Below are 110,985 nucleotides of genomic sequence, written 5' to 3'. Positions count from 1 at the left end.
TGGACATGATCTACGAGCCGCTGGCGCGCGCGGGTTTCGACGGCGAAGTCTTGCCGGGCCTTGCCGAAAGCTGGGCCTTCAGCAATGACAACAAGACGCTGACCTTCAAGCTCAAGCCGGGCGTCAAGTTCCATGACGGCACGCCCTGCGATGCCGAGGCGGTCGCCTGGACCGTCGCGCGTCATCTGGCGCCTGAGGCGGCATCGCCAAGCGCCTTTTTCCTTGGTCCGTTGGAGCGCGCCGAAGCCGTCGATCCGCTGACGGTCGCCTACCACTTCAAGGAGCCTTTCGTCGCCGTCTGGGTCGGCCTGACGCTCGGCTATTCCGCGCCGATCTCGCGCACCGCCGTGGAAGCGTCAGGCGACCAGTTCGGTCGCAAGCCGGTCGGTGCGGGGCCGTTCAAGTTCGTGTCGTGGTCGACCGATCGTGGGATGCGGCTCGAACGCAACGGCGACTATGCCCAGGTTGCCGCGCTCGCCCGCGTCGATGCGGTCGAGCTGTTCCACTATCCCGAGGATTCGACCCGGATCGCGGCCTTCGAAACCGGTGAAATCAACGCCATGTATGGTGGCGCCTCGGTGCCGCTCGACAGCGTGCGGCGCCTGCGTGGCAACCCCGATGCCATCATGATCGAGCGCCCGGCCCAGATGATGCGCGCGCTGGTCTTCAACCAGAAGCGTCCGCCCTTCGACAATCCGAAGGTGCGCCAGGCCTTCGCGCATGCCATCGACCAGAAGCGGCTGATCGCCTTTGCGCTCGACGGTTTTGCGGTGGCTGCTACTTCGCCGATCGCAAGCTCGATCGCAGGCTATTCGCCCAAGACCGCCGAGCTGTCTTATGGCTACGATCCGGAAAAGGCCAAGGCACTATTGGCCGAGGCCGGCCTCGCCCAAGCCTTCAAGGCCAAGCTCGTCGCCAATGATACGCCCGTCATCCGCCGCACGGCGGAGGTGGTCCAGGCGCAGCTGCGCGAGATCGGCGTCGAGGTCGTCATCGAAACCTTGCCGATCGCGCAATGGGCAGCCCTCACCGCCCAGGGCGGGCAGGACATGGTCATCTCGACCTATTCCTACACCGACGCCGACATCGTCTATCCGGTGCTGCACACCAAGGGCGCGCTGAACCGGGCCTTCCACGAGAACGCCGAACTCGACGGCATGATCGCGGAACAGCGGGTGACGTCCGATCCGGCGGCACGGCAGGCGATCCTCGACAAGATCCAGGCCAAGGTCGTCACCGAGGCCTACTGGAAGCCGCTGTTCGAGCCGCTCAACTTCGCTGTCGTTGCCAAGGATGTGGTCGATGCCCGCATGAATCCAGGCGGCGAGTTGCGCGTCGATCTGCTCGGCATGGCCTCGTGACCCCTGCCTGCTGATGCTGAGGCTGGTCGTTTCGAGGCTGCTCTACGCTGCCGTCATTCTCCTCGGGGTCATCCTTGTGGTGGCCTCGCTGGTCAAGCTCGTGCCGGGCGATCCGGTCGACGTGATTGCCGCCGGCAATCCCGGCATGAGCGTTGCCGACATGGACACGCTGCGCGAAAAGATGGGACTGACACGCTCCGTGCCCGAGCAGTTCGTCACCTATCTCGGCAATGCCGTGCAGGGTGACCTCGGCACCTCGATCCGCCAGGGCGTTCCGGTCACCAGCCTGATCGCCGACCGCTTGCCGGCGACCGGCGAACTCGCCTTCTGGACGCTGCTGCTGGCCTTCGTCATCGCCATCCCGCTCGGCATCGTCACCGCGCTCAAGCGCGACAGCTGGCTGGACTATGCCGGCACCTTTGTCGCCGTTTTGGGCGTGTCGATGCCGGGCTTCCTGCTTGCCGTGCTGATGATACTCTGGTTCTCCATCGAGCTGCGCTGGCTGCCCGCCTCGGGCTATCGCGGCTCGGCTTTGGCCAGCATCGGCCGCGCCGTCGTCGAACGCGACATCTCCATCTTCTGGAACGCCTTCCGCTACTTCATCCTGCCGTCGATCTCGCTTGCCTTCGTGCTGGTCGCGGTCAATGCGCGGCTGATCCGCTCGGCCATGCTGGAAGTGCTGCAGCAGGACTACATCACCTTCGCCACCGCCAAGGGCGTGCCGCGCCTCATCATCATCCTGCGCCACGCGTTGCGCAATGCGCTGTTGCCGATCGTGACTCTGGCCGGCTTGCAGATGGGGGCGCTGTTGTCGGGCACCGTCGTCATCGAGACGGTTTTCGCCTGGCCGGGCATCGGCCGGCTCGCCGTCGATTCGATCCACGTCCGCGACTATCCGATCATCCAGGCGGTGGTGCTGGTTTCAGCGGCACTGTTCATATCGCTGAACCTGATCGTCGACATCCTATACCGCTTCATCGACCCGAGGGTGCGTGATGACTGAGGCCGTGATCGAGCTGCCCGCTAGCAGGACCGAGCGCCGCTTCCTTGGCGCCCTGGGCCGCAGCGCCAAGGGGCTGACCGGCCTGTTCCTCATTGCCATCGTCGTGCTTTGCGCGATCTTCGCGACGAGCCTCGCTCCCCACGACCACGCCCAGCAGGTCATCGAGTGGCGCTACGCTCCGACCGCCTGGCAAGACGGCGGCAGCACCACCAACCTGCTTGGCGGCGATAATATGGGCCGCGACATACTGAGCCGCACCATCATGGGCGCCCAGGTTTCAATCCAGGTGGCGCTGATCGTTGTGTCGATAGCCCTCGTCGTCGGTTCGACGCTGGGCGCGCTCGCCGGCTATTTCGGCGGCATCGTCGACACCATCATCATGCGCATCGTCGATTTCCAGCTCGCCTTTCCGTTCCTGCTTCTGGCGCTGATCTTCATGGCCGTGCTGGGGGCGGGCTTCGCCACGCTGGTCATGGCGCTGGCCTTTGCGTTGTGGATCAACTTCGCCCGCATCGTGCGCTCCGAAACCATGCGCATCCGCACGCTCGACTATGTCGATGCCGCCGTCACCCTGGGCGTGTCGCAGATGCGCATCATCTTCACCCACGTCCTGCCCAACGTGCTGCCGGCGGTGCTTGTCGTCGCCACCCTCGACATAGCTTTGGTCATCATCTCCGAGGCAGCGCTGTCTTTCCTCGGCCTCGGCGTGCAGCCGCCCACGGCATCCTGGGGCGTCATGATCTCGGAAGGCCGTGACTTCCTCTACGAGCAACCATGGATCGTGATTGCCCCCGGCATCGCGGTGCTCATCTCCTCGGTCGGCATCAACCTGTTCGGCGATTTCCTGCGCGACTACTTCGATCCACGCCTGGAGCGGATGTGACGATGACGGCCTCTCCCTTGCTCTCGGTCAGGGATCTGACCGTCGACTACCCAAGCCGCCACGGCCCGGTCCGCGCGGTCGATGGCGTCAGTTTTTCGGTTGCCCCCGGTTCGGTGCTTGGCGTCGTCGGCGAAAGCGGCTCGGGCAAATCCTCGATCGGCTATGCGCTGATGGGGCTGACGGATGCGTCGCATGCCAAGCTGGGTGGCGCGGTCACCTTCGAAGGTCGCGACATGCTTGCCTTGTCGCGCCGCGACTGGCGCCAGCTGCGCGCCAACCGCATCGCCATGGTGTTTCAGGATGCCATGGCGACGCTGAACCCGGTCATGCCCGTCGGCGACCAGATCGGCGAGGTGTTCCGCTATCATCGCCTGGACATGTCGCGTAAGGCGATCCGCGCGGCCAGCCTCGACCTGCTCGAACGCGTCGGCATCCAGGAAGCGTCCCGCCGTATCGACGCCTATCCGCATCAACTGTCGGGCGGCATGCGCCAGCGCGTGGTCATCGCCGCCGCCATTGCGCTGAAACCGGCCTTGCTCATCGCCGACGAGCCGACCACGGCACTTGATGTCACCGTGCAGGCCCAGATCCTGCACCTGATGCAGGAGTTGAGCCGCGAGCAGGGCACCGCGATGATTCTGATCAGCCATGACCTCGATGTCGTCGGCGATGTCTGCGAGGACGTGGTGGTGATGAAGGACGGCGTTATCGTCGAGGCCGGCCACGTCGATGACGTGCTCAGCCGTCCCAAGCATGCCTACACGATGCAACTGCTCAACGCGCGGCCGAGCTTCGGTGCCGGCCACATGCAGGCGGAGGCCGCTCATGGCTGATGACGCTCTGCTCGAAGTCAGCGGCCTCGTCCGCCATTTCACCCTTTCGGGCCGCCTCTTCGAGAAGCCGCGCCTACTCACCGCCGTCAACGACGTCAGCTTCACGATCAGGCGTGGCGAGGCCTTCGGGCTTGTCGGCGAAAGCGGCTCGGGCAAGTCGACCATCGGCCGCATCATCGCCCGGCTGACTGAGCCGAGCGCCGGTTCGGTCACCTTCGACGGCGGCGACTGGCTCGCCTTGCGCGGCAAGGCGCTGCGCGACAAGCGCCGCGACGTGCAGATGGTGTTCCAAAGCCCTTATGCCTCGCTAGATCCGCGCTGGCGCGTGCGCGACATCCTGGGCGAACCGCTGAGATCCTACACCGATCTCAGGGGCGCTGCCCTGACCGCGCGCGCCGCCGAGCTGATGCAGCAGGTCGGTCTCAACCCCGATTGGCTCGACCGCTTCCCGCACCAGTTCTCCGGCGGCCAGCGCCAGCGCATCGCCATTGCCCGCGCATTGGCATCCAGCCCGAAGCTGCTCATCGCCGACGAGCCGGTGTCGGCGCTCGACGTTTCCAGCCAGGCACAGGTGCTGCAATTGCTGCGCAAGATCTGCACCGAGCAGGGCCTGGCCATGCTGTTCATCTCGCACGACCTGTCGGTCGTCGATCATCTGTGCCAGCGTGTCGGCGTCTTGAACCACGGCGTGCTTGAGGAGGTCGGCCCGACGGCCGAAATCTTCCGTACGCCAAAATCCGACTACACCCGCCGGCTGATCGACGCTGTGCCGGGCAAGAAGCGCCGCGCTGCCGAAAGGGCTGTCCATGCATGACATCGTGATCACCGGCGGGCGCGTCATCGACCCCGAGACCGGCCGCGACGGGATTTCGGACATTGCCATTTCGGGCGACAAGATCGCAGCGATAGGCCCGGATCTCGGCCCGGCGCACAAGTTCATCGACGCCACCGGCCTGATCGTTGCGCCCGGCTTCATCGACCTGCACGCCCATGGCCAGTCCGTGCCGGCCGACCGCATGCAGGCATTCGATGGCGTGACCACGGCGCTCGAACTGGAAGTCGGCGCCTTGCCGGTCGGCGGCTGGTACGAGGCGCAGGCGAAAACCGCGCGTGTGCTCAACTACGGCACCGCCTCCGCCTGGGTCTTTGCCCGCAAGGCAGTGATGATCGGGCTGGAGCTCAAGCCGGGCGAAGCGCCGATCACGGTCATGGGACGCGGCTTTGACGACCCGCGCTGGTCGTCGGACGCGGCGACCGAAGCGCAGGCGGCCGAGATCGTCGCGTTGACGCGGCAGGGCATCGACGAAGGCGCGCTCGGCATCGGCATCCCCGCCGGCTATGCGCCAGGCGCCGGCGCCAAGGAGATGAGCCTGATCTGCGATCTCGCGGCTGCGACCGACACGCCGACCTATACCCACATCGCGCAGATGTCGAACATCGACCCCAAGAGCTCGATCGAGGCCTATGTCACGCTGATCGGGCTTGCCGGCGCCACCGGCGCGCACATGCACATCTGCCATCTCAACTCCACCAGCCTGCAGGATGTCGAGCGCGCGGCGGCAGTGATAGCCAAGGCGCAGGCGCAAGGCCTCAAGATCACCACGGAGGCATATCCCTATGGCACCGGGTCGACTGTGGTCAGCGCCGGTTTCTTCGTCGATCCGGCGTTTTCCGCCCGCACCGGCACCGGCTACGACGCCATCGAGCTTGTCGCCACGCATCGCCGCCTCGACGGCATCGACGACCTCAAGAAGGTCCGCCAGGCCGATCCCTCGGCGCTGGTGCTCTGGCACTTCCTCGACACCGAGGATAACCCTCGCCACCGCGCGCTGCTCGACGTCTCTGTCATGTATCCGGGCGGCGCCATTGCTTCCGACGCGATGCCGTGGAGCCGGCCCGACGGCTCGCCCTACGAAGGCGACGAATGGCCGCTTGCAGCAGACAAGACGGCGCATCCCAGATCCTCGGGCACTTTCACCCGCTTCCTCCGCCAGTGGGTGCGCGAGCGCGATGCCATCCCTCTCGTTGAGGCAATCGCCAAGTGCACGCTGATTCCGGCGACGATCGTCGAAAGCTGCGCGCCGTTGTTCAAGCGCAAGGGCCGGCTGCAACAGGGCTGCGACGCCGATATCGTGATTTTCGATCTCGCTACGATCGCCGACCGCGCCACCTTCGCCGAGATGAACCTGCCGGCGCAGGGCATGCGCCATGTGCTGGTCAACGGACAGCAGGTCATCCGCGACGGCTTGCTCGACGAGACTTCGGCGCCTGGCCGCCCGATCAGGCGAGGTGATGCGTGACCGTACTGGTACTCGTCGTCACCGGATTTCTCGGCGCCGGCAAGACGACCTTCATCAACCAGCTCTTGCAGCGGTCCGAAGGTCGTCGCATCAGCGCCATCGTCAATGATTTCGGCGCCATCAACATCGACGCCGAACTGATCGCCGATGCCGCAGACACCGTGGTCGGCCTGAAGAACGGCTGCATCTGCTGTTCGCTGCAGGGCGACCTTTTGCGTACCCTCAAGCTGGTGCTCTCCCAGCCCGTCAAGCCCGATCACATCGTCATCGAAGCATCAGGCGTCGCCGACCCGCGCGGCATCACCGAAACGCTGATGGACCCCATCCTGTGGCACGACATCAGGCTCGATGCGGTTGTCGCCGTCGTCGATGCCGACGAGGTCGCGGCCAATCCTGGCCGCCTGCGCGACGAGCTGTGGCGCGCCCAGGTAGAAGCTGCGGATTTCATAGCCCTTTCCAAGACCGGGTTGAGCGAAACCTCCGGCGAAGCCCTCCGGGCGGAGCTTGTGTGGCTGAACAAGGCGCTGGTCTTCGAAACCGACGGCGATGCCATGCCGATCGAGGCATTGCTCGTCACCGACCGGCCTCCGGCCCAGCCGGGCCAGGCAAAGATCACGGCGTCGCGCTTCACCTCGATCGAGTGGCAGTCATCGGGCCCGGTCGCGCTCGAGCGCTTCCAGGCAGTCATGGACAGCCTTGCGCCAAAGCTCATCCGCGCCAAGGGCATCGTCAATTTCTTCGAGCGGCCTGGACAGTGTTTCTTGCTCCAAATGGTCGGCCGTCGTGCCACCTTGCGCCCGTTTTCGAAATTCGAGCCCGATTGCCGCCTCGTGCTGATCGGCGAGGCCAGCGTCATCGACAGCGAGACGGCGCATGCCGGCCTCGCCGAAATCCATGTCTCATAAACCGCAAGCGGAGTGTCCTAATCATGCGCGTGTTCAGTGCCGTCCTTGCAACCGAGACCAACACATTTTCGCCCATCCCCACTGGCCTGACGGCCTTTGTTGAAGGCGGCGACTACTATCCCGCCGGCCAGCATCCGGACCACATGACGCTGTACGGCGGCCAGCTCTGGGCGGCGCGCGAACGTGGCCGACGCGAAGGCTGGACGCTGTTCGAGGGCCTGAGCGCATCGGCGGAACCGGGCGGAACGACAACCCGTCACGCCTACGAAACACTGCGCGATCAACTGCTCGACGATTTGCGCGCCGTCCTGCCGGTCGAAATGGTGTTGATGTCGCTGCACGGCGCCATGGTCGCCGACGGCTACGACGATTGCGAAGGCGACATCCTCGCCCGCATCCGTCAGATCGTCGGTCCTGAGACCGTCGTCGGCTGCGAGCTCGATCCGCACTGCCACATGACCTCCGAGATGATCGACAATGTCGACATCCTCTTGACCTACAAGGAATACCCCCACACCGACGTCTATGAATGCGGCGTCCAGCTGGTCAACCTCTGCCATCGCATCGCCACCGGCGAGATCGAGCCGAAAGCAGCCCTTGTCGACACCGGCATGGTCACCTTCATCCGCACCACCACCGAGCCCGGCCTGTCGATCATCGGAGGCATCCGCGCCATGGAGCAGAAGGACAAGGTGCTGTCGGTTTCGATCGCGCAAGGCTTCCCCTGGGCCGACGTGCCTGAGATGGGAACACGCGTGGTGGTCTACACCGACGACAATGAGGACCTTGCGCAATCGCTGGCGCAACGCCTGGCCAACGACCTCTACGCCATGCGCACCGAGATCGTGCCGCCAATGCCTTCGATCGACGAGGCGCTTGACCAGGCGCTCGAAGCACCCGTCGGCACTGTGGTCATCGCCGATACCGCCGACAATGCCGGCGGCGGTGCAGCCAGCGATTCCACCTTCTTCCTCTCCCGCATGCTCGATCGCGGCATCTCCGACGCGGTCATCGGCCCGCTGTGGGATCCGATCGCCGTGCGGCTGGTCTTTGAGGCAGGCGAGGGCGCCATCTTGCCGTTGCGCGTCGGCGGCAAGGTCGGGCCGAGTTCGGGCGATCCGGTCGATGTCACTTGCCGGGTTGTCAGCCTGAAGCGCAATCTGGTGATGACGGGGCTCGGCGGCGTGCCATCGCCGATGGGCGATTGCGCGTTGATCGATTGCGGCGGCGTCGAAATCCTGCTCGCTTCCGAACGTTCCCAGGCGATCGACAGCGACCTGTTCACCAACATCGGCTGCGACCTGGCGGGAAAGCGGATCGTGGTGGTGAAATCCACCCAGCATTTCCGCGCGTCCTACGAAAAGATCGCCTCAGCGGTCATCTACGCCGCCTCGAAAGGCACAGTCACCTCGCATCTGGCCAGCCTGCCCTACACCAGGATCAAGCTGCCGAAATGGCCGATTACCGAGTAGGAGTTCGCAGCGGTATCGATGGGACAATGCCGAGGCTGGCGCGTGTCGGCCCGCCGATGGGCGCTATAGGGATCGCTGCAGCTTCTCGAAACGCTTGACCAGCCGGTCGCGCTTCAGCTTCGACAGCCGCTGGGTCCAGAACATCCCGTCGAGCTGGTCGATCTCGTGCTGGTGGCAAACCGCAAGAAGCCCCTCGGCCTCTTCGATCCGCTCGATGCCGTCGAGATCCTGATAGCCGATGCGGACCCGCTTATGCCGGCGGATCTCGTCGGTCACCCCGGGCATCGAGACGCTGCCTTCGGTATGCATCAGCATCTCGTCGGAGGCCCAGAGTATCCCGGGATTGACGTAGGTCTGCGCACTTTCGGGACCTTCGAGCTGAAGCACCACGACCCGCTTTGCGACGCCGATATGAGGCGCGGTGATGCCGATGCCGGGTGCCGCGCGCATCGTGTCGAGCAGGTCGGCCGCGAGTTCGCGAAGGCCCTGGTCAAAGGCCACCACCGGCTCGGCTGCCTGGCGGAGGCGCGTGTCGGGAAATCTCACGATTGTTCGGATCGTCACGTCTGGTCTCCGCCTCGGGCAGGGCTCGCAGGCGCATAGCGCGAAAGTCAGCGTCCTGCCAGCGCGGCGTGGCCCGCCAGCAGCTTGCCCGCCTCGCTGCTCAACTGGTCGATCAAGAGCCTGACGCCGGGCAGCATGCCGCGATGAGCGGCGTAGACCAGCGAAATGTCTAGCCCCGGTCCGGCCCACTCCGGCAGCACCGGCACGGCCAGTCCATGCTCGACCATCTTCCGGCCGACGAATGTCGGCAGCCGCCCGATGCCCAGTCCCGCCTCGATTGCTTCGGCGATGGCGCGCACGCTGTTGGCCGACATGCGCGGCTTGAACTCCACTTTCGCCGGTTTCTTCGTCGCATGGTGCAGCACCCATTGCTGCGTATCGGCGGGCGAAATCTGTTCGCCGATCAGCGGATAGGCTTCGAGCGCCTTGGGGCCTGACGGCAGCCCGTGCTCCACGACCAGCGCCGGTGCCGCAAACATCGAGGCTTCGGTGCTGCCGATCTTCCTGGCGATCAGCGTCGAATCCTTCAGCTTGCCGACGCGGATGGCGAGGTCGTAGCCCTCGGCGACGAGGTCGACATAGCGGTCGGAGACGTCGATCTCGCAGCGCAGCTTCTGATTGGCCGCGACGAAGCGTGCGATCAGCTGTCCCAGCCCGGCCTCGACCAGCACAGTCGACATCGTCAGCCGCAGTCGCCCGGAAGGCTCGGCCACCGCCTGCGCCGCTTCGTCGGCGGCGCGCTGCAAGGCATCGACGATCAGCCGGCCATGGATCAGGAACCGCTTGCCCGGCTCCGTCAGCGATTGCCGGCGGGTCGTCCGCGTTATCAGCCTGACGCCGAGATGCTCCTCGAGTTCGCCCACCCGCTTGCTGACCGTTGCCAGCGGCAGCCCCATTGACCGCGCCGCAGCCGTGAAGCTGCCGGTCTCGGCCACGCGGGTGAAGATCACCACCGCCTCGACCGGTGGCAGTCTTTCATCCCTTGGGACGACGCGTTGATTATCTCCATTCATGGATAGTCATTCCAGATTGAACGAATTATCGCTCAGAAGGGGATAATCTACTTTGTCCCCATGAACCAGATGTTTCCCCACTCCTCACCCGAAGCCGGCACGCCGGCACAACCCGCCTCGCTGATGCTCCTGATCATCTGCGGCGCCCAATTCCTGGTGGTCATCGATGCCGTAGTCCTCATGGTTGCCGGCCCCGCGCTGGCGCAAGCGTTCGGCGCCACCGAGCGCGATCTGCAATGGGTCTTCAATGCCTATGCCCTGGCCTTCGGCGGCTTGCTGCTGCTTGCTGGCCGTGCTGGCGACCGTCTCGGCCACCGCGGCGCCTTCGCTGCCGGCGCCGTCGTCTTCGCGCTTGCCTCGCTGATCGGCGGCTTGAGCGTCTCGATGCCGATGCTTATCGCTGCCCGCGCCCTGCAAGGTGCCGGCGCCGCCCTGCTCGCCGCCAATTCTCTGGCCTTGCTCACGCTGTACTATCCCTCCGGTCCGGCGCGGCTGCGGGCGCTTGGCCTGTTTGCCTCCTCGGCCACCGTCGGCGTCGCCTCGGGCACGCTGCTTGGCGGCCTGCTCACCAGCACTTTCGGCTGGTCGTCGGCACTGCTGATCAACGTGCCCATCGGGCTGGCCATGGCCTGGGCGACCCGCCGCGTCACCGGCGAGACCAGCGACGGCCAGGCTCCGGCCGCACCGATGGACTGGGCCGGCGCCTTCACCGCCACCCTCGGCTTTGGCGCGCTCACCCTTGCCATCGCGCAGACGTCGCATCCGACGCCGCTTACACTTGTCCTGTGGGTGGCGGCCGCCCTCCTGCTCGTCCTCTTCGTCTTCATCGAGCGCCGCAGCGTAGCACCGCTGCTCGACCTCGCCGTCCTGCGCAACCGCCCCGTCGCCGTCGCCAACGCCCTGATCTTCATCCATTCCGCCGGCCCGCTGACGTCGCTGTTCTTCGGCTCGCTCTACTTCCAGCAACTGCGTGGCCTCGACGCGCTCGAAACCGGGCTGCTGTTCCTGCCCTTCGCGCTTGCCTCGATCGTCGGTGCCCGCGCAGCGCCCGTGGCCATGGGCTACATGCCGCCACGCGGCATCGCCGCCCTCGGCTTTGCCCTGATGAGCCTGTCGGCTTTCGCCCTGTCGTTCCTGCCCGTCGCTGCCGGCGAACCCTACCTGCTGCTTACCATCGCAGCCTTCGTGGCAGGCGGTTTCGGCTCGTCATTCTCTTTCGTCAGCCTCACCGAAGCGGCTACCGCTTCGGCCCGCAACGGCGAGGCAGGCATGATCTCGGGGCTCACCAACACCTCGCTCCAGATGGGCGGCGCCTCGATCCTCGCCTTGCTGATATCAGTCACCGCCACCGTTCCGGCCGCAGCCGCCGCCCACGCCACGACCTTTACCGCAGCCGCCGTCATCCTGCTCTTCGGCGCGATAGCCGGCTTCTTCCTCTTCTCCGCCCCGTCGCGCCAAGCTGCCTCGGCCCGCCAGTAATCCACCACACTTCTCAGGAGACCAAGATGCGCCTCAACCGCAGGGAACTCGCCGCCATGTCCTTTTTTTCCGCTCTCATCCTGACGTCCGGCGCCCGCGCCGAAACGGCTGCGCCAGCCGCCGAACCGGTGGCCGGCATCGACCCGTTGATCCTCGTCGATCCCGAGCTTCGCCCGATCCTCGAGCACATCCCGCCGCTCGATCTCGGCATGTACAATCTTGAGGCGGTGCGCGCCGCCCAGTTTCCGCCGGCGCTGCCATTGCCCGCGATCCAGCCGCAGGACCGGTTCATCCGGGGCGGCGCCGGCAATCCGCGCCTGCGTGTCGTCGTGCTCGACCCCGCGCCGCAGGCCACAGGCAAGGCGGCGATCCTACATATCCATGGTGGTGGCCTCGTCGTCGGCAAGCCAGAGGTGGCGATCGCCGAGTTGCAGCAACTGGCCGCCGATCTCGGCGCAATCATCGTTTCGGTCGATTATCGCCTCGCGCCCGAGCATCCGTTCCCCGCCGGTCTCGACGACGCCTATGCTGCGCTCGAATGGATGCATCGTTCAGCCGGCGAGCTCGGCATCGATCCGACCCGCATCGCGCTGCTCGGTGAAAGTGCGGGCGCCGGCCTCGCCGCTGCCGTCGCGCTCCGGGCGCGCGACCGTGGCGAACTGCCGATCCGTTTCCAGGCCTTGCGCTACCCCATGCTCGACGACCGCACCGCCCTGCAAGCGCCGCCCGCCCATGTCGGCACCTTCATCTGGAACTGGCAGTCAAATTCCTTCGGCTGGGCCTCGGTGCTCGGGCGTAAGCCGGTGATGGACGCCGCACCCGAGGGCGCAGTTCCAGCGCGGGCGAACAGCCTGCACGGCCTTCCCGCAACCTGGATCGGCGTCGGCACGCTCGACCTGTTCGCCCGGGAATCGATGATTTTTGCCGGGCGCCTCGTCGAGGCAGGCGTGCCGGTGGAACTGTCGGTGGTTCCGGGCGCCTATCACGGCTTCGACACCATGGTTCCCGAAGCACGGGTCTCCGCAACCTTCATCGCCAGCTGGCGATCGGCGCTCCGGCGCGCCCTGCAGGCAAACTGACCGCTTGGCTTCCGGCGGTACCTGTTGCCGCCGGCTATTCCCGCCGTTCGATGTCCCGGCGCAGCACGATCAGCGTCGTCAGGTCTTGCACGCTTGGGTGCGTGGCGATGATGTCGCGCAGCGTGTTCAGCCGGTCGATCGAAGCCACCTCGACCTCGACCATCAGGTCGAGCTGGCCAGTCACCGACGAGACCCGCCGCACCTCCGAATAGCGTGCCAGCTGGTCGAGCACGCCCATCGAAGGCGTCGAGACCAGCGTCACCATCAGGAAGGCCGAGACCAGGTTGGGGTCCATCTGGCCGATATCGGCGCGATAGCCGCGGATGACGCCGCTCTTTTCCAGAGCCGCGACCCGTTCACTGGTGGCACTTCGCGACAGCCCGATGCGCCCGGCGAGCGTCTTCAGCGGGATGCGGGCCTCCTTAGACAGGATGCCCAGAATGTCCCTGTCCTTGGCGTCGAGTTCCTTCATTACCCGGTTCCGATCCGTGCCGTTAAAGTGCCGGTCCATGCAGTCATAGTGCCGGTGCAACCGGCGCTTTGCCGGATGCCCGATTTTTCGGCTCGTGCCAAGCTCCATCAACCGCAAATCCGGATAGCCCATGACCGACGTGACCCACCCCGCGCCCGCATTCTCCTTTGGCGAGGCCGCCGACCTGGCCGAGAGCCAATTTGGGGTGAGCGGTCGCGTTACCTCGCTCGACAGCGAACGCGATCAGAATTTCAAGCTCGCCGGCGACGATGGCTCCCAGTGGATACTCAAGGTCGTCAATGCCAGCGAGCCCGCCAGCGAGAGCGAATTCCAGGTGGCGCTGCTCGATCATTTGGCGCGTACCTGCCCCGATGTCGTCGCGCCGCGTCTCAGGACTTCGCATAACGGCACGCCGTTGGCCGAGGTCACAACTGCAGGCGGCGAACGTCATGCGCTGCGGCTGGTTTCGTGGCTGCCCGGTCTGCCGCTGGCCGAGGCGGCGCGAACCCCGAAGCTGCTCGAAAACCTCGGCCGCGCGCTTGGCCGGCTCGACGGCGCGCTGCAGGGCTTCATCCATCCCGGCGCGTTGCGTTCGTTCGACTGGGACATCCGCCAGGCCGGTGGCGCGCGCCAGCGCCTGCATCACGTTCCCGATGTCACGGACCGTGCCCTGCTGCGCCGTCTGCTCGATCATTTCGATGCCGCCGTGGCGCCTCGTCTCGCCGGCCTGCGCGCCCAGGTCATCCACAACGATGCCAATGACTGGAACGTGCTCGTCGACCAGGACGATCACGACCACATCGCTGGCATCATCGATTTCGGCGACGCGCTCTATTCGCCCGTCATCGCCGAGGTGGCGGTAGCCTGCGCATACTCGATCCTCGATGTCGAGGACCCGATCGGCGCCGCAGCCACGCTCGCCGCCGGCTTTCATGCCGAGTATCCGCTGCGCGAAGAAGAACTCGACGTCCTGTTCGATCTCATCGCCATGCGGCTGGTCATCTCGGTCACGCTGTCGGCCCAGCGCAAGGAAAAGACCGGCGACAATCCCTATCTCGCCATCTCGGAGGCGCCGGCCTGGCGGCTGCTGCGCCGCCTCGGCGCGATGAACCGCCGTTTCGCCACCGCCATCCTGCGCCATGCCTGCGGTTTCGAGGCAGCATCAGGCGCCCGGGCAGTCACTGCCTGGATCGACGCGAACCGGAAGGGCTTCGCACCAGTGCTCGACCGCCACCCCGCAACCCTGGTCAAGGCGCTGGTGCCATATGGCGATCCGGCCCACCCGATGACCGTCACCTCCGCTGGCCAGCAGCCCGACAAGGCCACCGCCTGGTGGGATGCCTGGTGCGCCGAGCACGGCGTCGATCTCGGCATCGGCCCGTGGGGCGAGGCGCGCACGGTCTACACCTCCGACATCTTCTGGTCGCGCTTCGTAGAGGGCGCCCGCCGGGTCCACCATCTCGGCCTCGACCTTTTCATGCCTGCGGGCACGAAGGTCTACACGCCGCTCGCGGCAACTGTGAAAAGCGTCGAGATTGAGGAAGACCCGCTCGGCTATGGCTGCCTCATCGCACTTCTGCACGAACCCGAGGGATGTCCGCCCTTCGTGACGCTCTGGGGCCACATGGCGCATGAGGCGATGGCGCGCCTGAAGCCGGGCGAGAAGCTGGACGCCGGCGCGCTCGTCGGCGAGATGGGCGCCCCGGCTGAAAACGGTGGCTGGGCGCCGCATCTGCATTTCCAGATTTCGACCGATCCCGATCTCACCGCCCGCGACATCCTCGGCGTCGGCGAGGCGCGTTATCTCGACGTCTGGGCCGAGCTGTTCCCGGATGCCGCAACGCTTGCCGGCATCCCGCCCGAGACATTTCACCAGACCGGCCGCACCCGCCCCGAGATCGTGGCGGCGCGGAAAGCGTCTTTGCTGCCCAACCTGTCGATATCCTATTCCGAGCCGATCAAGTTCGTGCGCGGCGAGGGCGCCTGGCTGATCGACGACCGCGGTCGCGCCTATCTCGACTGCTTCAACAATGTCTGCCATCTCGGCCATGCCCATCCCGACGTGGTCGAGGCCATTGCCAACCAGGCGGCCAGGCTCAACACCAACACGCGCTACCTGCACGACGCCATCGTCACCTATGCCGAGCGGCTGACCGCGACCTTGCCGGAGGGCCTGTCGGTCGCCTCCTTCGCCTGCTCTGGCAGCGAGGCCAATTCGCTGGCGCTGCGCATGTCGCGCACCTTGACCGGCAGCAACGACGCGCTGGTGCTCGACTGGGCCTATCACGGCACCACCCAGGAGCTGATCGACATCAGCCCCTACAAATACAAGCGTAAGGGCGGCAAGGGCCGGCCCGCCCATGTCTTCGAGGCGACCATCCCGGACAGCTACCGCGCGCCAAGCGAATGGCCGGTCGAGGAACACGGAAAACGCTTCGCCGAGAGCATCGCCGAACAGATCGAGACGATGCGCAAGCAAGGTCGTACGCCGGCCTTCTTCATCGCCGAATCCATCCCCAGCGTCGCCGGTCAGGTTTTTCTCCCAGAGGGCTATCTGAAGGAAGTCTACGCCATGGTGCGTGCCGCCGGCGGCCTCTGCATCGCCGACGAGGTGCAGGTCGGCTTTGGCCGCGTCGGCAGCCACTGGTGGGCCTTCGAGACGCAAGGCGTGGTCCCCGACATCGTCACCATGGGCAAGCCCATCGGCAACGGCCATCCCATGTCGGCGCTGGTCACCACGCGCGACATCGCCGACCGCTTCAACAACGGCATGGAGTATTTCAACACTTTCGGCGGCAACCCGGTGTCCTGTGCGGCGGGCCTCGCGGTGCTCGACGTCATCGAGCGCGACCGCCTGCGCGACAATGCGGCCGATGTCGGCGCCTATCTCGTCGCGCGCTTCCGCGACATGCAGCAGCGCTACGACGCCATCGGCGACGTCAGGGGGCAGGGCCTGTTCCTCGGTATCGAGCTGGTCACCGACCGCAAGACCAAGGCGCCGGCAACGGCCTTCGCCCGCAAGGTCAATGACGGGGCTCGTGCTCGCGGCGTGCTGATCGGCACCGAGGGGCCGCACGACAACGTGCTCAAGATGCGCCCGCCGATGATCTTCAGTCGTGCCAACGCCGATCATCTTATTGGCGTGCTTGAGGAGACCTTTGCGGCGGTTTTCGCCGAAGGGGCATAGCAGACCCGGGCGACAGCTACGCGCGGAGGAAAACAACGACAGGGCAATTCACGAACTTCCGGCGCCTCCACGCGCCGGCGGCAAGCAGAGGCTTTGCCTCGAAGCACCAAGGGAGGAAAACATGAGGAAGATTTTTGCTACGGCACTTCTGCTCGGCTCGGCCGCGATGGCCATGCCGGCGGCAGCCGACACCTTCGACATCGTCAAGCAGCGCGACAAGGTCACCTGTGGCGTCAGCCAGGGCGTCGCCGGCTTCTCGGCGCCCGACGATGCCGGCAAGTGGTCCGGCTTCGACATCGACTTCTGCCGCGCCGTCGCGGCAGCCGTGCTCGGCGACCCGGAGAAGGTCAGCTACGTGCCCCTGTCGACCAAGGAGCGCTTCACCGCGCTGCAGTCGGGCACGGTCGACGTGCTGTCGCGCCAGACCACCTGGACCTTGTCGCGCGATTCAGCCTCGGCATCCGTTTTGTCGGCACCGCCTATTATGACGGCCAGGGCTTCATGATCCGCAAGGAACTCGGCGTCGACAGCGCGCTCAAGCTCGACGGCGCCACCGTCTGCACCGAGCAGGGCACGACCACGGAGCAGAACGTCGCCGACTATTTCTCCGCCCACAAGATGAAGTACGAGCCGGTGGTCATCGATTCCGCCGACGGCATCATCAAGGCTTTCGACGGTGGCCGCTGCGACGTCTATACCACGGACGCGTCGGCCCTTTATGCCCAGCGCCTCAAGCTCACCGATCCCGCCGCCTACATCGTTCTGCCCGAGATCATCTCCAAGGAGCCGCTCGGACCCGCCGTGCGCCAGGGCGACGACAAGTGGTTCAACATCGTGCGCTGGACGCTGTTCGCGCTGCTCGAGGCCGAGGAGCTCGGCATCTCCAAGGACAATGCCGAGGCTGGCCTGACATCGGCCAACCCGGCGATCAAGCGCTTCCTCGGTGCCGAGGGCGACAGCGGCCAGCAGCTCGGGCTCGATCCCCGCTGGAGCTACAACATCGTCTCCAAGGTCGGCAATTTCGGTGAGATCTTCGAGCGCAATCTCGGCCAGTCGAGCAAGCTCAAGATCGATCGCGGCATCAACGCGCTGTGGAACGCCGGCGGCCTGATGTACGCCCCGCCGGTGCGCTGAGACTTCGAACCCGTGGGGTCGCGCGTCAGTGCGGCCCCATTTTGTGCATTCCGCAAGCCCGATCGCTCCCGCCACTTGGCGCGATGCAGACAGCACTGGACATCGGCCTCCATCTCGCCAAAAAGGGCGCGGTGGACCTGTAGGTTTTGGAGCGGGAGGCAGGCGGTCATGTCGATGATAGCGCGGGATTTCGGGATTTTGTGCGGCACGCTTGCGCCGGGCGCCCGCAATGCCATCACCGACGTGCCGGGGGTGCGAGTCGGCCACTACACCATCCGCTCTGGCGACCTCAATACCGGCGTCACCGCTATCCTGCCGCATGGGCAAAATCTCTATCGCCGCAAGGTGCTCGCCGCCAGTGATGTCATCAACGGCTTTGGCAAGAGCACGGGCCTCGTCCAGGTCGACGAACTCGGCACGCTCGAGACGCCGGTCCTGCTCACCAACACATTTGGCGTCGGCACCTGCGCCAACGCGCTGATCCGCGAGGCGATCGCCGCGAACCCGGACATTGGCCGGGAGACGGCGACCGTCAATCCGGTCGTCTGCGAGTGCAATGACGGCGCCCTAAGCGACATCCAGGCGCTGGCCGTCACCGAGGACCATGCCCGTATCGCGCTTGCCTCGGCGACCGGAGATGACGTCGCCGAGGGCAATGTCGGCGCCGGCGCCGGCATGAGCTGCTTCGGCTTCAAGGGTGGCATCGGCACCTCGTCGCGCCGCCTGAAGCTTGGCGGCAAGACCCATCATGTGGGCGTGCTGGTTCTCTCCAATTTTGGCCGCGCCGGCGATCTCGTCTTGCCCGACGGGCGCCGTCCGTCCCCTCGCGCCATCGCCGGCGCGGAAAAGGGGTCCGTCATCATCGTGCTGGCGACCGACATCGCGATGGAGCATCGCCAGCTCAAGCGCGTCGTGCGCCGCTGCGGCGCCGGCCTTGCCCGGCTCGGCGCCTACTGGGGCCATGGTAGCGGCGACATCGCCCTAGGCTTCAGCACCGCCACCACCTTCGACCATGACGAGCGCGACGATTTCATAGCCATGACCGCGCTCAACGAAGCCCGGATCGACGAGCTTTTCCGCGCCGCCGCCGAGGCGACGCAGGAGGCCGTGCTCAATTCGATGTGCGCGGCCGAGGCTGTGCGCGGACGCGCCGGCGATTTCCGTCCGTCGCTCGCCGACTGGCTGCGCTCTCAGGCCGCCTCGGCCTAAAGCGGCTGGCGCGCGTTGCGCCAGAAATCCTGTGGCTCTTCGAGCAGATGGGTCAGTCCGGTGCGCTCGAAGGCAAGCGCTGCCTGTTCGGCCGCGTCGGCGAGGATGTCGTCGGCGTCGAGATGGTCGGTCTTGCGCCCGCGCATCAAGATCTTGCCATTGACGATGACGGTGTCGACGTCGGCGGCGTTGGCGAAATGCGCCAGGCGCGTCACCGGCATCACCGGCGGGTAGAGATGCGGCTTGCGCATGTCGATCAAAATGATGTCGGCCTTCTTGCCGATCTCCAGGGAGCCGAGTTCGCTTTCCAGCCCGAGCGCCCTGGCCGCATCGATCGTCGCCATCTCGATCGTTTTGCCGGGCGGCAGGTAGGCCGGGTCGCGAAAGTGGCGGCGGTGATAGTGCATGCACTGCGCCATGTGGCGGAACATGTCGTAGCCGCGGTCAGGTGCGGCGGCATCCGAGCCTAGGCACACAGTGATGCCTGCCTCGATGAGTTCCGGCACCGGGCAGCGGCCATAGACGGACATGATCGCGCTCGGATTGTGGATGATCGAGGCGCCGGTTTCCTTCAGAGCCGCGAAATCTTCCTCGGTGAGGTCGACGCTGTGGCCCAGCAGTGCGAACTCACCGAGGACGCCAAGATCGCGCGCCAGCGCGATCGAGCCGTCGCGGTGGCCGTCCTGGGTGAACAGCACGCCCTTGCGACGGCGCAACTCCATGACTGCTTCGCCCATCTCGATGACGCGCTTGCGCGCGGCCGGTTCAGCGACATCATTGGCGTAATAGACCGGCATCACCAGGCACACGCCGGTGCCGCGGCCGAGAAGATCGTTCCAGCTGTCGATCAGGCTTTCGCTGACCTCGAGCTGGCGCTCGAACGTGACAGTCACATCCTGGGCCTGCCCGGTGCCTGAAGACTGGCGATAGCTGCGCGGGAAGGGCGGTCGGCCCGGTCCCACCGCCATGAAGGTGCGCAAGCCCGATTCCGCGGTTGCCCCGCTATGGGCATCGCCAAAGGCCGGGTCGTCGGTGCGGTAGATGTCGGCGCCGCCACCGAGCAGCGTCATTCCGGTGGTGATGCCGCCGCGCAGCCTTTCGAGCTGGGTCATCCGCGCCTCGGCGCGCCAGAAGGCCACGGTCGAGCCGCGCGCATAGATTTCCTCGCAAGCCTGGAACCAGGTGTCGAGGCCTGCACCGGCGTTGCGCACCAGACCATGGCCGGCATGGGAATGGGCGTCGATCAGGCCGGGCATCGCCACCATGCCGGTGCCGTCGACAACCTCCCGGGCATCGGAGGGCTCGGCATCGTGTTCGGTGCCGATGCCGCTGATACGGTCGCCAGTGACCGCGAGCCACGCCCGCTCGATCACCCGGCGTTCGGGATCGACGGTCACGGCGGTTACGTTGCGCACGAGGATGTCTGGCTGCGCCATGTCTTTTTGCCTTCAGTTAGGCCGGTGGGCCTCTCAGAGCATGTCTGCTCGAACATGGAACCTAGAGGCTGAGAATATCTTCCAGGTCGCGGGATACGACGCGCTCGCTTTCGAGGTCGAGCTGGTTTTCGATATGGGCGAGATGGTGATGCATGACCGCCAGCGCCTTCCTGGCGTCGCGCGCGGTAATGCTTTCAACGATCGCCGCATGCTCGTCGGGGCCGCAGTTGAGCACGTCCTTTTGTTGGTACATCGCCATGATCAGCGAGGTCCGCGAGACAAGATCGCGCAGCAAGGAGGCGAGGATCTGCGACTGCGCCAGTTCGGCGATCAGCATGTGAAACGCGCCTGACAGGCGGATGGCGCTCGCGACATCGCCATCTTGATGCGCCTTGCGCTCGTTGTCGACATGTTGGCGCAGGCGCTCGATGCCGGCGGAGCCGATCGTCGCGCACAGCCGCTCGACCAGCCGCTCCTCAATGGTGCGCCGCGCAAAGAACACGTCGCGCGCTTCTTCGATCGACGGCTTCGATACAAAGGCGCCGCGATTTGGAACCAGCGTGATCAGCCCGTCGCGGGCAAGGTTCTGCAGCACCTGGCGGATGCGTGCCCGGCTGGCGGTAAAGATATCGGCGAGCTGTTCTTCCTTCAGCCGCGTTCCGGGGCCGATCTGGCGCTCCGCAATGGCATTCCAGATCTTTTCGTAGATTTCCTGATCGGTGGCGTGTCGCTTGCCGGCCTCGGCGTCCATCCAACCCTCCTCGCAGTGCGTCCAAACTGTAATTCTGGAAACCATTGAATCTCAATCGCTCACAAGTCAACAAATTTGTCGACAACAATTGTTGACAATAATTGAATCGATCTCGGCGAGGCGGTTTTTGTTCGTGACGTCGGATCTCCAGCGCTGCCGCTGCTTCGATTTGACATGCAGGTATTTACCTGCATATTATGGCCCGTACATGAGTGAGGCCGATGGACGCTGACAAGGTTTTCAAAGCGCTGGGCGACCCGACACGCAGAAGGCTTCTTGATCTGCTGTGTGAAAACAACGGGCAGACGCTCGGCCAGCTTTGCGAGAACCTCGACATGGCCCGGCAGTCCGCAACCCAGCACCTCGAAATCCTGGAGGCGGCCAATCTGGTGAGCACGGTCAGGCGGGGCCGGGAAAAGCTTCATTTCATCAATCCCGTGCCACTGCACGAGGTCTACGAACGGTGGGTACGGAAATTCGAACGTCAGCGGCTGAGCCTGCTGCACGACCTGAAAAAGGAACTCGAAGGAGAATGACGATGACCCAGGAGAAAACCAGCTTTGTCTACGTGACCTACATCGTTTCGACGCCGGAAAAGGTGTTCGAGGCCATCACCAAACCGGAACTCGCCAGGCGCTACTGGGGCCATGAAAACGTCTCGGACTGGAAGCCCGGATCGAAGTGGGAGCATGTTCAGGCCAACGATGAGCGAGCTGTCAGGATTGTCGGCAAGGTCGTCGAGACCGCGCCGCCGCGTCGCCTCGTCATCACCTGGGCTGATCCATCCGAGGCGGCAAATCCGGATAGCTACAGCCGGGTGACATTCGACGTCGAGGAATATGACGACATGGTCCGGCTGACCGTCACCCATGATGAACTGGAAGCCGGCAGCGGCATGGCGAAGGGCATCAGCAAGGGCTGGCCGATCGTGCTGTCCAGCCTGAAATCCTTCCTGGAAACCGGCCGTCCCATCGATGTTTTCGCCAAGCAGAAATCGGCCTGATCCTGGCGCCGATCAGGACTTGCGGGAGAATGTTATGACCAAACGCTTCAGCGGCGGATGTGCATGCGGCGCGATCCGCTATGAAACGGGCAGCGAACCCATTTTCGAGAACCACTGCCAATGTCTGGATTGCCAGAAACGAAGTGGCACGGGGCACAGCTCCTATCTGACCTTCCCAAATCGCGCCGATATGACGATTACCGGTGAAGCGAACACGTGGCGGGTAGCGGCCGATAGCGGCAACGAAAAGGTCCACGCCTTCTGCCCGACCTGTGGAACGCCGGTCTATCTGACTTTTGTCGCTATGCCGGACCGGATTGCGGTCAACGCGGCGAGCCTTGACGACCCTGCGCAATTCAATCCGCGGGTGGTGACATACACCGTCCGCGGTCATGCCTGGGACGGGATGGACCCCGCCTTGCAGGCATTCGAGCGGATGCCGCCGGGATAAACGACCGGGCTCGACACGAAAGTGGACTTCAGCGCGCCGCCGCTTCGGCCGACGGCCTCGAGTTCGTTTCGAGGCTCACCACCACCGACATGCCGGGCGACAGCTGGTCGGCTATCGCCTGGCCCGGATCGATGCTGATGCGAACCGGCAGGCGCTGCGCCACCTTGGTAAAGTTGCCAGTGGCGTTGTCGGGTCTCAACACGGTGAATTCCGAGCCGGTGGCCGGGGCAAAGCGCTCGATATGCCCAGTCAAGGTCGCATGGCCGAGGGCATCGACGGTGAAGGTCACCGGCTGTCCGACCTTCATGTTGGCCAGCTGGGTTTCCTTGAAGTTGGCAACCACCCAGGTGCGTTTGGGAACCAGCGCCATCAACTGCGTGCCCGGTGCCACATATTGGCCGAGCCGTGCGCCCACTTCGCCGAGCCGTCCGTCTTCGGGCGCCAGGATGCGTGTGTTCTGGAGGTCGATTTCGGCGAGATGCACGGCGGCCTCCGCGCCGGCGACGGCCGCCTCCAGCGACTGGCGGCCGACGATGGTCGACTGCAGGTCCTGACGCGAGACTTCGGCCGCGGCTTCTGCCTGGCTGTTGGCGGCGCGCGCCTGTTCGAGTGCCGTGCGCACCTTGTCGGCTTCGCTCAGAGTCGACACGCCGCGTTCAAGCAGCGGCTCGATCCGGCCCCAGCTCGACTGGGCGTTGTCATAGGCGACCTTGGCGGAGCCAACTTGCGCCTCTGCCGACTTGACCCGCGCTTCGGCCGAATGCCGCTGCTGTTCGGAATTGGCGAGCGCAGCCTGCTGCGCTGCCAGTGTCGCGCGTGCCTGCGCCAGCTTCTGTACAAAGATGCGATCGTCGATCTGCACCAGCAACTGGCCCGCCTTGACGTCCTGGAAGTCCTGTACCGTCACCTGTGCGATGTAGCCCGAAAGCTGGGGCGCGAGGATGGTCGCCTGGCCGCGGACATAGGCATTCTCGGTGACCACGACAGAACTCGTGAACGGCGGCAATTGCCAGACATAGAGGATCAAGGTCAGCCCGGCGATGCCGAGCGCGATGGCCAGCAATGTGCTGGCGGAGCGGAGCAGGCGGAGACTTTTCGTAAGCATGGTGGTTCACGCGGTAGCTGGGAGTGGGGGCGCGGCCATCTTGTTGCGGATGGCGACGATGGCGATGTGGGCAATGAGCAGGAACAGCAGTATGAGCGCGATCGCGGTGATCAGCATGAAGGCGTCGTTATAGGCGAGCACATAGGCTTCGCGCGTCGCCTGCTGCGACAGCAGGACCAGGCCCTCGGCGTTCACCAGCACCTTGTCCGTGATGACCTTGGAGTAGGCGCCGCCGAGCTGGGCGACACGTTGCGCCACCAGCGGGTCAGTCAGCGCGATGTGTTCGATCAGCACATTGTGGTGGAATTGCTCGCGGATCGTAACGAAGCTGGTGAACACGGCCGAGCCCAGCAAACCGCCGAGGCTCTGCGTCGCCAAAAAGACGATGATGAAGCTCAATATGTAGTTGGGGCCCTTCTTGAGTGCAGACATCAGTCCGCTCTTCATGGCGGGGGGCAGGATAAGCGCGCCGGCAAAGGCGATCAGGAACTGGCTGTAGTAGACCTGTTCCGGCCGCGTCAGGTTGGTGGCGCGACTGTCGAGGTAAGCGCCGACGGCAATCATGATCAACGCTGCGATATGGATGCGCTCCTCCTTGCCGTGCTTCATCAGTGCGGCACAGGTCATGCCGCCGGCGACGGATGCGACGAGGATGACTCCGTAGACCGAGCGCGTCTGGTCGTTGGTCAATCCCAAGGCCTGGAAGAGGCTGGAAGCCCCGAGCGCCTGTTCCGACAGCACCAGCCGGAACATCAGCAACACGCCGGTGAAATGCAGGATCGGTGGGCTCGCCAGCCAGCGAATGTCGAGAAGCGGGTTCTTGCGGTTGAGCTCGATGACGGCTGCAACGGTGATGCACACCACCGCCAACGCTAAAAGCATGCCGATCCACGGCGCTTCCAGCCACCAGTAAAGTCGCCCGAGCACCAGGACGATCGCGGTCGAGCCGAAGCCGACAGCAATCAGCAGGTAGCTGACCACGTCGAGCTTCTCGATCACCTTGGCGCGCGGCTGCGGTGCCAAGGGCAAGGCATAGACAAGCGCAAAGGCAACCATCGCCATGCCGAGTTCGAACATGGTTACGGCATGAAACCCGCCAAGGTCGAACAGGGCAGGGGAGATCAGTCGCGCCAGCGGCGCGCTCAGCGTGATCGAGGTCAGCGCCATCGGCAGCCCGATATTGAGCTTCTTCTCCGGCGGGAACGACTCCAGCATGTAGAGGAACGCCAGCGACGACATCGGCGCTGCCGCGATGCCGCTCATGAAGCGCACGATCAGCGCCGACGGCAGATCGCGGATGAACAGATTGAGCACGCAGGCGATGACGAAGCCGAGGATGCTGAGTTCGGCAAAATTGCGCAGGCCGTATTGCGTCCTGATCTTGATCAGGGCCAGCGACAGCGACACGTTGGGCGCCATGTAGGCGGCAACCAGCCAGGTCGTTTCGTTGACGGTCGCGCCGATCGTGCCCTGTATCTGGGGGATGTTGGCGGCAACGAGATTCATGCCGAGCCCCTGCGCCAGGCCGAGCATGACCGAAGCACCGACATAGGCCGCGGCCATCAGTGGCGGCTTGGGGACGAAGGCCGGTGGGGCGGCAGGCGCCTGCGCTTGCGACTCCGGCGCGGCATCTGGTTGCGGCGGTTCCGCGGTCTCGTCGCGGCCTTCTTCGGCATCAGCTTGTCGTTGCATCTCGGCCACTCAGTCCTCGGCGGCCTCGCCGATGTTGCGGCTCAGTATGCCGAGAACGCGCGTCGCGCTTTCGATGTCGGCGTCGTCGACGCCGGCAAGCACTTGGCTGCGCAGTTCTTCGACATAGGTGACCATGCCGTCGGTTTCGCGCCGCGCGGCAGGCGTGAGAAAAATCCGCTTGGCGCGGCGGTCGTCGTCGGTGGTGCAGCGCACCACCAGCCCCTTCTTTTCCAGACCGTCGAGAAGCCCCACGAGTGACGGCTGCTCGATATGCATGAGCTCGGCGAGTTCGGCCTGGGTGTCGCCTTCGCGTTCTGCGATCTGCATCAGCAGCCGGGCGCGTGCCAGGGTCAGCCCGCGCTTCTTCACCCGTGCGTCGAACATCGTCCGCAGCTTGCGGTTGACCTTCAGCAATTCATCGAAGAATGCGCTCTTCAGGGCGTCGGCGCTCATCGCATTTCCTATCGCTTAGGATGAATATCATTAGGCTCCTATGTAATTTGATCGAATGCGTTTGACAAGCGCATTGGACCTAGTCCCTTCGTCCTAGGTCAAGCAGAGCAGCTCGACGCATGTGCCGACACCCGCGGTGATGGCTTCATAGTGTTATGATGGGTCCGAATACGCCTCGACAGGTAGTCCGGCGGCCTTCCATTCCGGGAAGCCGTTCGCCAGCCGGCGTGCCTGCAGGCCCTTCGCATGCAAGGCCGCGATGGCGTCCAAGGAAAGAAGGCAGTAGAGGCCCCGGCAATAGGCTACGATCTCCTGGTCTGCCGGAAGTTCGGCGAACCGTCGCTCGAGTTCTTCGGCCGGAATGTTGATCGCGCCCGGCAGATGCCCCAGCGCGTATTCTTCGTGCGAGCGAACGTCGAGCAAGGTCACGCTGCCTTCCTGCATCCGCGCCAGCAACTCTGCTGGCGAGATCGCTTCAAGCGTCTCGCGCCGGCCGATGCCGTCCGCCACGAGTTGGCGCATCTGCGAATGATTGCACTCCGCCTGCTGCCTGAGCGCCGAGAGCAGGGGCAGGATCGGCCCGTTTCCCAGCCTGTACAGCACATGCTTGCCGTCTCGTCTCGTTTCCACGAAACCAGCACGCCTGAGCTGCTGCAGATGCTGCGAAGCGTTGGCGACGGACAGGCCGCAAAGCTCGGCCAGTCGCTCGACCGAGCGCTCGCCCTGGGCGATATGCTCGAGCAGCATCAGCCTGTGGCTGTTGCCAAGCGTGCGAGCAAGTTCGGCGGTGTCGGCGAAGATCCGGGTTTCTGCTGAGGTCATTGACTCTAACCTATCATTCCTCCATCAATCATTCAATTAAGTTATTGAATGATGCGCAAGCCAGCAGGCGGCATGGAGCCGCCTTCGGTGCGCCATCGATGAAAGCAGGTGGGTGAAGTGCTGGAAGTCCTTGTGTACGCGGTATTGATCGGCACCGGCGCAACGATCGTGATGGATCTCTGGGGCATCCTTTCGAAGCTCCTTTTTGGCATCCCGGCGCTCAACTTTGCGATGGTCGGGCGCTGGATCGGCCACTTCCCGCGCGGACGCTTCGCGCATGACGCAATCGCGAAGGCGTCGCCTGTTCGCGGCGAGCGCGTCATCGGCTGGAGCGCGCACTATGCCATCGGCATCGTCTTCGCAGGTCTCCTGCTCACGACCTGGGGTATCGACTGGGCGCGTAACCCAACATTGCTTCCGGCGCTGATCGTCGGCGTGCTGACGGTCGCAGCGCCATTCTTCATCATGCAGCCTGGCATGGGGGCCGGCGTCGCTGCGTCGAAGACGCCAAGGCCCAACGTCGCGCGGTTGCGCAGCCTGCTCACCCACACCGTCTTTGGCTTCGGCCTTTACGTGTCGGCCCTGCTGCTTGCCAAAACAGGCGTCATATAGGAAGCAAACCGCATCTGAATTGGCCGAGTCGGAACCCACCGCTGGCCTGTCGCGCGGAGGCGAACGTGCCCACCACCCAGAACCTTCCGACCATGTACGGCATCAAGAACTGCGACACGATCAAGAAGGCGCGCACCTGGCTCGAAGGCCGCGGCGTGCCCCACGATTTCCACGACTACAAGGCCGTCGGCATCGATCGCGAGCGGCTGGAAAAGTGGGTCAAGGAGTTCGGCTGGGAGACCGTGCTCAACCGCGCCGGCACAACCTTCAAGAAGCTGCCCGACGCCGACAAGGCCGACATCGATGCCGGCAAGGCCATCGCCCTGATGCTCGCCCAGCCCTCGATGATCAAGCGCCCGGTGCTCGATCTCGGCGATCGCCGCATCGTCGGCTTCAAGCCCGAGATCTACGACGCGGCCTTCTCAGGCTGATCCGAACCGCGCCATCGTCGCGGCGATCTCCTCGCTCAGCCAGCCGGAGAAATCCCTGACCTTGCGCGGCGGCCGCTCGGTCGCCGATGTCACCAGGTAGTAGCCGAGCCCGCTCGCGACCGTGATGCCGAACGGCGCCACCAGCCGCCCGTCGGCAAGCGCATCGGCCGACAACAGCTGCCAGGCCAGTGCCACGCCCTGGCCGGCGATCGCCGCGTCGATGCCGAGGATCGGGTCTGTGAAAGCGGGCCCCGCCGGCAGGATCGGATAGGGCCTCAGCCCCGCCGCCTCGAACCAGCGCTCCCAGCTGATCATCGTGCTCTCGTCGGCGATGACGGGCAGTTGTGCAATGTCGCACGGCGACTTCAGTCGCGAGGCCAGCGCGGGCGCGCAAACCGGAAACACCTCCTGCGCCAGAAGCAGTTCGGCGCGGACGCCTGGCCATTTGCCGTCGCCCATGCGGATCGCGAGATCCACGTCTGAATGGTCGAGATCGACAAGTCCGGTCGAGGCGTCGATCCTCAGCTTGAGGTCGGGAAAGCGCTGGTTGAAGCGGGCGAGCCGCGGCACCAGGAAGCGCGAGGCGAAGGCCGGCGCCACCGATACCACCAGCATCTTGGAGTTCGCCTCGTCGGCAAGGGTGACGGCGCGCGAAATCTCCTGGAACCCCGCCGTCAGCCTGGCGGTGAACGTCACGCCAAAAGCCGTTAGCACCAGCCCCGACCCGCTGCGCCGAAAGATCGCCCGGCCAAGCTGCCGTTCGGTGCGCGTGATCTGCTGGCTTACTGCGCTCACTGAAACGCCCAGTTCCTCGGCTGCCTTGACCAGCGAGCCGCCACGCGCCACGCTCTCCACTGCGCGGAGCCCGTTGAGATGGACGCGGTTCAGGTTGGAATTCAAGATTTTCTAAACTCTAGCCGGCATGTTCTTGATTGAACGAAGTGTGATTGTAGCGATTTTGGAGTGAAAGGATCAACGCCTCGGAGAAAGCAAATGAAGATTTTATCAAGTTTGCGCGGCCTGCTGAGCACCCCATCATGCACCACTGAGTCCGAGCGCGAGCGCTTCCTCGGTTGGATGCGCGATCCACTGTCCCACCCCGATATCGAGCGCATGGATGCCCGCGAGCTCGGCGACTTGCCGCTCAATCCGGGGTTTCGTCGCGCTGCACCCGTTCTGGGCGAGAGAGCCTGCCGCGCCTAGCGCACGACCCCGAATATCGATTTTTCGGAAAGGATCTTGCTCAAGCAAGAAGCAGCAGGATGGCATGCCCGAGCACGCCAAGTGCCGCTGCCGTGAGCGTCAGTATGCTCAGGCCAAATCCAGTCGCCCGCTGCCATAGCTGGCCGCGCTCATGGGTGAAATGCCAGGCATGCACCGCGCGCCCGAAGGTGAACGCAGCGCCCAGCACGTGTATCGCCACGGCAGGTGCGCCGAGTGCCGCTGCGAGCCCAAGCAGGATCAGCATCACCGGCACGTTTTCGATCGCGTTGGCATGACCGCGCATCGTGCGGCCGAGATGCTCTATCCCGCCGTCGCCAATCAGCACCATGTGCTTGCGCCTGACGAGCGCCGTCGCCATCGTCAGCCACAACAGGATGAAGGCATTGAGCGCGGCGTAAAGCCCGGCCGCGGCATAGGCTGACTGGTTCATGTCCCACGTTACCTAACTGTAATCTGCAAAAGCCGAAAATCGCCATGATCGGGCGCGCAATGCAATATGTGCGGGCAGTCGGGGATTCCCATTGGCCGCGAAGTGTGACTTCATGCGGCCAATTGCATATACCCCCGTCTCCGAAAGGAACCCGGAACCGTGTTCGTATCCTTCTTCCCGCAGCCGAAGCTGTTTTTTTCCTCGGCTGCATTGTGGAGCCTGGCGCTCGTTCTCTTTTGGTTCTTTGGCGGGGCACAATTGGGCGCTTTGTTTGGCTTGCCGCCGGCGGCCGCGGGTGCACCCCCGATCATCGGCATTACCGTGTTCCTGTCGGCGCCGTTCTTGTGGTTTTATGTCTACTACATCGTCGGCGTCCTGCTCTTCTACGCCTTCTGGCGCTGGTACTCGCCGCATCCCTGGCAACATTGGTCGATCCTCGTCACCTCGGTCATCCTGTTCCTGATCTACTTCAACGTTCAGGTCAGCGTCGCCGTGAACAATTGGTATGGTCCCTTCTTCGACTACGTTCAGGGCTTGATGGGCGGCACCACCAACTCGACCAATGCCGAGTTCTACGCCGGTGCTGCGAGCTTCGCCTGGCTGGCGCTGATCGGCATGAACGTCTCGGTCGTCAACGCTTATGTCGTCCAGCATTGGATCTTCCGCTGGCGCACCGCCATGAACGACTACTTCATGCAGAACTGGAGCAAGCTTCGCCACATCGAAGGCGCTTCGCAGCGTATCCAGGAAGACACCATGCGCTTTGCCCAGATCATGGAGGATCTCGGGTCGAGCTTCGTGGCGTCGATCATGACCCTGATCGCGTTTCTGCCTGTGCTCATCGAATTGCAGAAGCACATCACCGAGCTGCCGATCATCGGCGCCGTGCCGCAACCGCTCATCGTCGCCGCTATCGGCTGGTGCTTTCTCGGAACGGCCTCGGTCATGCTTGCCGGCATCAAGCTGCCGGGCCTGCAGTTTCGCAACCAGCGTGTCGAGGCGGCCTACCGCAAGGAACTGGTCTATGGCGAGGATCACGCCGACCGCGCCCAGCCTGCGACCACCAAGGAGCTGTTCGGAAATGTGCGCCGGAATTATTTCCGGCTTTACGCGCACTACATCTACTTCAACGTTGTCCGCTACACCTATCTGCAGGCCGACAACATCTTCTCCTTCATCATCCTTGGACCGTCGATCGTCGCACACAAGGTCACGCTTGGCCCGATGAACCAGATCTCCAACGCCTTCAGTCGCGTAACGGGTTCGCTGCAGTTCCTGCTCAATTCCTGGTCGACCATCGTCGAGCTGCAATCGGTGCACAAACGTCTTCGCGCATTCGAAGCAACGCTCGCCGGCGAGGCACTGCCGGAGATCGACCAGCGTTACCTCGAGCGTAAGAAGGCGGGTGTTGAACCTGAGAGCGAAGCTATCGGCTGATCGGAATTGGGTCTCTCTAGTGGGAAGCCGCCGCCAACGGGCGGCCAGGGTCCAGCACCTGGCCTTGCCCACTGGCTCTGGCGGCGCACTTCACGCCGCCGGGCTTGCTGCGGCTAGCGTTGCTCGTTGCAGTTTCGGCGTTGAATTGGGATCGTTTGCTGTTCACCCGCCGGTCTGCACCGGCGCCGTCTCGTGGCGCCGCGCGACATAGTCGGCGTAGCTGATGCACTCGACGTCGGATTTCACGCAGACCTCGTTGGCGAAGCGTTCCAGCGCCTTCCAGTAGGCACCGTCATTCATCAGCGTGAAGTGAAAGCCGATCTGCAGCGGAATGCGCTCGCCCGCATATTGCTTGTCGAAGACCGACCGAAACGCGTCATAGGCGCGGGTTTCGTATTTGGCGGCCTCGTCCGGCTTGTCGACGCCGCCGGAATGGCGGACGAACAGATTGTAGTCCATTGCGATGACGCGCTTTTCCGACGGGCCTTCGGGAATCAGCGGCAGGGCAAATTCCATCATGCCGCCGTCGCGTCTTGGCTCTTCTGGTCCACGCGACACGCCGCTGGCGTTGTAGGCAAAACCTTTGTCGCGCAGCGCCGCCGTCAGCCCCTTGCTGTCGGAAAGATAAGGCGCGCGGAAACCCGACACCGACGCTGCGATCTTGGACCATTGCGCAGGCTCGGGTGAAATGCCGTTGATCTTGTAGGCATCGCGCATGATGGTCGAAAACGCGTCGAACTCCTTGGTCCACTCCGCCTTGCTCCATTTGCCGCCATCAAAATGGCCACAGGCGTGGCTTGCGATGTCGTGACCCTCGGCAGCGGCGAGGTTGATCTGGCCGAGTCGGTCGACCACCTCCTGCTTGTCCATGGCAAAGCCGACATTTGACTTGCCGGCAGATTTTCCGGGCGCGACGTATTCGCCTCGCGTTTCGCGCGAAAGCAAGAACACACAGGACAGAAAATAGGTGAAGCGCGCACCCGTGCGGGCGGCCAGATTGCGGCTGCGCTGCCATTGCGCCACGTCATGGGCGCCGTCGAACGAGATCAGCACCACCTGCGGCTTCTTGACGTCCTCGACCTTGGGGGCAGGGGCGGCCATCGCAGGAAGGGCGATCAGCGACGCGGAAAAAAGGGCACTGAGGCGAAGCGCTTTGGACATGTCTGGGGGGCTGCTGCACAATTTCGAGGGATTTGGTGACGTCAGGCGGTAGCGGCCAAATGTGGCATGTCTACGCTGGCTGGGGAATGCGGCATGAGGCAGCCGACTTTTTTGAGGCAAGTGTTGGGATGGCCGTGTCGATCGGGCAGCGGCACCAACGGTAGCGATTGCGCCGTGGGCGTGGATAGCTTGTCCACGCTCTGCGATTTTCTTGATCGGTTCGAGCAGGATGCAAAAGCTCAGCTCTTTATCGTCTCATGGTGAGCCGGCACGACACACCCGTTGCGCTGACGATTTGAGCAAACTCGAAAGCGGACGACAGGCGCTGTTGCTACTTCAAGGCGATGAGTCCGGCGTCGGTAGGGCGGAACCCGCAAGCGTCGAAGTAAAATGGCCGCAGGTGCGGGTCAAAATCCACATGGAGCCACTCGCAGCCGGCTTCTTTCGCCCGACCAACCGCCTCCCCTATAAGGGCCTTTGCAATACCCTGGCGTTGGAAGGCAGGCGGCACGATTGTGTCCAGAACAAATGCGTGGACCCCGCCATCCCACGCGACGTTCACGAACCCAATGAGCTTCCCCGAACGACGGGTACACACCCAGCCGAGGCTGAAGCGGTTGACCTGTGACCACCAATCGTCAGCGAAGACTCGATGCTCGAAGCACTCGGCATGAAGAGCATTGACCTCAGCGTTCTCGAACGCTCCACGCCATTCGGTCATGTACTCGGAAGGCCTGGACCCTTGCGGTGATGTTAGCTCCATTCGCGCGATAAGTCGGCAACTTCGTTCTGCGTCAAGGTGCGCCAACTCACGTAGCGTCGCCAAAGCCGCGCACAAACAGGGACGTGCGAAGGATCGCAACCTTTAAAATCGGCCTCAAGGCCGTTCAAATGTCACCATCTGTCACCATCCTGCGTGGATAGACGGCACCGGTTTTTCCACGCCCTCGAAACCCGCCGTATCATCATCTGGCGATCTTCCACGGGACTCCGGTGCGCACCGGGTGTCGGAGGGAAGCGTCGGTGCCGGGCTGGTGGGAGGTCGGTTCTCCCACTGGGTGATGAGCCCCCAAGCCCGGGCCTTGCGGCGGCTGGCGGTGCGACAAGCACTGAGGCGACTGAGCGGGGCAAGAACACCGGGCGGGGCGCGAAGGTTCGCGCCACATACAAACTATCGGAAGGCACGGCCTCGCGCCCCGCTTCCCGAGTTCCTCATCCTGAGCTTGTCGAAGGATGACAATGGCCCGACCGGCAACGGGGCGTGGCGGTGAATAAGTGTGGCTACTTCTCCCCGTGCATGAGGAGAAGGTCCCGGCAGGGGGATGAGGGGCGGCCACCCTCTCCCCTTAAGCGGGGCGAGGAACTACCCCGCCCACCGAATTTCCGCCCCGCCCCCTTCCATGCCGGCGAAATTCCGCTAAAACGCAGGCTCAGAACGGGCCCCGAGGGGCAAAGGTGGTTGGATAGTATGTCGGACGACAGTTTCTTTCGTGAGGTGAACGAGGAAATTCGCCAGGAAAAGGCGAAGGCCCTGTGGGACCGTTATGGCCCCGCAGCCATCGTCCTCGCCGTGCTGGTCGTCATCGGCACCGGGCTGTTTGTCGCCTGGGAATATTGGCACGAGAGCAGTGCCAACCAGTCCGGCGATCAGTTTTCGCAGGCACTCACCCTCGCCAACTCCGGCAAGGCCGACGAGGCGCTTGCCGCTTTCGACGCGCTGGAAAAGGACGGCTACGGTGCTTATCCGCTGCTGGCCCGCATGCGTGCGGCAACCGTCCAGGCCGACAAGGGCGACTTCAAGGCCGCTGTTGCCGGCTTCGACGAAGTTGCCGCCGACACCTCTATCCCGGCCGTCATTCGCGACATTGCGCGTTTGCGCGCAGCGCTGCTCCTGGTCGACCACGGCTCTTATGCCGACGTGTCGAGCCGCGTCGAGACGCTGACCAACGACACCAACCCGCTGCGCCATTCGGCCCGCGAAGCGCTCGGTCTTGCTGCCTGGAAGGAAGGCAAGCTCACCGACGCGCTCAAGCTGTTCGAGCAGATTTCCTCCGACGACGGCGCGCCGCGCAACGCGCGTCAGCGCTCCAACCTCCTGGCCGAACTGATCCGCGGTTCCGGCAACGCGTCGTGATGCGGGCCCGATGGCTTTCAAGATCGCGATAATCGGCCGACCGAACGTCGGCAAATCCACCCTCTTCAACCGCCTGGTTGGAAAGAAGATCGCCCTTGTCGACGACACGCCCGGCGTGACGCGCGACCGCAGGGTGCATCCGGCCAAGCTCTACGATCTCGTCTTTGATGTCATCGACACGGCGGGCTTCGAGGACGCAGGTGCTGCGACCTTGCAGGGCCGCATGCGGGCGCAGACCGAGATCGCCATCCGCGAAGCCGACCTCATCTTCTTCATGGTCGATGCCAAGGCCGGCCTGACCCCTGACGACCGTACCTTCGTCGAGATCGTTCGCCGCTCCGGCAAGCCGGTGGTGCTCGTCGCCAACAAGTCCGAGGCGCGCGGCGCCCAGGGTGGCGCGCTCGAGGCATGGGAGCTCGGCATTGGCGAACCGGTGCAGATTTCGGCCGAGCATGGCTTGGGCATGCCCGACTTGCGCGATGCCGTCGTGGAAGCGCTCGGCAAGGAACGCGTCTTCGCCGATGACGAGGACGATGCCGAAGATGTCGCTGAAAGCGACGTTCTGATCGGCGAGGACATCGCCGATCCCGACGCCGAAGACGTCCTTGCCTATGACGAAACGAAGCCGCTTAGGATCGCCGTTGTCGGCCGCCCCAACGCCGGCAAGTCGACGCTGATCAACGCATTGATCGGCGAGGAGCGCCTGCTCACCGGACCCGAAGCTGGCATCACCCGCGATTCGATTTCGGTCGACTGGGACTGGCACGGCCGCAGCATCAAGATGTTCGACACTGCCGGCATGCGCCGCAAGGCCAAGGTGCAGGAAAAGCTCGAGAAGCTGTCGGTACAGGACGGCCTGCGTGCCATCCGTTTCGCAGAGATCGTCATCATCGTGCTCGACGCGACGATCCCTTTCGAAAAGCAGGATTTGCAGATCGCCGATCTGATCATCCGTGAGGGCAGGGCACCCGTCATCGCCTTCAATAAGTGGGACCTCATCGACAACCCGCAGGAAGTGCTCGCCGAACTGCGCGAGAAGACCGAGCGGCTGTTGCCGCAGGCGCGCGGCTTGCAGGCCGTGCCGATGTCGGCGGAAACCGGTCGCGGCCTCGAAAAGCTCATGGATGCGGTGATGAAGACCCACCGCGTCTGGAACAGCCGCGTGTCGACCGGCAAGCTCAACCGCTGGCTCGAGGGCATCCTTGCCCATCATCCGCCACCCGCGGTTGCCGGGCGCCGGCTCAAGATCAAGTACATCACCCAGGCAAAGACCCGCCCGCCCGGCTTCGTCTTGTCCTGCTCGCGCCCCGACGCGATGCCGCAATCTTATGTGCGCTATCTCGTCAATAATCTGCGCGAGGCCTTCGACATGCCCGGCGTGCCGATCCGCATGGCGCTTCGCACCTCCGACAACCCGTTCGCCGGACGCGCCAAGAAAAAGCACTGAGAAGTTCAAGGGGCTCGCATCATGCGGGCCCTTGCCACATTGCCGCAGCATTGCGCGCGTTAACGCTCCATCAAGGTTAATGCATCATTTTTCTCTCCAGTAGGGTGTGTTGCGTCCTGGAGAGTTTCCGTGCATCGACGAGTTGTGAAGCGGCGGTTTGCTGCTGCCCGCGAGGGTAGACGTTCGATCCTGGCGCCCGCCGTCGTCGGGCTCGGAATCTGGCTCGGCTTTCCCACCGTCGCCGCCTATCAGGACATGACCAGCCTCGTCTCCGGCCTTGAAGGACAGGGCACGCGCTGGAGTTCCTATGTCGAAAAATCGGCAGCCGGCTCGGTCCATGCCGCCGAAATGCCCTTCGTGGACGGCATCATCACTGGGCCGATCTCGGGTTCGGGTGTCAAGATCGCCGGTGTCGGCACAGTCTCGTTTAGGGGCAAGAAGTTCGGCGCCGCCGATGTGCCTGACGAAGATCGCATCGTCCGCGTCGACAAGAAGAGCCGCATCGTCAACATCTCCAGGGTCGCCCCGCCAAGGAATTTCACTGCCGGCTCGGTGTTCGAGCGCACCAGTTCGTTGCTTCACCCGGCACTCGACAGCGGCCTCAAGCTGACCTTTGCCAAGCCCGACATCAAGGGCAAGGAAGTCCAGATCGCTGCTGCTTTCCACGTCAAGGAAACCAAGAAGCAGATCTCGCCGGGTGTGCCGGCGATGTTGGCGTCCTTGGTCAATAACGACAATGCCGACGTGCTCGCCACCGCCTATGCGCCGGCCGAGCCTGACTACGCCAGGGCCTCGCCATTCGAAGCGCTGCTTGGCAGTGACGACCAGGCCAATGGCCGTTTCATCCCGCCGATGGGGAAGGGCGATCATTGGTGGCTTGCCAACCCACTGCCGGCCAGCGTGTTCTCGAAGGCCGAGCAAGCGTGCCTCGCCACCGGCATCTATTTCGAAGCGCGCGGTGAGTCGCTGCGCGGCCAGGCGGCCGTCGCACAGGTCATCCTCAACCGCGTCCGCAACCCGGCCTATCCCGGCAGCATTTGCGACGTCGTCTACCAGAACGATGGCTGGTTCAATCGCTGCCAGTTCTCGTTTGCTTGCGACGGCATCAAGGACCGGGTCACCAGCCCGTCGCACTACAAGACCGCGCAAGACATCGCCATGGCGGTAACCGCCGGCAAGATCTTCATCCCGGAGGTCGGTTCATCGACCCACTACTACGCCAACTACGTCAATCCGGGTTGGGCGCGCGGCATGAAGAAGATGACCAAGATCGGTCTGCATATCTTCTATCGCACCTATGGCGGCGGCTGGAGCTAATCGTCGCCGAGACCGGCTCTTCGGGTCGGGCGAGTCATCGATTGGGCGGGGATTCGGCACCTGATCGCCGGCTGGAGTCGCGGGCAGGATGTCGCACTTCGCCAAGATGCTGATTTTCCTAACTAAAATACTTAGTTAGATGGGTGTCTGCGTGGCTTGACGGGCACCCACCCTCTAACTATGTTGCCGGCGACTTTGAAGCGGACGAACGGATACGCTCGGACCGGGCGGGAGTTTGCAATGGCCAAGCCATCAGGGCCGGGCGAATCTGGCAACGACCGGCCTGAAAATCGAGACGAAAACGACCGACGCGACGATGAACTAGAGCGCCGCCGGCTCAAGCTTGAAGCAACTCTTGCGACAAGACGCCCGGCAGGCCGCGAAGGGGAAAAGGGTACAGGGTCGAATGGTGTGACCGGCTACGGCCAGGCGCTCAAGCTGTCCAGCGAGTTCATCGCCGGGATCGCGGTGGGTGTCGGTCTGGGTTGGATCATCGACCGGTTGGCAGGCACGTCGCCTTGGGGCTTGATCGTGTTCCTGCTGCTCGGCTTCGGCGCCGGTGTGCTCAACGTCCTGCGTTCTGCGGGAATGGTTACCGAAGCCGGTATCAGGTCGGCCGACAAACGGCCGGACGGACCGGAAGAGAAATAGCAGCGCTGCAAGGCGCAATTTAGGCGAAGGGGGGCCAACGTGGCCAACGATCCTATTCATCAGTTTCAGATCTCGAAATTGATTCCGATCGAGATCGGCGGCCTCGATTTCTCCTTCACCAATTCGGCCGCCTTCATGGTTGCCACGGTGGTCTGCGCCAGTGCGTTCCTTTTCCTGACGACGTCGAGCCGCGGCCTGGTGCCGAGCCGCATGCAGTCGGTTTCGGAGATGTCCTACGAATTTGTAGCCTCGATGCTACGAGACGCCGCCGGCTCGCAAGGCATGCGGTTCTTCCCGTTCGTGTTTTCGCTGTTCATGTTCGTGCTCGTAGCCAACCTGCTCGGCCTGTTCCCCTACTTCTTCACCGTCACCAGCCATCTCATCGTCACCTTCGCGCTGGCGCTGCTGGTTATCGGCACGGTCGTCGTCTACGGCTTCATGAAGCACGGCTTCGGCTTCCTCAAGCTCTTCGTGCCGCACGGCGTTCCCGGCATCCTGGTGCCGCTGGTCGTCCTGATCGAGGTCATCTCGTTCCTGTCGCGTCCGATCAGCCTGTCGGTTCGTCTTTTCGCGAACATGCTGGCCGGCCACATCACGCTCAAGGTTTTCGCAGGGTTTGTAACCTCGCTCAGCGCGCTTGGCGCGGTCGGCGTCGCCGGCTCGCTTCTGCCGCTGGTGATGACTGTCGCCATCACCGCCCTGGAAGTCCTGGTCGCGTTCCTGCAAGCCTACGTGTTTGCGGTGCTGACCTGCATGTATCTCAACGACGCCCTGCACCCGGGCCACTGAGCAAGAACAAGAATTCGTCGGTGGCTTGCCGCCGGTCGGGAAATCGCAACTAAGTTTCGATCCACAAGGAGTTGGACAATGGAAGTAGACGCAGCAAAGGCAATCGGCGCAGGCATTGCCTGCCTCGGCATGGGTGGCGCGGGCATCGGCCTGGGCACCATTTTCGGTAACTACCTGTCGGGCGCCCTGCGCAACCCGTCGGCAGCTGACGGCCAGTTCGGCCGCCTGATTTTCGGCTTCGCCGTGACCGAAGCTCTCGGCATCTTCTCGCTCCTGATCGCGCTGCTGCTCCTCTTCACGTGAGAGCCGGCTAGGCGATTTAACCGGCCGCGCGTTGCGGCCGGTAGGATGGACAGGGGAAAGAGATGTTTGTCACACCGGGTTATGCCGAGGAAGTCGCACCAGCGGCTGGAGCAACTCAGACCGATGCCGGTGCCAGCGCTCATACGAGCACGGGTGCTGAGCACGGCGCAAAAGGCGTTTTCCCGCCCTTTGATTCGTCGTCCTATCCGTCGCAGCTGTTGTGGCTCGCGATCACTTTCGGGCTGTTCTATCTCTTCTTGAAGAACGCCGTGCTGCCGCGCGTCGGCGGTATCCTTGAGGTGCGCCGCGATCGCATCGCAGGCGATCTCGACCAGGCTGCCCGGATGAAGTCCGAGGCGGATGCGGCGGTTGCCGCATACGAGCAGGAGCTTGCCGAGGCGAAAGCCAGGGCAAACGCCATCGGCCAGGAAGCACGCGACGCGGCCAAGGCGGAAGCCGAAGCCAAGCGCAAGGAAGTCGAAGCCGGGCTCGACCAGAAGCTGACCACGGCTGAGGCTCGCATCGCTACCATCAAGGCCAATGCCATGAAGGAAGTGGGCACCATCGCTGAAGACACCGCTGCCGCGATCGTCCAGGCTCTGGGTGCCGGCAAGGTCGACAAGGCTGACATCGCCGCCGCCGTCAAGGCAGCGGGCAAGTAGGAGAGTGGCCATGGACGCAACATTCTGGGCCACAGTCGCTCTCGTCATTTTCATCGCACTTGTCCTGTACCTGAAGGTACCGGGCATGTTGTCGAAGTCGCTCGACGATCGCGCCGACCGTATCCGCGCCGAGCTCGAAGATGCACGCAAGCTTCGTGAAGAAGCCCAGCAGTTGCTCGCCGAGTATCAGCGCAAGCGCAAGGAAGCGGAAAAGGAAGCCGCTGAAATCGTCGAGTCGGCCAAGCGCGAAGCGGGCCTTCTTGCCGAAGAAGCGCACAAGAAGACCGAAGAGTACGTTGCTCGCCGGACCGCGCTTGCCGAGCAGAAGATCGGCCAGGCGGAGCGCGAGGCGGTCAACGAGGTCCGCGCCAACGCTGTAGACCTCGCGGTTGAAGCGGCCCGCCAGATCCTCGGCGGCAAGGTCGATGCCAAGGTCAGCGCCGACCTGTTCAAGGGTTCGGTTCAGGAAGTGAAGGCCAAGCTCAACTAAATCGGGCAGGCCAGATCGAATTGAAAAAGCCGCTGGCATGTCCGGCGGCTTTTTTTGTTTTGGAGGTGGTGGTGTTCTGAAGAAGTGGTGCGTGTTGCCGGTCTCAGTCCCGGAAGGGAGCGAAGGAAATGCGGTGCAGGCGAACCGCAGCGCCGTGTTCGACAATCGCTGCGCGATGACGGGCGGTGGCATAGCCCATATGGACTTCAAAGCCGTAGCGATTGTCGTTTGATCCGCAGACGGACATCATGCGGTCACGGGTCACCTTGGCGACGATCGAGGCTGCGGCAATGGACTGCGAGCGCTGATCGCCCTTGACCAGGGCGCGGCAAGTGCAGGCCAAGCCCGGTGGCACGTCGCGCCCGTCGGCGAGTGCCGATCTGGCGGCCACAGGCAGCCCCGCCAGCGCACGGCGCATGGCTTCGAGGCTCGCCTTGCGGATATCGCTGCGGTCGATGCTGTCGGCCGAAACGGAGGCAACGGCGACCCCGAGTGCCTTGCCCAGGACTTCGTCGAACAACGCCTCACGTTGGATGGCCGAGAGCCGTTTCGAATCGTCGAGGCCGTTTGGAATGTTGTCGGGATCAAGCACGACGGCCGCTGCGACGACGGGCCCGGCGAGTGGTCCCCGCCCGGCTTCATCGAGCCCCGCGCAAGGCCACAGACCACCGGCGATCGCTTTCTTTTCGAAGGCGAAGTCGGGCTTTTCGATGAATTCGAAGAGGGGCGGAGAATCGGAACGCGGGCGAGCCATAGTGCGGCGATGCTCGCATCGGCCCCGATTCTCCGCAAGTCCTTCCCGACCGATTGGGGCGGCGGTTCGGGAAGGCACCGTCACCTGGCCACGGGGAGGGGCCGGACGGGGTGGTGGAGGCGAGCCAGCGAAGCTGGCTCGCCGTATCTGGTCAAAGCAGAGTCAACTGCAACTGGTCCTTGGGCGCGGCCTCGAACAGGTCGGTCCTGAGCGGCGTGCGCACTGCATTGAGGCCAAGGCGCTGGGCGGCGATCTCGAAACGCCGGCCGATCTGCCAGGCATAGGGGCCCTTGCCCTTCATGCGCTTGCCCCATTCGGAATCGTAGTCCTTGCCGTCACGCATCGAGCGCACAAGCGACAGCACATGACGGTAGCTGTCGGGGTAGTGGCGCAGCAGCCAGTCCTTGAAGATGGGACTGACTTCCAGAGGCAGGCGCAGGATGACGTAGCCGGCGCCGGTCGCACCTGCGGCCTTTGCCGAGTCAAGAATGCGTTCGAGTTCCTGGTCGGTGAGGCCCGGGATGATAGGCGCCACCATCACCGATACTGGAACGCCCGCCTCGGAGAGCTGACGGATCGCCTCGAGCCGCTTGGTCGGGGTCGCGGCACGCGGCTCCATTGTGCGGGCCAGCATGCGATCGAGCGTGGTGACGGAAAGCGCGACCTTGGCGAGGCCCTTTTCAGCCATTCGGCTCAGGATATCTATATCCCTGACAACCATCGCGGACTTGGTGACTATGCCGACAGGGTGATTGCGAGCCTCCAGCACTTCGAGCACCTCGCGCATGATGCGCCAGTGCTTCTCGATCGGCTGGTAGGGGTCGGTGTTGGTGCCTATGGCGATGGTGCGTGGCTGGTAGCCGTCCTTCGACAGTTCGCGGTCGAGCAGCCTTGCCGCGTCAGGCTTGGCAAACAGCTTGGACTCGAAATCGAGCCCCGCCGAAAGGCCCATGTAGCTGTGCGTCGGCCTGGCGAAGCAATACACGCAGCCATGCTCGCAGCCGCGATAAGGATTGATCGAACGGTCGAAGGAAATGTCGGGCGATTCGTTGCGGGTGATGATGGTGCGCGGCTTTTCGACCTGGACCTCGGTCTTGAACGGCGGCAACTCCTCGATGGTGCTCCACCCGTCGTCGAAAACTTGGCGGCTGACCGGCTCGTAGCGTCCCGATGGGTTGACGCCCGCGCCACGACCGCGCCTGCGCTCGTGGTTGATGCGCAGGCCGCTTTCTTCGATCATGGCATTGGCCATTCCGGCTCCGCCGCCCTTGAAAGCAGCTACATCGGCCCGTGCAATGGGTTCCATTTCACTATCTCCCGAAGGGAAAGGCACCGTCCGTCGATTCGTTCGGCATGAAACTATTCCTATTTTGGAAAGCGGAACAAAGCAAGAACTTTGTACGCAGAGCCGCAGTGCTGGCGCTTTGGGCGGCTTTCGGATATGCGGCTGTGATGCTGAGCGTTCTGATCGAAACCAGGGACGACGAGGAGGGGCTGGCGCGCACGCTGGCCTCGCTGGTGGGCGGCGCCGTCGAAGGTGTGGTGCGCGAGGTGATCGTGTGCGATCGCGGTTCGACTGACCAGACCCACTACGTTGCCGAGCATGCCGGCTGCGCATATGTCGCTACCGGCGGCATCCAGGCGGGCATCGCGCAGGCCAAGAGCGATTGGCTGCTTATGATCGAACCGGGAGCCCGCCTCTCCGAGGGCTGGACGGAGAGCGTGGTGCGCCACATGAGCCGGCTGACGATGGCCGCGCGCTTTACGCGGTCAAGGTCAAGCAACCGTCCGTTCTGGGAGCGCATGACCTCGCGGCCGCGCGCATTGGAGCAGGGACTGGTCATTACGAGGAAGCAGGCAGCTGTACTTGGCCGCAACGGAGCCGATGCCGAGGGCATCGCGCGCGGGCTTGCGGTAAAGACGCTCGATGGTGAAATCGTCGTGGCGCAGCGCTGATCCGGCTCAGGCGGTCTTGTTTCCGCCGCGCCTGAGATGTTCGTCGAGGCGCGGCATGATCTCCACGAAATTGCACGGCATGTGGCGGTAGTCGAGCTGGGCCTTGAGGATGCCGTCCCAGGCGTCGCGGCACGCACCGGGCGAACCCGGCAGTACGAACACGAAGGTGGCGTTGAGCACCCCGCCGGTGGCGCGCGACTGGATCGTCGACGTCCCGATCTTATCGTAGGAGATACGGTGGAAGACCGCTGAAAAGCCGTCCATGCGCTTTTCGAAGATCGGTTCCAGAGCCTCGGGTGTGACGTCGCGGCCGGTGAAGCCGGTGCCGCCAGTGGTGATGATCACGTCGATTTCGGGATCGAGCGACCACGCGGTGACGCGGTCCCGGAGTTTTTCCTTGTCGTCGGTGACGATGTCACGCGCCATGAGCACATGGCCGGCCTCGGTGATGCGGTCGGCGAGTGTCTGGCCAGACTTGTCGTCGGCCAGCGTGCGGCTATCGGAGACAGTGAGCACCGCTATGCGGACGGGCACGAAGGGGCGAGGCTCGCTTGCCATTGTCTTGGGCTCCTAGGTCCGGGTCACTGTCGCGGCGCTGAACCAACCGGGATGTTCGCCCGAGATGGCCACGGCGGCGCGCGAGGCAGCCGCAGCGCTGTCGAAAATGCCGAAGCAGGTGGCGCCGGAACCCGACATGCGGGCGAAGGCAGCGCCGGAGCGGCGAAGGGCTGCAAGCACCTCGGCGATCGACGGCTCTATGGCCGTCGCTGGCGGCTCGAGGTCATTGCGCGTCGCAGCCAGCCAGTCGAGCACCGTATCGGCGGTGTCGAGCGGCACAAGGGCCGGGTTGTCGCGTGAAGCCAGCGCGCGGAAGACGGAAGGGGTTTCGACCGCGAGGCTTGGATTGACCAGAACGAGATGCAGCGCGGGGAAATGCTCGACAGCTTCGAGCCGCTCGCCGATGCCACGCGCCAACAGTGGGCGCCCCGCCAGGCACATCGGCAGGTCGGCGCCGAGCGGCAAAGCAAGGTCGGCGAGCGCTGTCGTGTCGATGGGAACGCGCCAAATGCGTTTCAGTGCGCGCAACGTGGCAGCCGCGTCGCTCGACCCGCCGCCTATGCCCGAGGCCACCGGCAGGTTCTTTTCGAGCGAGATCGAAACAGGTTGGGCTGCATGACGCGGGTAAGCTGCGCGCAGCGCGTCGCGGGCGCGCAAGACAAGATTGCCGCTGTCCAGCGGCACGTCGCCTGCGAATGGGCCATCGACGTGGAACCGGTTTTCATTCGAAGGGGTGACCGTGATGCGGTCGCCGAGTTCGGCAAACACAACCAGCGAGTCGAGCAGATGGTAGCCGTCCGCACGCCGGCCGGTGACATGCAGCGCGAGGTTGATCTTGGCAGGGGCAAGTTCGGCGTGCGGAACGCTGTTCAATGTCACAGGCTTGTCGTCAGTCTTTCTCAAGCCGGTATTCGCCGGTCTCGGGGTCCTTGACCAGCGTGCCGTTGGCGCCGGTCTGGCGCTGCTTTTCGTTGCGGCGCACCTTGGCGGTCACCCTATCGGCTTCCTTGATGAAGGAGCGATAGCCGATATATGCCACCACGCCGACAAGCACGAAAAAGATGAGCTGAGGCATCGTCATTCTCCTCCCGTCGGGGGCCGGCGTTCCCGGCCAGTCGGGGTTTCCCCGGATGATAATCCGCTATCCGTGCTTTTTCAAAGGCCGAACCGGCTCCACAACGCGCGCTCTTCCGCCGCATCCACGAGGCCGGAGGCCACAGCGCCGGCGACTTCGGGCGTGAAGCCCGTGAACGACGAGCCGAGCCCCAGCCTGCGGCCGAAAAGGCCACGTGGTGCAGTGATCAGCTTGAGTTCCACCTTGGCGCCATAGCGGTCCCTGAGCACGGTGCGCATGTCGCCAAGCGCATCGACCAAGCCGAGTTCGAGCCCCTTCTTGCCCGACCAGAACAGGCCGGTGAACAAATCGGGGTCATCCTTGAGTTTCGCCCCACGGCGATCCTTGACCATGTCGATGAAGGTCTGGTGGACCTCGAGCTGCAGCTTCTTGAGCCGCTCGACGTCTTCTTTCTTTTCCGGCTTGAACGGGTCGAGCGTCGCCTTGTTTTCGCCGGCGGTATAGACGCGCCGCTCGACGCCGATCTTCTTGATGAGTTCGGTGAAGCCGAAGGATGACGACACCACGCCGATCGAACCGACGATGGAGGAGGGGTCGACTATGATCTCGTCGCCGGCGATTGCGATCATGTAGCCGCCGGAGGCAGCCACATCCTCGACGAAGACCAGAACTTTCTTGTTCTTCTCTGCGGCGAGGTCGCGGATGCGCTTGTAGATCAGCCGCGCCTGCACCGGCGAACCGCCGGGCGAATTGATGGAGATGGCGACGGCCGGCGCGCTGGTGATCGAAAAGGCCTTTTCGATCAGTCCCGCAGTCGTTGCCAGCGAAAGAGTGGGCCGGAACTGGCCGCCGCCCGACATGATGGCGCCTTGCAGCCTGATGACGGGAACGATGACCTCGCCGCCACGCATGGATTTCGGCAGCAGGCGGCGGAACGGGTTCTTCACTTAGTCTCTCCGGTCTGTGTCATGCGGGATGTATGTATTCTTGTGACATCCGCAATGCTCAAGCGTTGCTCAATCGCCGAAAAGCGCCGAGCGGCCACTGCTTATGTCTTGGGCACGTTGCGAGAAGCTGTCGTTTTGCTCATGCAGCACCAAGGGCGGGCACAGCACCAGCGGCGCTCGCGAGGCCCGCACCGCGCGTATGATGATGCGAATGGCCGCCGCGTCCTCGCGCGGATGCACGGGAACGATCTCCGCCTTGCCGAAGCGCCCGTCCATCGCAGTCAGGATCGGCACCAATTGCTCCGGCCTTGCGATGATGGCGAAGCCGCCTCGCGGCTTGACCATGGCGGCGGCGCTGCGGATCCAGCTTTCGAACAGCCCGTCCTCCATGACATGCGCCTGGCGCTTGAGCGCGTCGGGCGTCGGTCGGTGGTGGGGAGGATTGAAGGGCGGATTCATGATGACGAAGTCGAGCGAGGCGTCGGCAAGTCCGGCTTCGGCTCGCGCCTTGCCGGACAAGCCAACGTCGGCGACCAGAACGGAGGCGCGCCGGGTGAGATGCGCGTTGCCTGGATGGGCAAGAGTTGCGTTGGCGAAGCGCGCCATTTCGGGGGTGAGCTCGACCAGAAGCACCCCTGCCGCCTTGCAGCGCGAGGCAACGGCAAGTCCGGCTGCACCGGCACCAGCGCCGAAATCGGCAAGCCGACCGGAAAAGGCAGTCGGTACCGTGGCCGCCAGCATCAGCGCGTCCATGCCGGCGCGATGCCCGTCGTTCCTGGGCTGGACCAGCCAGAAATCGCCGCGATGGAAGGCGTCCACCGTGTGCGGCGGCAGCTCCGTATCTTCGGCTGGTGGAGGCGGGATTGTCACTTCAGGCGGATTTCGTGCTCGATGCCGGCATCTGTGAGCAGTTGGCGCGCTTCGTCAGCGTCGTCGGCGTCGATCATGACGCGGCGCGGCAGGATGCCGATCGATCCGTCGAGCACGCTCATGTTCTGATCGGCGATGAAACAGCCGATGCCGGAGTCGCGCAGCAGCGATTCCACGAAGGAAATGATGACGGCGTCGTTGGTGCGGATGAGTTCGATCATGGCGCGAAATTCGCAGTTTGGTGCGGCGAAGTAAACGTTGTGTGTTGCACCGCGCCAATTCGCCACTTGCGGGTACGGTGCATGCCGCCCTAGAATCGCCTAAGAGATGCGCGCGCGACCACGCGTTTGTGTAATTGGGAGTGTTGGCCTTGGGTGTCGTTCTCAACATCGAGAAGGGAAAGCGGGACACCGCGTCGATCAAGGATCTGATCGACCTGACCTCGTCCGACATGACCAGGGTCAACGAACTGATCCTGTCCAAGGCCGGCTCCGATGTCGAGATGATCCCGGAGGTGGCCAACCACCTCATCTCATCGGGTGGAAAGCGCTTGCGTCCGATGCTGACGCTCGCGGCAGCCCAGATGTTCGGCTATTCCGGCGAAAATCACGTCAAGCTCGCCACCTCGGTCGAGTTCATGCATACCGCGACGCTGCTGCATGACGATGTCGTCGACGAAAGCGATCTGCGCCGGGGCAAGAAGACCGCGCGCACCATCTGGGGCAATCAGGCAAGCGTGCTTGTCGGCGATTTCCTGCTTGGCCAGGCGTTCCGCATGATGGTCGAGGTCGGTTCGCTCGAAGCGCTCGATATCCTTTCTTCCGCCGCGTCGATCATCGCCGAGGGCGAGGTGATGCAGCTGGCCGCGGCCAAGAACCTCGAAACCACCGAAGACGAGCATTTCGCGGTGATCAAGGCCAAGACCGCGGCACTGTTTTCGGCTGCGGCCGAAGTCGGGCCGGTGATTGCCGGCGCCTCGAAAAATGACAAGGCGGCCCTTCGCTCCTACGGCATGAACCTTGGCCTTGCCTTCCAGCTCATCGACGATGCGCTGGACTACGGCGGGTCGAGCAAGGACCTCGGCAAGAATGTCGGCGACGATTTCCGAGAGGGCAAGGTTACGCTGCCGGTCATCCTGAGCTATCGCCGGGGGACTGCCGGCGAGCGTGCGTTCTGGAAGAGCGCCATCGAGGATGGCGTTTCCGACGATGCCGCACTCGAAAAGGCTGTCGGCCTCATGGTCCGCCATGGTGCGATCGCCGATACCATCGGCCGTGCCAGCCATTTTGGCGAGATCGCCCGCGACGCGCTCGCCCCGCTTGAATCGACGCCGCAGAAGGCAGCGTTGCTCGACGTCATCGATTTCTGCATCAGCCGCGTCGTCTGAAGTCGGAAATAGCGCCGCGCGGGCGCACATGTTCTGGAAACCTTAAGCCGGTTGTCGGATTGTAAAGTGGTGGCGGATTGAAGCGTGACCGCAAAAAGGCCATGCTTGGCAACGAAAACGAAGTTGCGGCCACGGATCCCGCCTTGCGGGTGTCATGATGACCATACGACCTGACTAGGAAGGACCTTCATGCGGCAGCGACGCGCAATCTGGCTTTTGGGCCTGGCGGCTCTTGCGGGCTTTACCGCCCTGACCCAGCCTGGATATGCCAAGGAGGTCTCCCAGCCAGTCGAGATCAGTTCGTTTTCAGGGGCTTACCTGGCGGCACGTACCGCCGAAGCCGATGACGACCTCGACAGTGCGATTGCCTATTACAAGCGCGCGCTCGCTTTTGATCCGGCGGATACCGCCCTTCAGCAGAGTGTGATGCTGGCGCTGATCGCGCAGGGACGGTTCGACGAGTCGCTGCCCTACGCCGAGATGCTGAAGACGGTTCCCGATGTGGAGCGCTTTTCGCGGCTGGCGCTAGCAGTCGATACGTTTCGCAAGAAAGACTACGATGCCGCCGAGAAATGGCTCAAGCTGGCGCTTGAATCCGATCTCGATCGGCTGATCACCGGCACCATGACGGCCTGGGCCAAGCAGGGCGAAGGCCGCGGCGGCGATGGGCTGCAATTCCTCGACAAGCTCGACGGCCCCGAATGGTACGAGCTGTTCAAGACCTATCACCAGGCCTTGATCGCCGAGACGGCCGGCAAGAACGAAAAGGCCAACGAGATCTACCGCGCCACGATCGACAATGTTGGCGCCGGCAGCGCGGCACCCGAGACCTGGATGCGTGCGGCCGAGGCTTATGCCGGCTTCCTGGCACGCAGCGGCAAGAAGACCGAAGCGCTGGCGATCCTTGATCGCGCCGAGGAATTCGCGCCCGGCAAGCTGCCGATTGCGGCATTGCGTGAGAAGATCACCAAGGGCGAGAAAATTCCCCCGCTGGTGGCCGGTCCAAATGATGGTGCCGCCGAAATCCTGCTCAACCTGTCGACCGCGCTCAATCGTGGCGGCGGCGAGCCTTTCGTCAGGCTCTACCTGCAATATGCGCTGGCACTGAAGCCCGAGAGCGACGAACTCCTGGTGCAGCTCGCAGCCATTGCCGAGCAGCAGCGGGATAGCGAGGCCGCGATCGCCCTTTATCGTCGCGTGCCTGCGTCGTCGCCGCTGAAGCGGCTGTCTGAGTTGCAGCTCGGTCTCAACCTGGCTGATCTCAAGCGTCACGACGAGGCCGTCAGCCATCTCAAGGCGCTGCTCGACGCCAATCCCGACGACATGCGCGGCTATCTGGCGCTTGGCGGGGTCTATGCCTCCGTGGAAAACTATCGCGCCGCAGCCGATGTCTACGACAAGGCGGTTGCCGTGCTGAAGACGCCGACCAACGCCAACTGGAACATTTTCTATCAGCGCGGCATCGCCTATGAGCGTCTGAAGGAATGGCCAAAGGCCGAGCCGAACTTCCGCGAGGCGCTCAAGCTGTTTCCCAATCAGCCGCAGGTGCTCAACTATCTCGGCTATTCCTGGGTCGACATGAACACCAATCTCGAGGAAGGCCTCGGGATGATCAAGCAGGCTGCGGACCTCAGGCCGAGCGACGGCTACATCATCGATTCGCTCGGCTGGGCCTATTACCGCCTCGGCCGCTATGAAGACGCCGTGCGAGAGCTGGAGCGCGCCGTTTCGCTCAAGCCTGACGATCCGGTTCTGAACGACCACCTTGGTGATGCCTACTGGCGTGCCGGGCGGAAGCTTGAGGCCACCTTCCAGTGGCGTCATGCCCGCGACATGAAGCCTGAGCCGAACGTCTTGGCCGAGGTCGAAAAGAAGCTCGCCAGCGGCATGGCGCCGCTGCCCGAAAAGCCCACGGCGCTTGAAGCTCCTGCCAAGCCGCCTCTCACCGAGGTAAAGCCGGCGGCACCCGCAACGGACAGCCAGAAAAAGAGCGAGGTCGAGACACCCGCGCAGGCGATTGAACCCGCAGTGCAGGTCATCCCCGCTGCCTACAAGGTGCAGCGCGGCCAGTCCTTGTGGTCGATTGCCAACGAAGTGCTCGGCGATGGCGACCGCTATCGCGAGATCCTCGACCTCAACCCGCAGCTGCGCGGCGACCCCGCCCGGCTCGCACCGGGACAGGAACTTCAGCTGCCGGGCAAGTGAGCCGCAGCGCGCGGCGACTGCTTGACCCTTGCCGATGGCCGGACTGGAGTGCCGTGCGTCCGAATGGACGCACAAAGGACGCTCTAAGTCTTTGAATCTGCGCATCGTGCTTTCCGAAAATCGCTTCCGATTTTCGGGCCGATGCGCTAGGACGAACCGTCTTGCGGCCCCGCAGTTGTGCGGGGCGCGCGCCAATGATCGAGCTTCGCCCGTGATCGACCAAATGCCCGCCCACATGCACCCCAGCCGTTCGTTTCAGGGGCTTATCCTGACGCTGCACAATTTCTGGGCTGCGCAAGGCTGCATCATTCTCCAGCCCTATGACATGGAAGTGGGCGCGGGTACGCTACATCCGGCCACGACGCTGCGCGCTCTCGGACCCCGGCGCTGGAATGCCGCTTACGTGCAGCCCTCGCGCCGTCCCAAGGACGGGCGCTATGGCGAAAACCCGAACCGGCTGCAGCATTATTACCAGTATCAGGTGATCCTGAAGCCGAACCCGGCGAATCTGCAGGAGCTGTATCTCGGCTCGCTGGCCGCGATCGGCGTCGATCCGCTGGTGCACGACATCCGTTTTGTCGAGGACGATTGGGAGAACCCGACCACCGGCTCGGCCGGTCTTGGCTGGGAGTGCTGGTGCGACGGCATGGAAGTGTCGCAGTTCACCTATTTCCAGCAGGTCTGCGGCATCGAATGCGCACCTGTCGCCGGCGAGCTGACCTATGGCCTCGAGCGCCTGGCGATGTATGTGCAGGGCGTGGACAATGTCTACGACCTCAACTTCAACGGCCTCGAAGGCAACGATAAGGTCACCTATGGCGAGGTCTTCCTGCAGGCTGAGCAGGAATATTCCCGGCACAATTTCGAGCACGCCGACACCGCCATGCTGTTCAGGCATTTCGCGGACGCCGAAGCCGAATGCAAGGCGCTGCTCGATGCCGGGGCTCCTGCCGAAGGCGGCAACCAGGCCAACCACAAGATGGTGTTCCCGGCCTATGACCAATGCATCAAGGCGAGCCATTTGCTCAACCTGCTCGACGCGCGTGGCGTGATCTCGGTCACCGAGCGCCAGAGCTACATCCTGCGCGTGCGCAACCTCGCCAAGATGTGCGGCGAGGCATTCCTTCTGACGGAAGCGGGGGGTGCCGACAGTGCGAAGACGAGCATGAAAGAAGATGGCATGCGGATGGAGAAACTCTGATGCCGGATTTGCTGCTCGAACTTCGTTCCGAAGAAATCCCCGCGCGCATGCAGCGCAAGGCGGCGGGCGATCTCAAGAAGATGCTGACCGATGGTCTTGTCGAAGCCGGCCTCACCTACGAGGCGGCGCGCGAATATTGGACGCCGCGCCGGCTGACGCTCGATATCCGTGGCCTCACGCCACGCTCCAAGGACATTCGCGAAGAGCGCAAGGGCCCGAGCACAAAGGCGCCCGAGGCCGCGATCCAGGGCTTCCTGCGTGGTGCCGGCCTTGCTTCGATTGCCGAAGCGCATGTCCATAGTGACCCCAAGAAGGGCGATTTCTACGTCGCCCACATCTCCAAGCCCGGCCGTTCGGCCGAGGAGATCATCGCCGAGCTGATGCCGGCGATCATCAAGAGCTTCCCCTGGCCCAAGTCGATGCGCTGGGGACCGGCCTCTGCCAAGCCGGGCAGCCTGCGCTGGGTGCGTCCGCTGCAGTCGATCGTGTGCACCTTCGGTCCCGAGACCGAGGAGCCGGTGGTGGTCGATTTCGAGGTCGACGGCATCCGTTCCGGCAACATCACTTATGGCCATCGTTTCCACGCGCCCGAAGCCATCAAGGTGCGCCGTTTCGACGACTATGCCGCCAAGCTCGAGTCGGCGAAGGTCGTCATCGATGCCGAGCGCCGCAAGGAAATGATCGTAGCCGACGCGCGCAATCTGGCCTTCGCCAGCGGGCTCGAGCTGGTAGAGGACGAGGGGCTGCTGGAGGAGGTTTCGGGCCTCGTCGAATGGCCTGTCGTTTTGATGGGCACCTTCGAGGACACCTATCTGCAGATCCCCGCCGAAGTCATCCGGCTGACCATCCGCGCCAACCAGAAGTGCTTCGTCACGCGCCCGCAAGGCAGCGAGGATACGCTTTCCAACCACTTCATCCTGACCTCGAACATCGAGGCCAAGGACGGCGGCAAGGAGATCGCCCACGGCAACGGCAAGGTCGTTCGCGCCCGCCTGTCGGACGCGCTCTATTTCTGGAACACCGACCAGGGCGACCTGCCGGACCTCGACACGCTGAAGCAGTCGGCCGAGGCCTTCGGGCTCGACCTCAAGAAGCCGCTCGATCAGCGCATGGCACGCCTCGACCATCTCGGCGTGACCTTCCATGCCAAGCTGGGAACACAAGGGCAGCGCGTCCAGCGCATCCGTGGCTTGGCGCGCGAGATCGCAAAGCTGGTCGGCGCCGAGCCGAAGCTGTCTGACCGCGCAGCAGTACTCGCCAAGGCCGATCTCCAGACCGAGGTCGTCGGCGAGTTTCCCGAATTGCAGGGCGCGATGGGCCGCAAATATGCGTTGCTGCAGGGCGAGAGCCCTTCGGTCGCGGCCGCAATCGAAGAACACTACAAGCCGCAAGGCCCCTCGGATCGCGTGCCGGCCGACCCGGTTTCGGTGTCGGTGGCACTCGCCGACAAGCTCGACACGCTGGTCGGCTTCTGGACAATCGACGAGAAGCCTACAGGTTCGAAGGATCCGTACGCGCTGCGCCGTGCCGCGCTCGGCATCGTCAGGATCATCCTGGCGGCGCGCGGCCGCCTGCCGCTGCAGCAACTGTTTGATGCAGCATTGCGCCAACTTGAGGAGGCCTCCGTCCAGCGCCGGCTTGCCGCATTCGAAGCCGAGCAGGCCGCCATCGACAGCGGCGACGTCGATGGCGAGCAGGATGTCGATAACGCGCTCGCCGCCTATGAGGCAGAGTTGCGCAAGGAAACGATTGATCGTGCAGCACCACTCAAGGCTGACCTGATCGCGTTCTTCCACGATCGCCTGAAGGTCTATCTGCGCGAGCTCGGCGCCCGCCACGATCTGATCGACGCGGTGATCACCCCTGACGCCGACGACCTCTTGACCATCACCCGTCGCGTCGAGGCGCTCGGCAAGTTCCTCGACACCGAAGACGGCAAGAACCTGCTCGCCGGCACCAAGCGCGCCGCCAACATTCTGGCCGCCGAGGAGAAGAAGGGGACAGCGGTTGCGAAGGCCGTCGATCCGGCTCTTTTCCGCGAGGAGGCGGAAAGCGCGCTGTTTGCACTGGTGGATCAGGCTGTCAGCGAAGCCGGCCAAGCCATTCGCAATGAAGATTTTTCCGCCGCCATGCGCGCGCTGAGCGTGTTGCGCGAACCGGTCGATTCATTCTTCGAGAAGGTTCTCGTCAATGACGAGGATGTTGCGGTGCGCGCCAATCGCTTGGCGCTGCTCGCCCGCATCCGCACGGCAACCGATCAGGTCGCCGACTTCTCCAAGATCGCGGGTTGAGCCGGGCGAAGCGACCGGACTACTGGAGCTCGGCCGATGCCGTTTCGTCAACGGGGGCCGCGCTCTGGGTCGGCATAGGTGCCTGGTCGCCAGTCGCGGCTTGCTGCGCGGGTGCTGCCGCTGCCGGCTCGGGCGAAGCGCTGCCAACCTCGCCGCCTCGGATGACCATCAGTTCGCCGCCCAGCTTGGTGGCCTTGCTTTTGGAGGACGAGTCGACTGCCGCGACCTTGCCGGCGTCAATCGATGGAACGCCGATCGCGATGATCGAGCTCGCCGATTTCGGAGCGCCGACCAGAATCGATGACGGGCTGGTCGCATCGCCTTCGACGACGATGATGGAAGATGCATGAGCGGCACCGGACATGGAGATACCGGCCGCAAGAAACGCAGCAAACAGACGCATTTGGCCCCCGCAGTTGAAGCAGTTTTCGCGAACAACCTATCAGAGCGGCGGTTGCGGCCGGCTTGCAAAGATGCCGTGCATTTTAGCCAATGGCTGAAATCTTGGGTGCCGTGCCTTGTCGCGTTGCCTGATGCGGGCTAGGGACCGGGCATGCAACTGGAAGCTATGACGTGGCGAAGCTGATCGCAGCGGACAAGGCGATGGACGCAGCACTTGCGCTGCTGGGCGCGGGCGAGGTCGTCGCTATACCGACAGAGACCGTCTATGGCCTGGCCGGCGACGCCACCCATGGCGAAGCGGTCGCGCGCATCTTCGAAGCCAAGGGCAGGCCGCGTTTCAACCCCCTGATCGCCCATGTCGCCGACATGGCCATGGCCGAGCGCATCGGCGTGTTCGACCCGCTGTCGCGCAAGCTCGCCGAAAAATTCTGGCCGGGGCCTTTGACGCTTGTCGTGCCGTTGCGCCCAGGCGCGGGTATCCATCCGCTGGTGACGGCAGGTCTCGATACGATTGCGCTGCGCATGCCGAAGGGCTTTGGCGGCACGTTGATCGCCAGGCTCGGTCGGCCGCTGGCAGCTCCCAGCGCCAACAGCTCGGGCAAGATCAGCGCGACCAGCGGCGAGGCGGTGGCGAGCGATCTCGGTAAACGTATCCCCCTTGTCGTCGACGGCGGTCCGACGTCGGTCGGGCTCGAGTCGACCATCGTCAAGGTAGAGGACGGCAATGTGCGGCTGCTGCGCCCGGGCGGCGTGCCTGCGAGCGAAATTGAGTCTGTCGCCGGCATGCCCCTGTTGCGCGGGGTGACCGCAGGCATCGAGGCGCCGGGCATGCTTGCCTCGCATTACGCGCCGGGTGCCCTGATGCGCCTCAATGCCGACAGCGTCGGGGCAGGAGAGGCCTTGCTTGGCTTTGGTCCCCATCGCGCCGAAGGCTGGCAGCAGGCGCGCGCTTTCCTCAACCTGTCCGAAACAGGCGATCTGCGCGAAGCGGCGACAAACCTTTTTGCGCATCTGCAAGCGCTCGACCGCAGTGGCGCTGAACTGATCGCCGTTGAGCCGGTGCCCTCGGGAGAACTTGGCGAGGCGATCAACGACAGGCTGGCGCGTGCTGCCGCGCCGCGTGACAATCCCCACATCTGAACTTAGCTTCATCACATGACCCAGAATCTCCCAGGCCTCGATCCCGCGCTTGCCGAGCGCTTTGCCGCCATCGTCGGCGAACGCTACGCCGTTCGCGCGGAAGTCGATATCGAACCTTACGTGCACGAACCGCGCGGCCTGTTCACGGGCGCGACCACTCTGGTTCTGCGCCCGGCAAACGTCGAGGAGGTGAGCGCGATCATGAAGCTCGCCACCGAAACCCGTACGCCGATCGTGCCGCAAGGCGGCAATACCGGCCTCGTCGGAGGCCAGGTGCCCGACCGTTCGGGTGGCCAGGTCGTGCTGTCGCTGTCGCGTCTCAACCGCATCCGCGAGATCGATCCGGTGTCGAATACGGTGATCGCCGAGGCTGGCGTCGTGCTTGATGTGCTGCACAAGGCTGCTGACGATGTCGATCGTCTCTACCCGCTGTCGCTTGCTTCGCAGGGGTCGTGCCAGATCGGCGGCAACCTGTCGTCCAATGCCGGCGGCACGGGCGTTGTCGCCTATGGCAATGCGCGCGAATTGTGCCTCGGCGTCGAAGTCGTCTTGCCCACCGGCGAAGTGCTCGACGACCTGCGCAAGCTCAAGAAGGACAACACCGGCTACGACCTGAAGAACCTGTTCGTCGGCGCCGAAGGCACGCTCGGCGTGATCACGGCTGCGGTGCTGAAGCTCTATCCCAAGCCAAAGGGCCGCGAGGTGGCCTGGGTCGGCCTGTCGTCGCCGGAGGCAGCCCTGGCGCTGTTCGACCGTGCCCAGGACCTCGCCGGCAGCGCCCTGACCGCGTTCGAGCTGATCGGGCACCTGCCGATGGAGTTCGCCATGCGCCACATTCCCGACGCGCGGCCGCCGCTGGAAGGCGACTGGCCCTGGCAGGTGCTGATGGAAATCTCATCGGGCCGCTCGGCCGAGGACGCGCGCACGCTGATCGAGGACATTCTCTCGGCAGGATTCGAGGCCGAGCAGGTCGGCGATGCGGCGATTGCCGCGAGCGTTGCCCACGCCAACGAATTCTGGCGCTTGCGCGAGATGCTGCCTGAAACGCAGAAGGCGGAAGGCGCATCGATCAAGCACGACATTTCCGTGCCGATCGCCAGCATCCCCGCCTTCATCGAGCAGGGGGCGCTTGCCGTTGCACGTGTCAGCCCTGAGGCGCGTGTGGTTTGCTTCGGCCACATGGGCGACGGCAACCTGCACTACAACATCTCCCAGCCGGTTGGCATGGACGGCGCAGCGTTTCTCGCGCTGTATCGCCAGATGAACAAGGCGGTACATGACGTCGTGCGCGCCATGAACGGTTCGATCTCGGCCGAGCATGGCATCGGCCAGCTCAAGCGCGACGAACTGATCGCCACCGCACCGCCCATCGCCATGGATCTGATGCGGCGGATCAAGTCGGCATTCGATCCTGCCGGCATCATGAACCCCGGCAAGACGATTTGAACGACTCTGGTGGTATTCCGATAACCATCGGAGAGATCAGCAAAATTTAACCCAATTTCTTAAGCGGGGCGGTAAGGACCCCCCGCTAGTGTCCTTCCCAACGAGACCGGGAAAACTGGTCCGGAGAGACCGGAAGCCGGCTCTCAGGAGATAACAGGAAGGCACAATATGAACACCGGACTGAAGCCAGTCTGGGCGGGACGCAACATGCGCCTCGACCCGTTCCGCTTGCCGCAAAAGGTCAGCTACACCACGCGTGACGACCTTGGCGACGTCACCTTCACGATCGACCATCGCGGCGCGGTGATCCGCCGCGTTCTGGCGCTAAGCGGGCTTCCCGCTGCCATCGCACTGCCGGCGCGGGCCTTCCGCGGTGTCGCGGCGCGTGCCATGGAAGACGAAAACCTGAACGTCACGGTGACGCTGGAACTGCTGCACAACGATCCGATGCTGTCGGTGCCGCTGCTGGTCGCCGACGATCTCGAGGACGTCGCCGCCGACTGGCGCGCCTGGGCCGACTACTACAGCCTGCCGATGCTGCTGATCGAGGCCGACGGCGTCGCCCGCACGCTGGAAGAGTCGCTGGGTGCGGCGATCAAGACGATGCCGCCGCAGGAGCGCCGCAAGGGCCGGGTGTCGCGCATGCGCCGGCCACGTTTCCTGGCCCGCCGCAAGTCGGGCGAACTGGGAGTGCGGCTCGTCATCGACGGCGAAGAGATCATCGCCCGGGCATGACGCAAATCTAGATCAGCGGCTTCAGCGCCACCCAGGCGCCGCCGCAGACCAGGCCGATGAAGATGATCCAGCCGACCTGGCCATTCGACCTGAACAGCCTGAGGCACTGGTCTGGATCGTCGATATCGAGGGTGATGATCTGCCTTGCCATATGTATGCCGGCGGCAACGAGGCCAGCGAGCGCCGGCATCGGCACCTGTGCAATCGCAAAGGCAGTAGCAAACAGCATCAGCGCGCCGGCATAAAGCCCAACCAGCCATGACTTGGTGTTTTCGCCGAAGAAGCGTGCGGTCGACTTCACGCCGACCAGCGCGTCGTCTTCCTTGTCCTGGTGGGCGTAGATCGTGTCGTAGCCGATCACCCACATGATCGAACCGATATAGAGCAGCACTGCCGGGCCGTCGATGTCGCCGAACTCGGCCGCCCAACCCATCAGCGCGCCCCATGAAAAGGCAAGGCCGAGCACGAATTGCGGCCAGTTGGTGATACGCTTCATGAACGGGTAAATCGCAACGATGGCGAGCGACGAGATGCCGAGCAGGATGGCGAAGCTGTTGAACTGCAACAGCACGACGAGGCCGACCAGCGCCTGAAGCACGAGGAACATCCAGGCCTGACGGCGGCTGACCTGGCCGGAAGGAAGGGGGCGCGAACGCGTGCGCTCGACCTGGGCGTCGATACCCTCGTCGACGAGGTCGTTGTAGGTGCAGCCGGCGCCGCGCATGGCGATGGCACCGATCAGGAACAGCATCAGGAACCAGGGCGAGGGCAATAGCGAGATCAGGCTGTCGCCTGGCCGCGCAAAAGCGCTTGCCGCCATCGCCGCCGACCACCAGCACGGCCAGAGCAACAGCACCCAGCCGATCGGCCGGTCCCAGCGCGCCAGCTGTGCGTAAGGCCAGAGGCTGCGCGGCAAGGCGCGGTAAACCCAATGGCGGGATGGCGCGTCGGCAACTCGGCCCTGGCCGGCTTTTGATTGGATCTGTTCCATATGACGGGAGTGCCAGCGAGGCGGGCGGGCGTCAAGCTGCTCTGACTTGATGCCAGTTATCTGTACGTATATATGTACAGAAGTGGAATGAGGAGGTCGAACATGACCTATGTGACGCTGACTGAACTGCGCGCCAACATGGCCAAGCATTTCGACAAGATCGAGGCAGATCGCACCGAGCTGGTGGTGACAAGGCAGAATCATGAGCCGGTGGTAGTGATGGCACTTTCCGAACTCGAAGGTCTTCGCGAGACGCTGCACCTACTGAGTTCTCGTGCCAATGCTGAACATCTCCAGCGCTCGATTGCTGAGCTCGATGCTGGCGAGGTGGTTGAGCGAGATCTCATTGAGTAATGCGGATCGTCTTTTCGCAAGCTTCGTGGTCCGACTACCTGTTTTGGCAGCAGAACGACAAAGTTGTCTGCGACCGGATAAATGAGCTTGCCAAGGATACGATGCGGTCGCCATTCGTCGGGATCGGCAAGCCTGAACCACTCTCGGGCAACTTCTCAGGCTTCTGGTCGCGACGCATCACGCGCGAGCACAGGTTCATCTACAGAGTGACTGGAAAGGGCGAAACGCAGGCGCTCGAGATTGCCGCATGCCGCTATCATTATGACAGGTAGCTTGTCGCCGTTTTCCCACTACAGGCAATCGGTAACTCGTTCTCTCCTTGACCTTAGCCGCCACGACCACTAGCGGGTGCATCACGTCCAGCAGCGGCAAGAGGTCACTCGCATGAATGTTCTGCTCATCGGCTCCGGCGGCCGCGAACACGCGCTGGCTTGGAAGCTTGCGGCGTCGCCGATGCTGACCAAGCTTTATGCCGCGCCTGGCAACCCGGGCATCGCGCAAGAAGCTGAATTGGTGGCGCTCGATCTCGCCAACCATGCGGCGGTGGCCGCGTTCTGCAAGGACAAGGCCATCGATCTCGTCGTCGTCGGTCCCGAGGGCCCGCTGGTCGCCGGCATCGGCGATGACCTGCGCGCCCAAGGCATCCGTGTGTTTGGCCCCTCGAAGGCGGCGGCCCAGCTCGAGGGCTCCAAGGGTTTCACCAAGGATCTCTGCACCCGCTACGGCATTCCGACCGCCGCCTATGGCCGTTTCGACAACGCCGCCGATGCCCGCGCCTATGTCGAGAAGATGGGTGCGCCGATCGTTATCAAGGCCGATGGCCTGGCCGCCGGCAAGGGCGTGACCGTGGCCATGACGCTCGATGAAGCATTGGGCGCCGTGGACGGCTGCTTCGAGGGCGCGTTCGGCGGTGCAGGGGCTTCCGTTGTGATCGAAGAATTCATGACTGGCGAGGAGGCAAGTTTCTTTTGCCTCTGCGATGGCAAGACCGCGCTGCCTTTCGGCACCGCGCAGGATCACAAACGCGTCGGCGACGGCGATGTCGGGCCCAATACGGGCGGCATGGGCGCCTATTCGCCGGCTCCGGTCATGACGCCCGAGCTGATCGAGCAGACGATGCGCGAGATCGTGGAGCCGACGATGCGCGGCATGGCCGAAATGGGCGCCCCCTTCGCCGGCGTTTTGTTCGCCGGCCTGATGCTGACCGACAAGGGCCCGAAGCTGATCGAATACAACACCCGCTTCGGCGACCCAGAATGCCAGGTGCTGATGATGCGGCTGAAGGAAGATCTTCTCGTGCTGCTCAATGCAGCCGCCGATGGCCAGCTCACGCATGTATCGGCGCGCTGGCGAAACGAGGCGGCGCTGACTGTTGTGATGGCGGCCAAGGGCTATCCAGGAACGCCGGAAAAAGGCTCTGTCATCTCAGGTCTCGACAAGGCCGAGGCCTCGGGGGCCCAGGTGTTCCATGCCGGTACAGCGATGCATGAAGGCAAGATCGTGGCCAGTGGCGGGCGTGTGCTGAACGTCACGGCGACAGGCCTCAGCGTTGGTGAAGCGCAGAAAAAGGCCTATGCGGCGGTGGATCTGCTCGATTGGCCGGAAGGGTTTTGCCGCCGCGATATCGGCTGGCGCGCGGTCGAGCGCGAACAGCAGGCCTAACGTCCAGCGCTGTCGAGTTCGGTGGAAGCAGTCGAAACGGTGTCGAGTTCGACCTTGCGAATTTCGCGCGCCCGTTGGTCAAGCCTTGAGGCGATATACTCGGCCATGCCATTGGCGTAGCGGCTGGCGGGCGCCTTGACTGTCGGCAGCGTGGCGACGACGGCATTGTTCCAGCTCGCTCGAAACGCCTCGGCAAGAAGATCGAGGCGCACCGGATAGGCGACCGAGGCATAGGCGATGCGGCTTTCGCCCTTGAGGCCTTGGTCGCGCGCGATCGGCAGCGGCACGTTGAGCATGAAGTCGTCCGTCGTTTCTATCAGCTGGCCGAACGGCCAGATTTTACGCAAACCGTCGGCGTCCATTGGAGCGACATTGACGTCGATGTCGTTGGGTGTGCCGGCGACGCGGTAGGGGCAGCGGCGGATGCCGCAATTGGCTTGCGCCGAGAATTGCCACAGCGAATAGCCTTGCCAGTTGCCTTTCGGAAAATGGATGCCGATCTCGGGCTTGTAGCGGGCATACCACAGCGGCAGGCGCGACAAGAGCCGGTAGCGGTAGCGATTGTCGGCGATGTAGCGAGATGTCGTGCCGTTGGTGTAGAGGATCGGGTAGCGGCCGGTGCGCTGGAAGATGCGGCGCACAAACAGTTCGGCGTCCTCCAGCGACATCCATTTGGCCGGATCGTTTTCCTCGATGTCGATGGCCATCAGGTCGTCGGGACCCGGCTCGGCGAAGTCGAGGAAGTTGTCGGCCTGTTCGATCGGATTACCAGGGCGGGCGAGGTGGTAGGCGCCCCATTTGAGGCCAAGCGCCTTGGCGACGACCTTGCGCGTGTGGAACAGTTCGCGGGCCACCGCATGGCGCTTCCACAGCGCCTTGCAAAGCTTGTAGGCGGTTTCCTCGCCGGAGCAGGAATAGGGCGGCGCCAGGCCGTCCGAGGCCTTGTTGATGAAGCCGACGATGCGTTTGTCGCCCGACAGCTTCTGCCAGTCGATGGAATTGTATTCGTAGGCGTCGATGACCAGCGCGCGGTCGACCTTCTTCCACGGTTCGGAGAAGTCGGAGGCATGGGAGGCGGCTGGAAGGTGGAATGTCCACGCGGCGGTGAGCGCTGCGAGCGCAAGACGTTGAAGCTTAGACGCCAATCCCCTCAAACGGCGATCCTCGGTGACAAGCCGATGGTGAACCGCCATGGTTAAGGAAATGCTGATGAAGCTCCACCGCCTCTAGGTTGAAAGCGACAGCGCCCTGCGGGCCTCGGCAAAGTCATTAACAAGGGTGTGGCGCGCGTGCGGTTGGACTTTGGCGCAAAGCGCGGGTTAAAATTTGACGTTTACGTAAAAAGTCACTTCCCCTTGTTGAAGGAACGCGGCTAGTGTGCGTGAAAGGCCGCGACAGCAGTTATCAGGCCAGCAGGAGGAAGCTTCATGTACCGCGCCCCGGTGGAAGAGATTGCCTTTGCGTTGAAGCATGTCGCGGGGCTGAAGGCCGCGCTCGACGCGGGTACCTTCGGCGATCTCGGCGAGGACCTGATCGACGCCATACTGGGCGAGGCCGGCCGCTTCGCCAGCGAGGAAGTGGCCCCGCTCTACGAGGTCGGTGACAGGGTCGGCGCCAAGCTCAAGGACGCTGAAGTGACCATGCCGCCCGGCTGGAAAGACGTCTACAAGAACTGGACCGAAGGCGGCTGGAACAGTCTGAACGGTCCCGAGGAGCATGGCGGGCAGGGCCTGCCTACCATGATGGGGGTTGCCGCCCTTGAAATGTGGAACTCGGCCTCGATGGCCTTCGGCATTGGCCCGACCCTGTCCATGGGGGCTGTCGAGGCACTCGAAAGGCACGCGTCGGAAGAACTGAAGGCAGCCTATCTCGCCAAGCTCGTCTCCGGCGAGTGGATGGGCACCATGAACCTGACCGAGCCGCAGGCCGGTTCGGACCTCGCCGCATTGCGCACGCGCGCCGAACGCGCCGGCGACGGCACCTATCGCATCTTCGGCCAGAAGATCTTCATCACCTATGGCGAGCACGATTTCACCGACAACATCGTTCACCTTGTGCTGGCGCGGCTGCCCGATGCACCCGCCGGCACGCGCGGCATCTCGCTGTTTCTGGTGCCGAAGTTCCTGCTCAACGAAGATGGCACGCCTGGTGCGCGCAATGACGTGTTCTGCTCGGGCCTCGAGGAAAAGCTCGGCATCCATGCCTCGCCGACCTGCACGATGATCTATGGCGACGGTTTCGCCAAGGCCCGCGAGGCGGGCGCTGTCGGCTGGCTGATCGGCGAGGAGAACAAGGGCCTGGCCTGCATGTTCACCATGATGAACAATGCCCGCTTGCTGGTCGGCATCCAGGGCGTGGCCATTGCCGAGACCGCCTTCCAGAAAGCGCTCGCTTATGCCAACGACCGTCGCCAGGGCAAGGCGTCGTCCTACAAGGGCGAGGGCATGGCACCCATCGTCCACCACCCCGACGTCCAGCGAAATCTTTTGACCATGAAGACGCTGACCCAGACCGCGCGCGCCATCGCCTATTCCTGCGCCCACGCCATCGACATGGCCAGGGTTTCGGAAGGCACCGACAAGGCGCACTGGCACGATCGAGCCAATCTTCTGACCCCGGTGGCGAAAGCCTTTGCCACCGATGTCGGCGTCGAGGTGGCCTCGCTCGGCGTGCAGGTCCATGGCGGCATGGGTTTCATCGAAGAGACGGGCGCCGCGGCCCTTTTGCGCGACGCCCGCATCGCCCCGATCTACGAGGGCACCAACGGCATCCAGGCCATCGACCTGGTCACCCGCAAGCTACCGCTCGGCGGCGGCGAGCACGTGTTCGGCTACATCAAGGAACTGGACGGCATCGCAATTGCGGTCGCTGCGATGAACAGCAAGGACTACGGCCGCACCGCTCTCAATATCGATCAGGCACTCGACGATCTGCAAGACGCCACGCGCGATCTGCAAATCAAGCTGAGCGACGGCCGAACGGACGAGGCGCTGGCCGGGGCAACGCCCTATCTCAGGCTGTTCGCGCTGGTGGCGGGCGGCGCCTATCTGGCGCGCGCGGCCCTTGCCGACGGCGATCAAAACCGAATCGCTCTTTGCAGGTTCTTCGCCGAGAACCTGCTTGGCGAGACGGCCGCATTGAAAGATCGCATCACCGGCGGCGCAGGCAGCCTAGCCGCTGCCGCCACAGCGCTGATTTCGGCGTGAGATCTGGAACCAGGGACAAGACTGACGTGAGCGACCACATTCTCATCGAACGGCAGGACGCCGTGCAGATCATCCGGATGAACCGTCCGGACAAGAAAAACGCCATCACCCGCGCCATGTATGCCGAGATGGCGGCGGCGCTTGCCGCGGGCGACGCCGATCCAGCCGTGCGCTGCCATGTCTTCCTCGGCGTCCCCGGCGCGTTCTCGTCCGGCAACGACCTTGCCGATTTCATGGCGATTGCGACGGGCGGCGAAGGCGGCGGCGAAGTATGGGATTTCCTGCTTGCCCTGGCCGGCACCGAAAGGCCCGTCATTTCGGGTGTCGACGGCATCGCCGTTGGCATCGGCACGACGATCAACCTCCATTGCGACCTGACGTTCGCGACGCCCCGAACCATTTTCCGCACGCCTTTCGTCGACCTAGGGCTGGTGCCCGAGGCCGGTTCGAGCTTGCTTGCGCCACAGGTGCTCGGACTCCAGGGCGCCTTTGCGCTGCTCGGATTGGGCGAGGGTTTCAGCGCCGAACGTGCGCAGTCTTCGGGACTGATCTACAAGGTCGTGGCCGAAGACGAACTGGAAGCGGCAACGCTTGCCGCCGCCCGCGAGATCGCTGCCAAGCCACCCGAGGCACTGAAGATCGCGCGCGACCTGATGCGCGGGAACCGCTCGGAGCTTGTCGCGCGCATCAAGGAAGAGGGCGCGCATTTCCGCGCCCGGCTCAAGTCTGACGAGGCGCGTGCGGCGCTCGTTGCCTTCATGTCGCGCAAGAAGGGCTGATTTCCCTCAACCCGATCGCCAAGCGGACCGGGGTAGGCGATGAAGTCCTACGCCGTCGCGCTCGCTTCGCATCGCTAGTTCGCAGGCCCTCCAGCAACGGGGAGGGTAACGCACGTCACGGATAGAGCCGGTCCTTTTCCCAGCCGCCGTCGGCGGTGCGGGTGAAGACGATGCGGTCGTGCAGTCTAAATGGGCGATCGTGCCAGAATTCGATCTGGCTCGGCACGATGCGGAAACCAGACCAATGCGGTGGCCGCGGGATTTCGCCGACGACATGGCGGGCGGTGTATTCGGCGACCGCCTTCTCCAGCGCGAAGCGGCTTTCGAGCGGGCGTGACTGCTTCGATGCCCAGGCGCCTATCCGGCTGCCGCGCGGGCGCGTGGCGAAATACTCGTCGGCTTCCGCGTCGGTGACGATTTCCACCGGGCCGCGCACCCGAACCTGGCGGCGTAGAGATTTCCAGTGGAAACACATCGCCGCCTTCATCGTCGCGAGGATTTCGCGGCCCTTGGCGCTTTCGAAATTGGTGTAGAAGACGAAGCCATGTTCGTCGAATCCCTTGAGCAGCACCATGCGCACGTCAGGCAGTCCGTCGGTATCGACGGTCGCCAATGCCAGTGCCGTCGGATCGTTCGGCTCGCTGGCCGTTGCATCCTTCAGCCACGCGGCAAAAAGCCGGAAAGGCTCCGCGCTCTCCGTGAAGTCACTGCTTGTTAACTCTGTGTCCGTCATAGCTTACTCGTCCTGCCATTTCCGACCGGGAGAATGCCTATTGTCGCGCTTCGCGCAAGCCTTTGAGGGCCATTGCCTCCCACAATTCGGGTTCCGATCCTTCAAGGTGCTGCTGCTGCTTAGCCTGACGACGATCAGCGCCTGTGGTGCCGGCGGCTTCAGCCTGGACAAGGCGGAGGTGGATCGCAGCCTGGTGACCAACAAGATTCCCGACGATGTGAATAGGACCACCGATGCGAATCGGCTGGCCGACGAGACGACCATCCGCAACGCGGTTTCGTCCGCCGACGTCGCCGAGTTGAAGGGGCAGGCGATCCCCTGGGCCAATGCCGACACCGGTTCGCGCGGTGCCATCAGCGCGCTTGTGGAAAGCACCGAGCGTGGTGTTCTGTGTCGTGAGTTCGCCGTCTCGCGCGAAAGCTTTGATGGCGTAAGACTGTTCAAGGGCGAGATTTGTTCCGCCGGAGCCGGGGCCTGGCAGATGCTGGCATTCGAACCTGTGTGAAGTCCGCGGCACTCCGCCTCTGGAATTTCTTCCTAGCCGAGCGCATATAGGAAGGGACCAACCCTTTTCTCTATTATGGAATGAGACATGCGCGACCCCTATGAGGTGCTGGGCGTTGCCAAGAACGCCTCGGCCAAGGACATAAAGGCGGCTTATCGCAAGCTCGCCAAGAAGCATCATCCGGATCAGAACCCTGATGATCCGAAGGCGAAGGAACGCTTTGCCGCCGCGAACCAAGCCTATGAGATTCTCGGCGACGAGAAGAAAAAGGCGGCCTTTGACCACGGCGAGATCGACGCCGAGGGCAAGCAGCGCTTCCATGGCTTCGAAGGTGCCGCAGGCGGTGACCCTTTCGGCGGCTTTCGCCGTCAGCAGGCGGGGCCTGGCGGATCGCGATTTGAATTCCGTTCCGGCGGTCCGGGTGGCGCGTCTTTTGATGCCGGTGACATTTTCAGCCAGATTTTCGGCGATTCGTTCAGCCAGCGCGGCCAGGGACCTGGCCCGGGGGCAGGTGGCGGGGCCGGCATGGGTGGCGGCGGGCAGCGCGCCCAGCCGGGAGCGGACGTCAATGTCACGCTCGATGTGACCATCGAGGAAGCCGCGACCGCGCCAAAGGTCACGGCGATGTTCCCTGACGGCCGCAAGCTCGCGGTCAAGCTGCCGGAATTCGTCGAGGACGGCCAGACGATCAGGCTCAAGGGCCAGGGCGAGCAGGGATTTGGCGGTGCCGGCGACGCACTGGTCAAGATCAGGTTTCGCCGTCATCCGCGCTACCGAGTCGAGGGCAGGGACCTGCATGTCGACCTGCCGGTGAGCCTCAAGGACGCGGTGCTCGGTACAAAGGCGGCGGTCGAGACGCCCACCGGCCGGCTGGCGGTGAAAATTCCCGAGTGGTCGAGTTCCGACAAGGTGCTGCGCCTCAAGGGCCGCGGCCTGCCCGAAAAGGCAGGCGGCCACGGTGACCTTTATGCCCACGTCCGTGTCATGCTGCCTGAAGGCGGCGATGCGGCGCTCGCGGAACTGCTGCGCAAGTCGGCCGACTGACGCAAGGCTTGCGTCACGTCCGAGGTCCATGGCCCTGGCCTTGCGACGATGGTTGCATGAAAGCTTGAAGGTGCAGATTGCCTATGCGATAGGCTCTGCAAAACAAATCATTGATTGGAGTGCGCTCACATGGCGGGTGGACAGGGCCTGATGGCCGGCAAGCGCGGCCTTATTCTCGGCGTCGCCAACAACAGATCGATTGCCTGGGGCATCGCCAAGGCATGCGCCGACCAGGGCGCTGAGCTTGCATTCACCTATCAGGGCGATGCACTGAAGAAGCGCGTCGAGCCGCTGGCAGCCGAAATCGGCGCATTCGTGTGCGGCCATTGCGACGTCACCGACATGGCGACCATCGACGCCTGCTTCGAGGCGCTGGAAAAGAAGTGGGGCAAGCTCGATTTCGTCGTCCACGCCATCGGCTTCTCCGACAAGGATGAGCTGACCGGCCGTTACGTCGACACCAGCCATGCCAACTTCCTGCGCACCATGGATATCTCGGTCTTTTCCTTCACGGCGATCGCCCAGCGTGCCGAGAAGCTGATGACCGATGGCGGCTCGCTTTTGACCATGACCTACTATGGCGCCGAAAAGGTCATGCCGAACTACAACGTCATGGGTGTGGCCAAGGCCGCGCTCGAGGCGAGCGTCAAATATCTCGCCGTCGACCTTGGCCCGAAGAACATCCGCGTCAACGCGATCTCGGCCGGCCCGATCAAGACGCTCGCCGCGTCCGGCATCGACGATTTCCGCTACATCCTGAAGTGGAACGAGTATAACGCGCCGCTGCGCCGTACGGTCTCGATCGAAGAGGTCGGCGACGCCGGGCTCTATTTCCTGTCGCATCTGTCGCGCGGCGTCACCGGCGAAGTGCATCACGTCGATTCCGGCTACCATGTCGTCGGCATGAAGGCCGTCGACGCGCCCGACATCGCCGCCGTGAAGGACTGATCCTTCCCGCGCAGCTTCGCCATGACCCCGCTCATCTATTTCGTGCGCCACGGGCAGACGCCGTGGAACGCCGAGCAGCGCCTGCAGGGGCAGGCCGACATCGACATCGATGCGGTCGGGCGCGAACAGGCCGACCGTAACGGCCGCCGGCTCGCCGAGCTCCTCGCTGAGCCCCAGGCCTTCGATTTCGTGGCAAGCCCGATGCGGCGCACGCGCGAGACCATGGAGCGCGTTCGTGCTGCCATGGGGCTCGATACCTTGGCCTACCGCACCGACGCGCGACTGGTCGAAGTGAATTTCGGCGATTGGCAGGGCTTCACTTTTGCCGAACTCGAGGCTCACGAGCCTGGCGCGAGTGAAACGCGGCAACTGAACAAATGGGATTTTGTGCCGCCGGGCACGGAGGCGGAGAGCTACGAGATGCTCACCCGACGTATCCGGCCATGGCTGATGGGGGTTGCGCGGCCAACGGTCTGCGTGACCCATGGCGGCGTCATGCGCGCGATCTTCAGGCTTGTCGAAGACCTGCCCAAAAACAAAGCCGCGGCCCTGGAGATCCCCCAAGACCGCGTGCTGAAAGTGGAAAACGGCCGCCTCGACTGGCTGTGAAGCCGGCGGCCCGATTTCTTACTGCGGCAGTTCCATGTCGGTGATGAGGTTTTCGCCCTCGACCACGTCATAGGCCAGCAGGATATCCATGCCCGGCTTGATGTTGTCGACATCGAACTCGCCCGGCAGCTTGTAGGTCTTGCCGTTGTCGAGGGTGATGATCGACTTTTCCTTGTCGACCGACTTGACCTGACCTTCGGCTTCGGCGGCCAGTGCTGCACCTGACATCATGAGCACGGCTGCAACGGCGCCAATAAGGGTACGCATTGTCGTCCTCTTTTTCTCTGCGCCCCGCAAAGCGCGAGGCAAACCACAATGGGGCGGTTGGAAGGAAGCAGAAACCAACCGAATGTGTCAAAACTAAATCTGCTCCGATCACAGTTTGACCACCGCTAAAACAGCGAGTTGACCGCTCCGCATCGGTTTGGATCGCACTTGGGATGTTTCGTCGCTGGAACCGCCTAGGTTCCTTTTGCGAAAAGGAATTTTACTTTTCGGGGCCATGCGCTAGAACGCCGCCATACCCCGGCACCTGCCGGAAAGGGCCCATTGCATGTCGCACAACACCTTCGGCCATCTGTTTCGCGTGACCACCTGGGGCGAAAGCCATGGGCCGGCACTTGGCTGTGTTGTCGACGGCTGCCCGCCCGGCATCCGCTTCGCGCTGAAGGATATCCAGGACGAACTCGACAAGCGCAAGCCGGGCCAGTCGCGTTTCGTCACACAGCGCCGCGAGCCCGACGAGGTCAAGGTGCTGTCGGGCGTCATTGTGGACGACGACGGCGAAACGCTCGTGACCACCGGCACGCCGATTTCGATGCTGATCGAAAATGTCGACCAGCGTTCCAAGGACTATGGCGAGATCGCCCGGCAGTATCGCCCGGGTCATGCCGACTACACATACGACGTCAAATACGGCCTGCGCGATCATCGCGGCGGCGGACGTTCGTCGGCGCGCGAGACGGCTGCGCGCGTGGCGGCCGGCGCGATCGCACGCAAGATCGTGCCAGGGCTCGTCGTGCGTGGTGCCCTCGTGTCGATGGGTGTCAAGTCGATCGACCGCGCCAACTGGGACTGGGATTTCATCGGCAGCGCCGAAAACCCCTTCTTCACGCCGGACGCCGGTTCAGTCCAGCTATTCGCCGACTATCTCGACGGCATCCGCAAGTCTGGCTCGTCAGTTGGCGCGGTGATCGAGATCGTCGCTGAGGGCGTGCCTGCGGGGCTCGGAGCTCCGATCTATGGCAAGCTCGACCAGGACATCGCCTCCAACCTGATGTCGATCAACGCCGTCAAGGGCGTCGAGATCGGCAACGGTTTTGAGGCCGCGCGGATCACCGGCGAAGAAAACGCCGACGAGATGCGCATGGGCAATGACGGGGTGCCGCACTTCCTGTCCAATCATGCCGGCGGTATATTGGGCGGCATCTCGACAGGACAGGCTGTGATCGCGCGTTTCGCCGTCAAGCCGACTTCGTCGATCCTGACGCCGCGCAAGTCCATCGACAAGGACGGCAAGGACGTCGATGTGATGACCAAGGGCCGGCATGATCCGTGCGTTGGCATCCGCGCCGTGCCGATCGGCGAGGCAATGGTTGCCTGCGCGATTGCCGACCACTATCTCCGCCATCGCGGACAAACGGGAAGAATCTAAGGAGTAGGGCAGTAAGGGCGTAGGGCAATTTGCCCTACATGCAAAAAAACCTACTGCCTTACTGCCCACATGCCCTAATCTGCTCCAGAACAAACAAACGCACCGAGTGACCCCGCCATGGCCTACGATCAAAAGAAAGTCGTCGAAGCGCTGAGAGCCTTCGAGCGCGGGGAGATCGTGGTCGTGATGGACGACGACGGGCGCGAGAACGAGGGCGACCTGATCGTTGCCGCCGTTCACTGCACGGCCGAGAAGATGGCTTTCATCGTGCGGCACACCTCCGGCATCGTCTGCACGCCGATGCTGAAGGAGGACGCAAGGCGTCTGAACCTTGCGCCGATGGTCGCCGACAATGATTCAGCGCATACGACGGCGTTCACCGTCTCTGTCGACTTCAAGCATGGCACCACGACCGGCATCTCGGCCGAGGACCGTACGCTGACCGTGCGCAATCTCGCCAATGGCAATGTCGGCGGCTCGGACTTCGTCCGCCCCGGCCACATCTTCCCGCTGATCGCGCGCGAGGGTGGCGTCCTGATGCGTTCGGGGCATACCGAAGCCGCCGTCGACCTGTGCAAGCTCGCTGGCCTGCCGCCGGTCGGCGTCATCTCGGAACTGGTGAACGACGACGGCACGGTGATGCGCGGCCCGCAGGTTGCCGCCTTTGCGGAGAAGAACGGCCTCAAGCAGGTGTCGGTCGCCGATCTCATCGCCTACCGCCAGCGCCAGGAAACGCTGATCGAACGCGTCAGCGCCTTCGACATCGAAACCCCGGCAGGCAAGGCGAAGGCCATCACCTACACGCTGCCCTGGGATGTGATGCACCATCTCGCCATCGTCTTCGGCGACATCCGCGACGGCGAGGAAGTGCCGGTGCGCCTGCACACCGAGGACGTGGTGACTGACGTGTTCGGCACCAGCAATCGCCTTGGCGATATCATGAAGGGCTTTGGCGAATGCAACCGTGGCGTCATCGTCTACCTGCGTGAAGGTTCGGTCGGCGTTTCCAATCTCGGCCGCAACCGCCCGGCAGCGGAGCGTGAGGACCATGAAGAAGCGCGCCACCGCGAGGACGAATGGCGGCAGATCGGCCTGGGCGCCCAGATCCTCAAGGATCTCGGCATCTCCTCGATCAACCTGATTGCTTCGCGCGAGCGCCATTATGTCGGCCTCGAGGGCTTCGGCATCCGCATTGCCAAGACCGAAATCCGCTGATCTCCATTGGCTCGGCGGGGGGTGATTGACTTCCGCGAGCCGCAGCGCATTCTCATGGCCGCTCTTGGGGGAGAGTCGGGATGTGGGATTTCAGCATAGGCCAAAGCCTGGCGATCATGGCGCGCACCTGGCCGTTCATCGTGCTGCGCATGGCCGTCTATTTCGGCATCACGCTCGCCTATATCGTGGCGACGGGGGCAGGCGCCGGCTTCGGCTATGGGTTAGGACATGCCGCAGCAGATCCTGAAAGCGCGATGTCGTTTGCGCTATGGGGCGGCATCGCCGGCTTCGGCGTGGTTTCGATCGCGGTCTTCTGCATCCGCGAATACATTCTCTACATCGTCAAGGCCGGCCATATCGCCGTCATGGTCCATCTGATCGACGGGCGCGATGTCCCCGACGGTCAGGATCAACTCTCTTATGCCCGCGATGTCGTCACGGCGCGCTTCAGTGAGGCCAGCGTCCTGTTCGTGCTTGATCAACTGGTGAAGGGAGTGATCCGCACCATCACCACACTGGTCGGTGGCATTGCCGCTTTCCTGCCAATCCCGGGCCTCGGCGGGCTGGTCCGGTTCATCAACACCGTGATCCGCATGTCGCTGACCTATGTCGACGAGATCGTCCTGGGCTACAATATCCGCATCGGCAGCACCTCGCCCTGGCAGAGCGCGCGACAGGGCATCGTGCTTTACGCCCAGAACGGCAAGACCATGATCCGGAATGCGATGTGGCTGTCGCTGGTCGCCTGGGGCGTGACCTTGGCGGTCTTCCTGTTCATGCTCGCACCCGCCGGAGCCATCCTGTACTTCATGCCCGGCGAACTTGGCGGCTGGGGCTTTGTGCTCGCGGTCGTCTTTGCCTGGGCGTTCAAATCGGCGCTGATCGAACCCTTTGCGGTCGCTTCGCTGATGCAGGTCTATTTCAAGGTCATCGACGGCCAGGTGCCCAATCCCGAATGGGACCGCACGCTGGAGGAGGCGTCGTCCAAATTCAGCGAGCTGAAGGAAAAGGCGTTCGGCTCGGGCGAGGCTTCACGCTGGGACGGTGCGCCCAAGAATGCGTGAAGAGCGCGGCCCGCCGTAGCGAGCCGCGCTGTTTTGTCATTCGGCGGGGACCGCAGCCAAGCCGCGTGCCGACCGCAGAAGATTGCCCTGGCCCAGCAGAGTGGTGAGCAAGGCCATCAGACCGGCAAGCATCGAAATGAAAAAGCCGCTGGTGGCGCCGAACTCGTCGATGACCCACCCCGACGCCGACGATCCCAGCGCCATGCCGATGCCGATGCCGGTGATCGCCCAGGTCATGCCTTCGGTGAGCTTTGACGAAGGAACCAACTGCTCCACCAATGCCATCGAGATGATGATGGTCGGCGAGACGGCGACGCCGGCAACGAACAGGACCACGGCGAGCGTCGGGATGTTTGCGACCATCAGCAAGGGCAAGGTGGTGAGTGCGGCGAGCGTGATAGCCAGCAGCAGTTGCCTCGGCAGCGGAATCTTCAGTTTGAGCGCACCGAAGGCAAGCCCGGCGATGAGCGAGCCTGCGGCGTAGGCCGACAGCGCAAAGCCCGCGGCAGCCTTGTCGCCCTGGGCTTCGGCGAAGGCAACGGCCGTCACTTCGGCGGTACCGAAGATCGCACCGATGGCAACCAGCGTCAGTACCAGGATCTGCATCGAGCCGAGACGAATCACAGAACTTCCGCCGCTGATGTCCTGGGCGTGAATGGGAGGCTCCGTCGAGCGTTGTGCTGCAAACAGCAAGTTGCCGAAGGCGAGCAGCATGGTGGCGACAAGTGGTCCTGCTTCAGGGAAAACGCCGACGCTGAGGCCAATGGCGACGATCGGGCCTGTCATGAAGATGACTTCGTCGACGACCGATTCGAATGCGAAGGCGGTGTGCAGCTTCGAGGAGCCGCGATAAATCTCGGTCCAGCGCGCACGAACGAATGCGCTCATGCTGGGCATGGTGCCGGCCAGCACGGCAAACACGAACAGCGTCCAGTTGGGTGCCGAGTAGTGCGTGGCTAGCATCAGCCCGCTCAAGGCGGAGACGGCGACAATGGTGCCGGGGATGAGAATGCGGCGCTGCCCGTAGCGGTCGACGAGCCGCGATACCTGGGGTGCAATGAGCGCGTTGGCAAAAGCGAAGGTCGCCGCAACCGCGCCGGCGAGCCAGTACTCTCCATGCGTCTCCGACAGCATCGTGACGATGCCGAGCGTGATCATGGCCAGCGGCAGGCGCGCTATGAAGCCGGCAGACGAAAAGGCCTTGGCGCCTGGCGCGGTGAAGATTTCGATGTATGGATTACGCATTGATGTCACCGGGGACAGAAGTAACTGAGATTTCGAAGGCAGTCGAGCCGCCTGAAGCGGCGGCTCGCAGCGGGAGCGCTTGCTGTAATCTTGCGGGTGTCATTCCGCTGCTTGCGGAGTAGCTTGCAGTAATTCGCTTTCCTGCTCGCCGGCAAGCGCCTTCTGACCCAGCAGGACGATAACGAAGGAGATCGTGCCTGCGGCCACGGACACCCAGAAGCCGTTTTGTGCGCCAAAATTGTCAACGACCCAACCAGCCACGAATGCGCCCAGTGCCATGCCGATGCCGATGCCGGCCATCACCCAGGTGATGCCCTCGGTCAGCATGGCTTCGGGCACGCGTCGCTCGATGAGGCCGAAGGCCATGATGAAGGTGGGCGAGATCGCCACCCCGCTGAAGAAGATGGCGAGCGCGAGCAAGGGCACAGTGTTGGCGACCAGCAACGGCAGTGTGGTCAGTGCCGCTATGGCGATCGCGATGGCGAGCAGGCGTTGCTTCGGTGCTCGCAGGTTCAATGCACCCACAATCAGGCCGACGACGAGGGAACCGGCGGCGTAGACGCCAATGACGAGACTGGCGGCGGTCGGCTGGCCGAGTTCCTTGGTGATCGCTACGGCGCCCACCTCTGCTGTGGCGAAGATGAAGCCCACGAAGACGAGGGCCAGCGTTATGATCTGGACAGGCCGCAACATGATCGCCGAGCCGGCGCCTGCAAGGCCCGGCGTCCTGACCTTGGGTTCGCTCGACCGTTGCAGGATGAAAGCTGCCATGCCCAGCGCCAGGAATAGCGTGCTCGCCAGCATTCCGGCTTCCGGGAAGAACGCGACGCTCAGGCCGACCGAAAGCGAGGCACCGGCAATGTAGACCATTTCGTCGGCGACCGATTCAAAGGCGAAGGCGGTATTGAGTTCCGGACGGTCGCGGAAGATTTCGGTCCAGCGCGCCCGCACCATTGCGGGGATGCTTGGCATGGCCGCCGCCAGGAAAGCCGAGACGAACAGCGTCCAGCTGGGCCAGGCATAGCGGGTCGCAATGAGCAACATGGCGAAGGCGATGACGGAGATGACCGTGGTGGGCACTGCCACGGCAGTCTGGCCGTGTCGGTCGATCCAGCGCGAGATCTGAGGGGCGGCAAAGGCATTGGTCAGGGCGAAGGTGGCCGCGACCGCGCCGGCGAGCCAGTATTGGCCGTGCGTCTGCGACAGCATGGCGACGATGCCGATGGGAGCCATGGCGATCGGCAAGCGCGCGACGAAGGCCGCCGCTGCGAAGCCTTTGGTCCCGGGAACTCTGAATATGTCACCATAAGGATTGTGCATTGGAGCACTCCTGGAAACTTGAGGGTGCGCCACTTACATACGTGGCGTATGCGAAGTAAATAATTGCATACGCTACGTATGTCAATTACCATACGTGTCGTATGTAAAAAAAGATACGTGTCGTATGTGAGGACGGCGCGGTAGGGAATGAACGATGAAGACCGCGCACAAAACCCGTAGCGAGATGATTGCCGAAACGCGTGCCAAGCTGATTGCGGCCGGTCGCAAGGCATTCGCGACGGTGGGCTATACCAACGCCTCGATGGACGATTTCACTGCCGAGGCAGGGCTCACGCGCGGTGCGCTGTACCATCACTTTGGTGACAAGAAGGGACTGTTCGAGTCGGTACTCGCCCAGATCGACCAAGAGATGTCGTCGCGCCTCGACGCGATCTCGGCCAAGGCCAAGACTCGCTGGCAGGGCTTCCTAGACGAAAACATCGGCTACGTTGAAATGGCGCTGGAGCCGGAGATCCAACGCATCGTCCTCCGCGACGGACCGGCGGTCCTCGGCGATCCGGCGCAATGGCCTAACGCCAACGCCTGTATTTCGGCCATAACGAGGAACCTTGCCGCGCTGAAGGAGGAGGGCGTCATACGCGACATCGACCCTGAGGCCATGGCGCGGCTGATCAGCGGCGCCTCGCTTTATGCCGCCCAGTGGATCGCCAATTCCGATGACCCCGGCGCCACGTCGAAGAAGGCAGTGAAGGCTTTCCGCGGGCTCATGGAAGGGCTACTTGTGGACGGCAAGCGCGCCAGTTGATCTTTTCCGCCTGCGGCAAACATGTCGAGTGCTGCGGCCTTCAAAGCGTCCCTGTCGAAGCGGACTTACGCCTCGGTAGTGACGCGGCTGCCGTTTTCCCCAGGGTTTGGCAGGTACTGCGTGGTCTGGTTCGCCATTGCTGATAAGGTGGGTGATGACCACGCGGCTCTATTCCCATCCCATCTATCTGGAGCATCTGACGACGCCCGGGCATCCCGAGCGGCCCGACAGGCTGCGCGCCATCGAGCGCGCGCTCAACGACGAGCCTTTCGAAATGCTCGATCGCGCCGAAGCGCCAGAAGGCGACGAGCAGACGATTCTCTACGTTCACCCCGAAAAATTTGTCGAAAATGTTCGCCGGCAAGTGCCCAGGGAGGGTTTGGCCACCATCGACGGCGACACGATGCTGAGCCCGAAAAGCTGGCAGGCGGCGGTCACCGCGATCGGCGCTGCCAACGCCGCCGTCGACGATGTCTTCTCAGGCAAGATCAGCAATGTCTTCGTTGCCTCGCGTCCACCGGGCCATCATGCCGAAAAGACCGCGGCGATGGGCTTTTGCCTGTTCAACAATGCAGCGATCGCCGCGCGCTATGCCCAGCGCAAGCACGGCGCCGAACGGGTGGCGATCGTCGATTGGGACGTGCATCACGGCAACGGCACCCAGGACATTTTCTGGGACGATAAGTCGGTGCTCTATTGCTCCACCCACCAGATGCCGCTGTTTCCCGGTACCGGCGCCAAAAGCGAGACCGGCGCGGGCAATATCGTCAACGCCCCGCTCGCCCCCAATACCGGCAGCGAGCATTTCCGCGAGGCGATGCGCTCGCGCGTTTTGCCGGCACTCGACCGATTTGCGCCCGACCTCATCATCATTTCGGCCGGCTTCGACGCGCATCATCGCGACCCGCTCGCCGAGATCAATCTGACGGAAGACGATTTCGACTGGGCGACGGGTCAATTGATGGATAGTGCTGCACACCATTGTGGCAATCGCCTTATCAGCCTGCTGGAAGGCGGCTACGATCTTCACGGGTTGGCCTTTTCGGTCGCCGCCCACGTCACACGCCTGATGAAAGGATGAACCATGGCCGCTGAGCCCAATGACGAAATCAAGGCGATGAGCTTCGAGCAGGCGCTGGCCGCACTGGAGAAGATCGTCGACGATCTCGAGCGCGGTGACGTGCCGCTCGACCAGTCGATCAAGATCTATGAGCGCGGCGAGGCACTTAAGGCCCATTGCGACCGCCTGTTGAAGGCAGCTGAAGACAAGGTCGAAAAGATCCGCCTGACCCGTGACGGCAATCCGGTTGGCACCGAACCACTCGACGCCGAGTGAGTTGTGCTTTCCGGCTGCTCCCCAGCAGTCGGGTACGCGCATCTCACCGAGCGGGCAAGCTCCCGCAAAGCTGGAATGAGCACTGTGCCTTCCAGCTTGACCTTGCGGCACATTGCGCCCAGTTAACAGGTGCCCAAATGGTGGAAAGCCCGGGAGCAGGCGATGTGCCGTAACATCAAGACCTTGTTCAATTTCGAGCCGCCGGCAACGCATGACGAGATTCGTGACGCCGCGCTTCAGTTTGTCCGCAAGCTGAGCGGTTCGACAAAACCCTCGAAGAAAAACGAAGACGCGTTCAATCGCGCGGTCGACAGGATCGCCGAAGCAGCGCACGACCTGCTGCATTCGATGGAAACGCACCAACATCCGCGCAATCGCGAGGAAGAAGCCGCCAAGGCGAAGGCACGTTCGGCGCTGAGATTTGCCTGAGTGTTGTGCTAACTTGGGTGACAGCAACGTTCCCCTCGCACCGCGCCGCGCGTCCCAGGACGCGCAACGGACGCTGTAGCACTTTAAACCTGTGCGTGATCCTTTCCGAAAATCGATTCCGATTTTCGGGGTCATGAACTAGGATGTGGCCATGAGCTTCTTTCCCGCACCCGACCCGAGCCCCGGCGACGCTTTTTCCTGCGACGCCCTGGAACTGATGGTCATCCCCAACGCCAAGGACATCGACGGCTTCGAAGTACGTCGCGCCTTGCCGACGGCCAAGCGCCGGCTGGTCGGGCCGTTCATCTTCTTCGACCGCATGGGGCCCGCGATCCTGCGCGCCGGCCATGCGCTCGACGTGCGTCCGCACCCGCATATCGGGCTTGCCACCGTCACCTACCTGTTCGACGGCAAGATCAGGCACCGCGATTCGCTCGGCACCGAAATGGTCATCGCACCGGGCGACGTGAACCTGATGACGGCCGGCAGGGGCATCGTGCATTCCGAGCGCACGCCCGAGGAACTGCGCGGCGCGCCGATGTCGGTATCCGGCCTTCAGACATGGCTGGCGCTGCCCGACGGCAAGGAGGAAGTGGCGCCGTTGTTTGAAAACACCGGCTATGCCGACTTGCCGACATTCGCCGCCGACGGCGCCACCGGGCGCCTCATCATCGGCGACTTCAAGGGCCTGCGTTCGCCGGTGCGTGCGGCGTCCGACACGCTCTATGCTGATATTTCGCTCGCGCCCGGCGCAAGGATAAAAATCCCCGCCGATGCCGAGGAACGCGCCATCTACACGTTGAACGGCGACCTCGACATTTTGGGCGACCGTTTTCCCCCCGAACGGCTTTTGGTGTTCCGGCCCGGCGACGAGATCGTGGTGGGTTCTGAAACCGGCGCGCATTTCATGCTGTTCGGCGGCGCGTCTTTGGGTTCCAAGCGCTACATCTGGTGGAATTTCGTCTCATCGTCGAAAGAACGCATCGAGCAGGCCAAGAACGAATGGAAGACCGGGCGCTTCGATATCGTTCCTGGCGACGAGGAAGAATTCATTCCGCTGCCCGAAAGCTGAGGCGCGTCACCTCCACGCATTTACTTTCACAGCCTGTGGACGTATCTGCCAAAGGTTAACCGATGTTAGTGCTGAGTGATGAACGCAAAACCTGAAACGCCCCTTCTGGACAAGGTCCGCCTGCCGTCCGACCTGCGCGCGCTCGACGAGGGCCAGCTTCCGCAGCTGGCCGCCGAGTTGCGGGCCGAGCTGATCGACGTGGTGTCGCAGACGGGCGGGCATCTGGGCGCCGGTCTCGGCGTGGTCGAGCTGACGGTGGCGTTGCACTATGTCTTCGATACGCCCGATGACCGCATCATCTGGGACGTTGGCCATCAGGCCTATCCGCACAAGATCCTGACCGGCCGGCGCGACCGCATCCGTACGCTGCGCCAGGAGCACGGTCTCTCCGGTTTCACCAAGCGTTCCGAAAGCGAGTACGATCCTTTTGGCGCGGCGCACTCGTCGACTTCGATTTCCGCCGGTCTTGGCATGGCCGTGGCGCGCGACCTCTCCGGTGGCCGCAACAACGTCATTTCCATCATCGGCGACGGCGCGATGTCGGCCGGCATGGCCTATGAGGCGATGAACAATGCCGGTGCGCTCGATGCGCGCCTGATCGTCATCCTCAACGACAACGACATGTCGATCGCACCGCCGGCAGGCGCGATGAGCGCGTATCTGGCGCGTCTCGCTTCGGGCCGCACCTATGCGGGCGTGCGCGAACTCGGCAAGAAGCTGACGTCGTATCTCGGCCGCCGCGTTGACCGTGCGATTACCCGTGCGGTCGAGCATGCGCGCGGCTTCGTCACTGGCGGCACGCTGTTCGAGGAGATGGGCTTCTTCCACATCGGCCCGATCGACGGCCACAATCTCGAGCATCTGGTTCCGGTGCTGAAGAACGTCCGCGACAACGGCACCGGTCCCGTGCTGATCCATGTCGTGACCCAGAAGGGCAAGGGCTACGCGCCTGCCGAAGCCGCCTCCGACAAGTACCATGGCGTCAACAAGTTCGACGTCATCACCGGTGCCCAGGCCAAGGCGCCTGCCAATGCACCTGCTTACACCAAGGTGTTCGCCGAAAGCCTGCTCCAGGAAGCGCGCGCCGACGACAAGATCGTCGCCGTTACCGCAGCCATGCCCTCGGGCACCGGTCTTGATCTGTTTGGCGAGGCGTTTCCGTCGCGTACCTTCGATGTCGGCATCGCCGAACAGCATGCGGTGACCTTCGCCGCCGGGCTTGCCACGGAAGGCTACAAGCCCTTCGTTGCGATCTATTCGACCTTCCTGCAGCGCGCCTACGACCAGGTCGTGCACGATGTCGCCATCCAGAAGCTGCCGGTTCGTTTCCCGATCGATCGCGCAGGCTTTGTCGGCGCGGACGGTCCCACCCATTGCGGCGCCTTCGATACGACCTACCTCGCCTCGCTGCCGGACTTCGTCGTCATGGCTGCAGCCGATGAGGCTGAACTGCGTCACATGGTGCGCACGGCCGCCGAGTATGACGAAGGTCCGATATCGTTCCGCTATCCCAGGGGCAACGGCGTCGGTGTCGACATGCCGGAGCGCGGCTCGGTGCTGGAGATCGGCAAGGGCAGGGTGGTCAAGGAAGGCACCAAGGTCGCGCTGCTGTCATTTGGCACACGGCTCAAGGATTGCCTCCTCGCTGCCGAGGAACTCGGTGCTGCCGGCCTGTCGACGACTGTCACCGATGCGCGCTTTGCCAAGCCGCTGGACGAGGATCTGATCCGTCGCCTGGCGCGTTCGCACGAGGTACTGGTCACCGTCGAAGAGGGCTCGGTCGGAGGTTTCTCCAGCCAGGTGCTCGATTTCCTTGCCCGCAACGGCCTGCTCGACAATGGCCTGAAGGTGCGTCCGCTGACGTTGCCCGACAGCTTCGTCGACCACGCCAATCCAGACAAGATGTATGTCGACGCCGGCCTCGATGCGGGCGGCATCGTGCGCGCCGTCTTCGCCGCGCTCGGCAAGTCGGCCCAGGCCGTCCGCGCCTGAGCTTTCGAGTGAGCGCTTGCCTTGCAGGCGCGCATTCGCCATTGAAAGCCATGGAAATCTCAAGGCCAGCCACCGCCAGCCTGCGGCTCGACGAATTGCTCGTCAGCCGCGGTTTCTTTGCGAGCCGCTCGCGCGCTCGCGACGCGGTGGCGCGCGGTGCGGTGAGCGTCGACGGCCAGCCCGCAAAGAAGCCCGGGCAAACCGTTGCGGCTGACGTTGCCATTGAGGTCGACGACCCGGCGCAAGCCTATGTCTCGCGCGCGGCGCTCAAGCTGATCGCCGGCCTCGATCATTTCGGTTTCGATCCTGTTGGCAGGCAAGCGCTGGACATTGGCGCGTCGACCGGCGGCTTCACCCAGGTGCTGCTGGAACGCGGCGCCGCCCATGTGGTGGCAATCGACGTTGGCCACGGCCAGATGGACGACAAGCTCAGAGCCGATCCGCGCGTCACGTGCCTGGAGGGACTGAACGCCCGCAACCTGACGTCAGATGATCTTGGCGGCCGCACGCCCGATTTCCTGGTGTCGGACGTCAGTTTCATCTCGCTACGCCTGGCCTTGCCCAATGCGCTCGATCTGGCCGCTCCAGGCGCCAGGGGTCTATTCCTGGTCAAGCCGCAGTTCGAAGCCGGACGCGAGGCGATCGGCAAGGGCGGCCTGCTCAAGAATGCTGAAGACGGTCCGCGCGTGGCTGAAGAATTGCGCCTTTGGCTCGCTGCCGTTCCGGGCTGGCGTGCGCTCGGCATTTGTCCATCGCCGCTCGATGGTGGCGACGGCAACCGCGAATATCTGCTCGGTGGAGTGAAAATGTGATGACGGTGCGTTTCGAGATTGCGCGGCTGGGCGCGCATGGCGACGGCGTCGTCGATGCCAATGGCGGGCATGTCTTCATCCCCTTCGCGCTGCCCGGCGAGACGGTAACCGCCGCGCGCGAGAAGGACCGCGCCCAACTGGTCGCGGTGATCGAGCCATCGCCGCAGCGTATCGAGCCAGCCTGCCGCCACTTCACCGAATGCGGCGGTTGCGCGATCCAGCATCTGGAGGACAGTGCGTATCGCGACTGGAAGCGCGGCCTGGTGGCCCACGCACTGACGGCGAGGGGCATCGAAACGCCGGTCGAAGATCTCGTCTTCTGCCCGCCGCACAGTCGCCGCCGCGCAGCCTTCACCGCGCGCAATACCGAAACCGGACTGCATCTCGGCTATAACAAGGCGTTCTCGCACACTCTCGTCGACATCGAGGAATGCCCGGTGCTCTTGCCTGCGATCGTCGAGGCGAGCGCGACCCTCAGGCACCTTGCCGGCATCATCGCCAACACATCCAAGCCTTTCAGGTTCCTGGTCACGGCCACCGAGTCCGGTTTCGACGTGGCGGCGGCCGATTGCGGCAAGCCGACCGAAGCGATCCGCCGCGCGGCGACCGACTTCGTCATCAAGTCCAAGATTGCCAGGCTTTCCATCGACGGTGAGATCATCGTCGAGCCGGTCAAGCCGATGCTGACCTTCGGCTCAGCGACAGTCACGCCGCCACCAGGCGCGTTCGTCCAGGCTGTAGCCGAGGCGGAAAACACCATGGCGTCGCTCGTGACCGGTCACATGCGCAAGGCCAAGAAGGTCGCCGATCTTTTCTCGGGTTGCGGCACCTTCGCGCTCAGGCTCGCGGCCAATTCCGAGGTTCACGCGGTAGAGGGCGACGCGCCGGCACTGGCAGCACTTGATCGCGGCTTCCGCTTCGCCAGCGGCTTGAAGCGCGTCACCGTCGAGCGCCGTGACCTAGACCGGCGCCCGCTGACGTTCAAGGAACTGAACGTCTTCGACGGCATCGTCTTCGACCCGCCGCGCGCGGGTGCCGAGGACCAGTGCAAGCAGATCGCCCGCTCGGACGTGCCGATGGTGGCGGCTGTGTCGTGCAATCCGGCGACGCTTGCGCGTGACCTGCGCATCCTCATTGACGGCGGCTACAAGCTGAAGAGCGTAACCCCGATCGACCAGTTCCTCTGGTCGCACCATGTCGAGGCGGTCGCGCTGTTGGAGAAGCCAAAGAAGCGGCGATGAAGGGGCACCCAGACCGGAGGTCGGCCTCTAGCGTCCAGCCAATATGTGCTCGACGAATTCGGGGACGATTTCCGTGGCGCGGCCGTGGATGGCCTGCTCGAAGAGAACGTGGCCTTCCGACGGTTCAAGATTGAGCTCGATCGTGTGGGCGCCGGCATAGCGCGCCTGCTCGACGAAGCCCGCAGCGGGATAGACGTTGCCGCTGGTGCCGATGGAGACGAAGAGGTCGCAATTCGCCAGCGCCTCGTCGATTTCATCCATCAGGTAGGGCATTTCGCCGAACCAGACGACATCCGGCCGCAACTGGCCGATTTCATTGCATGACGGGCAGCGCGAGGCGCGCGACATCGCGCCGTGCCACGGATGCCTGGAGCCGCAACTGGCGCACAGGGCCTTGGTCAGTTCGCCATGCATATGGACGGGTTGCTGCGACCCCGCCCGCTCGTGCAAGTCGTCGATATTCTGGGTGACGAGCAGGAACTTGCCACGGAACGTGCGTTCGAGCCTCGCCAGTGCCAGATGCGCGGCATTCGGCATGACCGAGGCAAGGCCGCTCCGACGCTGGTTGTAGAATTCGTGAACCCGTTCGGGGTTGCGGGCAAAGCCCTCCGGCGTCGCCACGTCCCGATAGTCGACCTTCGACCAGATGCCGTCCTTGTCGCGAAAGGTGTCGACGCCCGATTCGGCCGAGATGCCTGCGCCGGTAAGCACGACGATCGAAGTTGGGCGGTGCATGAGCTTAAATTCTGCAACTGCGTCCGGGGCTAGACCCTGGTGCCACCGACAGTCATCTGGTTCATGCGCAGATGCGGCTGGCCGACGCCGACGGGCACGCCCTGGCCGGCCTTGCCGCACATGCCAATGCCGGTGTCGAGCTTCATGTCGTTGCCGACCATGGTCACGCGATGCATGGCGTCGGGGCCGTTGCCGATCAGCATCGCGCCCTTGATCGGCTGGGTCACCTTGCCGTCCTCGATCATGTAGGCCTCGGTGCAGCCGAACACGAACTTGCCCGAGGTGATGTCGACCTGGCCGCCACCGAAGGACACCGCATAGATGCCGTTCTTGACCGAGGCGATGATCTCTTCGGGCGTCATGTCGCCCGAGGTCATGTAGGTGTTGGTCATGCGCGGCATCGGCTGATGCGCGTAGGATTCGCGACGGCCGTTTCCGGTGGCCTTCATGCCCATCAGGCGCGCGTTCTGGCGGTCCTGCATGTAGCCGACAAGCTTGCCGTCCTCGATCAGAACGTTGCGGCCGCTCGGCGTGCCTTCATCATCGACGGTGATCGAGCCGCGGCGTTCGGCGATGGTGCCGTCGTCAACGACTGTGACACCCTTGGCCGCGACCTGCTGGCCCATCAGGCCGGCAAAGGCCGAGGTCTTCTTGCGGTTGAAGTCGCCTTCGAGGCCGTGACCGACGGCCTCATGCAGCATCACACCCGGCCAGCCGCTCGACAGCACGATGTCGAAGGTGCCTGCAGGGGCGGGAATTGCCTCCAGATTGACCAGGGCCTGGCGAAGCGCTTCGCCAGCAGCATCCTTCCAGTTTTCCTCGGTCAGGAATTCGTCGAAACCCTTGCGCCCACCCGCACCGTACGAACCGCTTTCCTGGCGGTCGCCGTCGCCGACGACCACCGCAATGCTCATGCGCACCAATGGGCGGATGTCGCGCACGACCTGGCCGTCGCCGCGCAGGATCTCGACATGCTGCCACGACGAGGCAAGCGATGCCGTGACCTGGCGGACACGCGGGTCCTTGTCGCGAAGCCAGGCGTCGATTTCCTGCAAAAGCTTGGCCTTGGCTTCGAACGAAGGCGAGGGAATGGGGTTTTCCTCACCATAAAGGTGGCGGTTGGTACGCGCAGGAGCGGCGGCGAGCGTGCCGGAATAACCGCCCTTGACGGCGGAGACCGCATCGGATGCGCGCAGCAATGCGGCCTCGGACAAGTCGCTGGAATGCGCATAGCCGGTCGCCTCGCCGGCAACCGAGCGAAGGCCAAAACCCTGGTCGGTATTGAAACTGGCCGTCTTCAGCCGGCCATTGTCGAACATCAGCGCCTCGCCCTCGCGATATTCGAGGAAGAGCTCACCGTCGTCGGCGCCTTCGATCGTCTCGGCAACGATCTTGCGCACGCGCTCTTCTGATATGTCGAACTGGCTGAGAAGGCTGGTCATGGCGCTTGCCCTTCGAAAAACGATTTTACCGGATGTAGGCGCGCGGGCACCGTTAGGCAACCAAGCGGCGCGCCATCATGATCTCGTCGATTTCTCGACCTTCGTGAATCAAGCCGCCAGGTATGCGGCCGATCTCTTGAAAACCTTCGCGAAGGTAAAATCGTTTGGCTGCCGGATTTTCGGCGCTCACCGCTAGCTCGACCTGTCGTACACCTAGTGTGCGGGCATGTTCGAGCAACAGGTCAAGCATGGCGACGGCACGCCCGCCGCCCCGTTCATTTGCGCGCAGATACACCATGACGATGGTGGCGCGATGCGCCATCTTGGCGGCCTGCTGCGGCATGAGCCCCATGATGCCGACAGGCTCTTCTCCCCGAAAAGAGACGACGACCGCATTGTTGGTGAGGCGTCGCCGCCATTCCTCGTCAGGGAGTGCCGCCCAATCCTTTTCGCTGCTGGGAAAGGCTTCGGGCGTCATACGCAAGGCTTCCAGGCGAATGCGCTTGAAAGCCTCGTAATCTTCAGGGGCGAGTAGCTTCAACGTCAAAGGCAGGTGGCCTCAGGGCAGGGCGGCGAAACCTTCGCCAAATCCGTTGAGGTCGACCGGAATGCCGATGCCTTCCTCAGGCGTCTGGAACACGATGAAGGTAGCCGACTTGCCGGTCTTGAACGTGTCGAGCAGCGTCTTGTCGAGGATCACCTCGGCATAGCAGCCGTCCTGGAAGCAGCGCACGAAGTAAGCACGGCCGATGTCCTTCTGGTCGACATTGAGCCCAAGCCCGTTTGGCAAGAGCACACCCAGGGGGGCGAGCACACGCAGGATCTCGGCCTTGTTGTCGGCGGTGCGCAGGATGACCACCGACAGGCCCATCTCCGGGCGGTCTTCGGCGATGACATTCTGCATCATCACGCACTGTTCGTTGGTCGCGCCTGCTGGCGTGTCGCAGATGATGGACCATGCGCCATGGGTGGACTTGACCGTGCCGCTCTGCTGAGCGCCGGCTTGCATGGGAACCACGCAGGCCGCGGCAACCAACATTTTAGCCACGGTTTTCAAAAGCCCAGACTTCATGACGGCTCCATTGCGAATCACGGCCAGTTAGGCCGTGCAGGCAGCAAGTAAATAACAAGACAGCGTCTTCGCCATCCCGCAATCCCAGGTTTTCCAGACATTCGAGACCAATTTGGCCCGAATTGCGACGCCTTTCCAGACCATGACAGCACAAAGCCGGCGAATGCCTGGTTCCGCCCGCGCGCTCTTCAACTAACCCCAAACGCGCCTCAGCGCCAGCCCATGGGCCTGCGCGCAAAAATGCCGCATGAGTTACGCCTCTGCTTCCTTGCGGTTGGAAAGAGAGTATGGTTTGAACCTCCGAACGTCTCTGGGATTCCCGTCCCGGAGCGGCAGGATGTCCTTGCGGCTACGCCCGCACGGAAATGGGAGATACAGAGGGCGATGAGAAAGATCTTTGCTAGCGCCGTCGCGGCGACTGCTTCCCTTGCCAGCGTCGCGGCCTATGCGGCACAGCCGACGCCTTGGCAAACCACTTTCCAGCCGGCCGCGACCGGTATCATGGAACAGATCACCTGGTTCGAGCGCTACACGCTGTGGTTCATCGTCCCGATCACGCTTTTCGTGCTTGTGCTGCTGGCATATTGCATCTGGCGGTTCCGGGCGAGCGCCAACCCGGTGCCTTCGCGCACCAGCCACAACACGCTGATCGAGGTCATCTGGACCGTCGGCCCGGTTGTGATTCTGCTGTTCTTGGCGATCCCGTCCTTCCAGCTCCTGACGGCGCAGTACTCGCCGCCGGAAGAGGCCAAGCTGACGATCAAGGCGACCGCCAACCAGTGGAACTGGGACTATGAGTACCAGAACGCCGAGCCGCTCTCCTTCAACTCGTCGATGCTCGCCGAGGCCGATCGCACCGCGGCAGGCAAGGAAGACAAGGCGGCATATCCGCGCCTTCTTGCCGTGGACAACGAGGTCGTCGTTCCCGTCAGCACAATGGTTCGCGTCCTGGTCACCGCCAGCGATGTCATCCACGCCTTCGCCATGCCGGCTTTCGGCGTGAAGACGGATGCGGTGCCGGGCCGTATCAACGAGATCTGGTTCAAGGCTGACAAGGAAGGCCTCTACTACGGCCAGTGCTCCGAGCTTTGCGGCAAGGATCACGCCTACATGCCGATCGCAATTCGCGTCGTCTCCGACGCGCAGTACAACACGTGGCTTGCCGCCGCGAAGTCCGACCTGCCAGGTGCCAACAAGGCGCTGATGGCCGAGACGGATGGTGCGGCCAAGGTTGCGGCCGCCGGCAACTGAGCCGCGGTAGAATAGGGATCAGGGAACGGAGCGGAACATGGCAGGCGCTGCAGCTCACGACCATCACGACCATACGCCGAAGGGCTGGGTTCGGTGGGTGTACTCGACCAACCACAAAGATATCGGAACGCTCTACCTGATCTTCGCGATCATGGCAGGCTGCGTCGGCGGCTTCTTGTCCGTCATGATGCGCTGGGAACTGGCTGAGCCAGGTATCCAGATTTTCCACGGCCTGGCCTCGATGGTCTACGGCGTTGAAGGCGATGCCGCGATCGACGCCGGCAAGAGCATGTTCAACGCGTTCACCACGGCGCACGGCCTGGTCATGATCTTCTTCATGGTCATGCCTGCGCTGATCGGCGGTTTCGCCAACTGGATGGTTCCGATCATGATCGGCGCGCCTGACATGGCGTTCCCGCGCATGAACAACATCTCGTTCTGGCTGCTTCCGCCGGCTTTCATCCTGCTCGTCATCTCGGCATTCATGCCGAGCGCGCCCGGTGCGCATGGCGTGGGTGGCGGCTGGACGATCTACCCGCCGCTGTCGACTTCGGGCCAGCCCGGACCGGCGATGGATCTCGCGATCCTGTCGCTGCACATCGCGGGCGCCTCTTCGATCCTCGGTGCGATCAACTTCATCACCACCATCTTCAACATGCGCGCTCCGGGCATGACGCTGCACAAGATGCCGCTGTTTGCCTGGTCGGTGCTGATCACCGCCTTCCTGCTGCTGCTTTCGCTGCCGGTTCTGGCAGGTGGCATCACCATGCTTCTGACCGACCGCAACTTCGGCACGACGTTCTTCGCTCCTGAGGGCGGCGGCGACCCGATCCTGTTCCAGCACCTGTTCTGGTTCTTCGGTCACCCGGAAGTGTACATCCTGATCCTGCCGGGCTTCGGCATCGTCAGCCACATCGTGTCGACCTTCTCGCGCAAGCCGATCTTCGGTTACCTCGGCATGGCCTACGCCATGGTCGCAATCGGTGCCGTCGGCTTCGTCGTGTGGGCTCACCACATGTACACCACCGGCCTGTCGCTCGACACGCAGCGCTACTTCGTCTTCGCCACGATGGTCATCGCGGTGCCGACCGGCGTGAAGATCTTCTCGTGGATCGCCACGATGTGGGGCGGCTCGATCACCATGAAGACGCCGATGCTTTGGGCGATCGGCTTCATCTTCCTGTTCACCGTCGGTGGCGTCACCGGCGTGCAGCTGGCCAATGCCGGTCTCGACCGTTCGCTCCACGACACCTACTATGTCGTGGCGCACTTCCACTACGTGCTGTCGCTCGGTGCCGTGTTCGCGATCTTCGCGGCCTGGTACTACTGGTTCCCGAAGATGACAGGCTACATGTACTCGGCGGCGATCGCCAACACCCACTTCTGGGTGACGTTCGTCGGCGTGAACCTGATCTTCTTCCCGCAGCACTTCCTCGGCCTCGCCGGCATGCCGCGCCGCTACATCGACTATCCCGATGCATTCGCCGGCTGGAACATGGTGTCGTCCTACGGCTCTTACATCTCCGCCGTCGGCGTGCTGATCTTCCTGTTCGGCGTCTTCGAAGCCTTCTCCAAGAAGCGCGTCGCTGGTGCCAGCCCCTGGGGCGAGGGTGCGACCACTCTCGAATGGCAGCTGCCTTCGCCGCCGCCTTTCCACCAGTGGGAACAGCTGCCGAAGATCAAGTAAAGCACTGACTGAACTACGAAGCCGCCGGCATGACCGGCGGTTTCGGCCAAACGGAACGACTGGACGTAAGTACGCATGGCCCTTGTCCACAACCGGTTTGAAGACCAGAGCATCCGCATGTCGGAAGCTACGGCGGGCGACTTTTTCGCCCTGCTGAAGCCGCGTGTCATGTCGCTGGTCGTCTTCACGGCCTTTGTCGGCATGGTTGCCGCGCCCGAGACCATCAACCCGTTCCTCGCCGTCGTCGCGATCCTTGCGATCGCGATCGGAGCAGGCGCCTCGGGCGCCCTCAACATGTGGTACGACGCCGATATCGACGCCGTCATGGCGCGCACGGTCAACCGGCCGGTGCCGTCCGGCCGCGTTCGTCCCGGTGAAGCGCTGACCTTCGGCCTGGTGCTGTCGGTGCTTTCGGTGATGACGCTGGGCGTCCTCATCAACTGGCTGTCGGCGGCACTGCTCGCCTTCACGATTTTCTTTTACGCCGTTGTCTACACGATGTGGCTCAAGCGCTGGACGCCGCAGAACATCGTCATCGGTGGCGCGGCCGGTGCGCTGCCGCCGATGATCGGCTGGGCTGCCGTGAGCGGCTCCGTCAGCTTCGAGAGCTTCGTACTCTTCCTCATCACATTCCTGTGGACGCCGCCGCATTTCTGGGCGCTCGCGCTGTTCAAGTCTCAGGACTATGAGCGCGCCGGCATCCCGATGATGCCGAACGTCGCTGGCGAGGCGTCGACGCGCCGCCAGATCTTCGCCTACTCGCTGTTGCTGGCACCCGTTGGCGTCGCGCCTTGGCTGCTTGGCTACACCACCATCGGCTACGGCGTGGTTTCGCTGGCACTCGGCGCGGGCTTTGTCTGGTACGCCTGGAAGGTGCTTCGCATGCCCGATAGCGACCGCGTGATGAAACCCGCCAAGGCGCTGTTTGGTTATTCGCTGCTTTACCTGTTCGTGATCTTCGCCGCATATCTGGCGGACAGTGTCATCGAGCGTGTCTTTGCGCTTGGAGGTGCATGATATGTCGGACAACGGTCTCGTTACGCTCACTGACAAGCAGAAGAAGGCGCGCCGCAGCCGCAACATCGCCATCGGCCTGGCGCTGGCCGCGCTCGTCATCATCTTCTACCTCGCCACGATTGCGAAATTCGGTCCGGCTATCCTGGATCGGTCGCTATGAGCAATGGCATGACGAACGAGACGCAAGCCATCGACGCCAAGAAGCAGAACTCCAACCGCAAGGTTGCGGGCATGTGCATCGCATTCGTCGGCGGTATGGTTGGCATGGCCTATGCGGCGGTTCCGCTCTACGCCATGTTCTGCCAGGTTACGGGCTATGGCGGCACGACGCAGCGCGTCGAGCAGTATTCGGACAAGATCCTCGACCGCACGATCACCGTGCGTTTCGACGCTAATACGTCTGGTGGCTTGCCCTGGGACTTCCAGCCAGTGGCACGTGACATCCAGATCAAGATCGGTGAAACGACCCAGGCGCACTACACCGCCAAGAACGTCTTTGACGCGCCGACCCAGGGCCGCGCGACGTTCAACGTCACGCCAGAGATGGCGGGGGCCTACTTCAACAAGGTCGAGTGCTTCTGCTTCACCGACACGACGCTGAAGCCAGGCGAAACGCTCGACATGCCGGTGGTCTTCTATGTCGATCCGGAAATCGTCAACGTGCCCGAACTCAAGGACATCAAGACGATTACATTGTCTTATACTTTTTTCCCGATAGAGGGGGAAAAGCCCGTTGCAGCCGCGCCAAAGGTTGACGGCGAAACGAAAAATGTTAATTCCGACGGAAAAGCCGGGGGCTGATATGGCAGACGCGCACGCGAAACCACAACACGACTATCACATCATCGATCCTAGCCCATGGCCGTTCCTCGGCTCGGTGGGCGCGCTCGTCATGGCGTTCGGCGCCGTCGCCTGGATGCAGCACCTGAAGGGCAGCGTCTTCCCGATCTTCGGCTACAACGTTGCCAACGCCAACTACTGGATCTTCCTGATCGGCACGTTGATCGTGCTCTACACCATGTTCGGCTGGTGGTCGGACACGATCAAGGAAGGCAACGAGGGGCATCACACGCGTGTCGTGTCGCTGCACCTGCGCTATGGCATGATCATGTTCATCGCCTCCGAGGTGATGTTCTTTGTTGCCTGGTTCTGGGCGTTCTTCGACGCGGCACTGTTCCCCGGCGAGGTTCACCAGGTCACGCGCGCCGAGTTCACAGGCGGCGTCTGGCCTCCGAAGGGCATCGAGGTTCTCGATCCTTTCCACCTTCCGCTCTACAACACCATCATCCTGCTGCTCTCGGGCACGGCGGTGACCTGGGCGCACCACGCGCTGCTGCACAATGACCGCAAGGGTCTGGTCAATGGTCTCGCGCTGACGGTCGGCCTCGGTATCCTGTTCTCCTTCGTTCAGGCCTACGAGTACATCCACGCTCCGTTTGCTTTCCGCGACTCGATCTACGGCGCGACCTTCTTCATGTCGACCGGCTTCCATGGCTTCCACGTCATCGTCGGCACGATCTTCCTGCTGGTTTGCCTGTTCCGCGCCATGGGCGGTGGCTTCACGCCGAAGCAGCATTTCGGCTTCGAGGCGGCTGCCTGGTACTGGCACTTCGTCGACGTCGTCTGGCTGTTCCTGTTCACCGCGATCTACGTCTGGGGTTCGGCAGGCGGCACCATCGCTGCCGGCCACTGACAGGTCCGGATTTTGATGCAAGGCGGTCGCGGCAACGCGGCCGCCTTCTCTTTTTGGACGTTTTCTTGCGGCAACCACATCCCATGATGGCCAGCCGCTTCGCCTTGGCTTTGATTGCTCTCGTCGCCACAACCTTGTCTGCGCGTGCCGACGTTGTCGACCTCGTGCGTGTGGCCAAGGCCGAGCGTCGGCTGGAATTGGTGTCGGGCGACAGGGTGGTTCGCAGCTATGCTGTCGCACTCGGGGCCAACCCGATCGGTCACAAGCGTCAGCAGGGCGATGAGCGCACGCCGGAAGGTCGCTACGTTCTCGACTGGCGTAATCCCGGCAGCGCGTTCAGCAAGTCGATCCACATCTCCTACCCCAATGCCGATGACCAGGCTGCGGCAAAGAGAGCAGGTGTCGATCCCGGTGGAATGATTATGATCCACGGCCAGCCCAATGGATATGGATGGTGGTCCTGGCTGGTGCAGATGTTCGACTGGACGAATGGCTGTATCGCCGTTACCGACGAGGAAATGGCGGAAATCTGGCACATGGTCGAAGACGGCACTCCCATTGAGATAAATCCATGAGCGAAGATCAGGCTATCTGGCCTCCCGTCGAACCGATCTCGGCCGGGCTCAAGGGGCGCTGCCCGCGCTGCGGCGAGGGCAAGCTGTTCTCGAGTTTTCTGACGGTCGGCAAGGAATGCGGTGTTTGCCGGCTCGACTATTCCTTCGCCGACGCTGGCGATGGGCCGGCCGTGTTCGTCATCCTGATCATCGGCTTCGTCGTCGTCGGTCTGGCATTGTGGATGGAAGTGACGCTGGCGCCGCCGCTGTGGTTGCACCTGCTGTTATGGATACCACTGACCTTGGTGCTTGGCCTTGGATCGCTTCGTCTGATCAAGGGCGTGCTGATCACGCTGCAGTACCGCAACAAGGCTGCCGAAGGGCGTTTGGACAAGGGCGAATGAGCGATCAAAAAACGATGTCCGTCCCGGTGCGACGCTCCGGGCTCATGCTCATGCTGGTGCTCGGCACGATTGCGTTCGCGCTGCTGATCGCACTTGGCAGCTGGCAGGTCCAGCGCCTCTTCTGGAAAGAGGAATTGATCGCCCAGATCGCGCAGCGCACGCAATCCCAGCCGTTGCCATTGTCTGAGATGGAAGTGAAGTTCAGGGGCTCCGGCGATGTTGATTACTGGCCGGTGACGGTAAGCGGAACCTTCGTGCATGAGGGCGAGCGGCACTTCTTCGCCACCTGGGAAGGCCAGTCGGGCTTTTACGTCTACACGCCGCTCAAGCTGGAGGACGGCCGCTTCGTCCTCGTGAACCGCGGTTTCGTTCCCTACGATTTCAAGAATGCCGCAAAGCGACCGGTGGGCCAGGTGACGGGCACCGTCGACATTGTCGGCCTTGCGCGCAATCCGCTTGACGGCAAGCCCGGCTCGCTGGTTCCTGACAACGATCCGGCCAAAAACATCTTCTATTGGAAGGACCGTGACGCGATGGCTTCGACCGCCGGTTTGCCGTCGGATGCGGTCGTGGTGCCGTTCTTCGTCGATGCCGACAAGACGCCCAATCCGGGTGGCCTGCCAGTCGGCGGCGTCACCATGGTCGATATGCCCAACAACCACCTGCAATATGCGGTCACATGGTATGGGCTGGCGGCCGCACTTTTGGGCGTCATGGGCTTTTGGCTTCTGCGCCGGCCCGACGGCAAATGAGGATGAGCCTCCCTTGACAGCAAGGGTGCGCGCAGCTCATTTCGGCACTGAATGAAGAACCGGATTAAATGCCCCAGACACCTACAAAACCGCCCCTGACAATCAGGCTTTGCCAGCCGCGCGGCTTCTGCGCAGGTGTCGACCGCGCGATCCAGATCGTCGTCCTGGCTCTCAAGAAATACGGCGCGCCGGTCTATGTCCGCCATGAGATCGTGCACAACCGCTATGTCGTGGAAGGCCTGCAAAATCTCGGCGCGGTGTTCATCGAGGAACTGAGCGAAATCCCGGTCGAACACCAGGACGCTCCGGTGGTGTTTTCCGCCCATGGCGTGCCGAAGTCGGTGCCTGCGGATGCCGTGGCGCGCAATCTGTTTTATCTCGACGCAACCTGCCCGCTCGTCTCCAAGGTGCACAAGCAGGCGATGCGCCATCAGCGCAAGGGCCGCCATGTGCTGTTGATCGGCCACGCCGGCCACCCTGAGGTGATCGGCACCATGGGGCAGCTCGACGACGGCGCGGTGACGCTGATCGAGACCGAGGCGGACGTGAAGAATTTTACGCCGGCCGATCCGGAGGCGCTGGGGTTCGTCACCCAGACCACGCTGTCGGTGGAAGATACCGCCGGCATCCTGAAGGCGCTGCAGGCGAAGTTCCCCGCGATGCAGGCGCCGGCTGCCGAATCGATCTGCTACGCCACCACCAACCGCCAGGACGCGGTGAAGGAGACGGCGCCGGGCGCCGATCTCTATCTCGTTGTTGGCGCGCCCAATTCCTCCAATTCGCGCCGCCTCGTCGAAGTCGCCGAACGGGCAGGGGCCAAGATGTCGCTGCTGGTCCAGCGCGCGTCGGAGATTCCGTGGAACGACATTGGCGGCATCGCTACGTTGGGACTGTCGGCGGGTGCTTCGGCACCCGAAATCATCGTCGACGAGATCATCAACGCTTTCCGCGAACGCTTCGAAGTGAACGTGGAACTCGCCATCACGGCGACCGAGACGGAGGACTTTCCGGTGATGCGGGTATTGCGCGACGTCGAGCTGACGCCAGCCGACATGGCCTTCGTCAACGGAATCGCGTGATGGCTGTCTACACCGACGTCGGCGAGAGCGAACTCGAAGCGTTCCTGCGCAATTATCCGGTCGGCGAGCTGCTGTCTTACAAGGGCATCGCCGAAGGCACTGAAAACACCAATTTCCTGCTGCATACGACGGCCGGGTCGTACATTCTGACGCTGTACGAAAAGCGGGTCGAAAGGTCCGACCTGCCGTTCTTCCTCGGCCTGATGCAGCACCTTGCCCACAAGGGCATTTCCTGTCCGCTGCCGGTCGACGGCAAGGACGGCAATGTCATACGCGAGTTGGCCGGCCGTCCGGCGGTGATCATCACCTTCCTCGAAGGCATGTGGTTGCGTCGGCCCAAGGCCGTGCATTGCCGCGAGGTCGGAAAGGCATTGGCCGAACTGCATATAGCCGGCCAGGATTTCGCGATGACCAGGCCGAATTCACTCGCCATTGACGGCTGGCGCAAGCTTTGGGACGCAGCGCACCCGCGCGCCGACGAAGTCGAGCCGGGGCTTGCCCGGGAAGTCGATGCCGACTTCGCCGAGTTCGAAAGGTACTGGCCGAAGGATCTGCCATCGGGTGTCATCCACGCCGACCTGTTTCCCGACAACGTCTTTTTTCTCGGCGACAGGCTGTCCGGCCTGATCGATTTCTATTTCGCCTGCAACGACCTTTACGCCTACGATCTGGCCACCTGCCTCAATGCGTGGTGCTTCGAGAAGGATTTCTCCTTCAACCTGACCAAGGGCACGGCACTGCTGGACGGCTACCAGAGTGTGCGCCCGCTCAGCGAGGAGGAGAAGGCGGCATTGCCCATATTGGCACGGGGGTCGGCACTGCGCTTCATGCTGACGCGGCTCTACGACTGGCTGACGGTGCCGGATGGCGGGCTGGTCATGAAGCGCGACCCGTCGGAATACATCCGGCGCATGCGCTTCCATCGGACGATCAAGTCCGCCCAGGAATACGGTCTGAAATGACAAAACATATCGAGATTTTCACCGACGGAGCCTGCTCGGGCAATCCGGGCCCTGGCGGCTGGGGTGCGATCCTGCGCTACAACGGTAAAACCAAGGAACTGTCGGGCGGCGAGGCCGAGACCACAAATAACCGCATGGAACTGCTCGCGGCGATCTCCGCGCTGAATGCGCTGAAGGAGCCCTGTACCGTCGACCTTCACACCGACAGCAAATACGTCATGGACGGGATCTCGAAATGGATCCACGGCTGGAAGAAGAATGGCTGGAAGACGGCCGACAAGAAGCCGGTGAAGAACGGCGAGCTGTGGCAGGCGCTGGATGAAGCCAACAAGCGTCACAAGGTGACGTGGCACTGGGTCAAGGGCCATGCCGGCCACGCCGAAAACGAACGTGCCGACGAACTGGCGCGCGAGGGCATGGCGCCCTTCAAGTCCGGACGTGGCGGGACTTCCGGACTGCGCGCCGCCAAGGGCTGACGGCGCGCGAAGATACGCTTAGATCTGCTCGAGGATCTTGGCGGCGCCGGAATCGATGGCCTGGCCAGGCGAGCCCTCGACGTTTAGCTGGGTGACCTTGCCGTCTTCGACAACCATCGAGAAACGCTTCGAACGCAGGCCCATGCCGGCTGCCGACAGGTCGATGTCGAGGCCGGTCGCGCGTGCGAAGTCGCCGCTACCGTCGGCGAGGAACAGGACCTTACCTTCGCCGCCGCTGAAGCGCGCCCAGGCGCCCATGACGTGGACGTCGTTGACCGAAACGACCGCGATGGTGTCGACGCCGCGCGCGATGATGGCGTCATGGTTTTCGACATAGCCGGGCAGGTGGTTGTTGCTGCAGGTCGGCGTGAAAGCTCCGGGAACGGCGAACAGCACGACCTTCTTTCCAGCGAAGATCTCGTCGGTAGTGAGGCTCTTGGCACCATCGGTCGTCATCGTCTTGAACGTGGCCTCAGGCAGCTTGTCGCCAATCGAAATGGTCATGAATTTCCTCGCATGCGTGGTGATTGAAAGTTCCAGGATGAGCGCGCATCCCAACTAGCGCAGATGCCGGTCATAGCCAATGGCTGGTCCAATAGCTCGCCAGATGTAGGAAGTTGAGCGCGCGATGTTCAGGGGTAGGGCAAGAAACCTTGGACGGCCCCTGCCGCTCCTGTCAGCGTGTAAGGAATGCCCTCGCCGGAGGGCTTCGTTGCCGGACGTTCCAGCACCTTGATGGTGAAGACCGGCTTTCCCGCCTCCACATGCCGCTCAGGTGTGCCGAACTGATAGCCGTCGGTTCCAGCGACAAAGATGTCGACGGCCTCTGGCGCGCCCGCGGAGGCCGCCAGGAGCGAAATGTGCTCGCCCTCGCTGGACTTCACCGTTACCCCGAAATCGGGCTTCGCGGCCCCGGGCAGGGCCGCAAGCGCGGCCTTCACCAGCGTGGCGTCGTCGGCGTTGTCTGGATCTGCTGTCGGATCGAGCTCAAGGCGCGCTTGCACCGGCACGCAGATCGTCTCGCAGACGCCGAGGAAGACGTCGGCGGCGATCGTCGTCGGCTCGCCAGGGGCGGGAACGGTGAAGCTCACCGGAAGGCGCACCGAATAATCGTAGCCGGCCCATTTGGAGTAGCCGTCGTCATGCCGCTGCGGGGCAGGATAGGAGAACTCGGCCGCCGAGACATTGCGGCTCGCGCTAATGTCTATCTGCGGCGGCACGCCGGAATTGCCGGGGTCGCGCCAATAGGTTTTCCAGCCGCGCTTGAGCTCGATGTCGAGCACGCCCTGGAGCTTGCCCGTTGCGTCGGGCTGACCGGTGGTGACTAGCCGGAAACGCCCGCCGTCGGCGTCGAACCACGCCGACGATGCAGCGTGAGCGGGGGCTGCGGCAAGCAAGGCCGAGCCGGCACAGATCGTGGAAACAAGCGCGATTTTCATGGCGGTGATTTGATAGCCTCCCGCAGCGTCCGCAACAGGGAGCGCCAACACATCGCATCATTTTTGCGTGACGTTGCCTTTGAAAAGATGAACGCCGCAGCCCTTTCGCTATCTTTCAAGAAGCCGGGAAACGCGTTACCTTCTTGCAATGGACCTCATACGCCAGAAAAAGGGCGCGTCGCAGCGCGGTTTTCTCGACGATCAGTTCCTCATCGCCATGCCGGGGATGAAGGACGACAGGTTCTCGCGCGCCGTCATCTACATCTGCGCCCACAGCGACGAAGGCGCCATGGGCCTGATCATCAACCAGGTGCAGCCGCTGCTGTTTCCCGATCTGCTGGTCCAACTGGGCATACTGGATGAGCAGGAAGCCATCCGGCTGCCGACAAAGGCCAGGGATTTCATCGTCCGCAATGGCGGGCCGGTCGATCGCAGCCGCGGCTTCGTGTTGCATACCGACGACTACAAGGTCGAGTCATCCTTGCCGGTTTCCGAGGAGATCTGCCTGACCGCCACCGTCGACATTCTGCGCGCGATCTCCGCCGGGCGCGGGCCTCGCCATGCTCTGATGGCGCTTGGCTATTCCGGCTGGGGCGCCGGCCAGCTTGAAAGCGAGATCGCCGAAAATGGCTGGCTGACCTGCCCGGCGACGTCGGAGCTTTTGTTCGACACCGACATCGACCGCAAATATGACCGCATCCTCGCCGCACTCGGTATCGACCTTGCGCGGCTCAGCAGCGCTGCCGGTCACGCCTGAGCTAGCGGGTACTGCTCTTTCAGCATCTTCAGGGCCTGGTCGCCGGGGATCGGGGCCCCGAACATGAAGCTCTGCACATATTCGCAGCCCATCTGGCGCAACTCCAGAGCGTCGCTCTCGTCGGAGATGCCTTCGGCGACCACCGACATTCCCAGTTCATGAGCCATGTTGACCATCGACTTGATCAGCACCGCGCGCTTGGGCGAGGTGTCGTCGACAAAGCTCTTGTCGATCTTGATCGTGTCGAAGGGGAAACGGGTCAGGTAGGAGAGCGACGAATAGCCGGTGCCGAAATCGTCGAGCGACAGGCCGATGCCGAGCTGCTTGAGCTTGGTCAGCACATGGTTGGTCTGCTCGGGGTTGTCCATCACCAGAGACTCGGTGAGTTCGAGGCGGAAGCAGCGCGGCTTGAGATTGGCCCTGGCGATGACCGAGCGAACGTCGCTGACGAGGTCACGACGGATGAGCTGGCGGCTCGACAGGTTGACCGACACCGATAGCGGCGCGTCGCTGATCTGCTTTTGCCATTCGGCAAGGTCCTCGGCAGCGCGCTGCATGGCAAACAGGCCAAGCTGGACAATCAGGCCGCAGCTTTCCGCGACCGGAATGAAGTCGCCCGGTGGGATCATGCCGCGGCGCGGGTGATCCCATCTGAGCAGGGCCTCGAAGCCGGCGACGCTGCCATCCTCGAGCCGTACGATCGGCTGGTAGGCAAGCGTGAACTCCTTGCGCTCGATGGCGCGGCGGAGGTCCGATTCAAGCTGCAGCCGATCCGTGCCGACAGTACGGAAGGCCGGACGGAACGGCTCGATGCGGTCGCCGCCAAAACGCTTGGCCTGGTGCATGGCAAGCTCAGCGTCCTTGACCATGTCTTCGGCAGAGCCCTGGGCCGTGGTCCAGGTGATCAGGCCGACAGATGCGGTGAGCACGATCTCGCGCTTGGCAAAGGTGATCGGCGCCTTGATCGCCTGCTTGATGGCGTCAGCCACAACGGCGATGCGCGAGGGGTCCTGCTCGGACAAGAGCATCAGCGCGAACTGATCGCCGGCAAAGCGAGACAGCGAGTCCTTGGGCTTGAGCAGGCGGTGCAAGCGGCGCGCTATGGTCAATAGGATGGTGTCGCCGGCCGAGATGCCAAGGCCGTCATTGACCAGCTTGAAACGGTCGATATCGATGACGAAGACCGACGGACGGACCTTTTCTTCGGTGCGGGCGATCGAGATGATCGCCTCCAGCCGGTTCATGAACAATTCGCGGTTGGGCAGGCCGGTCAGGTTGTCGTGCACGGCGTCGTGCAGCAGGCGTTCTTCCGACTTTTTCTGCTCGGTCACGTCGACCATCGTGCCGACGCAGCGGATCACTTCGCCGTCCGAGCCGATCACCGGGCGCGCCTTGAGCGAGAACCAGTGATAGTGACCGTCGGCACCGCGCAGCCTGAAACTCTGTGCCACGCGGCCACGGCGATGTTCGAGCACGACGTCGAGCGTGGTGCGGAAAGTGTCACGGTCGTCGGAATGCAGCACCGGCAGCCAGTTGCGCGCCGCACCGCCAAGGCTGTTGGGTGCTAGTCCCAGCTGCAGCGAGACGTCGGGTCTGGTCACGACCCGGTCGCGCAGAACGTCCCAGTCCCAGACGATGTCGCCCGAACCGGAGATCGCCAGCGCCTGCCGCTCCATGTCGCTGAACAGGCCCTGGTGCGCGCCGCCGCCGGCGAAGGCGTGCTGCATGACCGTGAAGCCGATCAGCAGGATGATGAGGATCAGGCCGCCGCCTAGCGCGGGCTGGACGATGTCGTTGTCCAGAACCCCGGTGATCGCCATCCACGAGCCGGTCAGCCAGATCAGCACCATGGCCCAACTCGGCACCAGCATGATGGCGCGGTCGTAGCCGCGGATGCTGAGATAGACGATCAGCCCAAGCCCGGTAACAGCGGTCGCAGCGAAGGAGATGCGCGCGATACCGGCGGCGACCGCCGGATCGATGATCGCGACGCCGGCGATCAGAAGCAGGCCGATGATCCAGACGAAGGCACCATAGCTGAAATGGCCGTGCCATCGGTTGAGGTTGAGATATGCAAACAGGAAGACGACAAATGTGCCGGCGAGCGCCACCTCCGTGCCGGCTCGCCATATCTGCTCATTGCCGGGCGAGACCTCGATGACCTTGTTGAGGAAGCCGAAATCGACGCAGATATAGGCAAGCACGGCCCATGCGAGAGCTGCGGTGGCCGGGAACATCGAGGTCCCCTTGACCACGAACAGAATGGTCAGAAACAGCGCCAGAAGGCCGGCAATGCCGATGACGATGCCACGGAACAGCGTGTAGGAATTGACCGTATCCTTGTAGGCTTCCGGTTCCCACAGATAGACCTGCGGCAGCTTGGGCGAGGACAGTTCCGCAATGAAGGTCACGACCGAATTAGGATTGAGCGTGACCAGGAATACGTCGGCGTCGGGGCTTGCCTGGCGGTCGAGCGCGAAACCTTCGCTCGGCGTGATGGCGGCGATGCGGCTGGAGCCGAGGTCGGGCCAGATCAGGCCGGAGCCGACCAGACGAAAATGCGGTGCAACGATCAGCCGGTCGATCACCTGGTCGGTGGTGTTGGCAAGCGCGAACACCGCCCAGTCGCCCGTTGAGCGCTTGTCGTTGGCCTCGACTTCGATGCGGCGAACGATGCCGTCGAGGCCCGGAGCTGTCGAAACCTGAAAGTTCTCGCCCTGATTCCGGTAGATTTCGACGGCGCCCGACAGGTTGAGCGCGACATCGTCACGGGAAATCTTGATCGGTTCCACGGCGAGCGCCTGCGACACCGCGCAGACACTGGCGATCATGGAAACGATGAGCGCAAACAAAGGCGCCAGCAGGAAATGCTTCGACAAGTTCAAGCCTTCAAGGTGACAGCTTGCGGATCGTCCGCAATCAGTGCGTAGAGGTAGTGGTCATGCCATTCGCTGTTGATCCTAAGGTAGGATCGCAGAAGTCCTTCGCGCCGGAATCCGGCTTTTTCAAGCACGCGTACGGAACGTGTATTCTCGGGGATACAGGCAGCCTCGATCCGGTGCAACCTGAGCGTATCGAACGCATGCCTCACGACAAGTCGAACCGCATCGACCATGAAGCCCTGGCCTGCATAGCGCTCGCCGATCCAGTATCCGATATGCCCGGTCTGGGCGACGCCGTAGCGGATGTTGCCGAGGGTGATGCCGCCGACAAGCTTGCCGGTTGAATTGTCGTAGATGAAAAAGGCAGCCGCCGTACCCTGGATATGTTCATCCTGGTAGCGAGCCAGCCGGACGCGCCATGCCGAGCGGTCAAGCTCGTCGGGAGCCCAGCGCGGCTCCCATGGTTCGAGGAACGAGCGGCTTTCGGCGCGCAGGGCCACCCACTCGTGGTAGTCGCGCCAGTTCGGCATGCGCAGGCTGACGCGTTCGCCTTTCAGTGCCGGGGTGTCGCGGCGAAAAAGCGAGAACGGAAACATGCGTGCAAGGGCTGCTTAGACAGCGAGCTTGCGGGCTGAAGACTGCGCGCCCGGCAGCGAGTCGAGGATCGATTCGTAAGGCGCAAGTGTGCCGACCGGCCCCACTGCGGTAATCGTCGGGCGTGTCGAAAAAAGGCGCGACGACAGGTCGGTCAGGCGATCGACGGTCAGCGCGGACAGGCGCTCCATCAGCTCTTCCTTGGCGATAGGACGGCCAAACAGCAAAAGCTGGCGGGCGATCTGCGAGGCACGGCTGGAGCAGCTCTCGGCCGACATGATGAGGCCGGCGCGATATTGAGCGCGGGCGCGGTCGAGCTCTTCGAGCAGGATGTTCTCGCCGGTCCGCTGCAATTCGCCGATGATGACAGGTATCAGTTCGGCGATGTCGCTCTGGCCGGTCGCCGCGTGGATGCCGAAGATACCGGTGTCGGAAAAGCCCCAATGGAAAGCATAGACCGAGTAGCACAGGCCGCGCTTCTCGCGCACCTCCTGGAACAGGCGTGAAGACATGCCGCCGCCGAGGATCATCGACAGCACCTGCGAGGCATAGAAGTCGCGCACATGATAGGCGCGGCCTTCGAAGCCGAGCACGATCTGCGCGTCCATCAGGTCGCGGTCTTCGCGGAAGTCGCCGCCGACATACTGGGCGTATTGCGGAATGGCGCTTTCGGCCTTGGAGCGGAAATTGCCCAGCCGCTTTTCGACGTGGCGGACGAATTCGTCGTGCTTGACGTCGCCGGCTGCCACAATGACCATGCGCTCGGCGCCATACTGGCGGGTCATGAAATCGTGAAGCTGTGCCGAGGTGAATGATTTCACCGTCTCGGGTGTGCCGAGGATGGAGCGGCCGATCGTCTGGTGACGGAAGGCGGTTTCGGTAAAGCGGTCGAAGACGATGTCGTCGGGAGTGTCGTGCGCCGCGCCGATTTCCTGCAGGATGACGTGCTGTTCGCGCTCGAGTTCGTCCGGATCGAACTCGGAATCCTGGAGGATGTCGGACAAGATGTCGACCGCGAGCGGTACATCGTCGGCCAGCACGCGGGCATAAAAGGATGTCGTCTCGACCGATGTGGCGGCGTTGATTTCGCCGCCGACATTTTCGATTTGCGAAGCGATTTCAAAGGCGGTGCGGTTCTTGGTGCCCTTGAACGCCATGTGCTCGAGCAGGTGAGCCATGCCGTGCTCGTCGTCGCGCTCATTGCGCGCGCCCGACTTGACCCATGTGCCGAGAGCTACGGTCTCTACGCTTGGAAGTGTTTCAGTGGCCACTGTCAGGCCGTTCGACAGACGGCTTACCTCAACACTCATTAAGCGTACTCCCTAACCCGCCGCTCGTGTGCGACGGCTAATGTAATCTTCCACCATTTTTATCTCTGATGGAAGTACCGTGAACTTTTCCTTACGTTCCATCAGCCCCGACAGCCATTTTGGCAGGTTGGGCTCAATATCGCAGGCAGCCTTCACCGCGGCAGGGAATTTTGCCGGATGGGCGGTGGCCAGCACCACCATCGGCACGTCGTTTTTGGGCAGCCCGGCAGCCACGTGCATGGCAGTTGCCGTGTGCGGGTCGAGCAGATAACCGCTCTTTTCAAGCGTCGAGCGGATGGTCGGCGCCGTCTCGTTCATGCCTGAGCGGCCGGCCTGGAATTCACCCCGGATGCTGGCGAGCGCCTTGCTTTCGATGGTGAATGCGCCGGACTGCTTGAGGCTGGCCATGTAGCGGCGCACCACAGCGGCGTCGCGGTCGGACGCCTCGAACAGCAGGCGCTCGAAATTCGACGACACCTGGATATCCATCGATGGCGAGGTTGTCGCCACGACGCCGGTCTGGCGATATTCGCCGCTCTTCAAGGTGCGAGCGAGGATGTCGTTGTCGTTGGTGGCGATGATGAGCTGGTCGATCGGCAGCCCCATTTTCTTGGCCGCGTAACCAGCGAAGATGTCGCCGAAATTGCCTGTCGGCACGGTGAAGGACACCGGTCTGTCGGGCGCGCCCAGCGAGATGGCCGAGGAGAAATAGTAGACGATCTGGGCCATGATGCGGGCCCAGTTGATCGAGTTCACGCCCGACAGTTGCACGCGGTCGCGGAAGCCGTGGTCGTTGAACATGTCCTTCACCAGGCCCTGGCAGTCGTCGAAATTGCCTTCGATCGACAGGGCGTGGACGTTGGCTGCATCCGACGTCGTCATCTGGCGCTGCTGCACCGGCGAGACGCGGCCGTGCGGGAACAGGATGAAGATGTCGGTGCGTTCGCGTCCGGCAAAAGCCTCGATCGCAGCGCCGCCGGTGTCGCCCGAAGTGGCGCCGACGATGGTCGCGTGCTGGCCGCGTTCGGCAAGCACGTGGTCCATCAGCCGTGCCAGCAATTGCATGGCGACGTCCTTGAAGGCGAGGGTAGGGCCATGAAACAGCTCGAGCACGAAGCTGTTGGCGCCGGTCTGGACCAGAGGGCAGACCGCGTCGTGGCGGAAAGTGCCGTACGCCTCGCGCACCAGGCGCTCGAAGACGTCCTGCTTGATTTCGCCGCCCAGGAACGGGGTCAAAAGCCTGATCGCCAGGTCGGCATAACCCAGGCCGCGCATGGCGCGGATTTCGGCGGCGCTGAAGGTCGGCCATTGAGCTGGAAGATAGAGGCCGCCGTCGCGTGCGAGGCCGGCAAGGACTGCATCGGAAAATCCGAGCGTGGGTGCTTCCCCACGGGTGCTCACATAGTGCATAGCTATCCATTCCAATGCGATACGACCTGCCGTTGAACGGCGGGGCGGGGAAAACTGCGCTCCATCAGTCGCATTTTTGCCGCGCGGTTGATATAGAACGACTGCTTTGCGAGAGGGAAGTGCAGTTCATGTTGTTTCGTTTGATCGACGGCCGTTTTCTGACGGCTTTGGCGACCGGCGGCTTTATGCTGGCCGTCGCAGGTTGCCAATCTGGCGGCAGCGGCGGCCTTTTCGGCCCTCCTGCCCCGAAAGATCCCCAGCAAGTCGCGGCCGAAGAGGGCAAGATCCTGGCCAGCGAGTTGCTTGCTTATTGCCCAGGCATCACGTTGCGTGACGGCACCGCCTTCTTCAACAGCTATGCCAAGGGCGGCCAGGACGACCCGAGCAAGCTGGTTCATCAATCGGCGATCACCGACGTTACCCGCAGTTGCACGCGCGCCGACGGCCAGATGACCATCAAGGTTGGCGTTGCCGGCAAGGTGGTGGTCGGTCCGGCCGGTGGTGCTGGCACTGTCAACATGCCGATCCGCATTGCGGTGACGCGCGGCGGCGAGGTGCTTTACTCGCAGCTTCACAAGAACGCCGTTCACGTCACCGATCCGTCGACGGCCACGCAGTTCGTCTTCACTGTGCCGAATGTCGTGATCCCGATTCCGACCGCACGCGACATCCAGATTTTCGCGGGCTTTGACGACAGCCCGGAAAAGAAGAAGGCTCGATAAGCTTGAGGCAAAGCGCCGGCCTTGGCCGGCGCTTTCGTTTCAGGCGTTTTCCGACCACATGCTCAGCGCTTCGAGTACGCCGCCCAGGTCGGCCCAGCGTCGAATCACAGTTTCAGCACCCGCCTCGGTCAGCATGTCGGCGTGGCCGGGATAGCTGTGCGCGCCGCCGGTGAAGCCGATGACGCGCATGCCAGCCGAAACCGCACCGGCAATGCCGTGCACCGAATCCTCGATGACGAAGGTGTTGGCCGGATTGGCGCCGTAGGTTTTGGCAGCGTGCAGGAAGACGTCGGGCGAGGGCTTCGGCTTCTTGCTCGGTGTTTCCAACGCCGAAAAGATGCGGCCCTTGAACAGCGGCAGGAGGCGGGTTCGCTCGAGCATCATTTCGATGCGCTCGCTTGTCGAATTTGAGCAGATGCAGCGCGGCGCCGTGACGGCGGCGACTGCCTCGTGCACGCCGTCGATGGCGCGCACTTCGTTCTTGAGCCGGCGGTCGACCAGTTCTTCGGCCTGGCTGATCAGCGAGGCCTGGAACGGGATCGCCGCCTTTTCCTCGATCTTGAGCAGGATGTCCTTGAAGGTCAGGCCGGCATAGCTTTCGGCGATCTCTTCGGCCGATATCTCGAATCCGGCCGAGGTCAGAAGCTCTGCCTCGATGCGGGCGGCGATGATTTCGGAATCGACGAGCACGCCGTCGCAATCGAATATCACTAGGTCTGGCTGGGTCATGACGGTCCGGGAAAACTGGGCGACGCCGGGGGCGCGCGGAAAAGTTCAAGGCGCGGCGATTACACCATTCTGGCCCGATCCGCAAATTGGAAGGCCCGCTTCATCAATTGTTTACGCTGATCGGTAACCATAACGGCGAGTAAACAGTAACGCGTCATCCCGGGTATCAGAATGTCAGCAGTGCGTCCTCTCGATCAGCTTTCCCGCACGCCCAAGCCGTCCGAATGGCTCGACACCATCATCAAGGGCGATTGCGTCGCGGCACTCGACAAGCTGCCGTCCAATTCGGTCGACATCATTTTCGCCGATCCGCCCTACAACCTCCAGCTTGAGGGCGACCTGCATCGCCCGGACCAGTCGAAAGTCGATGCGGTCGACGATCATTGGGACCAGTTCGAAAGCTTCGCGGCTTACGACGCCTTCACCCGTGCCTGGCTGCTTGCCGCCCGCCGCGTGCTCAAGCCCAATGGCACGATCTGGGTCATCGGCTCGTACCACAACATCTTCCGCGTCGGCGCGACGATGCAGGACCTCGGTTTCTGGATCCTCAACGATGTTGTCTGGCGCAAGACCAACCCGATGCCGAACTTCCGCGGCCGCCGTTTCCAGAACGCCCATGAGACGATGATCTGGGCATCGCGCGACCAGAAGGGCAAGAACTACACCTTCAACTACGACGCGTTGAAGGCGTCGAACGATGACGTCCAGATGCGCTCTGACTGGTTGTTTCCGATCTGCACCGGCGGCGAACGCCTGAAGGACGACGACGGCAACAAGCTGCATCCGACGCAGAAGCCGGAAGCGCTGCTGGCGCGCATCATGATGGCATCGACCAAGCCCGGTGACGTGGTCCTCGATCCGTTCTTCGGCTCGGGTACGACGGGTGCGGTTGCCAAGCGTCTCGGCCGGCACTTCGTCGGCATCGAGCGCGAGCAGGCCTACATCGACGCCGCCAATGAGCGGATCGCTTCTGTGCGTCCGCTGGACGGCCCGTCGCTCACCGTCTTGACCGGAAAGCGCGCCGAGCCGCGTGTCGCTTTCGGAAGCCTGCTCGACATGGGCCTGCTGGCGCCCGGCGCGACGCTTTACGACGCCAAGAAGCGTTGGGCGGCAAAGGTTCGCGCCGACGGTACGCTGTCGATCGGCGACACCGCCGGCTCGATCCATCGCGTCGGTGCTGCGATTCAAGGGTTGGATGCCTGCAACGGCTGGACCTTCTGGCACTATGAGCGTGCCGGCGGCCTGACCCAGATCGACGAACTGCGCCGTATCGTCCGCGTCGGCATGGAAAAGGCTGGCGCCTGAACGATCAAGCGTCGCGCTGGGCCAGTAAGGGCATCCGGCGCGGCTGCTCGGGCGCTACGATCGGTCCGCTCTGGAGAGTGCTAATTCCAATCCCGCGAACGAAGCTCGAATTCCGGCAGCCGTCTTAGCCAGTCCGGGTTCGCCGATCGGCCGGTTTCCAGTCACCGTCCGATCCCGAGACGCTCGAGGTCCGCCTCGAGCGTTTTCGCATTTGTGAACAGCACCGCCTGCCAGCCGGCGTCGATGGCGGCGTTCACGTTCTTCTGGCTGTCGTCGATGAACAGCGATGCCTTCGGGTCGAGATCGAATGACGCGACATGAAGGTCGTAGATGCGGCGGTCGGGCTTGATCAGGCCAACGTCGCCGGAAACCGTGACCCCACGCGGCCTTTCGAGGAACGGAAAGCGGCCGCGCGCCTCGCGGAACGTGTCCGAGGCCCAGTTGGTCAGCATGGTTACGTCGTGGCCGGCGGCGACGAGGCCTTCCATCAAGGCAACGGAGTCGTCATAGGCGTGCGGCACCATGTCGTGCCAGTGCAGGCGGAAGGCACGGATACTGTTTTCATGCTCGGGAAAATCGGCGATCAGCAGCGCTTCGGCCTCTTCCCAGGTGCGGCCGCGATCCTGTTCGATGTTCCACTCGCTGGTGCAGACATTGTCGAAGAACCAGCGGCGCTCGACCGGATCGGGGATGATGCGGCTGAAAGGCAGGTCGGGGTCGTAGTGGATCAGAACCTTGCCGATGTCGTAGACGATATGGCGGATTTCGCTCATGGCTTCGCTAGCGTCCTCGTTTCGTAGCACCCGGTATGGCAGCTTCGATGACTTTTTTCATGACGCTTGGCAAGGCTTCGCCAGCGAGGTCGGCGGCTGCCGACCAGAAGTGGCCGTCGGGCGCCTGATCCGAGGTCGTTTCGGCGCGAAAGACATCGAGATCGAGGGCAAAATGAGTGAAGACGTGGGTGATGGTGCCCGCGCGCTGCCAGTTCGCGGCAAAAGGCGCGCTGTCAGCGCCGGTCGCACCATCGACGCGCGAGGTCCAATCGGTGGTCGGCACCTCGGTCATGCCGCCAAGCAGACCTTTGCCCGGACGCTTGCGCAAAAGCACAGCACCGTCACTCCTGACCGCGACGAAGGCAGCACCCCGCCGCTGGGGCCTTTCCGCCTTGGCCGGCTTGACCGGATAAAGCTCTGGATCGCCTGAGACGACCGCACTGCAATCCGAACGCAGCGGGCACAGCATGCAGCGCGGCCGGCGCGGCGTGCAGATCGTAGCGCCGAGATCCATCATCGCCTGGGCGAAATCGCCGGGGCGCGTGGCGGCAAGCATGCGCACGACATGGGCGCGGATTTCCACCTTGGCCTGGGGCAGGGGCGTCGCGATCGAAAACAGTCGTGTGACGACGCGCTCGACGTTGCCGTCAACTACGGCTGCCGGACGACCGAAGGCGATGGAGGCGATCGCTGCTGCCGTGTAAGGGCCGATGCCGGGCAATGCGCGCAGGCCATCTTCGTCGTCGGGGAATCGCCCGCCGGGCAAAAGTGCCACTGTTTGGGCGCAGGCCTTGAGGTTGCGGGCGCGGGAGTAGTAACCGAGCCCGGCCCAGGCCTTCATGACGTCTTCGGTATCGGCAGCAGCCAGGGCGCCAACGTCGGGCCATTTGTCCACAAACGCCCTGAAATAGGGCTTCACCGCCTCGACAGTGGTCTGCTGGAGCATGATTTCGGAGAGCCAGACACGATACGGGTCGGGCCGTATACCGCGTTTGAGGTCACTGGGGGTCGTGCGCCAGGGCAACTCGCGATGATGGACGTCATACCAGTCGAGCAGCAGCGTGGCGATGGTGCCGTCGACGTCAGTGGCGTGCTTGCGGTGATTGGTTCGGAATGCCATTGATGGGATGGACTGCCTTCGGCGTTGCGTGTCGACAGGGTCATATCTGGAGAACGACATGGCAGGGAAAAGGTGGACGGGCAATCCCGTTCCGGTCAGCGATCTGGCGAATGCGATCCTCGATCCCGTATTGCGCAAGCGCACCGGCATCTCGGTCGGGCTTGTCCAGTCATGGGAGGAGATCGTCGGCCCGCGTCTGGCGCACAACACCCGGCCCGAAAAAATCCAGTGGCCGCGACGCATGCACGAGGACGATCCTTTCGAGCCGGCGGTGCTGATCATTGCCTGCTCGGGCCCGGCGGCACTTCATCTCCAGCATGAAACCGGCGAGATCATCGGCAGGGTCAATTCCTATCTCGGCTTCAACGCCATCGGCCGCATTCGCATCGTGCAGAAGCCTGTTACCTCGGCTGCGGCCAAGGCTCGTCCGCGCCTGCGCAAGCTCACCGACGCCGAACAGGGCAAGATTGCGGGGTCGGTCCGGTACATAGAGGACGAGGGCCTGAAGGCTTCGCTGGAAAAGCTCGGGGCGAGCATACTGGGCAGCCGGAAGTAGAATTTGCCGTCTTTCTCGCGCATTCGTGATCGAAAGTTCGGATAATCGCGATTGGTTTGGGGACAGCCATGCCTTAATTCGCGCCAACTATCGCTTTCACGTATCTGAACATCGCAAAATCCAACCATCGTCAGGTGATTCGTATGCTCCGTTCCATTTCTCGCAGGACCGCTCTTACCGGGCTCGCAGCCGTATCGGCAGCAGCGTTGCTTTCTGCTTGCAGCGACTCCGGCGAGCAGGCCAACGCAGCAACGCCCGCCAAGCCTGCCGAACCGGCGACCCCAGCGGCAACGCCGGCTGCGTCCGCTGCACCTGCCGTAAAGGCACCCGTCTCGCAGGGTTCGGTCGACATGGCCAAGCTGCTCGAAGCCGGCAGCCTGCCTGACATGCAGCTCGGCAAGGCAGATGCGCCGGTCACGATCGTCGAATATGCCTCGATGACCTGCCCGCACTGTGCGCATTTCCATGAGACGACGCTGCCGGAACTCAAGACCAAATACATCGATACCGGCAAGGCGCGGCTGATCTACCGCGAGTTCCCCTTCGACCCGCTGGCCGAGGCAGGCTTCATGCTTGCGCGCTGCTCGAAGGACAACTACTTCCCGATGGTCGACGTGCTGTTCAAGCAGCAGCAGAGCTGGGCGGCTTCGCAGACCCCAAAGGACGCGCTGCTGCAGATTTCCAAGCTCGCCGGCTTTACACAGGAGTCGTTCGAGGCCTGCTTGACTGACCAGAAGCTTCTGGACGATATCAGGGCAGTGCGCGCCCGCGGCGAGAAGGATTTCAAGGTCGACTCGACGCCGACCTTCTTCATCAACGGGAATGTCTACAAAGGGGCAATGACGATTGACGAAATGTCGGCGGTTATCGACGGCATGCTCTGATATGTTCATAGCACCGAGGCAACGCAGCTTCGGTGCACCCTTCCGTGCGGAATGGCGCGAATGAAGTTTTCGCGCCTCCGCCTCCTCGGTTTCAAATCCTTTGTCGAGCCCGGCGAGTTCGTCATCGAACGCGGCCTCACTGGTATCGTCGGGCCGAATGGCTGCGGCAAATCCAATCTTGTCGAAGCGTTGCGCTGGGTGATGGGCGAAAGCTCATACAAGAACATGCGCGCTTCGGGCATGGACGACGTCATATTCTCGGGTTCCGGCACGCGGCCGGCACGCAACACCGCCGAAGTGACGCTGTTTCTCGACAACACCGACCGCACCGCGCCAGCTTCCTTCAACGACGCCGACGAATTGCAGGTGTCGCGCCGCATCGAGCGCGAGGCCGGCTCCATCTATCGCATCAATGGCAAGGAAGCCCGCGCCAAGGATGTGCAGCTGCTGTTCGCCGACCAGTCGACCGGTGCGCGCTCGCCCTCGATGGTGGGGCAGGGCCGCATCGGCGAACTCATCCAGGCAAAGCCGCAGGCGCGACGCGCACTGCTCGAAGAGGCGGCCGGCATATCGGGCCTGCACACGCGGCGGCACGAAGCCGAATTGCGTCTGCGCGCCGCCGAGCAGAACCTCGAGCGCCTCGACGATGTCGTCGGCGAACTTGAAAGCCAGATCGAAAGCCTGAAGCGCCAGGCGCGCCAGGCATCGCGCTTCAAGAACCTGTCGGCCGACATCCGCAAGGCGGAAGCGACGTTGCTGCATCTGCGCTGGACGCTGGCCAAGGTGCAGGAGGGCGAGGCGCAATCGGCGCTTGCGACGGCCACTGCACTTGTCGGCGACCGTGCGGCGGCCCAGATGGCCGCCGCCAAGGACCAAGCGATAGGCGCACACAAGCTTCCCGAGATGCGCGACGCCGCAGCCGCAGCTGCAGCCACCTTCCAGCGGCTTTCCATTGCCCGTTCCCAGCTTGAGGAAGAGGCCGGGCGCATCAATTCGCGCCAGAGCGAACTCGACCGGCGCCTGCAGCAGCTCGACGCCGACATCGCCCGCGAACAGCGCATGATCGGCGACAATGCCGCGATCCTGTCGCGCCTCGATGCGGAAGAGAAGGCGCTCAACGACGAAAACGCCGGTGCCACCGATCGCGAGACGCATACCCGCGCGGCCTTCGAAGAAGCGATGGCGACGCTGGCGCTGACCGAGGCCGAGCTTGGCCGCGTGACCGCCGAGCGCGCCGACGCCGCCGCGGGCCGCACCCAGGCCGAGCGCGCCATGCGTGATGCCGCCGAGCGACGTGACCGTTTTGCCCGCCAGCTGGCCGAACTTGATCGCGAGGCGGGCGAGATCGGCGCGCGTATTTCAGCTCTCGCTGATCCGGCCGAGAAGCAGATGCAGGCCGAGGCGGCACAGGAAGCGCTTGAAGAGGCCGAGTTCGCCGCGACCGAAGCCGAGCGCTCGGTTGCCGAGGCAAGGCAGGCAGAGGCTTCGTCGCGTGCGCCCCTGCAGGAAGCCAAGGCCGAACTCGCGCGTATCGAGACCGAGGCGCGTACCCTGGCCAAGATCATCAACGCGGCTTCGGGCGATCTATTCCCCGCCGTGCTCGAACGGATCGGCGTCGAGCGCGGCTTCGAAACCGCACTTGGCGCCGCCCTTGGCGACGACCTTGAAGCTGCCCTCGATCGCGCCGCACCGGTCCATTGGGGCGATGTCAGACCTGTCGCAAGCGATCCGAAACTACCCG

Annotated in this window: 114 protein-coding genes and 1 pseudogene (2 of these 115 running past the window's edge); 74 read left to right on the top strand and 41 right to left on the bottom strand. The window is 63.4% G+C overall.

The annotated features are described in order from the left end of the window. The 8 genes in view from C8K44_RS16110 to C8K44_RS16075 are tightly spaced (at most 23 nt apart) and all read left to right on the top strand, a layout consistent with a single transcriptional unit that may run on beyond the window. A protein-coding gene (locus tag C8K44_RS16110) for an ABC transporter substrate-binding protein (protein ID WP_109576812.1) crosses the window boundary here: on the top strand, positions 1–1,361 show its 3' portion. 244 nt of this gene lie to the left of the window's left edge; 1,361 of the gene's 1,605 nt are visible here — the last part of the coding sequence; its start codon lies off the left edge, out of view; it ends in the stop codon at positions 1,359–1,361. 13 nt (positions 1,362–1,374) lie between these two features. Further along, complete coding sequence (locus C8K44_RS16105; protein ID WP_109576811.1) at positions 1,375–2,364, top strand: ABC transporter permease; 990 nt, start codon at positions 1,375–1,377, stop codon at positions 2,362–2,364. After that, positions 2,357–3,247: an ABC transporter permease gene (locus C8K44_RS16100; RefSeq protein WP_109576810.1), complete on the top strand. Its 891-nt coding sequence runs from the start codon at positions 2,357–2,359 to the stop codon at positions 3,245–3,247. The genes C8K44_RS16105 and C8K44_RS16100 overlap by 8 nt, the downstream gene beginning before the upstream one ends. 2 nt (positions 3,248–3,249) lie before the next feature. Beyond that, complete coding sequence (locus tag C8K44_RS27935; RefSeq protein WP_109576809.1) at positions 3,250–4,080, top strand: ABC transporter ATP-binding protein; 831 nt, start codon at positions 3,250–3,252, stop codon at positions 4,078–4,080. After that, positions 4,073–4,894: an ATP-binding cassette domain-containing protein gene (locus tag C8K44_RS27930; RefSeq protein WP_109576808.1), complete on the top strand. Its 822-nt coding sequence runs from the start codon at positions 4,073–4,075 to the stop codon at positions 4,892–4,894. Before C8K44_RS27935 ends, C8K44_RS27930 begins: the two co-directional genes overlap by 8 nt. Beyond that, positions 4,887–6,380, top strand: coding sequence for an amidohydrolase family protein (locus C8K44_RS16085; protein WP_245417505.1), 1,494 nt, complete (start codon positions 4,887–4,889; stop codon positions 6,378–6,380). Before C8K44_RS27930 ends, C8K44_RS16085 begins: the two co-directional genes overlap by 8 nt. Beyond that, positions 6,377–7,285, top strand: a complete 909-nt coding sequence (locus tag C8K44_RS16080; RefSeq protein WP_109576806.1) for a CobW family GTP-binding protein — start codon at positions 6,377–6,379, stop codon at positions 7,283–7,285. Before C8K44_RS16085 ends, C8K44_RS16080 begins: the two co-directional genes overlap by 4 nt. 23 nt (positions 7,286–7,308) lie before the next feature. Continuing rightward, positions 7,309–8,757 (top strand): M81 family metallopeptidase, encoded by a 1,449-nt coding sequence (locus C8K44_RS16075; protein ID WP_109576805.1) that lies wholly within the window; start codon positions 7,309–7,311, stop codon positions 8,755–8,757. Between the two features lie 63 nt (positions 8,758–8,820). On the opposite strand, the gene C8K44_RS16070 is transcribed toward C8K44_RS16075, so the two are convergent. Next, entirely contained in the window at positions 8,821–9,321 is a 501-nt protein-coding gene (locus C8K44_RS16070) for a peptide deformylase (protein WP_109576804.1), read from the bottom strand. Positions 9,322–9,368: 47 nt separating this feature from the next. Next, the gene (locus tag C8K44_RS16065; protein ID WP_109576803.1) at positions 9,369–10,334 is read right to left on the bottom strand and encodes a LysR family transcriptional regulator; all 966 of its coding nucleotides are present in this window, start codon (positions 10,332–10,334) and stop codon (positions 9,369–9,371) included. Between the two features lie 60 nt (positions 10,335–10,394). On the opposite strand from C8K44_RS16065, the gene C8K44_RS16060 reads away from it, so the two are divergent. Continuing rightward, entirely contained in the window at positions 10,395–11,813 is a 1,419-nt protein-coding gene (locus tag C8K44_RS16060) for an MFS transporter (RefSeq protein ID WP_109576802.1), read from the top strand. A 26-nt stretch (positions 11,814–11,839) separates the two neighbouring features. Beyond that, entirely contained in the window at positions 11,840–12,892 is a 1,053-nt protein-coding gene (locus tag C8K44_RS16055) for an alpha/beta hydrolase (protein WP_199227111.1), read from the top strand. Positions 12,893–12,926: 34 nt separating this feature from the next. Here the strand turns inward: C8K44_RS16055 and C8K44_RS16050 are convergent, their stop codons facing one another. Next, on the bottom strand, positions 12,927–13,364 hold the full coding sequence (locus C8K44_RS16050; protein WP_109576801.1) for an Lrp/AsnC family transcriptional regulator: 438 nt from the start codon (positions 13,362–13,364) through the stop codon (positions 12,927–12,929). Between the two features lie 130 nt (positions 13,365–13,494). On the opposite strand from C8K44_RS16050, the gene C8K44_RS16045 reads away from it, so the two are divergent. The 3 genes and pseudogenes from C8K44_RS16045 to C8K44_RS16035 all read left to right on the top strand — a co-directional run bounded on the left by C8K44_RS16045 (position 13,495) and on the right by C8K44_RS16035 (position 18,894). Then, entirely contained in the window at positions 13,495–16,551 is a 3,057-nt protein-coding gene (locus tag C8K44_RS16045) for an aminotransferase class III-fold pyridoxal phosphate-dependent enzyme (protein ID WP_109576800.1), read from the top strand. Positions 16,552–16,672: 121 nt separating this feature from the next. Further along, positions 16,673–17,685, top strand: a pseudogene (locus tag C8K44_RS16040) (amino acid ABC transporter substrate-binding protein). 168 nt (positions 17,686–17,853) lie between these two features. Continuing rightward, positions 17,854–18,894, top strand: coding sequence for a P1 family peptidase (locus tag C8K44_RS16035; protein WP_109576799.1), 1,041 nt, complete (start codon positions 17,854–17,856; stop codon positions 18,892–18,894). Here the strand turns inward: C8K44_RS16035 and C8K44_RS16030 are convergent. Together C8K44_RS16030 and C8K44_RS16025 are read right to left on the bottom strand one after the other, a co-directional pair. After that, the gene (locus C8K44_RS16030; RefSeq protein ID WP_109576798.1) at positions 18,891–20,330 is read right to left on the bottom strand and encodes an amidohydrolase family protein; all 1,440 of its coding nucleotides are present in this window, start codon (positions 20,328–20,330) and stop codon (positions 18,891–18,893) included. The two genes, C8K44_RS16035 and C8K44_RS16030, sit on opposite strands and share 4 nt — an antisense overlap. A gap of 61 nt (positions 20,331–20,391) precedes the next feature. Continuing rightward, a complete protein-coding gene (locus C8K44_RS16025; protein WP_109576797.1) occupies positions 20,392–21,081 on the bottom strand; it encodes a GntR family transcriptional regulator in 690 nt (229 codons plus the stop codon). A gap of 221 nt (positions 21,082–21,302) precedes the next feature. On the opposite strand from C8K44_RS16025, the gene C8K44_RS16020 reads away from it, so the two are divergent. The 3 genes from C8K44_RS16020 to C8K44_RS16010 are packed head-to-tail and all read left to right on the top strand — an operon-like array spanning position 21,303 to position 22,535. Continuing rightward, a complete protein-coding gene (locus tag C8K44_RS16020) occupies positions 21,303–21,617 on the top strand; it encodes a helix-turn-helix domain-containing protein (protein ID WP_109576796.1) in 315 nt (104 codons plus the stop codon). A 2-nt stretch (positions 21,618–21,619) separates the two neighbouring features. Beyond that, positions 21,620–22,084 carry an SRPBCC family protein gene (locus tag C8K44_RS16015; RefSeq protein WP_109576795.1) on the top strand — a complete coding sequence of 155 codons (465 nt, stop codon included), beginning with the start codon at positions 21,620–21,622 and terminating at the stop codon, positions 22,082–22,084. A 34-nt stretch (positions 22,085–22,118) separates the two neighbouring features. Then, positions 22,119–22,535: a GFA family protein gene (locus tag C8K44_RS16010; RefSeq protein WP_109576794.1), complete on the top strand. Its 417-nt coding sequence runs from the start codon at positions 22,119–22,121 to the stop codon at positions 22,533–22,535. Between the two features lie 28 nt (positions 22,536–22,563). Here C8K44_RS16010 and C8K44_RS16005 read toward each other — a convergent pair whose 3' ends face one another. The 4 genes from C8K44_RS16005 to C8K44_RS15990 all read right to left on the bottom strand — a co-directional run bounded on the left by C8K44_RS16005 (position 22,564) and on the right by C8K44_RS15990 (position 26,607). After that, on the bottom strand, positions 22,564–23,640 hold the full coding sequence (locus tag C8K44_RS16005; RefSeq protein WP_109576793.1) for an HlyD family secretion protein: 1,077 nt from the start codon (positions 23,638–23,640) through the stop codon (positions 22,564–22,566). Between the two features lie 6 nt (positions 23,641–23,646). Further along, the gene (locus C8K44_RS16000) at positions 23,647–25,203 is read right to left on the bottom strand and encodes an MFS transporter (RefSeq protein ID WP_245417510.1); all 1,557 of its coding nucleotides are present in this window, start codon (positions 25,201–25,203) and stop codon (positions 23,647–23,649) included. A gap of 138 nt (positions 25,204–25,341) precedes the next feature. After that, a complete protein-coding gene (locus tag C8K44_RS15995) occupies positions 25,342–25,785 on the bottom strand; it encodes a MarR family transcriptional regulator (RefSeq protein WP_109576792.1) in 444 nt (147 codons plus the stop codon). Positions 25,786–25,938: 153 nt separating this feature from the next. Beyond that, the gene (locus C8K44_RS15990) at positions 25,939–26,607 is read right to left on the bottom strand and encodes a metalloregulator ArsR/SmtB family transcription factor (RefSeq protein WP_109576791.1); all 669 of its coding nucleotides are present in this window, start codon (positions 26,605–26,607) and stop codon (positions 25,939–25,941) included. 132 nt (positions 26,608–26,739) lie between these two features. On the opposite strand from C8K44_RS15990, the gene C8K44_RS15985 reads away from it, so the two are divergent. Together C8K44_RS15985 and C8K44_RS15980 are read left to right on the top strand one after the other, a co-directional pair. Further along, on the top strand, positions 26,740–27,219 hold the full coding sequence (locus C8K44_RS15985; RefSeq protein WP_245417504.1) for a DUF2938 domain-containing protein: 480 nt from the start codon (positions 26,740–26,742) through the stop codon (positions 27,217–27,219). Positions 27,220–27,311: 92 nt separating this feature from the next. Continuing rightward, on the top strand, positions 27,312–27,650 hold the full coding sequence (locus C8K44_RS15980; RefSeq protein ID WP_109576789.1) for an ArsC family reductase: 339 nt from the start codon (positions 27,312–27,314) through the stop codon (positions 27,648–27,650). Here the strand turns inward: C8K44_RS15980 and C8K44_RS15975 are convergent. After that, the gene (locus tag C8K44_RS15975) at positions 27,642–28,550 is read right to left on the bottom strand and encodes a LysR substrate-binding domain-containing protein (protein ID WP_109576788.1); all 909 of its coding nucleotides are present in this window, start codon (positions 28,548–28,550) and stop codon (positions 27,642–27,644) included. The two genes, C8K44_RS15980 and C8K44_RS15975, sit on opposite strands and share 9 nt — an antisense overlap. A 93-nt stretch (positions 28,551–28,643) precedes the next feature. On the opposite strand from C8K44_RS15975, the gene C8K44_RS15970 reads away from it, so the two are divergent. Beyond that, complete coding sequence (locus C8K44_RS15970) at positions 28,644–28,853, top strand: hypothetical protein (RefSeq protein ID WP_109576787.1); 210 nt, start codon at positions 28,644–28,646, stop codon at positions 28,851–28,853. A gap of 40 nt (positions 28,854–28,893) precedes the next feature. On the opposite strand, the gene C8K44_RS15965 is transcribed toward C8K44_RS15970, so the two are convergent. Continuing rightward, positions 28,894–29,304, bottom strand: coding sequence for an MAPEG family protein (locus C8K44_RS15965; RefSeq protein ID WP_109576786.1), 411 nt, complete (start codon positions 29,302–29,304; stop codon positions 28,894–28,896). Positions 29,305–29,463: 159 nt separating this feature from the next. On the opposite strand from C8K44_RS15965, the gene sbmA reads away from it, so the two are divergent. After that, positions 29,464–30,741, top strand: coding sequence for a peptide antibiotic transporter SbmA (gene sbmA, locus C8K44_RS15960; protein WP_109576785.1), 1,278 nt, complete (start codon positions 29,464–29,466; stop codon positions 30,739–30,741). 162 nt (positions 30,742–30,903) lie between these two features. Here sbmA and C8K44_RS15955 read toward each other — a convergent pair whose 3' ends face one another. Beyond that, entirely contained in the window at positions 30,904–31,902 is a 999-nt protein-coding gene (locus C8K44_RS15955) for a polysaccharide deacetylase (protein ID WP_109576784.1), read from the bottom strand. A 331-nt stretch (positions 31,903–32,233) separates the two neighbouring features. Continuing rightward, positions 32,234–32,623, bottom strand: a complete 390-nt coding sequence (locus tag C8K44_RS15950) for a GNAT family N-acetyltransferase (protein WP_109576783.1) — start codon at positions 32,621–32,623, stop codon at positions 32,234–32,236. Positions 32,624–33,370: 747 nt separating this feature from the next. Between C8K44_RS15950 and C8K44_RS15945 the strand changes: the two genes are divergently transcribed. The 8 genes from C8K44_RS15945 (at position 33,371) to C8K44_RS15910 (ending at position 39,695) form a co-directional block, all read left to right on the top strand. Next, a complete protein-coding gene (locus C8K44_RS15945) occupies positions 33,371–34,036 on the top strand; it encodes a tetratricopeptide repeat protein (protein WP_109576782.1) in 666 nt (221 codons plus the stop codon). Between the two features lie 10 nt (positions 34,037–34,046). Further along, positions 34,047–35,483, top strand: coding sequence for a ribosome biogenesis GTPase Der (gene der, locus C8K44_RS15940; protein WP_109576781.1), 1,437 nt, complete (start codon positions 34,047–34,049; stop codon positions 35,481–35,483). Positions 35,484–35,612: 129 nt separating this feature from the next. Continuing rightward, positions 35,613–36,800: a cell wall hydrolase gene (locus C8K44_RS15935; protein ID WP_109576780.1), complete on the top strand. Its 1,188-nt coding sequence runs from the start codon at positions 35,613–35,615 to the stop codon at positions 36,798–36,800. Positions 36,801–37,040: 240 nt separating this feature from the next. After that, entirely contained in the window at positions 37,041–37,451 is a 411-nt protein-coding gene (locus C8K44_RS15930) for an AtpZ/AtpI family protein (RefSeq protein WP_109576779.1), read from the top strand. Positions 37,452–37,490: 39 nt separating this feature from the next. Continuing rightward, positions 37,491–38,240 (top strand): F0F1 ATP synthase subunit A, encoded by a 750-nt coding sequence (locus C8K44_RS15925; RefSeq protein WP_109576778.1) that lies wholly within the window; start codon positions 37,491–37,493, stop codon positions 38,238–38,240. 78 nt (positions 38,241–38,318) lie between these two features. Beyond that, positions 38,319–38,543, top strand: coding sequence for a F0F1 ATP synthase subunit C (locus C8K44_RS15920; protein WP_109576777.1), 225 nt, complete (start codon positions 38,319–38,321; stop codon positions 38,541–38,543). A gap of 62 nt (positions 38,544–38,605) precedes the next feature. Next, positions 38,606–39,205, top strand: coding sequence for a F0F1 ATP synthase subunit B (locus tag C8K44_RS15915; RefSeq protein ID WP_109576776.1), 600 nt, complete (start codon positions 38,606–38,608; stop codon positions 39,203–39,205). A gap of 10 nt (positions 39,206–39,215) precedes the next feature. Beyond that, positions 39,216–39,695 (top strand): F0F1 ATP synthase subunit B, encoded by a 480-nt coding sequence (locus tag C8K44_RS15910; RefSeq protein ID WP_109576836.1) that lies wholly within the window; start codon positions 39,216–39,218, stop codon positions 39,693–39,695. Between the two features lie 103 nt (positions 39,696–39,798). Here C8K44_RS15910 and C8K44_RS15905 read toward each other — a convergent pair whose 3' ends face one another. Beyond that, positions 39,799–40,449 (bottom strand): ribonuclease HII, encoded by a 651-nt coding sequence (locus C8K44_RS15905; protein WP_109576775.1) that lies wholly within the window; start codon positions 40,447–40,449, stop codon positions 39,799–39,801. A gap of 151 nt (positions 40,450–40,600) precedes the next feature. Further along, positions 40,601–41,755, bottom strand: coding sequence for a PA0069 family radical SAM protein (locus C8K44_RS15900; RefSeq protein WP_109576774.1), 1,155 nt, complete (start codon positions 41,753–41,755; stop codon positions 40,601–40,603). A gap of 146 nt (positions 41,756–41,901) precedes the next feature. Between C8K44_RS15900 and C8K44_RS15895 the strand changes: the two genes are divergently transcribed. Further along, positions 41,902–42,405 carry a glycosyltransferase gene (locus tag C8K44_RS15895; RefSeq protein WP_109576835.1) on the top strand — a complete coding sequence of 168 codons (504 nt, stop codon included), beginning with the start codon at positions 41,902–41,904 and terminating at the stop codon, positions 42,403–42,405. Between the two features lie 6 nt (positions 42,406–42,411). Here the strand turns inward: C8K44_RS15895 and moaB are convergent, their stop codons facing one another. From moaB to C8K44_RS15865, 6 genes are all read right to left on the bottom strand, one after another. Beyond that, positions 42,412–42,963, bottom strand: coding sequence for a molybdenum cofactor biosynthesis protein B (moaB, locus tag C8K44_RS15890; protein ID WP_109576773.1), 552 nt, complete (start codon positions 42,961–42,963; stop codon positions 42,412–42,414). Positions 42,964–42,975: 12 nt separating this feature from the next. Further along, positions 42,976–43,866, bottom strand: coding sequence for a 4-(cytidine 5'-diphospho)-2-C-methyl-D-erythritol kinase (locus C8K44_RS15885; protein WP_245417503.1), 891 nt, complete (start codon positions 43,864–43,866; stop codon positions 42,976–42,978). Continuing rightward, positions 43,853–44,038 (bottom strand): hypothetical protein, encoded by a 186-nt coding sequence (locus C8K44_RS15880; RefSeq protein ID WP_109576771.1) that lies wholly within the window; start codon positions 44,036–44,038, stop codon positions 43,853–43,855. The genes C8K44_RS15885 and C8K44_RS15880 overlap by 14 nt, the downstream gene beginning before the upstream one ends. Positions 44,039–44,118: 80 nt before the next feature. Further along, a complete protein-coding gene (locus C8K44_RS15875) occupies positions 44,119–44,949 on the bottom strand; it encodes a S49 family peptidase (protein WP_109576770.1) in 831 nt (276 codons plus the stop codon). A gap of 105 nt (positions 44,950–45,054) precedes the next feature. Next, positions 45,055–45,849: a methyltransferase gene (locus tag C8K44_RS15870; RefSeq protein WP_245417509.1), complete on the bottom strand. Its 795-nt coding sequence runs from the start codon at positions 45,847–45,849 to the stop codon at positions 45,055–45,057. Between the two features lie 2 nt (positions 45,850–45,851). Further along, positions 45,852–46,076 carry a DUF2007 domain-containing protein gene (locus C8K44_RS15865; RefSeq protein WP_109576769.1) on the bottom strand — a complete coding sequence of 75 codons (225 nt, stop codon included), beginning with the start codon at positions 46,074–46,076 and terminating at the stop codon, positions 45,852–45,854. 149 nt (positions 46,077–46,225) lie between these two features. Here C8K44_RS15865 and C8K44_RS15860 point away from each other — a divergent pair, with 149 nt between their 5' ends. From C8K44_RS15860 to glyS, 4 genes are all read left to right on the top strand, one after another. After that, positions 46,226–47,242 (top strand): polyprenyl synthetase family protein, encoded by a 1,017-nt coding sequence (locus C8K44_RS15860; protein WP_109576833.1) that lies wholly within the window; start codon positions 46,226–46,228, stop codon positions 47,240–47,242. Positions 47,243–47,431: 189 nt separating this feature from the next. Next, on the top strand, positions 47,432–49,447 hold the full coding sequence (locus C8K44_RS15855; RefSeq protein ID WP_109576768.1) for a tetratricopeptide repeat protein: 2,016 nt from the start codon (positions 47,432–47,434) through the stop codon (positions 49,445–49,447). 211 nt (positions 49,448–49,658) lie between these two features. Further along, positions 49,659–50,648 (top strand): glycine--tRNA ligase subunit alpha, encoded by a 990-nt coding sequence (locus tag C8K44_RS15850; protein WP_109576767.1) that lies wholly within the window; start codon positions 49,659–49,661, stop codon positions 50,646–50,648. Continuing rightward, positions 50,648–52,939 (top strand): glycine--tRNA ligase subunit beta, encoded by a 2,292-nt coding sequence (glyS, locus tag C8K44_RS15845; protein WP_109576766.1) that lies wholly within the window; start codon positions 50,648–50,650, stop codon positions 52,937–52,939. The genes C8K44_RS15850 and glyS overlap by 1 nt, the downstream gene beginning before the upstream one ends. A 19-nt stretch (positions 52,940–52,958) precedes the next feature. Here glyS and C8K44_RS15840 read toward each other — a convergent pair whose 3' ends face one another. Continuing rightward, a complete protein-coding gene (locus tag C8K44_RS15840; RefSeq protein ID WP_109576765.1) occupies positions 52,959–53,342 on the bottom strand; it encodes a hypothetical protein in 384 nt (127 codons plus the stop codon). A gap of 170 nt (positions 53,343–53,512) precedes the next feature. Between C8K44_RS15840 and C8K44_RS15835 the strand changes: the two genes are divergently transcribed. The 3 genes from C8K44_RS15835 to C8K44_RS15825 all read left to right on the top strand — a co-directional run bounded on the left by C8K44_RS15835 (position 53,513) and on the right by C8K44_RS15825 (position 56,662). Next, positions 53,513–54,481 (top strand): L-threonylcarbamoyladenylate synthase, encoded by a 969-nt coding sequence (locus C8K44_RS15835; protein WP_245417502.1) that lies wholly within the window; start codon positions 53,513–53,515, stop codon positions 54,479–54,481. A gap of 15 nt (positions 54,482–54,496) precedes the next feature. Further along, complete coding sequence (locus C8K44_RS15830) at positions 54,497–55,927, top strand: FAD-binding oxidoreductase (RefSeq protein ID WP_109576764.1); 1,431 nt, start codon at positions 54,497–54,499, stop codon at positions 55,925–55,927. A gap of 168 nt (positions 55,928–56,095) precedes the next feature. Continuing rightward, a complete protein-coding gene (locus tag C8K44_RS15825; RefSeq protein WP_109576763.1) occupies positions 56,096–56,662 on the top strand; it encodes a DUF6101 family protein in 567 nt (188 codons plus the stop codon). Between the two features lie 7 nt (positions 56,663–56,669). Here C8K44_RS15825 and ubiA read toward each other — a convergent pair whose 3' ends face one another. Further along, positions 56,670–57,653 (bottom strand): 4-hydroxybenzoate octaprenyltransferase, encoded by a 984-nt coding sequence (gene ubiA, locus C8K44_RS15820; RefSeq protein WP_109576762.1) that lies wholly within the window; start codon positions 57,651–57,653, stop codon positions 56,670–56,672. A 102-nt stretch (positions 57,654–57,755) separates the two neighbouring features. Between ubiA and C8K44_RS15815 the strand changes: the two genes are divergently transcribed. From C8K44_RS15815 to purD, 3 genes are all read left to right on the top strand, one after another. Further along, the gene (locus tag C8K44_RS15815) at positions 57,756–58,007 is read left to right on the top strand and encodes a type II toxin-antitoxin system Phd/YefM family antitoxin (RefSeq protein ID WP_109576761.1); all 252 of its coding nucleotides are present in this window, start codon (positions 57,756–57,758) and stop codon (positions 58,005–58,007) included. Further along, entirely contained in the window at positions 58,007–58,279 is a 273-nt protein-coding gene (locus C8K44_RS15810; protein ID WP_109576760.1) for a Txe/YoeB family addiction module toxin, read from the top strand. The genes C8K44_RS15815 and C8K44_RS15810 overlap by 1 nt, the downstream gene beginning before the upstream one ends. 112 nt (positions 58,280–58,391) lie before the next feature. After that, entirely contained in the window at positions 58,392–59,669 is a 1,278-nt protein-coding gene (gene purD / locus C8K44_RS15805; protein ID WP_109576759.1) for a phosphoribosylamine--glycine ligase, read from the top strand. On the opposite strand, the gene C8K44_RS15800 is transcribed toward purD, so the two are convergent. Continuing rightward, positions 59,666–60,862, bottom strand: coding sequence for a GH25 family lysozyme (locus C8K44_RS15800; RefSeq protein WP_109576758.1), 1,197 nt, complete (start codon positions 60,860–60,862; stop codon positions 59,666–59,668). The genes purD and C8K44_RS15800 overlap by 4 nt on opposite strands. A 234-nt stretch (positions 60,863–61,096) precedes the next feature. Between C8K44_RS15800 and C8K44_RS15795 the strand changes: the two genes are divergently transcribed. Both C8K44_RS15795 and C8K44_RS15790 read left to right on the top strand, forming a co-directional pair. After that, positions 61,097–62,875, top strand: a complete 1,779-nt coding sequence (locus tag C8K44_RS15795; RefSeq protein WP_109576757.1) for an acyl-CoA dehydrogenase — start codon at positions 61,097–61,099, stop codon at positions 62,873–62,875. Between the two features lie 26 nt (positions 62,876–62,901). Then, positions 62,902–63,654 (top strand): crotonase/enoyl-CoA hydratase family protein, encoded by a 753-nt coding sequence (locus tag C8K44_RS15790; protein ID WP_109576756.1) that lies wholly within the window; start codon positions 62,902–62,904, stop codon positions 63,652–63,654. Between the two features lie 115 nt (positions 63,655–63,769). On the opposite strand, the gene pdxH is transcribed toward C8K44_RS15790, so the two are convergent. Continuing rightward, complete coding sequence (gene pdxH / locus C8K44_RS15785) at positions 63,770–64,387, bottom strand: pyridoxamine 5'-phosphate oxidase (RefSeq protein ID WP_109576755.1); 618 nt, start codon at positions 64,385–64,387, stop codon at positions 63,770–63,772. Positions 64,388–64,427: 40 nt separating this feature from the next. On the opposite strand from pdxH, the gene C8K44_RS15780 reads away from it, so the two are divergent. The 4 genes from C8K44_RS15780 to C8K44_RS15765 all read left to right on the top strand — a co-directional run bounded on the left by C8K44_RS15780 (position 64,428) and on the right by C8K44_RS15765 (position 67,493). Then, positions 64,428–64,892, top strand: a complete 465-nt coding sequence (locus C8K44_RS15780) for an RT0821/Lpp0805 family surface protein (RefSeq protein WP_245417501.1) — start codon at positions 64,428–64,430, stop codon at positions 64,890–64,892. An 87-nt stretch (positions 64,893–64,979) separates the two neighbouring features. Then, on the top strand, positions 64,980–65,936 hold the full coding sequence (locus C8K44_RS15775; protein ID WP_109576754.1) for a J domain-containing protein: 957 nt from the start codon (positions 64,980–64,982) through the stop codon (positions 65,934–65,936). 129 nt (positions 65,937–66,065) lie between these two features. Then, positions 66,066–66,884 (top strand): enoyl-ACP reductase FabI, encoded by an 819-nt coding sequence (fabI, locus tag C8K44_RS15770; protein ID WP_109576753.1) that lies wholly within the window; start codon positions 66,066–66,068, stop codon positions 66,882–66,884. A gap of 21 nt (positions 66,885–66,905) precedes the next feature. Beyond that, positions 66,906–67,493 (top strand): histidine phosphatase family protein, encoded by a 588-nt coding sequence (locus C8K44_RS15765; RefSeq protein WP_109576752.1) that lies wholly within the window; start codon positions 66,906–66,908, stop codon positions 67,491–67,493. An 18-nt stretch (positions 67,494–67,511) separates the two neighbouring features. Here C8K44_RS15765 and C8K44_RS15760 read toward each other — a convergent pair whose 3' ends face one another. Then, entirely contained in the window at positions 67,512–67,760 is a 249-nt protein-coding gene (locus C8K44_RS15760) for a DUF1344 domain-containing protein (RefSeq protein ID WP_109576751.1), read from the bottom strand. Between the two features lie 286 nt (positions 67,761–68,046). On the opposite strand from C8K44_RS15760, the gene aroC reads away from it, so the two are divergent. The 3 genes from aroC (at position 68,047) to C8K44_RS15745 (ending at position 71,426) form a co-directional block, all read left to right on the top strand. After that, positions 68,047–69,147, top strand: a complete 1,101-nt coding sequence (gene aroC, locus C8K44_RS15755) for a chorismate synthase (RefSeq protein WP_109576750.1) — start codon at positions 68,047–68,049, stop codon at positions 69,145–69,147. Between the two features lie 117 nt (positions 69,148–69,264). Then, positions 69,265–70,362, top strand: coding sequence for a 3,4-dihydroxy-2-butanone-4-phosphate synthase (ribB, locus tag C8K44_RS15750; RefSeq protein ID WP_109576749.1), 1,098 nt, complete (start codon positions 69,265–69,267; stop codon positions 70,360–70,362). Positions 70,363–70,442: 80 nt separating this feature from the next. Beyond that, entirely contained in the window at positions 70,443–71,426 is a 984-nt protein-coding gene (locus C8K44_RS15745; protein ID WP_109576748.1) for a hypothetical protein, read from the top strand. Between the two features lie 36 nt (positions 71,427–71,462). Here the strand turns inward: C8K44_RS15745 and C8K44_RS15740 are convergent, their stop codons facing one another. Together C8K44_RS15740 and C8K44_RS15735 are read right to left on the bottom strand one after the other, a co-directional pair. Beyond that, positions 71,463–72,671, bottom strand: a complete 1,209-nt coding sequence (locus C8K44_RS15740) for an MFS transporter (protein ID WP_109576747.1) — start codon at positions 72,669–72,671, stop codon at positions 71,463–71,465. 99 nt (positions 72,672–72,770) lie between these two features. Then, a complete protein-coding gene (locus C8K44_RS15735; RefSeq protein ID WP_109576746.1) occupies positions 72,771–73,991 on the bottom strand; it encodes an MFS transporter in 1,221 nt (406 codons plus the stop codon). Positions 73,992–74,145: 154 nt separating this feature from the next. Between C8K44_RS15735 and C8K44_RS15730 the strand changes: the two genes are divergently transcribed. The 8 genes from C8K44_RS15730 (at position 74,146) to C8K44_RS15695 (ending at position 81,639) form a co-directional block, all read left to right on the top strand. After that, complete coding sequence (locus tag C8K44_RS15730) at positions 74,146–74,757, top strand: TetR/AcrR family transcriptional regulator (protein WP_245417500.1); 612 nt, start codon at positions 74,146–74,148, stop codon at positions 74,755–74,757. A gap of 154 nt (positions 74,758–74,911) precedes the next feature. Beyond that, complete coding sequence (locus C8K44_RS15725) at positions 74,912–75,838, top strand: histone deacetylase family protein (RefSeq protein ID WP_109576745.1); 927 nt, start codon at positions 74,912–74,914, stop codon at positions 75,836–75,838. Between the two features lie 3 nt (positions 75,839–75,841). Continuing rightward, positions 75,842–76,093: an exodeoxyribonuclease VII small subunit gene (locus C8K44_RS15720; RefSeq protein ID WP_109576744.1), complete on the top strand. Its 252-nt coding sequence runs from the start codon at positions 75,842–75,844 to the stop codon at positions 76,091–76,093. A gap of 162 nt (positions 76,094–76,255) precedes the next feature. Beyond that, positions 76,256–76,522, top strand: coding sequence for a DUF2277 domain-containing protein (locus C8K44_RS15715; protein WP_109576743.1), 267 nt, complete (start codon positions 76,256–76,258; stop codon positions 76,520–76,522). A gap of 151 nt (positions 76,523–76,673) precedes the next feature. Then, a complete protein-coding gene (locus tag C8K44_RS15710; RefSeq protein ID WP_109576742.1) occupies positions 76,674–77,594 on the top strand; it encodes a pirin family protein in 921 nt (306 codons plus the stop codon). A gap of 78 nt (positions 77,595–77,672) precedes the next feature. Continuing rightward, positions 77,673–79,586, top strand: a complete 1,914-nt coding sequence (dxs, locus tag C8K44_RS15705; protein WP_109576741.1) for a 1-deoxy-D-xylulose-5-phosphate synthase — start codon at positions 77,673–77,675, stop codon at positions 79,584–79,586. A gap of 50 nt (positions 79,587–79,636) precedes the next feature. After that, entirely contained in the window at positions 79,637–80,398 is a 762-nt protein-coding gene (locus C8K44_RS15700; protein WP_109576740.1) for a TlyA family RNA methyltransferase, read from the top strand. Continuing rightward, positions 80,398–81,639 carry a class I SAM-dependent RNA methyltransferase gene (locus C8K44_RS15695; RefSeq protein WP_109576739.1) on the top strand — a complete coding sequence of 414 codons (1,242 nt, stop codon included), beginning with the start codon at positions 80,398–80,400 and terminating at the stop codon, positions 81,637–81,639. The genes C8K44_RS15700 and C8K44_RS15695 overlap by 1 nt, the downstream gene beginning before the upstream one ends. A gap of 27 nt (positions 81,640–81,666) precedes the next feature. Here C8K44_RS15695 and C8K44_RS15690 read toward each other — a convergent pair whose 3' ends face one another. The 4 genes from C8K44_RS15690 to C8K44_RS15675 are packed head-to-tail and all read right to left on the bottom strand — an operon-like array spanning position 81,667 to position 84,855. Continuing rightward, a complete protein-coding gene (locus C8K44_RS15690; RefSeq protein ID WP_109576738.1) occupies positions 81,667–82,374 on the bottom strand; it encodes an NAD-dependent deacylase in 708 nt (235 codons plus the stop codon). Between the two features lie 29 nt (positions 82,375–82,403). Next, on the bottom strand, positions 82,404–83,816 hold the full coding sequence (gene tldD, locus C8K44_RS15685; protein WP_109576737.1) for a metalloprotease TldD: 1,413 nt from the start codon (positions 83,814–83,816) through the stop codon (positions 82,404–82,406). Positions 83,817–83,868: 52 nt separating this feature from the next. Beyond that, positions 83,869–84,369 (bottom strand): GNAT family protein, encoded by a 501-nt coding sequence (locus tag C8K44_RS15680; protein ID WP_109576736.1) that lies wholly within the window; start codon positions 84,367–84,369, stop codon positions 83,869–83,871. Between the two features lie 6 nt (positions 84,370–84,375). After that, positions 84,376–84,855: an invasion associated locus B family protein gene (locus C8K44_RS15675; protein WP_245417508.1), complete on the bottom strand. Its 480-nt coding sequence runs from the start codon at positions 84,853–84,855 to the stop codon at positions 84,376–84,378. Between the two features lie 417 nt (positions 84,856–85,272). Here C8K44_RS15675 and coxB point away from each other — a divergent pair, with 417 nt between their 5' ends. The 12 genes from coxB (at position 85,273) to rnhA (ending at position 94,763) form a co-directional block, all read left to right on the top strand. Beyond that, positions 85,273–86,139: a cytochrome c oxidase subunit II gene (gene coxB / locus C8K44_RS15670; protein ID WP_109576734.1), complete on the top strand. Its 867-nt coding sequence runs from the start codon at positions 85,273–85,275 to the stop codon at positions 86,137–86,139. Positions 86,140–86,176: 37 nt separating this feature from the next. Then, the gene (ctaD, locus tag C8K44_RS15665; RefSeq protein ID WP_109576733.1) at positions 86,177–87,826 is read left to right on the top strand and encodes a cytochrome c oxidase subunit I; all 1,650 of its coding nucleotides are present in this window, start codon (positions 86,177–86,179) and stop codon (positions 87,824–87,826) included. 75 nt (positions 87,827–87,901) lie between these two features. Beyond that, on the top strand, positions 87,902–88,843 hold the full coding sequence (locus C8K44_RS15660) for a heme o synthase (RefSeq protein ID WP_109576732.1): 942 nt from the start codon (positions 87,902–87,904) through the stop codon (positions 88,841–88,843). A 1-nt stretch (position 88,844) separates the two neighbouring features. Then, positions 88,845–89,003: a hypothetical protein gene (locus tag C8K44_RS27715; RefSeq protein WP_199227109.1), complete on the top strand. Its 159-nt coding sequence runs from the start codon at positions 88,845–88,847 to the stop codon at positions 89,001–89,003. 8 nt (positions 89,004–89,011) lie between these two features. After that, positions 89,012–89,644 (top strand): cytochrome c oxidase assembly protein, encoded by a 633-nt coding sequence (locus tag C8K44_RS15655; RefSeq protein WP_245417499.1) that lies wholly within the window; start codon positions 89,012–89,014, stop codon positions 89,642–89,644. Position 89,645: 1 nt separating this feature from the next. After that, the gene (locus C8K44_RS15650; protein ID WP_109576730.1) at positions 89,646–90,536 is read left to right on the top strand and encodes a cytochrome c oxidase subunit 3; all 891 of its coding nucleotides are present in this window, start codon (positions 89,646–89,648) and stop codon (positions 90,534–90,536) included. Between the two features lie 86 nt (positions 90,537–90,622). Further along, a complete protein-coding gene (locus C8K44_RS15645; protein ID WP_245417507.1) occupies positions 90,623–91,111 on the top strand; it encodes a L,D-transpeptidase family protein in 489 nt (162 codons plus the stop codon). After that, complete coding sequence (locus tag C8K44_RS15640) at positions 91,108–91,494, top strand: DUF983 domain-containing protein (RefSeq protein ID WP_109576728.1); 387 nt, start codon at positions 91,108–91,110, stop codon at positions 91,492–91,494. Before C8K44_RS15645 ends, C8K44_RS15640 begins: the two co-directional genes overlap by 4 nt. Before the next feature lie 14 nt (positions 91,495–91,508). Further along, the gene (locus tag C8K44_RS15635; RefSeq protein WP_281062999.1) at positions 91,509–92,246 is read left to right on the top strand and encodes an SURF1 family protein; all 738 of its coding nucleotides are present in this window, start codon (positions 91,509–91,511) and stop codon (positions 92,244–92,246) included. Between the two features lie 68 nt (positions 92,247–92,314). Next, positions 92,315–93,325 carry a 4-hydroxy-3-methylbut-2-enyl diphosphate reductase gene (gene ispH, locus C8K44_RS15630; protein WP_109576726.1) on the top strand — a complete coding sequence of 337 codons (1,011 nt, stop codon included), beginning with the start codon at positions 92,315–92,317 and terminating at the stop codon, positions 93,323–93,325. Then, a complete protein-coding gene (locus C8K44_RS15625; RefSeq protein ID WP_109576725.1) occupies positions 93,325–94,287 on the top strand; it encodes a homoserine kinase in 963 nt (320 codons plus the stop codon). The genes ispH and C8K44_RS15625 overlap by 1 nt, the downstream gene beginning before the upstream one ends. Continuing rightward, positions 94,284–94,763 (top strand): ribonuclease HI, encoded by a 480-nt coding sequence (rnhA, locus tag C8K44_RS15620; protein WP_109576724.1) that lies wholly within the window; start codon positions 94,284–94,286, stop codon positions 94,761–94,763. Before C8K44_RS15625 ends, rnhA begins: the two co-directional genes overlap by 4 nt. A gap of 18 nt (positions 94,764–94,781) precedes the next feature. Here the strand turns inward: rnhA and C8K44_RS15615 are convergent, their stop codons facing one another. Both C8K44_RS15615 and C8K44_RS15610 read right to left on the bottom strand, forming a co-directional pair. Next, entirely contained in the window at positions 94,782–95,267 is a 486-nt protein-coding gene (locus tag C8K44_RS15615) for a peroxiredoxin (protein ID WP_109576723.1), read from the bottom strand. Between the two features lie 128 nt (positions 95,268–95,395). Next, positions 95,396–96,202: a protein-disulfide reductase DsbD domain-containing protein gene (locus C8K44_RS15610; protein ID WP_109576829.1), complete on the bottom strand. Its 807-nt coding sequence runs from the start codon at positions 96,200–96,202 to the stop codon at positions 95,396–95,398. A gap of 148 nt (positions 96,203–96,350) precedes the next feature. Here C8K44_RS15610 and C8K44_RS15605 point away from each other — a divergent pair, with 148 nt between their 5' ends. Next, complete coding sequence (locus tag C8K44_RS15605) at positions 96,351–96,959, top strand: YqgE/AlgH family protein (RefSeq protein WP_109576722.1); 609 nt, start codon at positions 96,351–96,353, stop codon at positions 96,957–96,959. On the opposite strand, the gene C8K44_RS15600 is transcribed toward C8K44_RS15605, so the two are convergent. Genes C8K44_RS15600 through thrC form a run of 4 tightly spaced genes read right to left on the bottom strand, consistent with a single transcriptional unit; the run spans position 96,950 to position 103,155 of the window. Next, positions 96,950–99,790 (bottom strand): EAL domain-containing protein, encoded by a 2,841-nt coding sequence (locus tag C8K44_RS15600; protein WP_109576828.1) that lies wholly within the window; start codon positions 99,788–99,790, stop codon positions 96,950–96,952. The two genes, C8K44_RS15605 and C8K44_RS15600, sit on opposite strands and share 10 nt — an antisense overlap. Before the next feature lie 50 nt (positions 99,791–99,840). Next, positions 99,841–100,437, bottom strand: coding sequence for a GNAT family protein (locus C8K44_RS15595; RefSeq protein ID WP_109576721.1), 597 nt, complete (start codon positions 100,435–100,437; stop codon positions 99,841–99,843). A 15-nt stretch (positions 100,438–100,452) separates the two neighbouring features. Continuing rightward, a complete protein-coding gene (locus tag C8K44_RS15590; protein ID WP_109576720.1) occupies positions 100,453–101,745 on the bottom strand; it encodes a pitrilysin family protein in 1,293 nt (430 codons plus the stop codon). Positions 101,746–101,757: 12 nt separating this feature from the next. Next, the gene (gene thrC / locus C8K44_RS15585; RefSeq protein WP_109576719.1) at positions 101,758–103,155 is read right to left on the bottom strand and encodes a threonine synthase; all 1,398 of its coding nucleotides are present in this window, start codon (positions 103,153–103,155) and stop codon (positions 101,758–101,760) included. Between the two features lie 128 nt (positions 103,156–103,283). On the opposite strand from thrC, the gene C8K44_RS15580 reads away from it, so the two are divergent. Next, on the top strand, positions 103,284–103,877 hold the full coding sequence (locus C8K44_RS15580; RefSeq protein ID WP_199227108.1) for a hypothetical protein: 594 nt from the start codon (positions 103,284–103,286) through the stop codon (positions 103,875–103,877). 39 nt (positions 103,878–103,916) lie between these two features. Here C8K44_RS15580 and C8K44_RS15575 read toward each other — a convergent pair whose 3' ends face one another. Then, entirely contained in the window at positions 103,917–104,606 is a 690-nt protein-coding gene (locus tag C8K44_RS15575; RefSeq protein WP_109576718.1) for an HAD family hydrolase, read from the bottom strand. Positions 104,607–104,777: 171 nt separating this feature from the next. Here C8K44_RS15575 and C8K44_RS15570 point away from each other — a divergent pair, with 171 nt between their 5' ends. Continuing rightward, positions 104,778–105,911: a site-specific DNA-methyltransferase gene (locus C8K44_RS15570; protein WP_109576717.1), complete on the top strand. Its 1,134-nt coding sequence runs from the start codon at positions 104,778–104,780 to the stop codon at positions 105,909–105,911. A gap of 161 nt (positions 105,912–106,072) precedes the next feature. Here C8K44_RS15570 and C8K44_RS15565 read toward each other — a convergent pair whose 3' ends face one another. Both C8K44_RS15565 and mutY read right to left on the bottom strand, forming a co-directional pair. Beyond that, on the bottom strand, positions 106,073–106,684 hold the full coding sequence (locus tag C8K44_RS15565) for an HAD family phosphatase (protein ID WP_109576716.1): 612 nt from the start codon (positions 106,682–106,684) through the stop codon (positions 106,073–106,075). A 7-nt stretch (positions 106,685–106,691) separates the two neighbouring features. After that, complete coding sequence (gene mutY / locus C8K44_RS15560) at positions 106,692–107,804, bottom strand: A/G-specific adenine glycosylase (protein ID WP_199227107.1); 1,113 nt, start codon at positions 107,802–107,804, stop codon at positions 106,692–106,694. Positions 107,805–107,862: 58 nt separating this feature from the next. On the opposite strand from mutY, the gene C8K44_RS15555 reads away from it, so the two are divergent. From C8K44_RS15555 to smc, 3 genes are all read left to right on the top strand, one after another. Beyond that, positions 107,863–108,360 (top strand): DUF721 domain-containing protein, encoded by a 498-nt coding sequence (locus C8K44_RS15555; protein ID WP_109576714.1) that lies wholly within the window; start codon positions 107,863–107,865, stop codon positions 108,358–108,360. Between the two features lie 143 nt (positions 108,361–108,503). Next, the gene (locus tag C8K44_RS15550; RefSeq protein ID WP_109576713.1) at positions 108,504–109,244 is read left to right on the top strand and encodes a DsbA family protein; all 741 of its coding nucleotides are present in this window, start codon (positions 108,504–108,506) and stop codon (positions 109,242–109,244) included. Between the two features lie 60 nt (positions 109,245–109,304). Beyond that, positions 109,305–110,985 carry the 5' end (the start) of a chromosome segregation protein SMC gene (gene smc / locus C8K44_RS15545; RefSeq protein WP_109576712.1) on the top strand. It continues 1,778 nt past the right edge of the window, so the window shows 1,681 of its 3,459 coding nt (coding positions 1–1,681); its start codon is at positions 109,305–109,307; its stop codon lies beyond the right edge, outside the window.

This window comes from Aminobacter sp. AP02 (assembly GCF_003148805.1).
Lineage (GTDB): Bacteria > Pseudomonadota > Alphaproteobacteria > Rhizobiales > Rhizobiaceae > Aminobacter.
Note: the sequence above shows the minus strand (reverse complement) of the source record. Positions and strands in the feature narration are given on the sequence as shown.

What these genes read in the sequence shown, in the direction of transcription:
- C8K44_RS16105 (WP_109576811.1), top strand. Translation starts at nt 1,375, where the DNA reads ATGCTGAGGCTGGTCGTTTCGAGGCTGCTCTACGCTGCCGTCATTCTC.
- C8K44_RS16100 (WP_109576810.1), top strand. Translation starts at nt 2,357, where the DNA reads ATGACTGAGGCCGTGATCGAGCTGCCCGCTAGCAGGACCGAGCGCCGC.
- C8K44_RS27935 (WP_109576809.1), top strand. Translation starts at nt 3,250, where the DNA reads ATGACGGCCTCTCCCTTGCTCTCGGTCAGGGATCTGACCGTCGACTAC.
- C8K44_RS27930 (WP_109576808.1), top strand. Translation starts at nt 4,073, where the DNA reads ATGGCTGATGACGCTCTGCTCGAAGTCAGCGGCCTCGTCCGCCATTTC.
- C8K44_RS16085 (WP_245417505.1), top strand. Translation starts at nt 4,887, where the DNA reads ATGCATGACATCGTGATCACCGGCGGGCGCGTCATCGACCCCGAGACC.
- C8K44_RS16075 (WP_109576805.1), top strand. Translation starts at nt 7,309, where the DNA reads ATGCGCGTGTTCAGTGCCGTCCTTGCAACCGAGACCAACACATTTTCG.
- C8K44_RS16065 (WP_109576803.1), bottom strand. Translation starts at nt 10,334, where the DNA reads ATGAATGGAGATAATCAACGCGTCGTCCCAAGGGATGAAAGACTGCCA.
- C8K44_RS16060 (WP_109576802.1), top strand. Translation starts at nt 10,395, where the DNA reads ATGAACCAGATGTTTCCCCACTCCTCACCCGAAGCCGGCACGCCGGCA.
- C8K44_RS16055 (WP_199227111.1), top strand. Translation starts at nt 11,840, where the DNA reads ATGCGCCTCAACCGCAGGGAACTCGCCGCCATGTCCTTTTTTTCCGCT.
- C8K44_RS16050 (WP_109576801.1), bottom strand. Translation starts at nt 13,364, where the DNA reads ATGAAGGAACTCGACGCCAAGGACAGGGACATTCTGGGCATCCTGTCT.
- C8K44_RS16045 (WP_109576800.1), top strand. Translation starts at nt 13,495, where the DNA reads ATGACCGACGTGACCCACCCCGCGCCCGCATTCTCCTTTGGCGAGGCC.
- C8K44_RS16035 (WP_109576799.1), top strand. Translation starts at nt 17,854, where the DNA reads ATGTCGATGATAGCGCGGGATTTCGGGATTTTGTGCGGCACGCTTGCG.
- C8K44_RS16030 (WP_109576798.1), bottom strand. Translation starts at nt 20,330, where the DNA reads ATGGCGCAGCCAGACATCCTCGTGCGCAACGTAACCGCCGTGACCGTC.
- C8K44_RS16025 (WP_109576797.1), bottom strand. Translation starts at nt 21,081, where the DNA reads ATGGACGCCGAGGCCGGCAAGCGACACGCCACCGATCAGGAAATCTAC.
- C8K44_RS16020 (WP_109576796.1), top strand. Translation starts at nt 21,303, where the DNA reads ATGGACGCTGACAAGGTTTTCAAAGCGCTGGGCGACCCGACACGCAGA.
- C8K44_RS16015 (WP_109576795.1), top strand. Translation starts at nt 21,620, where the DNA reads ATGACCCAGGAGAAAACCAGCTTTGTCTACGTGACCTACATCGTTTCG.
- C8K44_RS16010 (WP_109576794.1), top strand. Translation starts at nt 22,119, where the DNA reads ATGACCAAACGCTTCAGCGGCGGATGTGCATGCGGCGCGATCCGCTAT.
- C8K44_RS16005 (WP_109576793.1), bottom strand. Translation starts at nt 23,640, where the DNA reads ATGCTTACGAAAAGTCTCCGCCTGCTCCGCTCCGCCAGCACATTGCTG.
- C8K44_RS16000 (WP_245417510.1), bottom strand. Translation starts at nt 25,203, where the DNA reads ATGGCCGCGGCCTATGTCGGTGCTTCGGTCATGCTCGGCCTGGCGCAG.
- C8K44_RS15995 (WP_109576792.1), bottom strand. Translation starts at nt 25,785, where the DNA reads ATGAGCGCCGACGCCCTGAAGAGCGCATTCTTCGATGAATTGCTGAAG.
- C8K44_RS15990 (WP_109576791.1), bottom strand. Translation starts at nt 26,607, where the DNA reads ATGACCTCAGCAGAAACCCGGATCTTCGCCGACACCGCCGAACTTGCT.
- C8K44_RS15980 (WP_109576789.1), top strand. Translation starts at nt 27,312, where the DNA reads ATGTACGGCATCAAGAACTGCGACACGATCAAGAAGGCGCGCACCTGG.
- C8K44_RS15970 (WP_109576787.1), top strand. Translation starts at nt 28,644, where the DNA reads ATGAAGATTTTATCAAGTTTGCGCGGCCTGCTGAGCACCCCATCATGC.
- C8K44_RS15965 (WP_109576786.1), bottom strand. Translation starts at nt 29,304, where the DNA reads ATGAACCAGTCAGCCTATGCCGCGGCCGGGCTTTACGCCGCGCTCAAT.
- C8K44_RS15955 (WP_109576784.1), bottom strand. Translation starts at nt 31,902, where the DNA reads ATGTCCAAAGCGCTTCGCCTCAGTGCCCTTTTTTCCGCGTCGCTGATC.
- C8K44_RS15950 (WP_109576783.1), bottom strand. Translation starts at nt 32,623, where the DNA reads ATGACCGAATGGCGTGGAGCGTTCGAGAACGCTGAGGTCAATGCTCTT.
- C8K44_RS15945 (WP_109576782.1), top strand. Translation starts at nt 33,371, where the DNA reads ATGTCGGACGACAGTTTCTTTCGTGAGGTGAACGAGGAAATTCGCCAG.
- der (WP_109576781.1), top strand. Translation starts at nt 34,047, where the DNA reads ATGGCTTTCAAGATCGCGATAATCGGCCGACCGAACGTCGGCAAATCC.
- C8K44_RS15930 (WP_109576779.1), top strand. Translation starts at nt 37,041, where the DNA reads ATGGCCAAGCCATCAGGGCCGGGCGAATCTGGCAACGACCGGCCTGAA.
- C8K44_RS15920 (WP_109576777.1), top strand. Translation starts at nt 38,319, where the DNA reads ATGGAAGTAGACGCAGCAAAGGCAATCGGCGCAGGCATTGCCTGCCTC.
- C8K44_RS15915 (WP_109576776.1), top strand. Translation starts at nt 38,606, where the DNA reads ATGTTTGTCACACCGGGTTATGCCGAGGAAGTCGCACCAGCGGCTGGA.
- C8K44_RS15910 (WP_109576836.1), top strand. Translation starts at nt 39,216, where the DNA reads ATGGACGCAACATTCTGGGCCACAGTCGCTCTCGTCATTTTCATCGCA.
- C8K44_RS15905 (WP_109576775.1), bottom strand. Translation starts at nt 40,449, where the DNA reads ATGGCTCGCCCGCGTTCCGATTCTCCGCCCCTCTTCGAATTCATCGAA.
- C8K44_RS15900 (WP_109576774.1), bottom strand. Translation starts at nt 41,755, where the DNA reads ATGGAACCCATTGCACGGGCCGATGTAGCTGCTTTCAAGGGCGGCGGA.
- C8K44_RS15895 (WP_109576835.1), top strand. Translation starts at nt 41,902, where the DNA reads ATGCTGAGCGTTCTGATCGAAACCAGGGACGACGAGGAGGGGCTGGCG.
- moaB (WP_109576773.1), bottom strand. Translation starts at nt 42,963, where the DNA reads ATGGCAAGCGAGCCTCGCCCCTTCGTGCCCGTCCGCATAGCGGTGCTC.
- C8K44_RS15880 (WP_109576771.1), bottom strand. Translation starts at nt 44,038, where the DNA reads ATGCCTCAGCTCATCTTTTTCGTGCTTGTCGGCGTGGTGGCATATATC.
- C8K44_RS15875 (WP_109576770.1), bottom strand. Translation starts at nt 44,949, where the DNA reads ATGCGTGGCGGCGAGGTCATCGTTCCCGTCATCAGGCTGCAAGGCGCC.
- C8K44_RS15865 (WP_109576769.1), bottom strand. Translation starts at nt 46,076, where the DNA reads ATGATCGAACTCATCCGCACCAACGACGCCGTCATCATTTCCTTCGTG.
- C8K44_RS15855 (WP_109576768.1), top strand. Translation starts at nt 47,432, where the DNA reads ATGCGGCAGCGACGCGCAATCTGGCTTTTGGGCCTGGCGGCTCTTGCG.
- glyS (WP_109576766.1), top strand. Translation starts at nt 50,648, where the DNA reads ATGCCGGATTTGCTGCTCGAACTTCGTTCCGAAGAAATCCCCGCGCGC.
- C8K44_RS15840 (WP_109576765.1), bottom strand. Translation starts at nt 53,342, where the DNA reads ATGCGTCTGTTTGCTGCGTTTCTTGCGGCCGGTATCTCCATGTCCGGT.
- C8K44_RS15830 (WP_109576764.1), top strand. Translation starts at nt 54,497, where the DNA reads ATGACCCAGAATCTCCCAGGCCTCGATCCCGCGCTTGCCGAGCGCTTT.
- C8K44_RS15825 (WP_109576763.1), top strand. Translation starts at nt 56,096, where the DNA reads ATGAACACCGGACTGAAGCCAGTCTGGGCGGGACGCAACATGCGCCTC.
- ubiA (WP_109576762.1), bottom strand. Translation starts at nt 57,653, where the DNA reads ATGGAACAGATCCAATCAAAAGCCGGCCAGGGCCGAGTTGCCGACGCG.
- C8K44_RS15815 (WP_109576761.1), top strand. Translation starts at nt 57,756, where the DNA reads ATGACCTATGTGACGCTGACTGAACTGCGCGCCAACATGGCCAAGCAT.
- C8K44_RS15810 (WP_109576760.1), top strand. Translation starts at nt 58,007, where the DNA reads ATGCGGATCGTCTTTTCGCAAGCTTCGTGGTCCGACTACCTGTTTTGG.
- purD (WP_109576759.1), top strand. Translation starts at nt 58,392, where the DNA reads ATGAATGTTCTGCTCATCGGCTCCGGCGGCCGCGAACACGCGCTGGCT.
- C8K44_RS15800 (WP_109576758.1), bottom strand. Translation starts at nt 60,862, where the DNA reads ATGGCGGTTCACCATCGGCTTGTCACCGAGGATCGCCGTTTGAGGGGA.
- C8K44_RS15795 (WP_109576757.1), top strand. Translation starts at nt 61,097, where the DNA reads ATGTACCGCGCCCCGGTGGAAGAGATTGCCTTTGCGTTGAAGCATGTC.
- pdxH (WP_109576755.1), bottom strand. Translation starts at nt 64,387, where the DNA reads ATGACGGACACAGAGTTAACAAGCAGTGACTTCACGGAGAGCGCGGAG.
- C8K44_RS15775 (WP_109576754.1), top strand. Translation starts at nt 64,980, where the DNA reads ATGCGCGACCCCTATGAGGTGCTGGGCGTTGCCAAGAACGCCTCGGCC.
- fabI (WP_109576753.1), top strand. Translation starts at nt 66,066, where the DNA reads ATGGCGGGTGGACAGGGCCTGATGGCCGGCAAGCGCGGCCTTATTCTC.
- C8K44_RS15765 (WP_109576752.1), top strand. Translation starts at nt 66,906, where the DNA reads ATGACCCCGCTCATCTATTTCGTGCGCCACGGGCAGACGCCGTGGAAC.
- C8K44_RS15760 (WP_109576751.1), bottom strand. Translation starts at nt 67,760, where the DNA reads ATGCGTACCCTTATTGGCGCCGTTGCAGCCGTGCTCATGATGTCAGGT.
- aroC (WP_109576750.1), top strand. Translation starts at nt 68,047, where the DNA reads ATGTCGCACAACACCTTCGGCCATCTGTTTCGCGTGACCACCTGGGGC.
- ribB (WP_109576749.1), top strand. Translation starts at nt 69,265, where the DNA reads ATGGCCTACGATCAAAAGAAAGTCGTCGAAGCGCTGAGAGCCTTCGAG.
- C8K44_RS15745 (WP_109576748.1), top strand. Translation starts at nt 70,443, where the DNA reads ATGTGGGATTTCAGCATAGGCCAAAGCCTGGCGATCATGGCGCGCACC.
- C8K44_RS15740 (WP_109576747.1), bottom strand. Translation starts at nt 72,671, where the DNA reads ATGCGTAATCCATACATCGAAATCTTCACCGCGCCAGGCGCCAAGGCC.
- C8K44_RS15735 (WP_109576746.1), bottom strand. Translation starts at nt 73,991, where the DNA reads ATGCACAATCCTTATGGTGACATATTCAGAGTTCCCGGGACCAAAGGC.
- C8K44_RS15730 (WP_245417500.1), top strand. Translation starts at nt 74,146, where the DNA reads ATGAAGACCGCGCACAAAACCCGTAGCGAGATGATTGCCGAAACGCGT.
- C8K44_RS15725 (WP_109576745.1), top strand. Translation starts at nt 74,912, where the DNA reads ATGACCACGCGGCTCTATTCCCATCCCATCTATCTGGAGCATCTGACG.
- C8K44_RS15720 (WP_109576744.1), top strand. Translation starts at nt 75,842, where the DNA reads ATGGCCGCTGAGCCCAATGACGAAATCAAGGCGATGAGCTTCGAGCAG.
- C8K44_RS15715 (WP_109576743.1), top strand. Translation starts at nt 76,256, where the DNA reads ATGTGCCGTAACATCAAGACCTTGTTCAATTTCGAGCCGCCGGCAACG.
- C8K44_RS15710 (WP_109576742.1), top strand. Translation starts at nt 76,674, where the DNA reads ATGAGCTTCTTTCCCGCACCCGACCCGAGCCCCGGCGACGCTTTTTCC.
- dxs (WP_109576741.1), top strand. Translation starts at nt 77,673, where the DNA reads ATGAACGCAAAACCTGAAACGCCCCTTCTGGACAAGGTCCGCCTGCCG.
- C8K44_RS15700 (WP_109576740.1), top strand. Translation starts at nt 79,637, where the DNA reads ATGGAAATCTCAAGGCCAGCCACCGCCAGCCTGCGGCTCGACGAATTG.
- C8K44_RS15695 (WP_109576739.1), top strand. Translation starts at nt 80,398, where the DNA reads ATGACGGTGCGTTTCGAGATTGCGCGGCTGGGCGCGCATGGCGACGGC.
- C8K44_RS15690 (WP_109576738.1), bottom strand. Translation starts at nt 82,374, where the DNA reads ATGCACCGCCCAACTTCGATCGTCGTGCTTACCGGCGCAGGCATCTCG.
- tldD (WP_109576737.1), bottom strand. Translation starts at nt 83,816, where the DNA reads ATGACCAGCCTTCTCAGCCAGTTCGACATATCAGAAGAGCGCGTGCGC.
- C8K44_RS15675 (WP_245417508.1), bottom strand. Translation starts at nt 84,855, where the DNA reads ATGTTGGTTGCCGCGGCCTGCGTGGTTCCCATGCAAGCCGGCGCTCAG.
- coxB (WP_109576734.1), top strand. Translation starts at nt 85,273, where the DNA reads ATGAGAAAGATCTTTGCTAGCGCCGTCGCGGCGACTGCTTCCCTTGCC.
- ctaD (WP_109576733.1), top strand. Translation starts at nt 86,177, where the DNA reads ATGGCAGGCGCTGCAGCTCACGACCATCACGACCATACGCCGAAGGGC.
- C8K44_RS15660 (WP_109576732.1), top strand. Translation starts at nt 87,902, where the DNA reads ATGGCCCTTGTCCACAACCGGTTTGAAGACCAGAGCATCCGCATGTCG.
- C8K44_RS27715 (WP_199227109.1), top strand. Translation starts at nt 88,845, where the DNA reads ATGTCGGACAACGGTCTCGTTACGCTCACTGACAAGCAGAAGAAGGCG.
- C8K44_RS15655 (WP_245417499.1), top strand. Translation starts at nt 89,012, where the DNA reads ATGACGAACGAGACGCAAGCCATCGACGCCAAGAAGCAGAACTCCAAC.
- C8K44_RS15650 (WP_109576730.1), top strand. Translation starts at nt 89,646, where the DNA reads ATGGCAGACGCGCACGCGAAACCACAACACGACTATCACATCATCGAT.
- C8K44_RS15645 (WP_245417507.1), top strand. Translation starts at nt 90,623, where the DNA reads ATGGCCAGCCGCTTCGCCTTGGCTTTGATTGCTCTCGTCGCCACAACC.
- C8K44_RS15640 (WP_109576728.1), top strand. Translation starts at nt 91,108, where the DNA reads ATGAGCGAAGATCAGGCTATCTGGCCTCCCGTCGAACCGATCTCGGCC.
- C8K44_RS15635 (WP_281062999.1), top strand. Translation starts at nt 91,509, where the DNA reads ATGTCCGTCCCGGTGCGACGCTCCGGGCTCATGCTCATGCTGGTGCTC.
- ispH (WP_109576726.1), top strand. Translation starts at nt 92,315, where the DNA reads ATGCCCCAGACACCTACAAAACCGCCCCTGACAATCAGGCTTTGCCAG.
- C8K44_RS15625 (WP_109576725.1), top strand. Translation starts at nt 93,325, where the DNA reads ATGGCTGTCTACACCGACGTCGGCGAGAGCGAACTCGAAGCGTTCCTG.
- rnhA (WP_109576724.1), top strand. Translation starts at nt 94,284, where the DNA reads ATGACAAAACATATCGAGATTTTCACCGACGGAGCCTGCTCGGGCAAT.
- C8K44_RS15615 (WP_109576723.1), bottom strand. Translation starts at nt 95,267, where the DNA reads ATGACCATTTCGATTGGCGACAAGCTGCCTGAGGCCACGTTCAAGACG.
- C8K44_RS15610 (WP_109576829.1), bottom strand. Translation starts at nt 96,202, where the DNA reads ATGAAAATCGCGCTTGTTTCCACGATCTGTGCCGGCTCGGCCTTGCTT.
- C8K44_RS15605 (WP_109576722.1), top strand. Translation starts at nt 96,351, where the DNA reads ATGGACCTCATACGCCAGAAAAAGGGCGCGTCGCAGCGCGGTTTTCTC.
- C8K44_RS15600 (WP_109576828.1), bottom strand. Translation starts at nt 99,790, where the DNA reads ATGATCGCCAGTGTCTGCGCGGTGTCGCAGGCGCTCGCCGTGGAACCG.
- C8K44_RS15595 (WP_109576721.1), bottom strand. Translation starts at nt 100,437, where the DNA reads ATGTTTCCGTTCTCGCTTTTTCGCCGCGACACCCCGGCACTGAAAGGC.
- C8K44_RS15590 (WP_109576720.1), bottom strand. Translation starts at nt 101,745, where the DNA reads ATGAGTGTTGAGGTAAGCCGTCTGTCGAACGGCCTGACAGTGGCCACT.
- thrC (WP_109576719.1), bottom strand. Translation starts at nt 103,155, where the DNA reads ATGCACTATGTGAGCACCCGTGGGGAAGCACCCACGCTCGGATTTTCC.
- C8K44_RS15580 (WP_199227108.1), top strand. Translation starts at nt 103,284, where the DNA reads ATGTTGTTTCGTTTGATCGACGGCCGTTTTCTGACGGCTTTGGCGACC.
- C8K44_RS15575 (WP_109576718.1), bottom strand. Translation starts at nt 104,606, where the DNA reads ATGACCCAGCCAGACCTAGTGATATTCGATTGCGACGGCGTGCTCGTC.
- C8K44_RS15570 (WP_109576717.1), top strand. Translation starts at nt 104,778, where the DNA reads ATGTCAGCAGTGCGTCCTCTCGATCAGCTTTCCCGCACGCCCAAGCCG.
- C8K44_RS15565 (WP_109576716.1), bottom strand. Translation starts at nt 106,684, where the DNA reads ATGAGCGAAATCCGCCATATCGTCTACGACATCGGCAAGGTTCTGATC.
- mutY (WP_199227107.1), bottom strand. Translation starts at nt 107,804, where the DNA reads ATGGCATTCCGAACCAATCACCGCAAGCACGCCACTGACGTCGACGGC.
- C8K44_RS15555 (WP_109576714.1), top strand. Translation starts at nt 107,863, where the DNA reads ATGGCAGGGAAAAGGTGGACGGGCAATCCCGTTCCGGTCAGCGATCTG.
- C8K44_RS15550 (WP_109576713.1), top strand. Translation starts at nt 108,504, where the DNA reads ATGCTCCGTTCCATTTCTCGCAGGACCGCTCTTACCGGGCTCGCAGCC.